Consider the following 115343-nt stretch of genomic DNA (forward strand, 5'->3'; position numbering starts at 1 on the left):
CTGTGATAGCGGCCTATGCCAAGCTCTAAATCATTTGGTGAAGACTTGATTGCTTCGGCCAAAATACTTGAGCCGACCGTAAGGTTGGTGATGGGGTCTAGCAGTTCCGCTGCTGAGCTCACCCGATGCCCATGCCAATGCAAATTGATTTGCATAAGGCCAATATCGAGCTGATATTTTTCAGTCTCTTGCAGTGCCTGGTTTAACAGTTGCTCTGCTTCTGTCTTAGATTTGGCGTAGGTTGCGTTTGAACCATTGCGAATTGCGTATGGCCATGGACTGGTCATGTTGAGACCACGATGTGAGGCCGACTCAGCCAAGGCAACGGCGTAGAGCATGACTGGATCAATACCAACGCTATGTGCTGCTTTTTCCCACTGATAGCCCGGAAACGCATAGACTGAAGTGCTTGCGGACATGGCTATCACTAGGGCAATGGTTTTTGCTTTAATCGTTTTCATTTTTGTCCTCTAATTGATTTCCGAGAAGCGCCTGAATGGCTTTCGGGCTTATTCTTTTTAATGGCACTGCGCTAAAGTCGGCGATGCCTCTCGTATAAACTTGTGCCGCTTTTGACCAGTCGCCTACGGCAACCGGCGCTTGCATATCAAATCCTTTTTGCTGGTTCTGATGGTCTGCAATACCCTGTAATAGCCTTGGGTATTCACCCACTTCGTCCCGCAGCAAGTAAGCCTGGTAGCGTGTTAAAAACTCTTTTTGCTTAAAGGGGTATTCCCTGTCATCAACCTTGCAGAGTTCAACCCATCCACCCATGTCTGAAATCACGCGGTGGATAAGCGCATCGTCAAACATCACGGATGTCCAAGCGCCAACCTGACGAACAGCCTTGTCAACTTTGTTCCAAGCAACCATGGCTCTTGAACCTGAGTTGCCGTCGATATGCTTGATGACGTCAGCGGGCTTTGGAAAAAATTGCCCAGTATCCGGTGATTGAATATGCCGAGTCAGACCGATTCGCACTTCTTCAATGCTATAAGCACGAAGGGCTTCAAATGCGATGGATAGCAATTGCGGTGATACGCTTTTGCCATACATGGCCCAAGCTGCTCCCCAAATTTCAGCAAACTCGCGTTTATCAACCTCCTGCACTTGAACGAACCTCCCGAATACCTGGTCCGGCCCAGCTTTCAGCAATGCGGCGATTGCTTTCTTCAATATTCAATTGGTGATTGCTGCCCTTTAGGCTCGTCGATGATTGCTGTACTTCATCAATGCGAACGTACTCGTCTTCCCATTGCCGGTTTAAAAGCCAGTTATGTGGCATAGGGGTCTTAGTCCGATCTTGATACTGCAATCGGTTGTCTCGTTGCTCTTTCCAGCGTGTTAGCACTTCCAAGGCGAGTTCATGGTCTTCATTGAGGCCCATGCGTAGCCATTCTTCTTTGGCTTTCGCTTTTTTTTCTTTGCGTATTTGTACATCCCAGAAGTCTTCAAACTGTATCTGGTCAACAGTTTTAACTGTTGGTTTATTGCTTCTCTCAGAGTCATCCGACCGTTGAGAGTCCCTTACCGGGTTGCCATCAGGCATAAACAATGATGAAAATTCTTCTGGAAGCCGAGCTTGAAAAGCGGCAAGAGATTTCAAAAGCGATGCCATACCAACGAAGTCGGCAGGTACATCTTTAAGCAACCGAAAGGCTGCCTTACCTTGGTTTGGGTTTTCGATTGGGTTGTGCTTCAGAAAGCTTCGAATCAAAGTCCAACCAGATCCCTCGCAACGAATCAGGAACTGATCTTGTTCTAACTCACTTAACGCCTTGGCAACCTGTTGCTCATCCCAGTTCAAGTCAGAAGCAACGTAACCAATCGGCAGTCGAAAGCAGCCAAGCAAATTACAATGTGGGCATGTAAGCAAATACAGTCCTAGCAACTTCGCAGAGTCACTCCAGGACAAAACGTTTTGCTTTAGCCAAAAGCGGGTATAGACCTTGCCATAATCACGCATGGAGGTACTCGCTTCTGTGTTTACGTAAAATGCTGACCATTACTTGCCCTTAATCCTACTGGTTACTGGCTTTCAGCTCGCTTGGGCATTCGGGATAGATGTCCGGTCTTAACTGAGATCGGGTTACCTGTCCTTGCGTAGCTTGTTCGATGGGTAAAACGAATTCAGCGGGAACACGCCCTGATTTATTCAACCAAAACCAGACGTTTTGCTGTTTTGAGTTGATGGCTCTTGCTAATGCTGATTGCCCGCCGACCAAGTCAATGGCACGGCGGAGATGTTTTTGTGTCGTTTTGAACACTTCCATACCGTCTCCTATTACAATAATAACTGTTACAAGATTGAATGTTACAGTTTAAACTGTAGATAAGTCAACAGTTAAAATTGTTGAAAGACTACAGTTTTATTTGTAGAATGCGGGCTTATGAAAACTTTATCCGAACGACTAAACCATGCCTTGCAGCTTACTGGGGTAACTCAGTCTGAGTTGGCTCGTCGCATTGGTATCAAACAGCAGTCGATCAGCCAGATTTGCTCTGGTAAATCGGCTAGGTCTCGTTACACCATGCAGATCGCGGAGGCGCTTCGCGTGAATGCTCATTGGCTCGCCACAGGTGATGGCGAGATTGGCTTGGGGGTCGGTAATGTAGAAGTCGGGCCTGATATTAAGGGAAGAATTCCTCTCATTAACTGGGTTCAGGCCGGTGATTGGACTGAAATAGCGGAGGGATTTGCCCATGAAGATGCTGAGGAGTGGCGTGAAGTCACTGGGAAAGCACATGAGGGTTGTTTCGCACTTCGCGTAAAAGGCGACAGTATGGAAAATCCAAGCGGAAAAAAATCCATACCTGAGGGGGCAGTGATCGTTGTTGATCCTGAGTTACCTTACTCTTCAGGTTCATTGGTTGTTGCGCGTTTGGATGATTCGAAAGAAGCAACCTTTAAGCAGTTGGTTATTGATGGTGAACAGAAGTATCTAAAACCTTTGAACCCGCAATACCCTGCAATACCGATCAACGGCAACTGCACCATCATCGGTGTAGTACGACAAGCTATCATCGATTTCTGGTAGCGAAGGAATTTGTGGTTTAGCCACAGTTGTTCATGAGCTGAAGAAGCAACGATTGCAAACAGCTACAACTGAGCATTGGCGCGCGCTGAGAATAAATGGTAACCGATTAGATAACCATTGATTGTTTATAAAGTCAAGATCAGCGAAAATAGCGGCCAATTACGATTAACACGACGGATTTGACAAGCGAAGAACTGAAAAGAGAGTACTTCCAAAAGTGTGTACAAATCCGTGTACAAACTAAAAGAATTTATACATGGCAAACCAAGATTTTCTCAATGAAATCAATAAGCGAAGGACCTTTGCTATCATCTCTCACCCCGATGCCGGTAAAACCACGATCACTGAAAAAGTATTACTTTTCGGACACGCAATTCAACGTGCGGGAACGGTAAAAGGTCGCGGTTCTAACCAGCATGCCAAATCAGACTGGATGGAAATGGAAAAGCAGCGTGGTATCTCAATCACCACCTCTGTGATGCAATTTCCCTATAATGATTGCTTAGTGAACCTGTTAGATACCCCAGGGCACGAAGACTTCTCGGAAGATACTTATCGTACATTAACCGCCGTTGACTGCTGCTTAATGGTTATCGACTCCGGTAAAGGGGTTGAGGATCGTACCCGTAAGCTGATGGAAGTTACTCGCCTACGCGATACGCCAATTCTGACCTTTATGAACAAATTGGACCGTGATATTCGCGACCCAATGGAGCTGTTAGATGAAGTGGAAAATGAGCTGAAAATTGCTTGTTGCCCAATCACATGGCCAATTGGCTGCGGTAAGTTATTCAAAGGTGTTTACCACTTACTGCGTGACGAAACCATTTTGTATCAAACAGGTCAAGGTCATACAATTCAAGAAGTTCGCATCGTTAAAGGGTTAAATAACCCTGAATTAGACGCGGCCGTTGGTGATGAATTAGCTTCTCAGCTTCGCGAAGAACTGGAGTTAGTTCAAGGGGCTTCCCATGAATTTGACCACGATGCATTCTTAGCGGGTGAACTGACCCCTGTATTCTTCGGTACTGCATTGGGTAACTTCGGTGTGGATCATATGCTTGATGGTCTCGTTGAGTGGGCGCCTGCACCGCAAGCACGTAAAACAGATGTGCGTGAAGTGGAAGCGACTGAAGAGAAATTTACAGGCTTTGTGTTCAAAATTCAGGCGAACATGGATCCAAAACACCGTGACCGTGTTGCCTTTATGCGTATCGTCTCGGGTACCTATGAAAAAGGGATGAAACTGCGCCAAGTTCGCATTAAGAAAGACGTGGTGATTTCTGATGCACTGACCTTTATGGCGGGTGACCGTTCTCAAGTTGAGAATGCCTATGCAGGGGATATCATCGGTCTGCATAACCACGGAACTATCCAGATTGGGGATACTTTTACCCAAGGTGAAGAGCTGAAATTTACAGGGATCCCGAACTTTGCGCCTGAATTATTCCGTCGTATTCGTCTGCGTGATCCGCTGAAGCAGAAGCAGCTACTGAAAGGCTTGGTGCAGTTATCCGAAGAAGGGGCTGTGCAGGTTTTCCGTCCATTAATCAATAATGACTTGATTGTGGGCGCAGTAGGGGTGCTTCAGTTCGATGTGGTCGTTTCTCGCTTGAAGAGTGAATATAACGTTGAAGCAATTTATGAAGCGGTTAACGTTTCTACCGCTCGCTGGGTTGAATGCGATGATGTGAAGAAATTCGAAGAATTTAAGCGCAAAAATGAGCAGAACTTAGCTTTAGATGGCGGTGACAATTTATCTTACATTGCGCCGACAATGGTTAATTTGAACTTAACCAGCGAACGTTATCCTGAAGTGAGATTCCGCAAAACGCGCGAACACTAATTATTATTTTTAATTAAAGTGTTTATATTGAAATGGTCAACTTTGTTGGCCATTTTTGTTATTTATTCGATTAATTATCAATTTATTCAGGATGATAGATACTGGAATCGATATTTTTTATCGGAGAGCATGCTGCTATGATGGCGGTGGGTGCTTGGATCATTTTGGTTCAAGCAAGTTATTGATTCAAGTAAATATTTTCTTCAAGTAAACAATAAGTTGTGAGACCAAAAAGACGAAAGCCCCGAGTTCCATTAATAGTAACTCGAGGCAGTCTCCAACCCAACAATTGGATTCTGTCTCCTTTTTATACAGGAGTCAAGAGGAATGACCAAGTTTGCTCTTATCGGGCTAATGACCGTGTGCGCCACGGTGTTGTGTCTTTCACTGTTGCTGCGAGACCGACTTTGTTCGGTTAACGTGGTGAGTGGAAACACAATGGTTCAAGCTACTCTGTTATGCGGTGAGTAGTCTGGTGGGGGAGCAATCCCCCACATTTCTCTCTGATTGCGGGTTCGGTGGTACAGGCACCCTTTTTCTGTTTTTTTCATTGAGAGATATTAGACAGTTATTTCTTAATTTCTTATTTAAATCATCCAATTAAGAGTATTTATCTCAAAAGTGAAAATTACCTTGAGTCATACTCTTGAAGATGAGTTATTTGACTTTATTTTTATCTACTTTTTACTTAGGCTATGACATTGTTAGTTTATTAATCATACCAAGAGGAAGGTTCCAATGAAAAAGATCGCCGTTTTACGTTCTTTAGGTGTCATTGGGTTGAGCTGGGCACTTTTTGCTTGTAGTTCATCATCTGATAGCGCCTTGAAAAAACAAGCTTCAGAAACTTGGGACAGCGCAGCTAAAACTGTTGAAATGGCAGGCAAAGATACAGGTAATGCCATCTCAAGTGGTGTGAAAAGTACCGATACCTATATCGATGATTCTTCCATTACTGCGGATATTAAAAGCAAACTCTTAGGTACCAGTGGGCTCCCAAGTAATAGCGTGTCAGTAAAAACCGTTCAAGGTGTGGTTTACCTCTCTGGTTTTCTCAAATCTAGCGAGCAGATAAATCAAGTTGTGCAGATTGCATCGACCGCGAAAGGGGTAAAATCAGTACAGAATGGTTTAGTTCTGACGAACAAATAATTTCTTTTAAATGAGCTTTCAGCCGAAAGCTCATTTTGCTATTTGCTCTTCCTGAGAAAAACAGTTTAATGAGAATCATTTGTTTTAATCTGATTTATTGTGAGATTGTTTAGAAACACGTCAATATAGAGAAAGGGTTACTATGGGAAAGCATGTTCCAGTCACTTTAGGCACGATTGAGCCACTCGCGTTTTCTGATGAAATTAACGGAAGAAAAACTGCCCTTATCTGCGAAGGTGGCGGTCAGCGTGGTATTTTTACGGCCGGTGTATTGGATGAATTTCTGATAGAAAACTTTAACCCTTTTGATTTGATGATAGGGACGTCTGCGGGCGCCCAAAATTTATCCGCTTATGTTTGTGGTCAAGCCGGATATGCCCGCCGAGTGATTACTCGCTATACCACGAATCTTAATTTCTTTAACCCACTGCGATTTATTCGTGGCGGGAACTTAATTGACCTTGATTGGTTGATTGAAACGACGGCGAAAGAGTTTCCACTTAATATGGATGCAGGGCTTGAATTGTTAGATTCTGGCCGTGAATTCTATATGGGAGCCAGTCGTAGCGATGATTTTTCCGCTGCATTTTTGCAGCCAGATGCGGATTCTTGGTTGGATATCATTCGTGCTTCCAGCGCCATTCCAGGATTCTATCGAACTGGTGTAGAATATAGCGGCGTGCGATACCACGATGGAGGGATAAGCGCCGCGATTCCTGTTGAGGAAGCTTATCGGCGCGGAGCGGATACAATTGTTGTGATCCGCACTGTACCTTCTCAAATGTACTTTACGCCTGAATGGGTAAAACGCATGACCCGCTGGCTTGAAGGTGATAATTCGGCGCTGCAACGCATGGCAGCCATGCTAAAAGTTCACTTGAAGAGTTATCGAAAAACGCAGGAATTCATCGAAAATCCACCCGATGGCGTGCAGATTTTTGAAATATACCCACCGACACCACTGAAAAGCAGTGCTTTAGGCAGTAAAATTAGTGCCTTAAATCAAGATTACCATGTCGGACGACGCTGTGGGCGTTACTTTATTGCGGCATTAGCTCAACAGTTTGCGAGTAATGATGCTGATTTCAGTCGATTTTCTAAGAACACCAATTCATTAGAATTGATGCATAGGGAAGATTTGCGAGAGTCTTTATTAGCAGGAAAGACGGCCGAGGCAGCAAGTGCTAGCGCCCTGCAAGGCAATCCTGCTCATGAGTGATAATATTCAATTTATCGATACTCACTGTCATTTTGATTTTCCCCCGTTCAGTGAGGCACTTACAGAAAGCCTAGAAACCGCGAAGCAAGGTGGAATTACGGATATTATTATTCCTGCGGTGAGTCAGGATAACTTTCAGCGCATCTGGAATTTAGCCCATGAGTATTCTCAACTCCACGCAGCAATGGGATTTCACCCTCTATATTTAAGCCAGTTTCAAGAATCACATTTTGAAAAATTGACGGGTTTTCTGATGCGAAAAAGCCAGAAATGCGTGGCGGTAGGGGAGATTGGGCTTGATCTCTATATGGAAGATCCTCAATTTGAAAGGCAGCAAATATTGCTTCAGCGCCAGTTGAAGTTAGCTAAGCAGTTTGACTTACCCGTTATTTTGCATTCACGAAAAACTCATGACCAATTGGTTGCGATGTTACGTCGCTACGAAGTCCCTGCACGTGGTGTAGTGCATGGTTTTGCTGGCAGCCTTTCTCAAGCCGAAAGTTTTGTGAAACTGGGGTATTACATTGGCGTCGGAGGGACAATTACTTATGAGCGCGCGAATAAAACTCGCCAAGTGATGGCTCAACTCCCGCTAAGTTGTCTTGTGTTTGAAACAGATGCACCGGATATGCCTGTATCCGGTTTTCAAGGTGAACCTAATCGACCAGAGCGTATTCAGTGGGTATTTCAGTCTTTGTGTGAGCTGCGCCACGAATCTCCGGATGAAATAGCACAACAACTTTACAACAATAGCCGGACGTTATTTAATCTAATTTAGATTATAATTAGCCGATTAATAATTATTTCTTAAGTATTTTATGTATTTATCCGAGTAAATCCATTCAGCTTTTTATCTCTTCGACTATCGTATTAGTGCCTTTCCAGACGAAACCGATCCTCTATTGTGATTTTCGTCACAATATTTGAATTTATGTTACTTATTGCACTTTGGATTTGTGATGAATGTTGGGGGTTATTAATGATGACTGGTTATAATCATCGAACTAAGATTCGTGGAATCTTGCGAGTTTCTTTATACATTAACCTAGAATTAAGTGAACAGGGATACTTCCATGCAACTCATTTTGAGTATTGTTGGGATGGCGGTGCTTATTGCGATAGCCGTTCTCTTCTCCAGCAATCGTCGCGCAATTAGACTTCGTACAGTCGGCGGTGCTTTTTTAATCCAAGTCGCTATCGGCGCATTCGTTCTTTACTCCCCAGCGGGACGTAGCGTTTTACAAGGCATGTCTGACGGCGTTTCTAAAGTTATCGGTTACGGTCAAGACGGGATGAGCTTCATCTTCGGTGGTCTAGTTTCCGATAAAATGTTTGAATTATTTGGCGGCGGCGGTTTTATCTTTGCTTTCCGTGTATTACCTATCATCGTCTTCTTCTCATCTCTGATTGCCGTCCTGTATTACCTCGGCATCATGCAACTGGTCATCAAAATTCTAGGTGGTGGTCTGCAAAAAGTACTGGGAACTTCAAGAACCGAATCACTGTCTGCAACCGCGAACATTTTCGTTGGTCAAACGGAAGCGCCTCTGGTTGTTCGTCCTTATATTTCTACCATGACTAACTCTGAACTGTTTGCCATCATGTGTGGTGGTTTAGCGTCTGTAGCGGGTTCAGTATTAGCGGGTTATGCGCAAATGGGTGTTCCAATGGAATATCTGATTGCGGCATCCTTCATGGCGGCGCCGGGTGGATTACTATTTGCTAAGCTAATGGTTCCTGAAACTGAAGTTGCTAAAGATAATGTTGATGCTAAAGATTTAGTGGCAGAAGAAGATCGCCCAGCTAACATTATCGATGCAGCCGCATCTGGTGCAGCATCCGGTATGCAACTGGCTCTGAACGTAGGTGCAATGTTACTGGCATTCATCGCATTAATTGCGTTAATTAACGGTATTTTAAGTGGTGTGGGTGGCTGGTTTGACTATCCGCAATTATCCCTTGAATTACTACTAGGTTGGGTATTTGCCCCAATCGCATACCTGATCGGTGTGCCGTGGAGCGAAGCAACAATTGCTGGCTCTTTCATCGGTCAAAAAGTGGTTGTGAACGAATTCGTTGCTTTCATGAACTTCGGTGAATATATGAAAGCAGATGCGGATGTGATTGCGGCGGGCAAACAAGTTCTGTCTGATCATACTAAAGCAATTATTTCCTTCGCACTGTGTGGTTTCGCGAACTTATCTTCTGTGGCAATTTTGCTGGGCGGCTTAGGTGGAATGGCACCAAATCGCCGTAGTGATGTCGCTCGTTTAGGTATGAAAGCCGTTATGGCAGGTACACTCTCTAACTTAATGAGTGCAACGATTGCTGGCTTCTTCTTAACATTAGCCGCAATGACCGCAATGTAATCCCCCTGTTTGCAGCGGAAAGGCGATTTGTCTTTCCGCTGTCATTTTCTTCTGCGATATTCTTTTTCTGGTTTTTATCGTAACTCTTACTTTTTCAACTATTCTTAACGTAATCAATTTAAGACGAGAAGGTTGCAGCCTGTATAATGGCTGATAAAGAGTGAGCAATTGCTTGTGAAATTGTGATATCTTTCACGAATATATATTTAATAATGTAACGTTCAGTCGATAAATGTGATTTGTAGCGCATAAAATACCCCAGTTACGTGGTCAAATAGGTAACAGTAAGTTGCCACGGAACTGATAGTTCATAGAGTCAACTGGCTCTAGGGCATCGTGCGGTGAGATGGATCTCAGCTGCTGAGTTTGGAAAACCTAACTAGCATCTTTATGGAACAAGCCCGCTCGCCAACAAAGAACGTATCGTTCTGAAAGAATTAACATCGTTGGAGAGTTATATGACTGATTTAAAAGCAGCAGCGCAACGCGCACTGACCCTGATGGATTTAACCACGTTAAATGACGACGACACTGACGCAAAAGTGATCGCCTTATGTCATCAGGCAAAAAGCCCAGCAGGTCATACCGCTGCTATCTGTATTTATCCTCGTTTTATTCCTATTGCACGTAAAACCTTACGTGACCAAGGAACACCAGATATCCGCATTGCGACCGTCACCAACTTCCCACATGGTAATGATGATATTGAGATTGCTTTAGCTGAAACTAAAGCTGCCATTGCTTATGGTGCGGATGAAGTTGACGTTGTATTCCCATACCGTGCACTGATGGCTGGTAATGAAAAAATCGGTTTCGATTTAGTGAAAGCGTGCAAAGACGCTTGCGCAGCCGCAAATGTATTACTGAAAGTGATCATTGAAACTGGCGAACTAAAAGATGCCGCATTAATTCGTAAAGCGTCTGAAATCTCAATCAATGCAGGTGCTGATTTTATTAAGACATCCACCGGTAAAGTGCCTGTGAATGCCACTTTAGAAAGCGCAGAGATCATGATGCAAGTCATCCATGATATGGGCGTTGCGAAAAGTGTTGGTTTCAAACCTGCTGGCGGCGTTCGTACCGCTGAAGAAGCAGCACAATATTTAGCCTTAGCAAGCAAAATCTTAGGCGATAACTGGGCTGATGCTCGCCATTTCCGTTTTGGTGCATCTAGCTTATTAGCGAATTTATTAAATACACTGGGATTTGACGTTAAAAAATCCTCCAGCAGCTATTAATAATCGCAATTATTAGTGACATCAGACTGTTGCCCTACCTGACTTGGGCAACAGCCGTGACTATTTAGCCGAAGAATTCGATGTGAATTAAGGAGCCTATTGTGTTTCTCGCTCAAGAAATTATTCGTAAAAAACGTGACGGTAAACAATTAAGCGAAGAAGAGATCCGCTTCTTCATCAATGGTGTGCGTGATAACACGGTTTCTGAAGGTCAGATTGCAGCCCTAGCAATGACCATCTATTTCAATGATATGACAACCCCAGAGCGTGTCGCGCTAACGCTAGCGATGCGTGATTCAGGTACCGTATTAAATTGGAAATCACTGAATCTTAATGGTCCACTCGTGGATAAACACTCCACAGGCGGTGTGGGGGATGTGACTTCACTCATGTTAGGGCCTATGGTTGCCGCATGTGGTGGTTATGTTCCGATGATTTCCGGTCGCGGCTTAGGTCACACCGGTGGAACCCTTGATAAGCTCGAAGCTATCCCTGGGTTTGATATTTTCCCTGATGATGAACGTTTCCGCGACATTATCAAAAATGTCGGCGTGGCGATTATTGGTCAAACCAACTCACTAGCGCCGGCTGACAAGCGTTTCTATGCGACTCGTGATATCACGGCAACCGTGGATTCTATTCCGCTTATCACCGCTTCTATCTTAGGTAAAAAATTAGCCGAAGGGTTAGATGCGTTAGTGATGGACGTTAAAGTGGGTTCAGGCGCATTTATGCCAACCTACGAAAAATCAGAGCAACTGGCTGAGTCCATCGTGCAAGTTGCCAATGGTGCAGGCTGCAATACTACCGCGCTGTTAACTGATATGAACGAAGTACTGGCATCCAGTGCAGGTAATGCTGTTGAAGTTCGTGAAGCTGTACAGTTCCTGACGGGCGAATACCGTAACCCACGTTTGTTCGAAGTCACCATGGCGCTGTGTGTGGAAATGCTTGTTTCAGGTAAATTGGCTTCGGATCGTGACGATGCGCGTCAGAAATTACAAGCGGTGCTGGATAACGGTAAAGCGGCTGAAGTGTTTGGTCGTATGGTCGCTGCACAAAAAGGGCCGAAAGATTTTGTTGAAAATTACAACAAATATCTGCCAACTGCCGTTCTTAGCAAAGCCGTTTACGCACCTCAAGCGGGCATTATCACACAAATGGACACACGAGCACTGGGTATGTCTGTGGTAACGTTAGGGGGTGGTCGTCGTAAAGCTACTGATCCTATCGATTACAGTGTTGGTTTAAGTGATATCGCAGCATTAGGTAGCAAAGTTGATACCCAAACTCCACTTGCGATCATTCATGCCAATAGCGAAAAATCATGGGAAGAGGCGGCGAAAGAAGTTCGCGCTGCTATGATTATTGGGGATAAAGCCCCAGAAGCGACACCAATGGTCTATCGTCAAATTAGTGAATAAACCGATATCCGCATTTTTCACAGAAGGGTGCGGGTTAGATGACGCGATGAACAGATAAGCTGTATCGCAGGAGAATAAATATGAAACGCACATTTATCATGGTACTGGATTCCTTCGGGATCGGCGCTGCAGGTGATGCCCACAAATTCGGCGACGAAGGTTCGAACACTCTGGGTCATATCGCAGACGCTTGTGCTCGCGGGGAAGCAGACAAAGGCCGTAAAGGTCCATTACACCTGCCTAACTTAACAAAATTAGGTTTAGGAAAAGCAGGGGAAGAATCAAGCGGAAAATTCCCTGCGGGTCTGGATCCAAATGCAGAAATTATCGGTGCATATGGTTATGCGAGCGAGTTATCTTCAGGTAAAGACACGCCGTCTGGTCACTGGGAAATTGCGGGCGTTCCTGTTCTATTCGATTGGGGCTATTTCGAAAAACACGAAAACAGTTTCCCACAAGAATTGCTGGATACACTGGTAGAAAAAGCCAACTTACCGGGTTACTTAGGTAACTGCCATTCATCGGGTACGGTCATTCTGGACCAACTGGGTGAAGAGCACATGAAAACGGGCAAACCAATTTTCTACACCTCTGCGGACTCTGTATTCCAAATCGCGTGCCATGAAGAGACTTACGGCTTAGACAAATTGTATGAGCTGTGTGAAATTGCCCGTGAAGAGTTAACCAAAGGCGGTTACAACATCGGCCGTGTGATTGCGCGTCCATTTGTTGGCGACAAAGCGGGTAACTTTGAGCGTACGGGTAACCGCCATGACTTAGCCGTTGAGCCACCGGCGCCAACCGTACTGCAAAAATTAGTGGAAGAAAAACAAGGTGAAGTGGTGTCTATCGGTAAGATTGCCGATATCTACGCTCACGTTGGTATTACCAAAAAAATCAAAGCAACGGGCATCAACGCGCTGTTTGACGCAACCTTAGAAGAGATGAAAATTGCGGGTGACGACACTATCGTTTTCACTAACTTTGTCGATTTTGACTCAGCATACGGTCACCGTCGTGATGTTGCCGGTTATGCCGCTGCATTAGAGTTATTCGATAGCCGCTTACCTGAAATGCTGAAACTGGTTAAAGAAGATGACATTCTGATCTTAACCGCTGACCACGGTTGCGACCCAACTTGGCCGGGTACAGACCACACTCGTGAGCATATCCCAGTGCTGGTGTACGGACCAAAAGTTAAACCAGGTTCTTTAGGTCACCGTGAAACGTTCGCGGATATTGGCCAGACAGTCGCGAACTATTTTGATTTATCACCAATGGAATACGGTAAGCCGATGTTTTAAGCTTGCGACAAGGTGATTTGAAAATAAGGCAGGAAACTGCCTTATTTATTGTGCACAATTTTAATGATTAAAAGGGAATACGAATGGCTACTCCACATATTAATGCAGAAATGGGTGATTTCGCAGACGTCGTACTGATGCCGGGTGATCCACTGCGCGCGAAGTACATTGCAGAAACTTTCCTTCAAGATGTTCGCCAAGTGAATAATGTACGCGGTATGTTAGGTTTCACAGGAACTTATAAAGGTCGTAAAATTTCCGTTATGGGTCATGGAATGGGTATTCCTTCATGCTCCATCTATGCAAAAGAGCTGATCACTGATTTTGGCGTTAAAACGCTGATCCGTGTTGGTTCATGTGGTGCAGTAATGGATGACGTGAAACTGCGTGACGTGGTTATCGGTATGGGCGCATGTACTGACTCTAAAGTGAACCGCCAGCGCTTCAAAGACCATGATTTTGCGGCAATTGCAGATTATGACTTAGTACATAACGCGGTTGAAGCGGCAAAAGCACGTAACGTAAACGTGCGTGTTGGTAACCTGTTCTCTGCGGATCTGTTCTATTCTCCAGATCCAGACATGTTTAAAGTGATGGAAAAATACGGTATCCTCGGTGTGGAAATGGAAGCTGCTGGTATCTACGGTGTTGCTGCTGAGTTCGGTGCCCGCGCACTGACTATCTGTACTGTTTCTGATCATATCAAAACTGGTGAACAAACAACTTCAGAAGAGCGTCAAACCACGTTCAATGAAATGATTGAAATCGCACTGGATTCAGTTCTGTTAGGCGATAAATAATCGTTGATTAGAACTCTAGTCTGAATATAAAAATGCCACTTTCGAGTGGCATTTTTTTTTGGGGAATGAGATGGTGATTTATTGTTAGTCCCAAAATAGGACATTGATTTGACATTATCCCAATATGGGACTATAAATGCAGGTATGAAAATCATATCCATTAAAACTCTGAAAGATTTTGGGTTAAATACCCTGAAACGGAGCAGCCACTGAAAGCTTGGGTTGATGAAGCGGTAAAAGCTGCATGGAAAACACCTGCTGATATAAAAGGAATGTACCGAAACGCCAGTATTTTAAAAAATAAGCGTGTGGTTTTTAATATAAAAGGAAACTGTTACCGATTGATCGTAGCGATTGCATATCAGCGTGGATGGATATTTGTGAAGTTCATAGGAACTCATGAACAATATGATGAAATTGACGCAGAAACGGTGGAGTTACTGTCATGATTATGCAAATTAAACCCATCAGAACGGAACAAGACTATGAGGCGGCATTAAAAGCGGTCTCTCCAATGTTTGATAACGAACCTGAGCTAAATACTCCTGAAGGGGACTATTTTGAAGTGATGTGCCTCTTGATTGAAGAGTATGAAAAGAGACACTATCCCATTGAAGCGCCTGATCCTATTGAAGCGATTAAATTCCGAATGGAGCAGCAAGGCTTAACCGTTAAAGATTTAGAAGCTGCGATTGGAAAGTCTAATCGAGTTTACGAGATTTTAAATAGAAAGCGAAAGTTAACTCTACCAATGATCCGGCGATTACATTGCCAATTTGGGATCCCATTACGCAGCTTAGTCGGTGTTTAATGGACTTAAAAATGCCACTTTCGAGTGGCATTTTTGATTTATAAATCTGCTTAAATTTTCGATTTAATTCTGCTCATCACGATCGCATCCACATACTCACCATCACGAAAAGCATAATCGCGCAAAATCCCCTCTTGCTTGAAACCAAATTTTTCATACAGACCTAAGCCGCTACCATTAGAGGCAAAGACTTCTAATTCAATGCGGTGAACATTTAGCCAATTGTCACAGTAATCCACCATAACTTGCATTAATTCCGAACCAATTCCTTTGCCTTGATAAGCCTGACTAACTGTAATGCCGAAACTCGCCACATGTCGGCGGCGTATTTGAGCTGGTTGATGTACGACAAGTAGCCCGACCACGGCATCATCAAGTGTGGCGACAAATTGAGTCACCAGCGGATCATTGGCCCCCAGTCTGGCTTCCCACGTTTTCTCTGTGGGATAGGGCAGCTGCAAAGTGTTGGCATAAGCGGAGTAATCAGCGTGCATTTGTGTGATAGCGTGGACATCGTCCAAGGTGGCTCTACGTATTATTACGTTGTTCACAAAATTTTCCTTTTATTATCGTTTTTTAGAAGAATATTAATCACATTAAAAGCAATGTATGTCAACGAAGTAAATAGCTTATCTCCATAGATTAATATGGAAAATATCAAATTTTATATTGGAAATATATAAGTGGCGATATTTGATATCGTAGATAAATTGAAGGATATATTATTATTTTCATTTCATTTAAATTAAGGAAGCGAGTATGTCTATTATTAAAATGGGTTCAGTTGAAAAGAACAATAATATGTTCATAAATAATGATGCTCAGAAAAAATCTGGATTCAAGAATACATTGAATTTAACGATTGGATGCTTTATTTCATCTGTTCAAAATAAGCTTGATTCAATCAATGAAATGGTATGCCGAAAAAAAATCATTAGAAGCTGCCATTCAGTTGTTGAAGCCATTGATCTTAAATCAGCGAATAATGATATTTCAAAGAAATCACTAAGAAAAATCGAACGTAAAATTATAGAGATTAATAAGAATAATTCTTTCTTAGATGATATGGATATTAAAGAAGCAATTAAATCTAAAACGAAAAGTGCTAATGAACCCGTACGTGAGAAAATTAGTGCGATGCTTGATAGTAAATTTGGGATTGATATTTATCATAGTAAAGAAAAAACATCATCTATGGTAAAACCCGAAAATGATTTTATTGATTCACAAGTTTCAAATAGAACTGTAAGTTCAGATGTGAACGATGCTGTATTTTTAAATTTAGTAAAAAACCACCAAATGATATTGATGGAAAAAAAAGAGAATCGAATTAATAAAGATAGCTACATTCTTCCAAAGATAGAGGAAGTTGATATGGAAGAAGATAATGAAAATAGCTTTTTAAGTTTAAAAAAGGATACAGAGGAAATAACTGAAGCACTTTCTAAGTTAAAAATGGAATTTAAAAATAGAGAAAATGAATTGAGTTTACGCGATGCTTATAAAGTTAATAAACATTCATTTAAATAAAACAATTTAACTATTTCCAATAGGGCTTATTTCTTAATTAATATCAAGAATAAGCTCTTTTTTTAAATCTAAACTAATTTATACAAAAAGGAATGTAGATGAAACTTTTTCAAAATCAATCTCAAGCTGCTACGTTAATGGACTCTTCATTGAATGGTATGGTCATGGCAATAACCAAAAATCCCAAGGTTTTTGAAGGTAAAAGCGATATTATCATCGATAAGATTAAAGCAGCCAAAAACAATGGCAAGGATGGCTGGGAAGAAATAACTAAAGCATGGGGGATTGTTGCAAACGGAGAAGCGAAAAGAAAAATTGATAAGTATTTTAAAGAAGCCTTGAAGGTTGTGAATGGCACGGAAAATGAATATTTAAAAGTGGGTGTAAAATCAGAACCGAAAAGCGAAATTTTATCAAATAAACTTGCCGAAGCCCCTTCTTCAGACGAAAAAAAAACAAAGCCACATCGTATGATGGAAAAAATTGAGAGCAAACTTACTCAGTTTAAATCAGATGTAAAATCAGAAATAAAAAGTAAATTGGACTTAATTAAGATAAAAGAAATACATAAAAGTGAGGCTAGTTTAGAGGTAAAAAAAAACTGTTACGGTAGTTTTGATGAATTAATAGATAACTTGAAAAGTGGAGCGAGCTTATCCGAACAAGATTTGAGTTATATAAAGGTTTTAATGAGCTATATTAGAACGAAAAAATCCATTGATGGGAAGGATCAGGTAAGAACAGAAATGGAAAATTTTTTCATGGGTATTATTGGCGCATTACACCATGATTTTGATAAAAAAACGGTTCTTAACCTTTTTCAAGAGCAGCGATTTTTATCAATATATAAATCCTATTATCGGACAATGTCTTACTCTATCTTATCTCTGCTTGAGAAGCATCATTTCCCTAAGGAAATTACAGCGGAAATCAAAAAACATATTATGACCTATTCAAATGAAAACTTAGATAAGCTTCAATCTGATAAGGTCAATTACATGGCTTCTATAAGAAATATCAAAGAGATAAAAAGTACTTCTGGATTTGATGCTTTTAACTCGATTGATAGTGTGAAAAAAACTACGCTGATTAAAAAAATTCTTTCTGATAATGAATTTACAGGTGAAAAAGGCGCGCGTTTAACCACATTGAGTCATGATGTAAAAGATGGGCGCATTATTGAATTTATCAAAGAGGAAATGAATTCAGACATTGAATCATTACAATCTGAATGTGATGCTAAACACGCTGAAGAAAAAATCGTATATGATAAGTATATTAAAGAAAAAAATGAGGTTATAGATACTGGGATTAATAGAATTAAATCAATGCTAGTAATGAAATCAATACGTAAAAGCATTGTAGACTCAGTGATTAACATCATTCAGAAAAAAAGAAGTAGCACTAAGATAGACATTTTCTCCTCTAAAATTGATTTAGTTATCAACATGCTTCAGTGTAAGAGAATCAAGATTAATCAAATCGCTAACGATATTGAATACTATCTGAATATTTCAACGGATAAATTACTATCAGAGATTGAAATAGCGAAATCTAAAAAACCATCATTTAAAGAGCGCGTATTTTCATTATTTAATGACTTAAATAATCGAGTGTTAAATTTTTTCTATAACGTAAAGCAATCCTTTAAATAAGGGCGTAGTTAATGTTGCTACGGAAACCAACAGCTTGATAAATAAAGCTGTTGGTTTCTTCTATGTCATGCTACGGCAGTTATGGCGTCATCATAAATACTTTTTGATTTTGCCCTAAGTATTTACCAGCTAACTGATTTATCTGTGGGAGTGTTAAGGACTCAATCACTGCTCGTTCTTGCATGAGACGCTGATATTGCCCATCATCCGCCGCAACTTGCGCGAGGGCTTCAGTCCAATAGCTTGAGCTATCCGTGACTTGCGCATTTTCAGTGAGCCAAATATTTTTGGCTTCCGTTAACTCTTTTTCCGTCACACCCGTTTGGCGCAGCTGTGCAACAGTATTGTGCGCTAAAGTTACCATTTCTGAAGCACGTTCTGGCGCGGTGGTGAAATTTAAGCGTCCGGTGTAATACGGCTGTGGTTTTTTCGCTAACATTTGCGAGAAGCTTAGGGCATAGATGCCGCTGGCTTTTTCACGCAATTCACTACGCAGACGTTGGCTAACAATGGTATCAATCAGTTGCAGAGCCAGCTGATCTTGCTGAGACCACTGTGCGGGCGCGGCAAATTGAATGCTGATCATGCTTTTATCGCTGCTACTGATCGGATATTGCTGATTAAAGCTTGCCATCTTCGGCATGATCCCTTGGTTGCGCCATGCCAGTTTGCCATCATGGGCAGGCAACGTCGCAACCCACTGCTCCAGTAGTGGTTTTAGCTCGCGGGCATTCATCGCGCCAGTGATCACCAATGTCATATCTGATGTGGAGGTGAGTAATTGACGGTTGGCTTGTTGAAGCTGCTGAGCGGTAAAGGTTTTCCAAGCTCCTTCAGGGGAGATCACTAACAGCTCGCCATGTTGGTAACTTTGCTGATTAATATGGTCGAGGAATGTACGCTCTACGGGCATTTTCGATAAGTTCAGTGCGAAAGCCTGCTTCTGCTGCTCAAGTTTCTCTCCACTAAATTGCGGTGCGGTCAGTTTTAAATTCAGTAACTGCAACGCGGTTTCGAGATTATCAACGGGAGTTTTACCTCGATAAGCGTGGTTGAGCAGCTCGCTATAAGGGCGAACGCTAACCTGATTTTGTTTGGCTAATAACGCCAAATCACGGGCGCTGTAATTGCCATAACCGCTACTTTCTGGCAGCTTCATTGCCCAGTCGGTTAAGCCTGCAGTTTGCAGGGTTTCAAGGGAACGACCACCCGGCAGCTGTAAGTTAAACTGAATATCATCTTTGAGATTTTTATCCGTTTTAACAATCACTTTGATGCCATTACTGAGTGTCCACTGCTCTGTTTTTTCGATAGGAAGTGACGTTTGTTCGGTAATTGTGCCTTTTGCTACAACGGGTAATTTCAGGCTAATGGCTTGAGAACGCAGCGTGAACGGACCCGGTTGTGTTTGGCGAATTCGTTGCCACTGTTCATTGAAGGTTTGTTTGTTGACGGCCTTTTCATCGGTATCAGGGCCAATCAGCGCTAAGCGTGGGGATGCGACCTGTAAAAGGCTAGCCACATGACGCTGTAAATCTTGAGGCTGGATATTTTGGGTTAATTGGTAGCTATTATCCAACTGCTGGCGTTTGTTCCACATCGGCATCTCATATTCGAGTGCGGTGGTCAGTTGTCCTGCTAAGTATTCATTACTGTAACGTTGCTCGGAACCCGCTTGTTGACTGAGTTTCTTCAGCATGCCTTGTTTAGCGCTATCCAGCTCTTGTTGCGTTACAGGCTCGGTCGCTAAGCGTTGTAGCTCAGTAAACAGAATTTCGGTCGCGCCCGCATAATCATTACCTTTTGGATGGATAATCATTAGCTGCTGAAGGCGTTGGTTATCTAGCATTGCCCCTTGTTCATTAATACTAATGGACGGCAAAATACCATTATCCACCATCACAGAAAAACGTTGATTCAAGATGGTTAACCATAAATTATCCATCAGATCGTCGGTTTGACCTTGGCGAGTATTCAGCGGTGCGGAGACATTTTTTTGCAGTGAAAACTGCACGTAGCGTGCACCTTGTTCTTTATCAAATACCCCTTGAACAAGCATATTGTTGGAATCGGCAAAGCGCTTCCATTCTGGAGAATCTTGGGAAATTTTTTCCGGCTTCGGTAACGCAAATAACGTTTTTACTTCATCACGTACGGTTGATGCGCTGAAGTCCCCAATAATCAATAAGCTCATACGCTGAGGCTGATACCACGTTTTGTAGTAGGCCTTGGCTTGTTCAATAGGAGCTTGGCGAACCACATCAAGGGAGCCAATAGGGTTACGCTCTGCGTAGCGGCTACCGTGGTAACGCAATTTTTCGAGGCTGTCATTGATGCGATAGCCCATGCCCTGACGCAAGCGCCACTCTTCAATAATGACGGGGCGCTCTTTTTCAAATGCCTCGGTATCGAAGGTCATATTTGCCGCCCAATCCGCCATTACTTGTAATCCTGTGCTGATTTGCGCTGGCGTGGCATTTGGCAATGATAATTTATATAGAGTGCTGTTGATGCTGGTGATCGCATTAACGTGGCTACCGAGTTTCAGTCCTTGCTGTTCTAACTGTTTAAAGCCGGTGGTACCCGGAAAATGTTGGGTGCCCTTAAAAGCCATATGCTCAGTAAAGTGAGCTAAACCGAGCTGTTGCTCAGTCTCTTGCAATGAACCCGCATTGACCAATAAGCGCAACTCAACGCCTGGTTGGTTGCGCTGAAGCAAGTATACTTGCAGCCCATTATCGAGTTGATAATGTTGCAGATCTTGGCGTACTGGCAGCAGTGTTTGCTCGCCAGATTGTCGAGGCGTGCTGTTAACACAGCCTCCTAAAAGGGCTGCAACGACGGCGGCCAATGTAATTTTACGAAGCATATTCTGGGGCTCCTGTCATAAATGGCGTATTTTGCGTTGTTTCAGATAAACGCAGATGCTTGTCAGCTAATTGGTCAATAAAGCCTTGGTGGCTAACCAAAATGATGCTACTGGCGGGAAGCTGAGCTTTCAGCATGTTCAGTAAAGCGAGTGCACTCGGCTCATCAAGAGCGGAGGTCATTTCATCCAGTAGCATTAACTTCGGTCGATTCAGAAGCAGTCGCGCAAACATAATGCGTTGCTGTTCACCACCCGAAAGTCGGTTGTTCCAATCGGTTTCCAGAGAGAGTTGTGAATGAAGTTTTTCCAAACCAACAAGGGTTAGCGCATATTTCAGATCCGAAGCCGCAAATTGGCTGGCATCTTGTGGGTAAGCCAATAAGTTATCTAAACGGCTTATCGGTAAATAAAGACGCTGCGGGATCCACATGACGTTATCTGTGCGTGTAATTTTGCCGTCAAAGAATGGCCAATGACCGCTTAATGTGCGCAGTAACGTGGATTTACCAATACCAGAACGACCGGAGATCAACATCAGCTCACCGCTATTGATGCTAAGATCAACGGTGCTCAGTAGTGGGCGATGATCTGCCGTAAACAGGCTTACATTTGCTGTTAACGGTAGGCTATCTTCGTTGATAGTGGCTTCTGGGGTTTTATCGTTTTCCAATAACACCACAAAGTTATACAGACGCGCGACAGTGGCTTGCCATGCCGCAATCTCTTTATAGGCAAAAATAAACCAGCCCAATGAAGTCGCTACGCTGGTGAACGCTTGGCGTAGCTGCATTAATCCACCCAGCATAATCTCACCCGCTAAAAACTTAGGTAATGCCAGCAACACAGGGGCAAGGGCGGTCACTTGCTGATAGCCGACGGTATAAAACGATAAATTACGTTCACAGCGGATCAACTGGTTCCAGTTACGGATAATTTCGCTAAAGCGGGTCATCAGCTCTTTACGGTCTTGTGGTTCACCCCGTTGCCCTGCGATGGCATCCCCGTGTTGGCGGCAATTGATTAACGAACTACGGTAATCCGCTTCACGGCGCTGTTTATCCATATGCAGGCGGCGCAGAGGGAAACCAATCAGTTGGGTTAGCGCGATCCCGATGATAGTGTAAATAATACAGGCCCAGAACATATAGCCCGGAATGGTCCAATCGCTGTCGGCGAAATTAAATGAAAGGCTTCCTGAAAGCGTCCACAAAATCGCGGCAAATGAAATCAATGTCAGCATTGAATGCAGGAAAGTCACTAACAGATTCAGCGTTGATTCAATCAGTAAGCGAATATCTTCCGCAATACGTTGGTCGGGGTTATCGGGCTCTTGGGATGCGAGCCTCAGCATATAGTGTTTGCTGTTGCCGGAAAGCCAGCGACCAAGTACTTGCTCAGTCATGCCTTTGCGCCAACGGATAATCAGCATTTGCTTGAGGTAGGTCCCCATCACCACCACAAAAATCAGCCCACTGACTAAAATCACAAAATATTGCAGCAGACCATACAGTGCTTGTCCGTCTAGCTTTTGCAGGGCGTTATAGAAATCCCCGTTCCACATGTTCATTTTGACATTGAACCAGACGGAAGAAAGGGTAAGCCCTAATGAGGCAAACAGCAGCACCCAGCACAAAAGGGCAGCACGCTGCCCCCAAAAAGGTTTAACTAAATAGAGAAATTGTTTAATGGTCTTCATGACTCGATTTCTTAGGTTATGTGTTTGACATTGCTCACGGCTATCACTTAGAGATCGTAATTCACTTGCAGCCAGAACTGACGACCCGGATCGTAAGATTTGATAGTGCGGTCATTGAACATAAAGCGGTCTGCAATATTTTTGTTATTCAGTACGTTATTCACTTCAACCGAGAATCCAAAGCCATAAGCAAAGTCAGGTTTCCAGCCTAGGCGGGTATCCCATGTGTATTTGCTCGCAAAGTTTTGTTTGGTGTATTTGCGTAACTGACCATATTCAGGATCGGTGTAGTAAGCGTTGTCATAACGAACCGCTTGGTCACGAGAACCCCACCATTGCAGGCGGTTGTACCATGTGACATCATACTCATCCCAAACACTGGTCATCTCTAGGTTAAGCTTAATCGGCGAGTTAAAGCTGGTGGATGGCAGTTTTGATGAATCAATCACTTTGCCGTCGTACCACACTTTGTTGAGGTTAACTTTGTTACCCGGATCGAATGAGTTATAGCCAGAGTCTTTTGGTGTATTACTTTCGCTTTGCTGCCATGTGAACGAGGCGGTCATAACATGAGATGCCTCTGCCCATTCCCACGGTTGGCTATTGTTAACGGATAATGTCACGGTATCGTGAGAACTGCGCCCACCGTTGTCGTACATACGGATGCTACGTTTATCTTCATCGCGGCTGTCGTATTTGGTGCGGGTACGAACTTCGTCATAACCTTCACGGTGAACATACTGTAAGCGCCAAGTGGTCGATAAGATTTCTTGTTGCAGCGCGAGGGTTAACTCATCGTTATAAGGGGTTTTAAGAGAATCGATCCCTTCGTAGTCTTTTTTGTTGTCCCACTTATTATTTTCAGGGATAAGTGAACATGGGTCGAAATATCCTGCACAGGTTTGCATGCCACCATTTTGTGCTCCATACAGAGCATAAGTGAGCATTGAACGGCCGTAATAGCGGTTTGCACCGGCAATCAACAGTGTTTTCTTATCACCAAATAAGTCGTAGGTACCTGAAATTCGAGGGGCAACGTTGGTGCGATTAACAAAGTCATCGCGATCAAGACGAACGCCGGGACGTAAGGTTAATTTTCCGTATTGAATATTGTCATCAAGGAAGATGGCGTAATTGGTGTAGTCCGCGGAGTAGCTGCCTTTTTTGAAGCGGCTGATATTCGTTAGGGTCCCAGAGTAGTCATCCCCCATAAGATTTCCAGAGTAGGTATATTGGAAATAATCATGGTCACGGACATAAGTCCCTTTGGTGTAATTGACTTCAGCCCCTGCGGTTGGTTGGTGAGTTAACCCTAAGCTATCTTCTTGCGGATTAAAACGCATGACCGTTTTCAGGCTATGGGTATTTTGTTTCGACTCTAAATCCCCTAGTCCTCCACTATTACGTTCCGTGGTGCCAAGGTAGTTGTAGTCATCATCGAATTCGATTGCTCGAACCATTAACGAATATTTTTGATCGTTTTTACGATCATCTTTCAAGCTTTGAGTATTGGCGGTCGCTTCAAATTGACCTAAATCGAATTGATGTTTGAAGACAGCGGTCAAGCCTAACCCATCATGGGTTGAGTCATAGCCAGAATTACTGATTGATGAAGAAAATAAGCGACTATCATAAGAGGCGTAATTGGCTGATAAATCTAATGAGCTCTTCTCTGATAAATTCATCGAATACTTCAAGAAGTAGTTATCGGAGGTACGCCGCTGATTTTTTTTACCCGAGTCTGAGTAGATAGGCTCAATTGTATTATTCTCTAAAACAAAGGCTTCGCCACCCGTCACTGTCATCGGAATGGTCGAACTGCGGCGAGATGCGGAGAACACCACACCTGAATTTTCGGTCACACCCAATTCAAACCAGCCACCGAAATCATTTTTATCGTAGCGATTTTGGAAACGAGCTGGATTGGCGGTATCGTTTTTGGTGGTATCGATAGATTGAGTCGAATCGTGGAACAGATTATTCCAGCCAGAACGGGTTAAACGGTAGTAAGCGTGGGCACTATTTTCCCCTTGCCAACGACGGCTGTTGACCTCAACGGTTCCTCCCGTAAATCCACCAAACTCCACTGGGATGTTGTTATCATAAACGGCCATGCTATCAATCAAGCGGCTGTCGATGTAAATCCCTTGGTCGCTGCTGCTCAGTCGCGTGGCGGTTTCACCTAAGCCACTGTCGGCAGGGTCAAAGTCATTGTTGAAGCTCACGCCATCAAGGCGATAGGCGTTCTGGTAGCTACTGGAACCATGAATAGAAATACGAGAAGGCTTAATTTCCCCTTGATTCATGGAGTTGCTATCGTTATTCGCAAACTGCACGGCAGGGTTAGTTTTCATTAAATCGGTAATATTGCCGTCACCGGTATTTTTTTGGCTGATCTCTTCTGAGGTGACGTATTGCGGCGCAGACATGACATCCATGGCAGGGTGATTTTGTACCACTCCCGACACTTGAGTTTCCGGTAAAACTAGCGTGCCTTGGTTTAAGTTTTGAGGACGAATAACCAGCATGCCGTTTTCGTTGACTAGCTCTAACCCGCTACCAATAAGAATTTTTTGTAATGCGGTTTGTGGGGTATAGCGGCCAGAAAGGGCAGGTGCGCGTAGCCCGTTGAGTTGGCTTTTATCATACAGCAGTGAAACCTGACCTTGGCGACTGATTTGATCAATAGCGCTCGCAAGACCTTGTTCGGGTAACGAGAAAGTGATTTCTTGGGCGATAGCAGATTGGCTGACTAACGCACTGGTGACCGCCAGTGACAGCGCAATCGGCTTGAATCGACCGAGTGTAAATTGAATTGCCATGGATATCCCTTATTCTTAAGCTGCACGAAAAATGTGCTAAAAAGTATTCAATAAAAATGAAGCTACTTAAGAAGAGGGTGAAATGAGAATTATCCTCACCTGCAAATGAAAATATTTTTTATTTATTTTTTTTGTTTTGGATAATCAAAAGGTTATTTTTATCCTGATACACGACTTGCACAGGAAGGAGCGAGGGAAGTGCCTGAAAAAAGGCATCTGGCTGTTGAAGGTTAATGCGTCCGGATATTTTCCGGTTGGCTAAATTGCTCGGAGAGAGTTCAACCTGAAAGTCGGAATAGGTTTTTAATTCAGACAGAACTTCGCCAAGGGGCTTATCCACAAAGCTGAGCTCACCAAAACGCCATCTTGCCACCTCTTGCGGGGTGACTGAATTGAGTGCGATTTTACCATTAATACTCGGGCTCAGCGCCCCTTGTCCAGCAAGCAGTAATACGGGTTTTGGGCTGTTGACGCTTTGAAAGCTCACAATGCCTTGGCTAACATTGACCGCGACTTGCTCGCCTTTTTTATTCACTTCAAATTCCGTTCCCACCACTTGAATACGTCGCTGATCCACGTTGATCACAAACGGGCGATACGGGTTGGATTTCACTTTAAAGTAAGCGGAACCTTGGTCTAAATAGAGCTGGCGGATTGGTGTTTCATAAGCGACTCGAATACGGGTATCGCGATTGAGAAACAGCTGAGAGCCATCTGACAGCGTCACCTCTTTGGTGGAGTCAGTGGAAACTAGCGTCATGTTATTGAGCAACATGGAGGGAAGCTGACTGTATGGCAAAAACAAAACGGCAGCGATAAAACAGGCGGCAACCAGATGACCGAGAGGCTTCCAAAACGATGAAAAACAGAATTTTGAAGCTGTTTGTTTGATAGGTGCTGGGCGCGGAACTTTTTCAATATCTTGCCAAATTCCGGCCATCGCTTCATAGGCATCTGCATGGGCTTTGGATGCACGTAACCAGATTTTAAACTCTTGAGATTGCTGGTCACTGAGCTGCTGGCTATGCACGCGGGTAAACCACAGCGCCGCGTCTTCGTCGATGCGTTGTTGCTCGACTGACGAGGTATTTTCTGGCTGCTGGGTTTGGTTATTTTCCATTACGGATGATTGCTCTGATCGTCTAAATATTTTTTACAATGCACTAATGCCGCTGCAATATGTTTTTCCACCATACTGATCGAAATTTCCATACGCTCTGCAATTTCACTTTGCGATAAGCCATCAAAGCGATACAGCAAAAAAGCTTCTCTGCGCCGAGGAGGCAAAAGGTCAATCGCCTCGCCAAGTCGCGCAATTCGCTGTTGGTGCTCTAAAATTTCGCTAGGATCGGCGGTAGTTTGCTCAAAACTTTGCTCATGCACCACGTCATCAATCGAGGTATGGGACTGGCTCTGTTGATGATTCCGTCGCCAATGGTCAATTAACACATTGCTAGCGATTTTAAACAGATAAGCACGGTTCTCCTTCACAGGATCCTGCGCTTTACGGTTTAGCCATAGTGTAAACACATCCTGTGATAAATCATCCGCATCGTTACTATTACCTAGTCGACTGCGGAAAAATCGCACAAGCTGACCATAGGTTGATTGATATGCGCCGCTGATTTTGCGGGCAAGGGATTTATCGATAGTCATTTTCTGGTGTCAAAAGTGAAAATAGTTTAATAATTAGCTCAAATTGACTTTATAAATTAAATCAATACCTTGTAGTTACTATTGTTATTTTATTAATAATAATGAATATCATTTTGATTTGTATTATGCCTATAATCAGCGAAAAATAAAGATGTGAGGCAAAATATGAACAGCAGTGTGGGGCAGCTGGGAAGCCCAATTTTTCGTCCTCTGGGCGGTTTATGTGGAAGTCTTGTTTTCCATGGAATACTGGCAATGCTTTTTATTGGGTGGTTTACAGCAAACCTACCCAAAACTGGGGTTTTACCACCCGCAATCTCTTTACAATTAGGGCTTTATCAACTGGAGCAGCAGCAGGAGCCAGAGGTTAATAATGCGCCTAAACAGCAGATGGCAACACGAGAAGAAATTGAGCCTGAAGTTGTTGAAAAAGCAGAAAAATTACCCCAAACACCACTGGTTGATAATGGAACATTGACGCGCGTCACCGAGAAAAAACGCCCGCCAAAGAAAAAGCCAGTTCAAGAGAAAAAAGTGGTGGAAGAAGCTCCCGTTTCAACCCAAGAATCGGAAGTGACGTCGGTTCCAACCTCTGGCAGCGAGTCGAATAGCAGTGCGAATTTTGCGAGCAGTGCTGCTGCCCCCGTCAGTGGTCATCATGGGTGGGAAAGTGACATTCATCAACGATTAGCGAAAGCAAAGCGATACCCACGCGCCGCATTGCGTTTTCGTTCAACGGGCGTTTCTCAAGTTAAAATTATTGTGGATAACCAAGGCAAGGTAGTGAGTGCCAGCTTGATTAACTCGTCAGGCACCAAGATCCTCGATAAAGAAGCGCTAGCCACTATTGAACGCGCTGCACCGTTCCCAATGCCACCTGAGTCTTTGTTAACTAACGGAAAAGTGGAGGTAATTGCGCCGATCTCGTTTGATACGACGTCAATTTAGTCGTAATTAACGGTTACTGCTTTTCTGTATATTTACGCGCTACCCGTCTTGGTCGATGTGGACTCGGATCTTTACGGCGTTTGGCGCGTGGTGATTTTAAGGGGCCATGCATATGTGCCCCTTTTGACCCATTGCTCTGTACTTTGAGCTTATCTTCACTCTCTTCTGTGTTTTCGTCAGGTTCGACGATCAATTGCTGCTGACCTTTCTTTTTCTTCAGGCGCATTAAGGTATTCGCCAAAATAAAGCCAATACATAAAGATAATAAAATAAATACGCGCATGATATTTGCTGTGTTGTCGGCTTGCTGAAGATCGGTGGTCAGTGATTCCGTATCGATGGTTAGGCGTAAATACCCTTTGGGTTCTTGTGCGCCCTGCACAGGTATCACTAATTGATAATGAAAATTTTGTAGCTCTGATTTTCCATCAAGAGAAAGTCGCTCTTTAACGCTGGCAGGTTCACCAATTTGGGTGACTAATGCGCCCGCCGCCGTATATAAGCTGGCATCCAAAATATAGTGATCTTTCGCTAGATGATTTAAATTGGCATTAATTCGTTCTAAATTAAAATCTTTGCTGCCGGGAACCATATAATCGGATAAGCTAAATGCCACTTGCTCAGCTAATACTTGAGTTAGTTGCTTAAATTGTTCCAGCCGGCTTTGACTTTGGCTATATCCCAAGTATGAAACCCCGTGCATTAAGAAGGTTATCAGCGCAACGCAAACAATGATAATAACGGTTTTGTGCAGCCTAAATGGGAGTTTCATAGGAATAATCGTGCTCTTTGTCTGTTTTATCGCAATTAGCAAAGTCATGAAGCGTTAACTTGCTGGAAAATTTAAGTATAGTAATTTTATGCAGGGTATACATTATAAAAAAGTTGTATCCACAACAGGAGCTAATTTTCATGCCAACGAGTTTGACCTACTGTTATCTGCCTGATGAAATTCAAAAATGGCCGGGTTTACCCTTATCGCTAAGTGGTGAAGAAGTGATGCCATTGGATTATCGTGCAGGGGACACTGGGTGGTTGTTATATGGTCGCGGTTTAGATAAAGCGCGAATCAGTGATTTCCAGCAGCGTTTAGGGATAGCGATTGTGATTGTCTCCTCTTGGCGCATTGATGATTACCAAGTTGTCCGCATCGCGGGCAGCATTACCCCCCGCATCAAAAAACTGGCGGATGAAAGCCAATTGGATGTGGTGCCACTCGGAAAAATTCCACGCTTACGTTCCCCAGGGATCTTACTCATGGACATGGATTCTACCGCGATCCAAATCGAGTGCATCGATGAAATTGCCCGTCTAGCTGGGGTCGGTGATCAAGTTTCTGAAGTGACTGAACGCGCCATGCAAGGTGAGCTCGATTTCACGGAAAGTCTACGTGCTCGTGTGGCACTACTCGAAGGTGCTGATGCGGCTATTCTTGACCAAGTTCTTGAAACCTTGCCGTTAATGCCGGGGTTAACCAGCTTAGTTCGTAAACTACAAGCGATGGATTGGCATATTGCTATTGCTTCCGGCGGGTTCACGTTCTTTGCCGATAACCTACGCCAGCGATTAAAACTGGTCGCGGCTGTTGCCAACCACCTCGAAGTCAAAAATGGCAAACTGACAGGTAAAGTCAAAGGGGCGATTGTCGATGCAAAATACAAAGCACAAACCCTCGTTAAATTGGCGGAAAAACTGAATATCCCAATGGAGCAAACCGTCGCCATCGGTGACGGAGCAAACGACCTGAAAATGCTCAGAAAGGCAGGGCTGGGAATAGCGTATCACGCGAAACCCAAAGTGTTTGCCAGGGCGAAAGTGGGGATTAAGCATGCGGATCTGATGGGAGTGTTATGTGTCCTTAGCGGGGGGCTCAAGCACGAAGAACGCTAAAATCTTCTTCATTCTTAGCGTGACAACGTTGTTGGCTGCTCTTAGCCACCCTAGTCACATACTTGTGTATGCTCCTAGGGCTGTCTGCGTTTGCCGCCTAGTTGTCACGCGAATAATTTTGAAGATTAGAACTTGTGTTAGTTAAAGAGTTAAAGAGTTAAAGAGTTAAAGAGTTAAAGAGTTAAAGATTTAAAGATTTAAAGATTTAAAGATTTAAAGATTTAAAGATAAAGCGTTAAACATTTTTTTGGTGATTAAGGAGTGGCTGTGGCGAAAGGTGCGAAAAGGGCATTTGTGTGTAATGAGTGTGGGGCGGATTATCCGCGCTGGCAGGGGCAGTGTAGTGCCTGTAATGCATGGAATACCATTACGGAAGTGCGTTTGGCATCGACGGCAGTGGCGCGTACGGATAGGCTGACGGGCTATGCGGGTAATGCGGCGGGCGTCAGTAAAGTCCAAAAACTCTCTGAAATTAGCCTCGAAGAACTGCCGCGCTTTACCACTGGATTCAAAGAATTTGACCGCGTGCTGGGTGGTGGGGTTGTGCCGGGTAGTGCCATCCTGATCGGGGGGAATCCCGGAGCGGGGAAAAGTACCTTGCTGTTACAAACCATGTGCTTACTCTCGCGGGAGATGAAAACCCTGTATGTCACAGGGGAAGAATCCTTACAGCAAGTCGCCATGCGCGCTCATCGCCTAGGGCTACCGACTGACTCACTCAATATGCTGTCGGAAACCAGTATTGAACAAATTTGCCTGACCGCAGAGCAAGAGCAGCCTAAGCTGATGGTTATCGACTCCATCCAAGTGATGCACATGGCGGATATTCAATCCTCGCCGGGCAGTGTGGCACAAGTGCGTGAAACCGCGGCATATCTGACTCGATTCGCGAAAACGCGCGGCGTGGCGATTATTATGGTGGGTCACGTCACTAAAGATGGCTCGCTGGCGGGGCCAAAAGTGCTTGAGCACTGTATTGACTGCTCCATTATGCTCGATGGGGACGCCGACAACCGTTTTCGTACCTTACGTAGCCACAAAAACCGCTTTGGTGCCGTCAACGAGCTGGGCGTATTTGCTATGACGGAGCAAGGCTTGAAAGAGGTCAGTAACCCGTCCGCCATCTTCTTAAGTCGTGGAGATGAAATTACCTCGGGCAGTTCTGTCATGGTGGTATGGGAGGGTACGCGGCCATTGCTGGTGGAGATCCAAGCCCTTGTCGACCACTCAATGATGTCCAACCCGCGTCGTGTAGCGGTTGGGCTGGAACAAAACCGTTTAGCGATTTTGCTGGCGGTACTGCATCGCCATGGCGGATTACAAATGTCTGACCAAGACGTATTCGTGAACGTAGTCGGTGGGGTAAAAGTGACGGAAACCAGTGCCGACCTCGCGCTGCTATTATCGTTAGTTTCAAGTTTTCGTGATCGCCCATTACCTCGTGACCTTGTGGTATTCGGCGAAGTGGGGCTGGCAGGGGAAATTCGACCAGTCCCAAGCGGACAAGAGCGTATTTCCGAAGCCGCAAAGCATGGGTTTAAACGCGCTATCGTCCCTCATGCTAATATGCCGAAGAAATTACCGGCTGATATGAAGGTGTATGGGGTGAAGAAGTTGGCGGATGCACTCAGTATTCTCGATGAGTTCTAAATTATCGTCATGCTCCGCGCTGTCGCGTTGTTGCTTGCGTTTGCTAACCCTAGTCACATACTTTGTGTATGCTCCTAGGGATTAGCGCCACTTAGCGTCTAGCGACAACACGGATCATTTAGATAATTATGGGATACAGAAGGTTCATGCTCCGCGCTGTCGCGTTGTTGCTTGCGTTTGCTAACCCTAGTCACATACTTTGTGTATGCTCCTAGGGATTAGCGCCACTTAGCGCCTAGCGACAGTACGGATCATTTAGATAATGATGAGATAGTGAGAGAAAAGATTCTCTGTTAAAAAGGGAATAAAAGCGAAAGGACAAATAATATGGCTGAATTTGACTATCTAAAGAGTGCCATCAAAGGTGCAGGTTACACCTTGCAGCAAGTGGCTGATGCGACAGAGATGACCAAAGGCTATCTCAGCCAGTTAATTAACGACAAAATTAAAAGCCCCAGCGCGCACAAAATCGCGGCGCTTCATCGTTTTTTAGGATTGGAGTACCCGCTTCAACAGAAAACTATCGGCGTCGTTTTTGGGAAATTTTATCCACTCCATACGGGGCATATCTATTTGATTCAACGGGCTTGTAGCCAAGTGGATGAACTGCATGTGATCCTCTGCCACGACGAGCCTCGTGATAAAGAGCTGTTTGTGAACAGCTCCATGTCACAACAGCCAACCGTCAGTGACCGCCTGCGCTGGTTATTACAAACCTTTAAGTATCAGAAAAATATCCATATTCACTCCTTTGATGAGCAAGGGATAGAGCCATACCCTCACGGTTGGGAAGTGTGGAGCGATGGGATGAAAGGCTTTATGAAAAAGCATAATATCAACCCTAGCTTTATCTATTCCGGCGAGCCTCACGATGTGCATCGCTATAAAAAATACCTTGGGATCGAAACCATTCTTATCGATCCTGAACGCACATTTATGAATATTAGCGGCAACCAAATTCGCCAAGCGCCATTCCGCTATTGGGAATATATTCCAACTGAAGTGAAACCATTCTTTGTGCGTAAAGTGGCGGTGTTAGGCGGCGAATCAAGCGGTAAATCCACCCTCGTCAATAAGTTGGCCAATATCTTCAATACCACCAGTGCGTGGGAATATGGGCGCGATTATGTGTTTAGCCACCTTGGCGGTGATGAGATGGCGCTGCAATATTCTGACTACGATAAGATCGCGTTAGGGCATGCTCAATATATTGATTTTGCGATTAAATATGCGAATAAAGTGGCATTTATTGATACGGATTTTGTTACCACGCAAGCATTCTGTTTGCGTTATGAAGGGCGAGAACACCCGTTTGTTCAGGCGCTGATTGATGAGTACCGTTTTGATCTCGTTATCTTGTTAGAAAATAATACTCCATGGGTAGCGGATGGTCTGCGCAGCTTAGGCAGTGATAAAGACAGAATGGAGTTTCAAACATTACTGATTGAAATGCTGAAGAAAAATAATATTGAATTTGTGCATGTGGAGTCGTCGGACTACGATTCGCGTTTCTTAGAGTGCGTTTCTTTGGTTCAGCAATTATTGATGCTGGATGACTCACTTTCTGCATAAAAAAACGGCCCCTAAGTGGGCCGTTTTCGATCGTAATAAACGAATTATTTGGTCATCTTTTTGTACTTAATGCGGTGCGGTTGCAGAGCATCTGCACCTAAAGTACGTTTCTTGTAATCTTCGTACTCAGAGAAGTTACCTTCGAAGAAGGTGATATTGCCTTCATCTTGGTAGTCGATGATGTGGGTTGCGATACGGTCAAGGAACCAACGGTCATGGGAAATAACCATTGCACAGCCCGGGAATTCTAACAGGGCGTTTTCCAGTGCGCGTAAAGTTTCAACGTCGAGGTCGTTGGTTGGTTCATCGAGCAGCAATACGTTGCCGCCAACTTGCAGCAGTTTTGCCAGATGTAGACGACCACGCTCACCACCAGACAGCTCGCCAACGCGTTTACCTTGGTCAACGCCTTTAAAGTTAAAGCGCCCGACGTAAGCACGGCTTGGGATTTCAAAGTTACCGATACGCATGATGTCTTGACCGTTGGAAATCTCTTCCCACACTGTTTTGCTATCATCCATTGCATCACGGAACTGATCCACAGAGGCAATTTTCACGGTATCACCCAAGGTGATTGAACCAGAATCTGGCTGCTCTTGACCGGAAATCATACGGAACAGGGTAGATTTACCCGCACCGTTTGGACCGATGATCCCGACAATCGCCCCTTTCGGGATCGAGAAATTCAGGTTGTCGATCAGAACGCGATCACCATAAGACTTGCTCAGGTTTTCTACTTCGATAACTTTGTCACCTAAACGCGGTCCAGGTGGGATAAACAATTCGCTGGTTTCGTTACGTTTTTGATATTCCACGCTGTTAAGCTCTTCAAAGCGAGCCAGACGCGCTTTACCTTTGGATTGGCGACCTTTTGGATTTTGACGGATCCACTCCAATTCTTTCTCGATGGATTTACGACGAGCCGCTTCTGTTGACGCTTCTTGCGCCAGACGCTCATCTTTTTGTTCCAACCAAGAAGAGTAGTTACCCTCCCATGGAATACCTTCACCACGGTCAAGTTCAAGGATCCAGCCAGCGACGTTATCGAGGAAGTAACGGTCATGGGTGATCGCCACAACGGTGCCTTCGTAGTCGTGCAGGAAGCGCTCTAACCAAGCAACGGATTCAGCATCCAAGTGGTTGGTTGGTTCGTCGAGCAGCAGCATGTCTGGTTTTTCCAGCAGCAGGCGGCAGATAGCCACACGGCGGCGTTCACCTCCAGAGAGGTTTCCGATAATCGCATCCCAAGCTGGCAGGCGCAGTGCATCTGCAGCACGTTCCAGTTGGTTGTCTAAATTATGACCGTCTTGTGCGGCAATAATCGCTTCTAGCTCGCCTTGGATTTTCGCCAGCTTGTCAAAGTCAGCGTCAGGATCGGCATATTGCGCATACACTTCGTCTAAGCGAGTTAAGGCGTTCTTAACTTCGCTAACCGCTTCTTCAACGGCTTCACGAACGGTATGTTCCAAATTCAGTTTTGGTTCTTGTGGCAGATAACCGATTTTAATACCCGGTTGAGGGCGTGCTTCCCCTTCAATCTCAGTATCAATGCCAGCCATGATGCGCAGTAATGTTGATTTACCTGCACCGTTGAGACCTAAAACACCAATTTTCGCCCCAGGGAAGAAGCTCAGAGAGATGTTCTTTAAAATATGACGTTTCGGGGGAACTACTTTTCCCACTCGATACATACTGTAAACGTATTGAGCCAATTTATTTTACCTTTTGTTTTGTAAAGGGAATTTTAAGTTTTCTCTGTTTTTTATCCTTATCAATTAGTGTGACCCATTAACAAGGAAAAACAGCCATAAACGGTTTGTCATGAACTATACCCGATCGCCCCTAGGCTGGTCTAGGTTATCCGTGTTGTCAGGGTTAACGAATCGAATAAGTAAAAGATTGTAAACCCAACCATTTCAAGAAATCTCCTCTGTCGCTGGCTGAAAACTTTAGGTAGCATTAACATTATTGATGTAACTAATGAATGCTTTGAGTATGTTTGAGCGCAATCTCTAACAAGATTTAAGCGATGGAGCGAATAAATATGAAAGGTTGGTTAGCGGCAGTTCCGGTCACTATGCTGTTGGTATCCACAACAGTTTGGGCGGATTCTTTACAGGCACAACGTGAACGTTATCAAGCAATTAAGCTTGCTTGGGATGCCAATAAGATGGATGAAGTCGAGCGTTTATTGCCAACCTTACGTGATTATCCGCTGTATCCATATTTAGAATACCGCGAGCTATCACAAGATTTAGATATTATCTCGCCAAGACAAGCGCAAGAGTTTATCGATGCATACCCAACGTTGCCTGTGGCGAAAACTCTCAAAAGCCGGTTTGTGAATGAGCTGGCGCGTCGCCAAGAGTGGACATCGTTATTGGCATTTAGCCCTGAGCCGCCACAACCTGCGGAAGCACAATGTAATTTCTATTTTGCGAATTGGGCAACGGGAAATAAACAGGTCGCGTGGCAAGGCGCTGAAAAAATGTGGCTCAATGGTAATTCCATGCCAGCAGCATGCGACAAATTGTTTACTGAATGGGAAAAAGCCGGATATCTTTCAACGGATATGATTTTGGCGCGTATTCACCTAGCTATCAAAGACGGTAATACGTCAACGGCAACTTACCTCGCGAAACGCTTACCAAGCAGCTACAAAACTATTTCTGATGCGTTGGTTAAACTACAAAATGACCCCGCTTCGGTTGTCTCGTTTGCGAAAACATTGACGCCGACGGATTTTACGCGTCAAGCCACATTAGCTGGGTTTAGCCGCTATGCGCGTCAATCCCCTGATGCCGCTCGCACGGCGTTAGCGGGGATCAGCTCTGCCCAGAAAATGAATATGGCAGAAAACCAGCAAATGAAAGATAGCATTGCGTGGCAATATATGGGGGTTGATGTCACTCCTGAGCAGGCAATGTGGCGTGATGAAGTGATCCGTGAAACTAACTCTGCCGCTTTAAAAGAGCGCCGCGTACGTTTAGCGCTGGGGGAAGGGGATAAAACGGGATTAGCCTCATGGTTGCGACAACTGCCAAACGACGTAAAAAATAAGGAAGAGTGGCAATATTGGCAAGCTATCACCTTGATTGACCAAGGTAAAAGCGCTGAAGGTGAAAGCATACTGCGAGCGTTAACGTCGAAGCGTGGATTCTACCCGATGGTAGCCGCACAGCAGCTAAAAATGGATTACCCAGTCATGGTGAATAAAGCCGTGAAACCTGACTCCAGTATTCACAGCATGCCGCAAATTCAGCGCATTCGTGAGCTAATGTATTGGGAGATGGACAATCTAGCACGCTCAGAGTGGATCAATTTGGTCTCTTCTATGTCCCCTAATCAACAAGAGCAACTCGCCCGTTATGCCTTCGATAATAAGTGGGCAGATTTGAGCGTTCAAGCGACGATCACGGCAAAGTTGTGGGATCATCTGGAAGAGCGTTTCCCGCTGGCGTGGGAAAAACAGTTTGATAATTACACTCGCAGTAAAATGATCCAAAAAAGCTATGCGATGGCCATTGCTCGCCAAGAAAGCGCATGGAACCCGCAAGCACAATCACCAGTTGGTGCGACAGGCTTAATGCAGTTAATGCCAGCGACAGCAAAACATACCGCACAAAAACAAGGTATCACTGGTTATGTGAATGCAGGGCAACTGACTAACCCTGTGATGAACATTGAGTTAGGTACCGCGTATCTTGACGATGTTTATCAGCAATTTGGCAATAACCGTATTTTAGCCAGTGCGGCGTATAATGCCGGTCCATCGCGAGTGACTCGCTGGTTAGGTAACAGTGCAGGGCGTATCGATGCGGTGGCTTTTGTGGAAAGTATTCCGTTTGCAGAAACCCGTGGTTATGTGAAGAATGTTCTCTCTTATGATTTGTTTTATAAACATTTCTTAGGTGAAAAAGGCAATGTGTTATCCGCGAACGAATGGAATATGAAGTATTAATTTGTATGGAATTTCATCTTGTTGGTCGGTTTGGTTTACCTTCAACAAGATGAGTTCTGTATTTTTAACTATACGAGATAGTGTTCTGTGCTATTATTTGTACTAGTTTAATAGTATGGAAGGGTAGATGATGACTGTAGAATATAAACCAGACCCGGCGTTAACCGCCGATGAAAATGCGGATTGGCAACGCTTTGTGGAACTACTGCAAATGGCCTTTGAGCAAAATATACAGGATTCGATTCTTCAGCTATTACTCACACCGGATGAACGGACGGCTTTAGGAACTCGCGTTAGGATTGTTCAAGAATTAATGCGCGGTGAAATGAGCCAGCGTGAATTAAAAAATGAGCTCGGCGTAGGTATTGCCACTATTACTCGCGGCTCAAACAGTTTGAAGTCAGCCCCTATTCCGGTAAAAGAGTGGCTAGAATCTAAGCTACTGTAATTTTTGATTGTCTTTTAATGCAGCCAATGATTATTCTCGAAAAATAAATGTGGGGCTCTTATTGCTAAGAGCCCCACATGCATTTTAAATCGTTTTGAGTATAATTAGTCTTCTATGTGATTTAGCTCTTTATAAATTTCGTGTTTAATAGGAACTAAAGCCAGTATTAGCGCTTGCTGATAAACGCTGGTGCGCGTCAACACGCCGTTGGTGAAAAAGCCAATCGCGCCGCCTTGTTGTTTGATATTATCAATACCAGTAAGGTCAGCCATTTCATCACCCAGCTCACGGCCTTCACGGATCCCCGCAAGTACTTTTTCTGGGATCATAATACTGGCAGAGCGTGATTCTCCACGGATTTGATGGTGCTCAATCACAATCCATGCAAATGTCATGTCATCTTCAACACCCGCCTCAATACCTACCCAAAAGTCAGCTTCTGGGCGTACTTGGCGTGATGCCATCACACGTTGTCTTGCTCCTGTACGGGTTTCATTATTACCGATAGGTTGCTGTGGAACGCTGCTATCGACATTAATATCTTCAATTTGATAACTGCCTGGCCCAAAAACGGCATCGAAGGCAAGTTGAATCGCTTTAATTTTGGCGGGATTCGTCGTTGCAGCTATAACTTGGTACATTAATTATTTTCCTTTGAACACATACTTTGTACAGTAATAACGGAACACATCTATGTTACAGGTTTATCTTGTTCGCCATGGCGAAACTGAATGGAACGTTGCTCGTCGCATACAGGGACAATCTGATAGCCCTTTGACTGCTTTAGGTCGTCAACAGGCAATGCAGGTCGCTCAACGGGTTAAATCCGAAGGTATTACCCATATTATCACTAGTGATATGGGACGCACACTTGAAACTGCACAAATTATTGCACAAGTGTGCGGGTGTGAAATTATCACAGAACCGCGTCTGCGTGAATTAAATATGGGTGTCTTGGAGCAACGAGAAATTGGCTCACTGTCTGAACAGGAAGAACAGTGGCGCCAAAGCCTGATAAATGGCGCTGAAGGCGGCCGAATTCCTGAAGGGGAATCGATGGACGAACTGTTCACGCGCATGTTTGCGGCGTTAAATCATTGCCTTGAACTACCAGAAGGAAGCCGTCCTTTATTGGTCAGCCATGGCTTGGCGCTCAGCACATTACTCAGTCGTATCTTAGGCGTACCAGCAAACTCACCACGTCGTTTACGCCTGCGTAACTGTTCGCTATCTCGTGTTGATTATCAAAATAGCCCATGGTTAGCCAATGGTTGGATTGTAGAAACGGCGGGGGAAGTCACTCACCTTTCTCAGCCTGCCCTTGATGAACAGCAAGGTTAAGAAGTAAAGCAGCGAAAAAGAAAAAGGCGTTTCAGTGTATGAAGCGCCTTTGTTTTGGGTATTGGTTATGATTGTTTAGTTAGCTTCAGGCTTTTTGATTGGAACATAATAGCTGAATGCTTCAATATGAGTTCTTGGATCTGTATCCGTTATCTCATTGTGCGTCACATTCTTGATTTTGTAGTGTTCTACATCATAGCCTGGACGGCGAGTGAGATTTAGTTTTGGCAAGTAGACCCCATAAACATGGTAAAGGAACTCTTGCATTCTTTCTCTCGTCGTTTCGCCACGATAATTAAATTTCACATATTCGCCTGCGGGGATCGTAACATGGCTATATTCGGTGTTACTAAAGCTCGCATCTTCCGGTTTCACCGCGGTGGTGTAAAACACCGTTTGCTCATCATCTTTCTCGGCACTATGAATCGCATGATGTAAGCCAAAGACTTCAGAGGCCACTTTGGTGGTGTGCTCTAAATAATAGCGCCAGAAAGATTGACGCATTTGAGAACAAGCGGTTGACCACTCTTCAAGCACATAGGAACAACTTTGCTCCAAACCGACTAACGGCTGCTCGACCATCGTGACAAATTCATAATCTAATGGAGAATGTTCATCTAATACAATCGGCGGGCAGATACCGGTCGCGCACCACTCTTCCGTACGGCGATAAAACGCCGGCGTCAGATTGAACTGTTTTTTAAAAGCGCGAGTGAAAGTTTGTTGTGAATCAAATCGATACTGTAATGCAATATCAAGAATGGGACGGCTCGTTAAGCGCAGTGCAACCGCGGCACGAGATAGGCGTCTAGCGCGAATATAAGCACCAATTGCTTGGTCGGTCACATCCTTGAACATTCTCTGTAAATGCCACTTTGAATAACCCGCTCTTGCGGCAACATTATCTAATGATAATGGTTTATCAAGGTTATCATCTATCCAACGAAGAAGGTCGCGAATAATATTTGTTTGATCCATGGATATCCCCAGGCAATACGACTCATAGAACCGATATGAGTAATCAATGAGTGGCTATTCTATAACAAGTTACCTTTTTCGTTTATAGTAAATGAGTTGTATTTAAGAATTAGTTAATAAACAGAATTATTGCCGTTTAGGTTATTTAAAATTCAGATGTTAAGCTGAAAAGGGAATACTGTATGCGTTCTTCCAAATTTAAAAAAGGCATTGCGAAAGGTAATACACTGAAAAACCTCATTTTGGGAACAATGTTGTCTGCACTATCTTTTATGGCAGCCGCAGAAGAAATCGGCTCAGTTGATACTGTATTCAAGGTGCTGGGCCCTGACCATAAAATAGTCGTTGAAGCCTTTGATGACCCAGATGTGGACAATGTGACTTGCTACCTAAGCCGTTCAAAAACGGGCGGTATTAAAGGCGGGCTTGGATTAGCGGAAGATACTTCGGATGCTGCCATTTCCTGCCAACAAGTGGGTCCTATTGAGCTAAATGACCGAGTGAAACGTAATCCGAAAAAAGGGCAGGTAGTTTTCCAAAAGAGAACGTCACTGGTGTTTAAAAAGCTCCAAGTGGTTCGTTTTTACGACCCTAAACGTAACGCACTTGTCTATTTGACCTATTCCGATAAGATGATCGACGGCTCGCCTAAAAATGCGCTAAGCGCCGTGCCGATTATGCCGTGGTGAGTGTGTTTTGATATAAAAATCGCCACTGATTATATTTAATATGAGTGGCGATTTTTGAAGGTATTTAAAGAAAATAGCCTGCTAAATTTGTATATCAGCAGTTTCAAAGATATTTAAGCACCAACTTTTACAAATGGAGTACCATAGCTTCTATCTCTATCTATTCGCTTGCCAACATAAAGTTTACGGATGTCATCGCTCGCTTTTCTACCAATAAATTCCCAACGCCCACTTCCTTTATTGATATTTCGAGTAAAATATTGCTGAGTGCCAGCTTCTACCCAAGAATGAATTTCATAGACTTCTTTGACGATATCGTTGTAAATAGCATATGCATATTTTAGCGATTGATCTTTACGAGGCGGATTATGCCATACACCACGAGTCGCTTCGAATAGCTCAAGTTCGCTCATATTGAATCGATATAATTTATTTAAGATAAAAGCTAAGCCAGCATGTTCAGTTGAAACTTCAGTATCTTGTTGAGAATAAATTGAAGCGGCTTCTTCAATAGTCAGGCGCCCCAATTTTAAAACCTCTTCATCTTTACTCGTTGTTTTACCTTTGATTTTATTAGTTAAGCCTTCTAACCCTTTTAAATCTATACAGGTTGTTTCTACCATAAAAGCAGTTTCTGAATCTAAACCGTGACAGAGAATATCAATACCAAGTAGGTTTTCTTTACTTAATTCACGAATTAATTCAAATTTTTTATTGTCGTTTTCTTCTAAGCCATCAAGATCAGCGAATGCATCGGTAATATGTTTTAAGCAACGAGAACCAGTGCCTTTCCCGATATAAAAGGGAATTCGGGTATTACCTCTAACTTCACATAGGGCATACACATAGAATTTTAGTTTACTTAGTGTGTTTTTATATTGGCTAAAATCGTTCATTGAATTCTACCTATTAATCATTTAGTTATAGATAGATATATATCGGCTAGTAATTCTAATTTTTTAACGCTGAAATGATGTCTTTGATATTTTATATCTAAATAAAAAAACCGGCTTGCGCCGGTTTTTCATTAATCAGATTAATCAGATTAATCAGAACAAAATCACTCGTCTAAATCACCGCAGAAACGGTAGCCTTCACCGTGGATGGTAGCAATGATTTCTGGGGTATCTGGTGTCGACTCGAAGTGTTTACGAATGCGACGGATAGTCACATCGACTGTTCTGTCATGAGGTTTTAACTCACGGCCAGTCATTTTCTTCAGTAAGTCTGCACGAGTTTGGATTTTGCCTGGGTTTTCACAGAAGTGAAGCATTGCACGGAATTCACTACGTGGTAATTTGTAGTGCTCACCAGCAGGGCTCACTAATGAACGGCTATTAATGTCTAATTCCCAGCCATTGAACTTATAGCTCTCAACCAGACGGCGTTCTTCTGTACCACCCGCTAAATTCATAGTACGGGACAGTAAGTTTCGTGCACGGATAGTCAATTCGCGTGGGTTGAATGGTTTGGTGATATAGTCATCAGCACCGATTTCAAGACCAAGAATCTTATCAACTTCGTTATCACGACCAGTTAAGAACATTAATGCGATACTTTCTTGCTCACGTAGTTCACGAGCCAGCAGTAAGCCGTTTTTGCCTGGTAAGTTAATATCCATGATCACTAAGTTGATGTCATGTTCCGAAAGAACATTGTTCATCTCTTCACCATCGGTGGCTTCGTGAACAACATAACCTTCCGCTTCAAAGATACTTTTCAGCGTATTACGTGTGACAATCTCGTCTTCAACGATCAAAATGTGTGGGGTCTGCATATTTGCTACCTAAAGTATTAAAATAAAAATACTGAACCCATAGGCCGTTTCCAGTTAGGTGGTTGTTGGTATGGTTATCTGGAAAAACACGTCTATGAGTATAAATTTGTCTTTACATTTTTCAGTGACTTAACGTTGCCTATCCATTAGGCTGAAGGTCATAAAACTCACCAAAACTTAAGCACTTTCCCAATATTGGGCTGTTAACAGCAATATAACAGCTAATACTGCATTTACCACCTAAAAAACTAACTTTTGTTGATACATATCAAAATCAATTGTAGCACGTTAACAATGATTGTTAGGTAGATAATTATACCAAAATTATTTGTTATAGAGATATCGAATAGACGATAAAAATAAGAGAAAAAAGGAGAGATAATGCACGTTTTTCATCGTGATACCGTAAAGAAAGGTAGATGTGAATAGGGATGAAGATATTTGGATTTAACTTAAGCTAAGTCACGTAAGTGGTTTTTGCGTCTCCAGAACACCTTAAAATTGTCAGAGAGTAAAATTTCGTTTAGCACATCAAAATCGCGTAAAAAAAGTATTTTTGGTTTTTTATAAGAAAAACTAGGTGATTACACTTACTCGCTTTGCGTGAATCTATTTTGTTTTACAAAAAAATAACAAGACTCCTCAGAAATATCTGAATTAATATTTGCATGCTTATAATTAACGAGATGGCTATTCAGTTTCTTATGTGCAATTTTGATCTGAAACTAAGTAGGATTTTTTAAGGTTGGCGCGAATATTGATCAAGATTAATGAAAGAGAGATAGATAGGACATCAATGGCAATTTATTTCAAATTTACAGCTGAAAAATACGGTTAAAATATCACCATCAAATTTGAGATTTGATTGTTTTTTATGCAGATGGTGTAGTTGTTTTTTAAATAAAATTAAAATCTATTAATTTTAGAATGAATGAATTTTACAACTAGAATTTCAAGGCTGGCTCTCTTTTTATGAAGATATTTTTGACGAATGTAGTGGATCTCTGAGCTGAATTGCCGCTCATTTGGGGGGCGTAAATGCAAATAAATTTGACATTATTGTGTGATTACTTTAACCGTATAGGGAGAAACCTAAATGTTCCCTACGAGATAAACAAATTTTATGCGTAACATCAGCCTGACTACGATTATTACCACCACCACCGTGACCACAGGAAACGGGGCGGGCTGACGCATCCAAAAAATAAAAATGAAAAAGCCCGCATCCTAAAAAGATGTGGGCTTTTTTTTGGCGCTAATTCAGGAGAGAAATACCATGCGTGTGCTTAAATTTGGCGGTACTTCAGTCGCAAATGACGAACGGGTACTTAATGTTGCTGATATCGCAGAAAGCAAGTTGGCAGATGGACAAGTTGCGTTGGTGCTATCTGCACCGGCGAAAATCACTAACCATTTGGTGGCGATGATTGAAAAAACGGCAGCAGGTCAGGATGTCATCACGCATGTGAGTGATGCAGAAATGATTTTTGCTAATCTCTTAAAGGGTTTAAAAGAAAAGCAGCCCGGCTTTGAATATGACAAACTGAAAAAGCTGACTGAACACGAATTCGCGCAAATCAAACAAGTACTGCATGGTATTACTCTTCTAGGACAATGTCCTGATAGCATCAACGCCTCTATTATCTGCCGTGGTGAGAAGCTCTCTATCGCCATCATGGAATCTGTATTAAAAGCTCGCGGTCATAAAGTCACGGTGATTGATCCGGTGAAAAGCTTGCTGGCCAAAGGTCACTATCTTGAATCCACCGTCGATATCAATGAGTCTACTAAACGCATTGCGGAGCTGAACATTCCTAAAGACCATTTCGTATTGATGGCGGGCTTTACAGCTGGAAATGAGAAGGGTGAGCTGGTGGTGCTAGGCCGTAATGGTTCCGACTACTCGGCTGCGGTATTAGCGGCATGTTTACGTGCAGATTGTTGTGAAATTTGGACAGATGTTGATGGGGTTTATACTTGTGACCCGCGTTTAGTGCCTGATGCCCGTTTACTCAAAGGGATGTCATACCAAGAAGCGATGGAGCTTTCCTATTTTGGGGCGAAAGTTCTACACCCTCGAACTATCGCCCCAATTGCACAGTTCCAAATTCCTTGCCTGATCAAAAACACCACTAACCCAAGTGCGCCGGGTACGCTGATTGGTGATGGTCAAACGGATGCTAGCACGCCAGTGAAAGGGATCACTAACCTGAATAATATGGCGATGATCAACGTCTCAGGTCCGGGTATGAAAGGCATGGTTGGTATGGCCGCGCGTATTTTCTCGGTCATGTCCCGTAAAGGGATCTCTGTGGTGCTGATCACGCAATCATCGTCGGAGTACAGTATCAGCTTCTGTGTGCCGCAAAATGAGCTACAGCGTGCTCGCGGGGCATTAGAAGAAGAGTTTTATTTAGAGCTTAAAGATGGGGTATTAGACCCGTTAGATGTGATGGAGCAACTGGCTATCATCTCCGTTGTTGGGGATGGTATGCGTACATTAAAAGGCATCTCCGCACGTTTCTTCTCAGCATTAACTCGCGGCAATATCAACATCGTTGCTATCGCACAGGGCTCGTCTGAGCGTTCAATTTCTGCGGTGATCGCCAATGAGTCAGCCACTTCAGCGGTGCGTTTATGTCACCAAATGCTGTTTAATGCAGAGCAAGTGATTGAAGCCTTTATAGTCGGTGTAGGCGGCGTAGGTAATGCGTTGATCGAACAGATCCATCGCCAACAGCAATGGCTGAAACAAAAACATATTGATCTACGAGTCTGTGGGATCGCTAACTCAAGAGCGATGCTGATCAATATGCAAGGCATTGATTTAGATAATTGGAAAGCAGAATTAGCCGACGCCAAAGAAGCGTTTAGCCTCAGTCGCCTGATCCGTTTAGAGCGTGAATATCACTTTTTAAACCCAGTGATCATCGACTGTACGTCTAACCAAGAGATTGCTGAGCAATATGCTAGCTTCTTAAAAGACGGTTTTAACGTTGTTACGCCGAACAAAAAAGCCAACACATTGTCGATGGATTATTATCATCAACTTCGTGCCGCGGCTGAAAGTTCGAAACGTAAATTCCTTTATGATACCAACGTAGGGGCGGGTTTACCGGTTATCGAAAACCTACAAAACTTACTGAACGCTGGGGACGAATTAGTTCATTTCAGTGGAATTTTGTCAGGCTCCTTGTCATTTATTTTCGGTAAATTGGATGAAGGGATGTCCTTATCAGAAGCGACAACGTTAGCGAAGGAAAAAGGCTTCACAGAGCCAGACCCACGCGACGACTTATCCGGTATGGATGTGGCGCGTAAGTTACTGATTTTAGCTCGTGAGGCGGGTTATGAATTAGAACTTAGCGACATCAATATTGAATCTGTACTTCCTGCTGATTTCGACAGTTCAGGCAGTGTTGCCGAGTTTATGGCGCGTTTACCACAACTTGATGCCCAGTTTGCTGCGCGGATAAAAGCGGCAGAAGCAGAAGAAAAAGTGTTACGCTATGTGGGTCTTATTGAAGAAGGTCGCTGTCAGGTGAAAATGGTTGCTGTTGACGGAAATGACCCACTGTTTAAAGTAAAAAATGGCGAAAACGCACTGGCATTCTACACGCGCTACTATCAACCAATTCCTTTAGTTCTCAGAGGTTACGGTGCTGGTAATGATGTAACTGCGGCGGGTGTATTTGCGGATATGCTGCGTACCCTATCATGGAAATTGGGAGTTTAAGAAGTGATCAAAGTTTATGCACCCGCTTCAATTGGTAATGTGAGCGTTGGATTTGATGTGCTAGGCGCAGCAGTCTCTCCGGTTGATGGTTCACTGCTTGGTGACTGTGTCAGTATTGAAGCGGCAGAGACATTTTCATTAGAAAACCAAGGTCGATTTGTTTCTAAGCTACCGAAAAAAATGGAACACAACATTGTTTACCAATGCTGGGAACTGTTTTGCGAGCGTCTGGGTAAAAAACTGAACGTGGCGATGACCCTTGAAAAGAATATGCCAATTGGTTCGGGTTTAGGTTCAAGTGCTTGCTCCGTTGTCGCTGCGCTGATGGCGCTGAATGAGTTTGCGGATAAGCCATTTGACCAAACCGCACTGCTTGGCATGATGGGCGAGCTGGAAGGACGTATTTCAGGCAGCATTCACTATGATAACGTCGCGCCTTGCTATTTGGGTGGTTTACAGTTGATCATCGAGCAAAATGGCATTATTTCTCAACCTGTGCCAGCTTTTGAAAACTGGTATTGGGTGATGGCTTATCCGGGGATTAAAGTTTCCACTGCGGAAGCGCGAGCCATTTTACCTGATAGCTATTCTCGTCATGACATTGTGAATCACGGACGCTATTTATCGGGCTTTATCCATGCATGCCATACTAACCAGCCAGAGCTAGCGGTCACGATGATCAAAGATGTCGTGGCAGAGCCATACCGTACTCAGTTGCTGCCAGGTTTTGCGAAGGCGCGTGAACATGCGAAGCAAATTGGTGCTCTGGCATGTGGCATTTCGGGGTCAGGGCCAACAATTTTTACCATTTGCGATGATAAAAGAATTGCAGAAGAGATGGTGCAGTACCTACAACAACATTACATTCAAAATGATGAAGGCTTTGTGCATATCTGTCGTTTAGATATGGCGGGTGCAAGGACAATAGGGTAAACGATGAAACTGTATAATTTAAAAGATAACAACGAACAAGTCAGCTTCGCGCAAGCCGTGAAACAAGGGTTAGGTAAGCAACAAGGGTTATTTTTCCCTCAAGACTTACCTGAGTTTAGCGTCAGTGAAATTGATGAATTACTGAAGTTGGATTTTGTCACTCGTAGCAGCCGTATTTTAAGCGCGTTTATTGGAGATGAAATCCCTGCTGAGCAGCTAGCTGAACGTGTTAAAACCGCTTTTGCATTCCCAGCACCTATTTCCAAAGTTGAAGATGATGTGGCTACGTTAGAGCTATATCACGGCCCAACACTGGCATTTAAAGACTTTGGCGGCCGTTTTATGGCACAAGCGCTAGGTCAAGTGGCAGGCGGCGCGCCAGTCACTATCTTAACCGCAACGTCTGGTGATACCGGTGCAGCCGTAGCCCATGCATTCTATGGTTTGGATAATGTTCAAGTCGTTATCTTATACCCAGAAGGCAAAATCAGCCCACTGCAAGAAAAGCTATTCTGTACGCTGGGTAAAAATATCCATACTGTGGCTATCAAAGATGATTTCGATGCATGTCAGGCGATGGTTAAACACGCTTTTGATGATGAAGAACTGAAAAAAGCCCTGTATTTGAACTCTGCGAACTCCATCAATATTAGCCGTCTGTTAGCGCAGATTTGCTATTATTTTGAAGCGGTTGCTCAGATCCCAGCAGAAAAACGCGATCAACTGGTGATCTCTGTGCCAAGTGGTAACTTTGGGGATTTAACAGCGGGCTTACTGGCGAAATCTATGGGGTTACCAGTGAAACGCTTTATCGCTGCCACTAACGTTAATGACACTGTTCCGCGTTATTTAGTCGATGGAAAATGGGCGCCGCATCAAACCGTTGCGACGCTATCTAACGCAATGGATGTCAGCCAGCCAAATAACTGGCCGCGTATTGAAGAATTATTCCGCCGTAAAGGTTGGTCATTAAAAGAGCTGGGTTACGGTGCAGTGAGTGATGAAGTGACTCAAGAGACTGTACGTGAATTGGATAAAAAAGGTTATTTATCCGAGCCTCATGCGGCGGTTGCTTATCGTGTCCTGCGTGACCAACTGCAAGATGGCGAATATGGCCTGTTCTTAGGAACGGCTCATCCAGCGAAATTTAAAGAGAGCGTGGAAGCTATCTTAAATAAACAAATTTCACTGCCAAAAGAGCTGGCAGAACGTGCTGATTTACCACTGCTTTCTCACTTCTTACCATCTGATTTCGTTCAATTACGCGAATTTTTAATGAAGTTAGCACCGAAGCAGTAATTGAAGTTCACTGTTGAAGGAAATGTTAACAACGGAAGCTGAATTGGCTTCCGTTTTTTGATGAGGGAATTAATAACTAACACCATCCGCGCCATCTTGTCCGCCATCGGGTCCACCTTTGCCACCTTTACCTGCTTGTCCCCCAATACCTGCATTCCCACCATTTCCACCATTTCCACTACCGTCACCATCTCCTCCATTACCACCGTGGCCACCATGACTTCCTCCGTGTCCGCCATTGCCACCACTACCATTGACGGATCCATTTCCGCCGTTGCCCCCGTTACCTAGGCCATCTCCGTTGCCTCCGTGTCCACCGTCACCACCATGTACACCACCATTTCCGCCATTTCCTCCATTTCCATTACTGCCGGGAGTTGCGTGACCTCCGTGGTTGCCATGACCATGACTGCCGCCGTTGCCGCCGTTGCCGCCGTTGCCGCCATTTCCACCATGTTGACCATTACCTCCTCTGCCGCCATTGCCTCCAACTCCGCCATTACCACCGTTTCCGCCACTACCATGTTGTCCATGGGTGCCATTAACGCCATTCTCGGAATGATGAAAATAATAATTTCGGCAATAAAAAGGAATACAAAAAGATGACTGTGAAATATTATCGATAATAATGGATTTATTTAAATTGAATGAATGAGGTTTATTAATATGAAGATTATTGGAGTGACTTAATATTGGTGTTGTTGTGAAAATTAAAATAGAGAAAAATTGAAATAGAGATTGATTAACCATTGTTTCCTCCATCCCCCTTCATGAATGAAGGGGGGAAATAATTAAATAATCGGGTTTATTTAATTTCCATTACCGCCGTTTCCACCATTGCCTCCATGCCCGCCGCTACCACCACTTCCCCCGTTACCACCATTGCCGCCATGTCCACCATTACCCCCATTACCGCCGTTACTCCATAGATATTCGGTGGCGGTTTGCTGAGAGTCGGTCGGTATAGTCATAGAAAGAGCGGATAAAGGGAATAATAAGGTGATTAAGAGAGTAGAGATTTTACGCATATAAATTCCTCGTTATAAAGTGAATTAATTAAACTGCAAATAAAGCTTAAATGACTCACTTAAATAATTAAAGAATGTTATCGGGTAATTAATAGATCAAATTTGGTTTGAATAAATATAAAATAATAAGCTGTAATTTTATTCGTTCGTTTGTATTTAAATTAAAGGTAATAAATAGAAAGCTATCCCTTAAATATATTTTAAGAGATAGCGATAGGGGAAGGGCTTAGATTGCGTCTTCGAGGATCAGCTCAATGGCTTTTAACTCATCTTGGCTAAAATCACGATTTTCCATCATGCCAAGTGCATCATCGATTTGGCTGATACGGCTTGCGCCAATAAGCACGGAAGTAATACGGTCATGGCGTAGCAACCAAGCTAATGACATTTGGCTCAATTTTTGCCCACGATTTAAGGCTAATTCATTGAGTTTTTTTACTTTTGCTAAAATAGCAGATGTGAGCCTTTCTGGCGGTAATGATGGATTACCTGCTGCACGAGAATCAGCGGGAATACCATTGAGATAGCGATCCGTTAAAATCCCTCCGGCCAGTGGGGAGTAGGCAATCGAACCGACACCTTCTTCTTCGAGCAAATCGAGGAGACCTTCCTCAGGGGTACGTTCTAGCATGGAATATTTAGGTTGGTGAATAAGGCAAGGGGTGCCCAGTTGATCAAGTATACGGATAGCTTCTTGCGCTGTTTCTGCGGGATAGTTCGAAATTCCCACATAAAGCGCTTTACCTTGTCGAACGATCAAATCAAGAGCTGCCATGGTCTCTTCTAACGGAGTTTGAGGATCGGGTCTGTGGTGATAGAAAATATCCACATAATCGACGCCGATTCTTTTTAAACTTTGATTGAGGCTGGCAACTAAATATTTTTTACTGCCCCAATCACCATAAGGTCCTTCCCACATGGTGTAACCTGCTTTGGAGGAGATCACCATTTCGTCGCGATAAGGACGAAAATCTTGTTGTAGGATGCGACCAAATTGCTGTTCAGCAGAGCCTGGAGGAGGTCCGTAATTATTGGCGAGATCAAAATGGGTGATCCCATGATCAAACGCATGCCTTAACATGGCTCGGCAGTTATCAATTGGCTTGTTGTCACCAAAATTATGCCAGAGTCCTAAAGAGACAAGAGGGAGTTTTAATCCACTCCGACCGCACTGACGATATTCCATATCTGTGTAATGATGTGACGCAGCAGAATATGGCATGGCTCACCTCCAAAATAAATGGCAAAGATTTACTCGAATTTTGGCATAACTCTGTCGAGCTCACTGGTGAAAGAATGCTATACAGCTTAAGAAATGATTATTTTATCGCCAGATTGTGACGGGGATTTGAAATAAGATATCGCATGTTGAGTATGAGGCTTATAGGGTGTGATGCATTCCCCATAAGCCAACAAAGTGAGTCTATGATTAGGCTTGTTCAGGGCGAGTAAAGACTAATTCATTACCTTTCGACTGCGCTTGATCAAATTGGTAGCCTTCTAAATTAAAGTCAGATAGCTGTTCGGATTTAGTCAGTTTATTTTGAATAATAAAACGGCTCATTAATCCACGAGCTTTTTTTGCATAAAAACTGATGACTTTATATTTACCATTTTTCTCATCTAAGAAAACGGGTTTGATAATTTCAGCGTCCAATTTTTTGGTATTCACAGACTTAAAATATTCATCAGACGCTAAATTAACGAGGATATTATCCCCTTGCGCCGCCAGTGCTTTATTTAAATGCTGAGTGATGATATCTCCCCAGAATTCATATAAGTCTTTACCACGGCTGTTTTTAAGGCGAATTCCCATTTCCAAGCGATAAGGCTGCATTAAGTCTAATGGACGCAGCACACCATACAGGCCGGACAACATACGTAAATGTTGCTGAGCAAATTCAAAATCAGCGGGCGAAAACGTTTCGGCTTGCATGCCGGTATAGACGTCCCCTTTGAAGGCGAGGATGGCTTGGCGTGCATTTTCTGGGGTAAAGTTTGGCTGCCATTCACCAAAGCGTGCTGCATTCAGCCCTGCAAGTTTATCGCTAATTTTCATTAAGCTTGCGATATCTGCTGGCGTGAGTTTTCGGCATGTTTTAATCAGTTTTTCAGACTCAGCGAGGAGCTCGGGTTGAGTAAACGTGTCGATGGCGAGCGGGCTTTCGTAGTCTAATGTTTTGGCAGGTGAAATAGTAATCAGCATAACTTAACCCTTGTGATAGTAAATTTACCCACTACTTTAACAAAAAATCAGATGAAATGGCGAATCGCTGTAATAAGTCGCGATTATGATGGTTATCTGGTTTACTGATGAGATTATTCAACCTAGCTAAATGCATTCAGTTCCTAGTGATACCGCGAAAACGATTGCTGATCAAATAGTTGCTTTCAAGGATATTTCCTCGCTTGCAGCAACGTAGATGCGTGATATTATCATGGGACGGTGCGGCGCTAGCCTCAATTCCTTAATAATACACAAAGTAGTTTAAGTTGCAGGTAGATGGCAAGGGTGAGTGAATGTAGCCAACACCCCTACAACTTGAAGTATGACGGGTATAACAACGAGATTAAAGAAATGACCGACAAACTAACCTCCTTACGTAGTCTGACAACTGTTGTTGCCGACACTGGCGACATCGAAGCGATGAAGCTGTACAAACCACAAGATGCGACGACTAACCCATCGCTGATTTTAAATGCTGCACAAATTCCTGAGTACCGTAAATTAATTGATGAAGCGGTAGAGTGGGCGCGTAAGCAAAGCAATAACCGTGAACAACAAGTTGTTGACGCATGTGACAAACTGGCTGTTAATATCGGTTTAGAAATTCTGAAATTAGTCCCAGGTCGTATTTCAACAGAAGTTGATGCGCGTCTTTCTTATGATGAAGAAGCGTGTATTACTAAAGCTCGCCGTCTGATGAAAATGTACAACGAAGCGGGTATCAGCAACGATCGTATTTTGATCAAATTAGCCTCTACTTGGCAGGGTATCCGCGCGGCGGAAAAACTGGAAAAAGAAGGCATCAACTGTAACTTAACTTTATTATTCTCTTTTGCTCAAGCACGTGCTTGTGCGGAAGCGGGTGTTTACCTGATCTCTCCATTCGTAGGTCGTATCCTTGACTGGTACAAAGCAAACACAGATAAAAAAGAGTTTGCTGCACATGAAGATCCAGGCGTGGTTTCTGTAACTGAAATCTACAACTTCTATAAAGCACATGGTTATAAAACCGTCGTGATGGGCGCAAGCTTCCGTAACGTAGGTGAAATCATTGAGCTGGCAGGTTGTGACCGTTTGACTATCTCTCCAGCGCTGCTGAAAGAGCTGTCTGAATCACAAGGTGAATTGGTTTGTAAACTGAAAGATGAAGGTAAAACTCAAGAGCCAGGCGCTAAACTGACTGAAGCTGAGTTCTACTGGCAGCATAACCAAGATCCAATGGCAGTTGATAAACTGTCTGACGGTATCCGTAAGTTTGCTGTAGACCAAGAAAAACTGGAAAAAATGATCGCAGCTCTGCTGTAATTTCCTTTTTCTTAGAAAACCCAGTCAATTGGCTGGGTTTTTTTATGCTGTTTTTTCATTGATTAAACTCTCAATTCCACATTTCGACACAAACACGACGCTGTCAGGCATTCGACCTCATGGTATGATGCACCATGTTTATCATTATTGGCTTGGTATTAATTAAGTTAGTATTTTCTTGCCAAATGAACGAATTTAAATGATTAATTTTTGAGGTTTTTATGAATGAGTTGCGCATAGGTCTGGTGTCGGTTTCTGATCGTGCTTCAGGCGGTATCTACGAAGATAAAGGGATCCCAGCACTGGAGGAGTGGCTAACGAAAACCATTACCACCCCTTTTCGTTTAGAAACTCGTTTGATCCCTGATGAGCAAGTCATGATAGAGCAAACGTTGTGTGAGCTGGTGGATGAATTTTCATGTCATTTAGTCCTGACCACTGGTGGTACGGGGCCTGCTCGCCGCGATGTCACTCCGGATGCAACGCTTGCGGTTGCCGATCGCGAAATGCCTGGCTTTGGTGAGCAGATGCGCCAAATTAGTCTAAAGTTCGTGCCAACGGCGATTTTATCTCGCCAAGTTGGCGTGATCCGCAATCAGTCACTGATTTTAAACTTACCAGGGCAACCAAAAGCGATCGCGGAAACCTTAGAAGGGCTGAAAGATAAAGAGGGAAATGTATTGGTGTCAGGTATTTTTGCGAGTGTGCCATACTGCATTCAATTACTTGATGGCCCTTATATTGAAACAGACGAAAGCATCGTTAAAGCTTTCCGTCCAAAATCTGCGATTCGTACTGCCGAGTAATCCCTTCTAAAATATCAGGCAGAGCATGATGTCTGCCTGATAATTCTTGTTACAGTTTTCTTTCTGCCTATTTAGCTTAACAGTCTATCAACTTAGCCGTATATAAATTTAGCTGCGTTGACCAATTGGCAGGATCGTTCTGCCATATTGCTCATTTAAGATCTCAGCGACAGCCAGATAGAACGCGCTCGCTCCGCAGATAATTCCTTCATAGCCCGCATATTGAAGTAGCGTGGCATCGTTGGTCAAATTACCCACCGCTAACATTGCAAACAGTACGGTTAAGCTGCCGAAAATAAATTGCAGCACGAAATTTGCTTTGAAGGTGCCTAAGAACATAAAGAAAGTAAAGATCCCCCATAAAAGCAGGAACATCCCTAAAAACGCAGGGTCAGTTGCTTCGGCTAATCCCATGGTCGGTAAAAACAGCAGACCGACTAACGCAAGCCAAAAGAAGCCGTAAGAGGTAAATGCAGTCGCGCCGAATGTATTGCCTTTCTTATATTCAATAAGCCCAGCAATCACTTGCGCGATACCACCATAGAAAATTCCCATACTTAAAATCACAGATGAGAGAGGGAAAAAGCCTGCATTGTGAATATTCAGCAGGATTGTTGTCATACCAAAGCCCAATAAACCGAGTGGGCCTGGATTGGCAAGCGAACTAGATTGCATATAACCTCTGGTAAAGTATTTAAAAATCAAATAGATACAATGAATATTTGTAGCCCCATAGGACGGGGAGGCGCATAATACGCAGTTTTAATTGTCGAAACAATGATCAAGAGACGGGTTTTTTTGCATTAAATGTAAAACTTTTTTAGTTTTCCCCCTTGATGAATGAATTTGTGACCCCATCTTTAAGACATCAACAGTTATCAATCTAAATTATTGCGAATTGCAAAAGATGTAAGGTTGCAAAAAAAATCAAGGTTGAAGTAAAAACTCCCTTGAAAATGAAATATTGAGCCTTATATAGATTGATATCGAAATTAAATGAAAAGAATTCCTTTGGAGGCGTTTTAAATGGGTAAAATTATTGGTATCGATTTAGGTACAACTAACTCATGCGTTGCAATTATGGATGGCACTACTGCGCGTGTTCTTGAGAACAGCGAGGGTGATAGAACTACTCCTTCCATCATTGCGTATACACAAGATGGTGAAATTTTAGTTGGTCAGCCAGCAAAACGTCAGGCTGTTACTAACCCAGAAAATACATTATTTGCGATCAAACGTTTGATCGGTCGTCGTTTCCAAGACGAAGAAGTTCAGCGCGACGTATCTATCATGCCATACAAAATTGTAGCGGCTGATAACGGTGATGCGTGGTTAGATGTGAAAGGCCAAAAAATGGCACCGCCACAAGTTTCTGCTGAAGTGCTGAAAAAAATGAAAAAAACTGCGGAAGACTATCTGGGTGAGCCAGTGACTGAAGCGGTTATCACTGTTCCAGCTTACTTTAACGATGCTCAGCGTCAAGCAACCAAAGATGCGGGTCGTATCGCTGGTTTAGAAGTAAAACGTATCATCAACGAACCAACAGCAGCAGCGCTGGCTTACGGTTTAGATAGAGAAGTTGGCAACCGTACTATCGCGGTTTACGACTTAGGTGGTGGTACATTCGACTTATCAATCATCGAAATCGATGAAGTTGATGGCGAAAAAACTTATGAAGTTCTGGCAACCAACGGTGACACTCACTTAGGTGGTGAAGACTTCGATACTCGTTTAATCAACTACTTAGTTGATGAGTTTAAGAAAGAACAAGGTGTTGATCTGCGTAACGATCCACTGGCAATGCAACGTCTGAAAGAGTCTGCTGAAAAAGCAAAAATTGAGCTGTCTTCTGCTCAACAAACTGACGTTAACCTGCCATACATCACTGCAGATGCGACAGGTCCAAAACACATGAACATCAAAGTGACTCGTGCAAAACTGGAGTCACTGGTAGAAGATTTAGTTAAACGTTCTATGGAGCCAGTTAAAGTTGCTCTGCAAGACGCTGGTTTAAGCGTAGGTGACATCAACGACGTTATCTTAGTTGGTGGTCAGACTCGTATGCCAATGGTTCAGAAAGTTGTTGCTGATTTCTTTGGTAAAGAGCCACGTAAAGACGTTAACCCAGACGAAGCCGTTGCAATGGGTGCAGCAGTACAAGGTGGTGTATTAGCGGGTGATGTTAAAGACGTTCTGTTACTTGACGTAACTCCACTGTCTTTAGGTATCGAAACCATGGGTGGCGTGATGACTTCGTTAATCTCGAAGAACACCACAATCCCAACTAAACACAGCCAAGTGTTCTCTACTGCAGAAGATAACCAAGCAGCCGTGACCATTCACGTACTGCAAGGTGAGCGTAAACGTGCGAGTGATAACAAATCACTGGGTCAGTTTAACTTAGATGGTATTCAAGCAGCGCCACGCGGTATGCCGCAAATCGAAGTGACTTTTGACATCGATGCGGATGGTATCCTGCATGTTTCTGCGAAAGACAAAAACAGCGGTCGCGAGCAAAACATCACCATTAAGGCATCTTCTGGTCTGAATGACGAGGAAATCGAAAAAATGGTACGCGATGCAGAAGCTAACGCTGAAGCAGACCGTAAATTTGAAGAGTTAGTACAGGTTCGCAACCAAGCAGACCAGCTGATTCACGGTACTCGTAAACAAATCGAAGAAGCAGGCGACAAATTACCAGCTGAAGATAAAGCGAACATCGAAAAAGCAACTTCAGAATTAGAAGTCGCTTCTAAAGGTGAAGATAAATCTGAAATCGAAGCGAAAATCCAAGCGCTGGTAACGGCATCTGCGAAACTTCTGGAAATTGCACAGCAACAAGCTCAAGCGGGCGCTGCGGGTGCAGGTGCAGAAGCGAAGAAAGATGACGATGTTGTTGACGCTGAATTCGAAGAAGTTAACGACAAAGACAAAAAATAAGGCCCTTAGCGGGCGCAGTGACTATCGCAATAATGTTAAATAGTGACTGATACCGGACACGGGCGTTGAGGGAACTCTGCGCCCGTGTCTGCATGTTAAGGGAAAAATAAATGGCGAAAAGAGATTTTTATGAGGTTTTAGGCCTCGAAAAAAATGCTTCAGAGAAAGATATCAAGCGAGCGTACAAGCGCTTAGCAATGAAATACCATCCTGACCGTAATCAGGAAAACAAAGATGAATCTGAAGAGAAATTTAAAGAGATAAAAGAAGCTTACGAAGTCCTGTCCGATGAGCAAAAACGTGCCGCTTACGACCAATATGGTCATGCTGCGTTTGAGCAAGGCGGTATGGGTGGCGGCGGTGGATTCGGCGGCTTTGGTGGCGGCGATTTCAACAGTGATATTTTTGGTGACATCTTCGGTGACATTTTTGGTGGCGGTCGTCGTCAACAGCGCCCAAGCCGTGGTTCTGATCTGCAATACAACATGGAACTGACTCTTGAAGAAGCAGTCCGTGGAGTGACCAAAGAGATCCGTATTCCAACGCTTGAAAGCTGCGACGTGTGCCACGGTAGCGGTGCAAAACCAGGTACTAGTGCAGATACGTGCCAAACCTGTCACGGTATGGGCCAAGTACACATGCGCCAAGGTTTCTTCTCGGTACAACAACCTTGCCCAACCTGTCACGGTCGCGGAAAAGTCATCAAAGACCCATGCAACAAATGTCATGGTCAAGGTCGCGTTGAGAAATACAAAACCTTATCCGTTAAGATCCCTGCAGGGGTTGATACAGGTGACCGCGTTCGTTTATCCGGTGAAGGTGAAGCCGGTGCGAATGGTGCACCAGCAGGGGATTTATTCGTTCAAATGCATGTTTTACCTCACGATATTTTTGAGCGTGATGGTAATAACTTACATTGCGAAGTGCCAATCAACTTCGCAGCAGCAGCGCTGGGCGGCGAAATTGAAGTCCCAACCCTGGATGGTCGCGTTAAACTGAAAATTCCTGCGGAAACCCAAACGGGCAAAACATTCCGTATGAAAGGTAAGGGCGTGAAATCAGTACGTGGTGGTATGCAAGGTGACTTAATGTGTCACATTGTTGTCGAAACCCCAGTCAAACTGAATGAGAAACAAAAAGAGTTACTCAGAGAGTTTGGTGAGTCGTTAGGCGGTACGGGTGGCGAGAAAAATAGCCCACGTTCAAAACGCTTCTTAGATGGCGTGAAAAAATTCTTTGATGATTTAACCAATAAATAATGGTTGATCGCTAAGTTAAGAATCATGGCTGATCCAGTGAAATACTGAATCAGCCATTTTTTTATTTCACTGTTTCACCGCTAGCAACCACGGTTTTACGAACTTGATCAGCAAATTGCAGGGCTTCTTTCACAATCGCATTCTCATCAACGGTGAGCACTTTGCGGTCTTCCATTAATAGATTTCCGTCCACAATGGTATGGCGTACATTGGAAGCATTCGCCCCATAAACCAGTGCGGCATAAGGGCTATACATCGGTACCATATTTGGTGATTTTGTATCGACAACGATGATATCCGCCAATTTCCCCGCCTCTAAAGAGCCTAACTTATCTTCCATGTGAATGGCTTTCGCGGAGCCTTTGGTCGCTAATTCAACCACGGTAATGGGTGGCATTGCAGCTCTATCTTTATTTTCGAGCTTATGAATTTTACCCACCAAATTTAGTTCGTTCATGGTCGTTAAGGTATTGCTGGACATCGGGCCATCGGTTCCTAAGCCTACACGAACCCCTTTCGCTAACATCGCAGTCACTGGAGCAACACCTTTAGCTGATTTGGTATTCGCACTGACATTATGAGCCACACCGACATCATACTGTTTGAGCAGGTCGATATCGGTTTCATCAACCATAATGGCATGAGCGGCAATCACTTTATTATTCAGGGCGCCGATATCTGCCATATATTGAACCGGGCTTTTGCCGCCAGTACGTTTGGAAATTTCTTCTTGTTCTCTGTCGGTTTCTGCTAAGTGGATCATCACTGGAACATTAAGTTCTTGAGATAGCTTAGCGATTTTTTGTAGATGCTCAGTGGTGTTGGTATAAGGTGCGTGAGGAGCAAAAGCTGGCGTAATGCGAGGGTGGTCTTTGTATTGGTTGATAAAATTCACGGCATAAGCGATACCTTCATCTGCATTTTTAGCATCAGCAACAGGGAATTTGATCACAGATTCCCCAAGGATCGCACGCATACCAATTTTATCGACGGTTTTTGCCACCTCATCTTCGAAATAGTACATATCCACGTAAGTCGTGACACCACCTTTGACCATCTCGACATTGGCTAAGTTAGCGCCTACTCGCACCATCTCACGGGAAACCATCTTGCTCTCTAATGGGAAAATATAACGGTGTAAACGGTCGGGGACATCGTCAGCAAGGGAACGAAAAACGGTCATTGATGCGTGAGTATGGGTGTTGATTAACCCGGGCATGACAATATCGCCATCAACATTTAGCTGTTTTTTTGCGGTATATTGCGTGGCAAGCTCAGGGCCACCGACTGCGATAATTTTATTTTTATCAATAACAACGGTTCCATTCTCAATAACTTGATTATTGGCATCCATCGTCAAAACGGTACCATCAACAATCATTAAATCCGCTGGAGTGGTGGCAAGTGCCGCGATAGGTGCTGCCATCATAGATATAGCAACGAGAGATCGGAGTAATGTCATTCTTACCTCATGACTCAATGAAAAATAGGGCTAAAAGTTATTGGCATCAAATATTATGGATATCAAATATAGGATGTAAAACTCATATTCTAAGCACCACTATCTTAACTGGATAGTTTCGCCAGTAACACCCCAAGTAAGATGACAATACAGGCGAGGACTCGCATTCCATTAAATTTCTCTTTAAGAAATACAATGGAAAGAAACATAGCGAAAAGGACGCTAGTTTCGCGAATAGCAGCAACGAGTACGATTGGCGCTTGGCTCATTGCCCAGATTGCAATGCCGTAACTGATTAGCTGCATTAACCCACCAAGCAAACCTGAGCGCCAATATTGTCCAAATCCGTGCAGTAGCGAACGTTTGTATTTCATCACACCGGGAATGGCGAGTACTGCGCCATTTAATAAAAACAGCCATAGAGTATAAACAACAGGATCTTGGCTGGCTCTCGCGCCATATCCATCCGAGAGGGTATAACAGGCGGTAAAGAAGGCGGTACACAGTGCAAAGATAAGGGCTTTACCTTTGATGTCCAAAGAGAATTTTCGACCTGCAAACGCGATGGCTACCACCCCTGAAATAATAAAAACAATCCCTACAAAACTCATAAATGGTAAGGATTCATTAAATAAAACAATACTTAATAACGCAGTGATTAAAGGGGCTGAGCCGCGAGAAATAGGGTAAATCTGGCTGAGATCACCATGGTTGTATGCTTGGCTGAGAAAATAGATATAACCGATGTGAAATAGTACTGACAAAGCTAACCATGGGACAGCATCAGGAGACGGTAGCCCAAACCAAAAGAGGGCTGGAATAGTTAAAACCCCAGAAAAAACGGCAATCATCACCAAACCAAAGAAGCGGTCACTACCAAATTTCACCAGAGCATTCCAACTGGCATGGCAAAACGCGGCAAATAGCACAGAAAGCAGAACGTATAGGGACATAATATAGAGATAGTGATTGCCTAAGGGTGGCTCGAGTATCACATAAAGCGTCTTTTTTATGAAGCGGCACGACAGAAAGAGAGGGAGAGGGCTTTTATTTTTGCGAAGGGCTTCGAAAATAAAAAATTAAATGATTTTTTGAACTTTTCATAAAAATAATTTTTCATTAGTCTCTAAAAAAGTTGAATTTTTAAAGCGCTTTACCGAGTAAATTTATTGTTGGTTTTTAGAATAGTTGCCTATAGTTAAATTAACGATTTATTATCATTCGTCGTGATCTCGATTGCTAAATGTTCGGAAATTACGATCATTAATGGATAAATAAACGATTTTTTACGAATTAATGATTATCATAATATTAACATTCAAAAATATTTTTTGAGGTTATTCATATGACAGCAATTATTCGTAAATTTTTAAAGTTAGAAGCAGCAGGAGGGCTACTCCTAATTATTGCTGCCATTGTCGCTTTAATAATGGCTAATACGCCATTACAGGGAGCTTATCAGCAATTTTTAGATATTCCGGTAGCTATTAAAATCTCAACATTTGAATTAGATAAACCTCTGATTCTATGGATTAATGATTTCTTAATGGCCGTGTTTTTCCTGGTTGTTGGTTTAGAGGTAAAGCGCGAGTTATTGGAAGGATCCCTGGCAGGACGTGATAAAGCGATATTTCCGGCAATTGCAGCTGTGGGTGGAATGATTGCACCGGCGTTAGTTTACTTAGCGTTTAATGGTGCTGATGATATTACTCGTCAAGGGTGGGCTATCCCTGCAGCAACAGATATTGCGTTCGCGTTGGGTGTGATGGCGTTATTAGGTAAGCGTGTTCCTACGGAGCTCAAAGTATTTTTATTGGCATTAGCTATCATTGATGACCTTGGTGTCATTGTGATTATTGCCTTTTTCTATACCAGCTCAGTTTCTGTCGTTGCATTGAGTTTAGCGGCACTGTGTGTGGCAATACTGTGTCTAATGAACTGGCGACGAGTTGAAAACACCGCAGCTTACTTAGTGATTGGCTTAATCTTGTGGGTCTGTATTCTGAAATCAGGTGTTCATGCCACTCTGGCTGGAGTGATTGTTGGTTTCTTAATTCCATTAAGAGGGACTAATAATACTAAACCGTCGGAAGAATTAGAGCATGTGTTGCACCCTTGGGTTGTTTATCTCATATTGCCTATCTTTGCATTTGCAAATTCAGGCGTACAGCTCAATGGCGTCACCTTTGATGGTTTAATGAGCCCATTACCACTTGGCGTTGCAGCGGGTTTGATACTGGGCAAACCAGTCGGTATTTTCTTATTTAGTTGGATTTCGGTAAAAGTAGGGTTGGCTAAATTGCCAGCATCGATTAACTTGAAGCAAGTGTTTGCTGTTTCTGTGCTTTGTGGGATCGGTTTTACTATGTCTATTTTTATCACCGGCCTCGCTTTTGAAGGGCTTGATGAAGTGTATAGTACCTACTCGAGACTGGGTATTTTAATCGGTTCAACAACAGCAGCATTGTTAGGGTACTTTATGTTAAGGGTAGTGTTACCGAAACCAAAAGTTTCGCACAGCGATGCAAAATAAACATAATAGACGTAATTATTAGTAAGAATTTTCGAGTTAATCTTCTATGATATGCCCGCGGTATGAGTTGCATACTGCGGGTATTTTAACTTATAACTCCCGATTACGGGGTACGGGTAAAGCGTATGGTCAGTATGTACTGTGGTCATTAAGTACTGCGGTCATTATTGGCGATACAAAAGGAATCGATATGCGGGTTTCACATCTTAATTTTAACCACCTTTACTATTTCTGGCATGTTTGCAAAGAAGGCTCTGTTGTCGGTGCCGCTGAGGCTCTTTACCTGACTCCACAGACAATTACTGGGCAAATTAAAGCACTCGAAGAGCGGTTAGGTGGAAAATTATTTAAACGCCAAGGTCGAGGGCTAGTGCCTTCTGAACTGGGACAACTGATTTTTCGTTATGCTGACAAAATGTTTATGCTCAGCCAAGAAATGCTGGATATCGTCAACTACAGCCGAGAATCTAACCTGCTGTTTGATGTAGGCGTGGCTGATGCATTATCGAAACGTTTAGTCAGTCGTGTGCTAGAAACGGCAGTTGTCGAACATGAGCAGATTCATTTACGTTGCTTTGAATCGACTCATGAGCTGTTACTGGAGCAATTAAGCCAGCACAAGCTGGATATGATTTTATCGGATTGCCCTGTGGACTCTTCACAGCAAGAGGGCCTGTTCTCCGTTAAATTAGGCGAATGCAGCGTCAGTTTTTTCTGCCGTCAGCCAGTACCGAAGAAACCATTTCCTGAATGTCTAGAAGAGCGCAGGTTATTAATTCCGGGGCGTCGTTCGATGCTTGGCCGCCATTTATTAACGTGGATCCGCAATAAAAACCTGCAAGTTGAAGTACTTGGTGAATTTGATGATGCAGCATTAATGAAAGCATTTGGGATGTATCACAATGCAATTTTTGTGGCGCCATCTTTATATGCAAAAGACATTTTTGCTGATAATGAAGTGCAAGAAATTGGCCGCTTAGATAGCGTTAAAGAAGAGTATTACGTGATTTTTGCGGAAAGAATGATCCAGCACCCAGCAGTACAACGTGTCTGCAACAAGGATTTTTCTGAGTTATTTTCAGCGCCGTTCGATAATTTAGAACAGAAAGTTTAGAGCACGAAAGTGCAAGGCAAGAAATTAGCAGACAAAAAAACCGGCCTAAGCCGGTTTTTTATAATCAAGAAGCGAAATTACATTGCTTTGATTTGAGCAACTAAGTTAGCTTTATGACGTGCTGCTTTGTTTTTGTGGATCAGGCCTTTGCTAGCGTGGCGATCAACAAGAGGTTGCATGTCATTGAATGCTTTCTGAGCTGCTTCTTTATCGCCTGCAGCGATAGCAAGGTAAACTTTCTTAATAAAAGTACGTACCATAGAGCGACGGCTAGCGTTGTGCTGGCGACGTTTCTCTGATTGAACGGCACGTTTCTTAGCTGATTTGATATTAGCCAAGGTCCAACTCCCAAATGTATTCTATTGAGGACAATTTAAAGGTCAAGGAATATGCCCTTTCGCCCTTCATTTGTCAATGGATTTGTGCAAATAAACATCGTGTACTTCGATGTCAATGCGTTGTGAATGGTGCAAGATTCTATCAGCAAATATCAGAAGAATACAGATCTGCGCGTGAAAAAAAGCATAATTGATAGAAGATATTTTAAATCATTTTTCAGAAAAAATTTTTTTAGTGATATCAAACGTGCATCAAGATGAAATTGAATTATAAATAGAGTGTTTTTTATACACTTGGGTTTGTTATACAAAATGGATGATAAGAAAACTATAAAAATTAAATATTTTTAGAGATCTCCGCGTCAATTTGTTGTATTGATAATCTATTGGTTATCCAAACTTTTTTGATTTACCTATCGACAATGATCAGATTCAGCAGCGCAGTGTCGTGCAGAAAGATGCTTAGCAGTGTAAAATCATCTGATTAAATAGTGTAGTGATCAAAAAAATAGGGTTTAATGAAAGCTTTTACGAACTTAGGTTAACCTTATGCGTCGTACAAGGTATAATCCTGCAATTTCCTCGGTATTGAGCCAGTTATGGAGCTAATTCGCGGTATACAAAATATCCGGTCGTACCATCATGGTTGCGTACTGACTATTGGTAATTTTGATGGTGTTCATCGTGGGCACCAAGTATTACTTCAAAATTTGAAGCTCAAGGGTAAACAGTTAGGTTTACCAACTGTTGTGATGATCTTTGAACCACAACCCCTTGAATTTTTTACGGGTGATAAGGCTCCTGCGCGTTTGACACGCCTAAGAGATAAAGTGAAGTACCTTGCTGATAGCGGGGTCGATTATCTGTTATGTGTGGAATTTAACCAGCATTTTGCCTCATTAACACCCGATGCTTTTGTGTCTGACTTGTTAGTTGACAAACTCGGTGTGAAATATCTTGCCATCGGTGATGATTTCCGGTTCGGAAAAAATCGGATGGGTGATTTTTCTTTTTTACAGCAAGCCGGTCAAAAGTTTGGTTTTGAAGTCGCAGACACCGAAAGCTTTTGTGATTCAGGTGTGCGCGTCAGCAGCACTGCAATCCGTAAAGCGATACAAAACAATGATCTGACATTAGCTGAAAATTTATTAGGTCACACATACCGCATTAGTGGGCGTGTGGTTCACGGTAATCAGCTAGGTCGTACGATAGGTTTTCCGACAGCAAACCTACCGTTAAAACGTTTAGTCACACCGGTGACTGGCGTGTATGCTGTAGAAGTTCATGGTCTGGGCGATAAGCCTGTACCGGGCGTGGCAAACATTGGCACACGTCCAACGGTATCTGGAAAAGGTACCCAGTTAGAAGTCCATCTGATTGATGCACATATGGATTTATATGGGCGTCATATTGATGTTGTGTTACGTAAAAAATTACGTGACGAACAGCGGTTTGCTTCGTTGGACGCGCTGAAGGAGCAAATTGCTAATGATGTAGTTGCAGCCAGAGAATATCTCGCAGCAATTGGAATCAGATAATTTAGCGGAAAATTGGAACTGAGAATCGATGAGTGACTATAAAAATACCCTGAATCTACCAGAAACAGGGTTCCCAATGCGTGGCGATCTCGCTAAACGCGAACCACAGATGTTAGAGCGCTGGTACAAAGAAGGTTTGTATCAGGCAATCCGTAAAGCAAAATCGGGCAAGAAAACCTTTATTCTGCACGATGGTCCTCCGTATGCTAACGGCAGTATTCATATTGGTCACTCAGTAAACAAAATTCTCAAAGATATTATTATTAAATCCAAAGGGCTGGCGGGCTTTGATTCCCCATACATCCCTGGTTGGGATTGCCATGGCTTACCTATTGAACATAAAGTTGAACAAATCGTAGGTAAACCTGGGGAAAAAGTTTCCGCCGCTGAATTTCGTGCAAAATGCCGTGAATATGCTAAAGAGCAAATTGAAGGGCAAAAAGCTGATTTTATCCGCTTAGGTGTGTTGGGTGAGTGGGACAAACCTTACCTGACCATGGATTTTAAAACCGAAGCGAACATCATCCGTGCGTTGGCGAAAACCGTTGCAAATGGCCACTTAGTGAAAGGGGCAAAACCCGTTCACTGGTGTACCGCATGTGGTTCTTCATTGGCTGAAGCGGAAGTCGAATATTACGACAAAACATCTCCATCTATCTACGTTCGCTTTCCTGCGGTAGATAGCAAAGCCGTTTGCGAAAAATTTGGTGTTTCTAGCGATAAAACGCCATCTTTAGTGATCTGGACGACAACGCCTTGGACGTTACCAGCTAACCGTGCAATCTCTCTAAACCCAGAGTTCAAATACTCTCTGGTGGATGCGAATGGCGATTTAGTCATTCTGGCAACTGACTTAGTTGAAGAAGTCATGAAGACTGTCGGTGTTGAGTCATGGACAGTATTAGGCGAGTGTGAAGGTAGCGCATTAGAGTTACTGCGTTTCGCTCATCCATTTATGGGCTTTGATGTTCCTGCAATTTTAGGCGACCACGTCACGCTAGATGCGGGTACAGGTGCGGTACATACAGCCCCAGGCCATGGTCCTGAAGACTACGTTGTTGGACAAAAATATGGTTTAGAAACGGCGAACCCAGTAGGGCCAGATGGCTGCTTTTTACCAAATACCTACCCAACATTAGACGGTTTATTTATTTTCAAAGCTAACGATGTGGTGCTGGAAATCCTGAATGAGAAAGGCTTACTGATGTATAAAAAAGCTATCTCTCACAGCTACCCATGCTGCTGGCGCCATAAAACCCCAGTTATTTTCCGTGCGACGCCACAATGGTTTATCGGCATGGATAAAAACGGTCTGCGTGAACAATCTCTGAAAGAGATCGATATTGTTCAGTGGATCCCAGGTTGGGGTCGTGCACGTATCGAGTCAATGGTAGAAAACCGTCCTGACTGGTGTATTTCACGTCAACGTACTTGGGGTACCCCAATGTCGTTATTCGTGCACAAAGAGACTGAAGAACTGCATCCGCGTACTTTAGAGCTGATGGAAGAAGTCGCTAAGCGTGTTGAAGTTGATGGTATCCAAGCATGGTGGGATTTAGACCCTGCTGAATTGCTCGGCGCTGATGCTGAAACTTATCGTAAAGTGCCAGACACATTAGACGTTTGGTTCGATTCAGGATCCACCCACTTTGCAGTGGTTGACGCGCGTCCTGAATTCCATGGCAACTCTGCGGATATGTATCTGGAAGGTTCTGACCAACACCGTGGTTGGTTCATGTCTTCTCTGATGCTGTCTACTGCGATGAAAGGCAAAGCCCCTTACCGTCAAGTTCTGACCCACGGTTTTACCGTTGATGGTCAAGGCCGTAAGATGTCTAAATCTTTAGGTAATACGGTTAGTCCGCAAGATGTGATGAACAAACTGGGTGCAGATATCCTGCGTCTGTGGGTGGCATCAACCGACTATACAGGCGAAATCGCGGTATCTGATGAAATTTTAAAACGTGCTGCAGACTCTTATCGCCGTATCCGTAATACCGCGCGTTTCTTACTGGCAAACTTAAATGGTTTCAATCCAGAAACCGATATGGTGAAACCAGAAGATATGGTGGTGTTAGATCGCTGGGCGGTTGGTCGTGCATTAGAAGCACAGAAAGAGATTACGAAAGCGTACGATGAGTATGATTTCTTAGGTGTTATCCAACGCTTAATGCATTTCTGCTCTATCGAGATGGGCTCGTTCTATCTGGATATTATCAAAGACCGTCAATACACCGCGAAAAGTGATAGCGTTGCTCGCCGTAGCTGCCAAACTGCACTGTTCCATATTGTGGAAGCATTGGTTCGTTGGATTGCACCGGTTCTGTCCTTCACCTCCGATGAAATCTGGAACGAATTACCGGGCAAACGCGCTCAGTTCGTTCTCACTGAAGAGTGGTATAACGGTTTATTTGGTTTAGACGAATCTGAAGCGATGAATGATGGTTTCTGGTCTGAACTGTTAGCCGTACGTGGTGAAGTGAACAAAGTTCTGGAACAAGCGCGTACAGACAAGCACATTGGTGGTTCGTTAGAAGCCTCGGTAACGTTATATGCAGATAGCACATTAGCCGCTAAGTTAAATAGCTTAGGTGATGAACTGCGTTTTGCGCTGTTAACATCTCAAGCGAATGTGGCTGATATTGCAACGGCGCCTGCGGATGCACAAGACAGTGAACTGAAAGGCCTGAAAATTGCCTTCAGTAAAGCGGCTGGGGAAAAATGTCCTCGTTGCTGGCATTATGCAAGTGATATTGGTGCAGCGGCAGAACAACCTGAAATCTGTGGTCGCTGTGTGACTAACGTAGCCGGAAACGGTGAATTACGTAAGTTTGCTTAATGAAGACACCTATTTGTTCTACTGGTTTGCGTTGGCTGTGGCTGACGGTTGTGATTATCGTTGCAGATTTAGCAATTAAGCAATTGGTCTTAAAAGAGCTAACTCTGTACGACCCACACCCTTTAATTCCGTACTTTAACCTTATGTACGCTCAAAACTTTGGTGCGGCATTCAGTTTTCTGGCGGATAAAGGCGGCTGGCAGCGCTGGTTCTTTGCCGGAATAGCTATTGCCATCTCCATTACGTTAATGGTGATGATGTATCGTCAAAGCGTGAAAAAACGCCTGAGCAATATTGCTTATGCGTTAATAATTGGTGGTGCGATCGGTAATTTATTTGACCGTTTAGTGCATGGCTTTGTGGTTGACTACATTGATTTTTATGTTGGCAACTGGCACTGGCCGACCTTCAATTTGGCGGATATGGCCATTTGTATCGGTGCGGCGTTGGTGATTTTTGAAGGCTTTTTGCCGGATAAACCCAAACAGCAAGATGCTAAATAGAACAGATAGCGCGATAGGTTGATAAAACCCAATATTGCATATTAATCATCTCAGCCCGACGATAGTCGGGCTGAACTTTATGATAAAAAACAGGTTTAGATTATGTCTACTCAAATACAGGCGCAGAGTTCTGTTTTACTGCATTTCACTCTGAAATTAGAGGATGGCTCCACGGCGGATTCTTCTCACGCACAAGGAAAGCCTGCGTTGTTTGCTCTTGGAAATGATTCACTGTCGCCAGAATTAGAAGCGCAACTGATTGGGCTATCTGAAGGTGAAAAGAAAACATTTTCCTTAGCAGGGGATACGGTATTCGGGAAACATAATCCAGACTTAGTGCAATACTTTTCATTGCGTGATTTTATGGAAACAGGGATCCCTGAAATTGGTACCATCATGCTGTTTACGGGCATGAATGGGAGCGAAATGCCGGGCGTCGTGAAAGCTATTGAAGGGGAATCAATTACTGTTGATTTTAACCATCCTCTTGCTGAGCAGCAAATCACCTTTGAAATTGAAGTCCTAGAAATAGACCCACAATTGGAGAGTCACCATGCAAATATTAATGGCTAATCCTCGTGGATTTTGTGCGGGTGTTGACCGTGCAATCAGTATTGTTGAACGTGCCTTAGAAATTTATGGTGCACCGATTTATGTTCGCCATGAAGTGGTGCATAACCGCTATGTGGTTGATGATTTACGTCAGCGTGGCGCTATCTTCATTGAAGAAATCTCTGAAGTTCCCGATGGCTCTATTCTGATTTTCTCAGCGCATGGCGTTTCACAAGCCATTCGTCAAGAAGCCCGTTCCCGCGATTTAACCATGTTATTTGATGCGACCTGCCCATTAGTGACTAAAGTGCATATGGAAGTGGCTCGTGCAAGCCGTAAGGGCAAAGAGGCGATTTTAATCGGTCACGCAGGACATCCTGAAGTGGAAGGGACAATGGGGCAATACAATAACCCTGAAGGGGGAATGTATCTTGTTGAAAGCCCAGAAGATGTTTGGAAGCTACAGGTAAAAGATGAAAACAACCTGAGTTTTATGACGCAAACGACGCTTTCGGTGGATGATACCTCTGATGTGATTGATGCGCTCACCCGTCGATTCCCAAATATTGTGGGGCCTCGTAAAGACGATATTTGCTATGCAACCACGAATCGCCAAGAAGCCGCGCGTGAGTTAGCAGAGAAAGCCGATATTGTGTTAGTCGTCGGTTCGAAAAACTCGTCCAACTCAAACCGTTTAGCTGAATTAGCGTCTCGAATGGGGAAAGCGGCATTTCTGATTGATGGTGCAGAAGATATTCAAACCGAGTGGTTAAAAGATAAGAAAATTATCGGATTGACAGCGGGGGCATCCGCGCCGGATATTTTAGTCCGCCAAGTGATTGATAGACTTAAAGAGCTGGGTGCAGACTCCGTGGTGGAGCTACAAGGACGAGAAGAGAATATCGTTTTTGAAGTGCCAAAAGAGTTGCGTGTGGACGTTAAAGAGATTAACTAATACATTGATTTTATTATTATAGTAGCGGCTGATGTAGCCGCTGCTTTTTTCTGTTTTTCAGCATTCTATTCCATCCCAATACAATTTTTTCTGATAATCATCCCCCTCTCTACGGTTTTATTAATATCTCCAGATTAGTGCTGGCGTCCCGATTCAAGTTTCTTTAAGGTATAACCAAGATTTTATTTTGGTTTTCGCCTCAAAAATTTACGAAAGGATCAAAAATGGCAGATTCAACTGTACGCGTTGCGATTGTCGGTGCGGGTGGGCGCATGGGACGCCAATTAATTCAAGCAGCACAAGAACAAAACGGAATTCAACTTGGCGCAGCCATTGAGCGTGAAGGCTCTTCACTTATTGGCACAGATGCGGGTGAACTGGCGGGAATTGGACTAATTGGTGTGAAAGTCGTTAGCGATCTAAATTCCGTGGTTAATGATTTTGATGTACTGATTGATTTCACTCGCCCTGAAGGCACCTTACAGTATTTAGCATTCTGTCAATCTCACCAAAAAGGCATGGTCATCGGAACTACAGGGTTTGATGAAGAAGGAAAATTGGCGATTGCGGAAGCTGCAAAATCTATCCCAATTGTCTTCGCTGCCAATTTTAGCGTTGGTGTAAATTTGGTGCTGAAATTACTGGAAAAAGCGGCGAAAGTGATGGGAGATTACACCGATATTGAAATTATCGAAGCGCATCATCGCCATAAAGTCGATGCCCCTTCTGGCACTGCACTGGCGATGGGGGAATCTATCGCGGATGCATTAGGAAAAGATCTGAAAGAGTGTGCGGTTTACGCACGTGAAGGCTATACCGGAGAGCGTGAACCGGGCACGATTGGTTTTGCTACGGTACGTGCTGGCGATATTGTTGGTGAGCACACTGCGATGTTTGCTGATATTGGCGAACGTGTAGAAATAAGCCACAAGGCTTCCAGTCGTATGACCTTTGCTAAAGGTGCGGTAAGAGCATCATCTTGGGTTAATGCTAAGAAATATGGTCTATACAATATGAAGGATGTCCTTAATCTTGATGATTTGTAGTTTTTTATAAAATAATTTATTGTTTAAAATCAGATGGTTTTATTTGAAACCTCTGATTTATTGTTGTTTGTTTATTTAATATGATTATTGCTCTTGTTTTTCATTATCTTTGTGTTTTTTTATCTCTTTTTTACTCAAAAATTGCACTTTAGATCCTCCCTTGTCTGCGCTATTATCCATTTTGCACTTTTCTTCGCTATTAACCGTTTGCTTTTTTACCCATGAATAGTTATTTCATTAGCCTTCTATAGAAAAAATAGGTAAGAATGCAAAAAAGTAAGCTAAAAGTGAAAAAAATGCATTTTTTTCTAGACAAGACTCTATCCCATCATTAGAATGCGCGCAATTTGCCAAAAATTTGCTTAAAAACTCATTTTGGCATTGATTTAGATCGCAAAATCTGAATTAATATGCAAAAAATATGATTGATTATTCTCCGGAGGATGTTTTGATAAAGTCAGCTATATTGGTTCTGGAAGACGGAACCCAATTCCACGGGCGTGCCATTGGTGCTGAAGGGGCCGCTATTGGAGAAGTCGTTTTCAATACTTCAATGACCGGATATCAAGAAATAATTACTGACCCTTCCTATTCCCGCCAAATTGTTACTCTCACTTATCCCCATATTGGTAATGTCGGCACTAATGCTGATGACGAAGAATCTCCTAACGTACACGCTCAAGGCCTTATCATTCGCGACTTACCATTAATCTACAGTAACTTTCGTGGTCAGGAAGGCTTGTCTGAACATCTGAAACGCCACAATGTGGTGGCTATCGCCGATATCGACACGCGCAAATTAACCCGCCTGTTAAGAGAAAAAGGCGCGCAAAACGGTTGTATCATCGCAGGGGATAACCCAGATGCGGCGCTGGCTTTAGAAAAAGCACGCAGCTTCTCAGGTTTAAATGGTTTAGATTTAGCAAAAGAAGTTTGCACCAAAGAGATTTATAGCTGGACTCAACGCTCTTGGAACTTAGAAGAAGGGCAACCTGCTGCAAGTAAAGAAGATGAGCTGCCATTACACGTCGTTGCTTACGATTTTGGTGCAAAGCGCAATATTCTGCGTATGTTAGTTGACCGTGGATGCCGCTTAACCGTAGTTCCAGCAACAACGCCAGCAGAAACGGTGTTAGCGATGAACCCAGATGGGATTTTCTTATCAAACGGCCCTGGCGACCCAGCCCCTTGTGACTACGCTATCAACGCTATCCAAGAATTCTTAAAAACTGAAATCCCAGTATTTGGCATCTGCTTAGGTCACCAATTGCTAGCATTAGCAAGCGGCGCGAATACCGTGAAGATGAAGTTTGGTCACCACGGTGCTAACCACCCAGTTAAAGATTTAGACAAAGACGTGGTGATGATCACGGCTCAAAACCACGGTTTTGCGGTTGATGAATCCACACTACCCGACACATTGCGTGTGACACACAAATCGCTGTTTGATGGCACCTTACAAGGCATCCATCGCACAGATAAACCGGCATTCAGTTTCCAAGGTCACCCAGAAGCCAGTTCTGGTCCTCATGATGCCGCAGGTCTTTTTGACCACTTCATTGATTTAATCAACGAATACCGTCAAAACACACCACGTTCAAACGCAAAATAATCGGGAGCAAGAAAATGGCAAAACGTACAGATATTAAAAGCATTCTGATCCTCGGTGCGGGCCCGATTGTTATCGGCCAAGCGTGTGAGTTTGACTATTCAGGTGCGCAAGCGTGTAAAGCGCTGAGAGAAGAAGGCTACCGCGTTATTCTGGTGAACTCGAACCCAGCGACTATCATGACTGACCCAGAAATGGCGGATGCAACTTACATCGAGCCAATTCACTGGGAAGTGGTACGTAAAATTATTGAAAAAGAGCGCCCAGATGCAGTATTACCAACCATGGGTGGACAAACTGCGCTGAACTGTGCTCTTGAGCTTGAACGCCAAGGTGTACTGGCTGAATTTGGTGTGACCATGATTGGTGCGACTGCGGACGCGATTGATAAAGCAGAAGACCGCCAGCGCTTTGATAAAGCGATGAAAAAAATCGGTTTAGGCACAGCGCGTTCAGGTATTGCACACACAATGGAAGAAGCTAACGCCGTCGCTGATGATGTTGGTTTCCCGTGTATCATTCGTCCATCTTTCACCATGGGTGGTTCCGGTGGTGGTATCGCGTATAACCGTGAAGAATTTGAAGAAATCTGTACTCGCGGTTTAGATTTATCCCCAACTAACGAACTGTTAATCGATGAGTCGTTAATTGGTTGGAAAGAGTACGAAATGGAAGTGGTACGCGATAAGAAAGATAACTGCATCATCGTCTGCTCCATTGAAAACTTCGACGCAATGGGCATTCACACTGGTGACTCCATCACCGTCGCGCCTGCGCAAACACTGACAGATAAAGAATACCAAATCTTGCGCGATGCCTCGATGGCAGTACTGCGTGAAATCGGTGTTGAAACTGGTGGTTCTAACGTTCAGTTCGCCGTTAACCCGAAAGATGGTCGCTTAATTGTTATCGAGATGAACCCGCGTGTTTCTCGTTCATCCGCACTCGCGTCAAAAGCAACAGGCTTCCCAATTGCTAAAATCGCTGCAAAATTAGCGGTCGGTTACACTCTCGATGAGCTGATGAATGACATCACAGGCGGTCGTACTCCTGCGTCATTTGAACCGTCTATCGACTACGTTGTAACCAAAATTCCTCGCTTTAACTTCGAAAAATTCGCAGGCAGCAATGACCGTCTGACCACCCAAATGAAATCCGTGGGTGAAGTGATGGCTATCGGTCGCACATTCCAAGAATCTATGCAAAAAGCGCTGCGTGGACTGGAAGTGGGCGCAACTGGCTTCGACCCGAAAGTGAGCCAGGACGACCCAGAATCGTTAACTCGCATTCGCCGTGAGCTGAAAGATGCTGGCTCTGACCGTATTTGGTACATCGCTGATGCATTCCGCGCAGGCCTATCTATCGATGGTATCTTCAACCTGACCAATATCGACCGCTGGTTCTTAGTGCAAATTGAAGAGCTGGTGCGCTTAGAAAACGAAGTGGCAGAGTTAGGTATCAACGGTCTGACTAAAGATTTCTTACGCCAACTGAAGCGCAAAGGTTTTGCGGATGCACGTCTGGCAAGTTTAGTGGGTGTGTCTGAAGCTGAATTACGTAAGTTACGTCAAGGCTATGATTTACATCCAGTTTATAAGCGTGTAGATACCTGTGCGGCAGAGTTTGCAACCGACACCGCATATATGTACTCCACTTATGAAGACGAATGCGAATCCAATCCGAACAACGACAAGCCAAAAATCATGGTATTAGGTGGCGGTCCAAACCGTATCGGACAAGGTATCGAATTCGACTACTGCTGCGTACACGCTTCATTAGCACTGCGTGAAGATGGTTATGAAACCATCATGGTCAACTGTAACCCAGAAACGGTTTCAACAGACTACGACACGTCTGACCGCCTCTATTTCGAACCAGTGACACTGGAGGATGTGTTAGAAATCGTCCGCATCGAACAGCCGAAAGGGGTGATTGTTCAGTACGGTGGTCAAACACCACTGAAATTAGCGCGTGCATTAGAAGCTGCGGGTGTGCCGGTTATTGGTACTAGCCCAGATGCGATTGACCGTGCAGAAGACCGTGAGCGTTTCCAACAAGCGGTTAACCGCTTAAACCTGAAACAGCCACAAAACGCCACTGTTGCAACTATCGAACAAGCCGTTGAAAAAGCAGCAGGTATCGGTTATCCGCTGGTGGTTCGTCCATCTTATGTTCTGGGTGGCCGTGCGATGGAAATCGTGTATGATGAAATCGACCTGCGTCGCTATTTCCAAACTGCGGTAAGTGTCTCTAACGATGCGCCAGTGCTGTTAGACCGCTTCCTTGATGATGCGATTGAAGTGGACGTGGATGCTATCTGCGACGGCGAAATGGTGCTGATTGGCGGAATTATGGAGCACATCGAACAAGCGGGTGTTCACTCCGGTGACTCAGCATGTTCACTGCCAGCTTATACATTAAGCCAAGAAATTCAGGATGTGATGCGTGAACAAGTGCGTAGCCTCGCATTCGAATTGCGTGTTCGCGGTCTGATGAACGTCCAGTTTGCGGTGAAGAACAACGAAGTTTACCTGATTGAAGTAAACCCGCGTGCAGCACGAACTGTCCCATTCGTTTCTAAAGCAACGGGTGTGCCTTTAGCGAAAGTGGCCGCGCGCGTTATGGCGGGTCAAACACTGACTCAGCAAGGCGTGACTGAAGAAGTCATTCCTCCTTACTACTCAGTCAAAGAAGTGGTTCTGCCATTCAACAAGTTCCAAGGTGTTGACCCAATCCTCGGGCCAGAAATGCGCTCAACGGGTGAAGTGATGGGTGTTGGCCGCACATTTGCTGAAGCGTTTGCTAAAGCGATGTTAGGCAGCAACTCAACCATGAAGAAATCCGGTCGTGCACTGCTGTCTGTTCGTGAAGGGGATAAAACCAAAGTTGTTGATTTAGCGGCGAAACTGCTGAAACACGGTTTTGAGTTAGACGCGACTCATGGAACGGCGATTGTACTGGGTGAAGCGGGCATCAACCCTCGCTTAGTTAACAAAGTGCATGAAGGTCGTCCACACATTCAAGACCGTATTAAGAATGGTGAGTATAACTACATCGTGAATACCACGGCCGGTCGCCAAGCGATTGAAGATTCAAAACTCATTCGCGGCAGCGCACTGCGTTACAAAGTTCACTATGATACAACCCTCAACGGTGGCTTTGCGACGGCGTTATCTCTGAGTGCAGACCCAACGGATAAAGTGATTTCTGTACAAGAGATGCACGCATTAATTAAATAATCATTGATTCGATGATTATTAACCCCAGTGGTGTTATCGCCTCTGGGGTTTTTTTATGGTTAGCGAAAAATGGAATAAATTAAAATAAATGAAAAATAGTGCACAATAGTGATTGACCCTCACGTAACGTGAGGCACTAACCTGCATTTCAGGACAGGAGGCGCAGATGCTATTTCAAGTGGGTGAGATCGCAGAGAAAACAGGATTAACCATTCGTACCCTTCACCATTATGAAGAGATTGGTTTATTACTGCCGACTGCCAGAACCGATGCAGGTTATCGACTCTATAATATGCAATGTATTGAACGTTTGACGCAAATTCAGATGCTGCGTCAGGTGGGAGTCAAACTGAAAGACATCGGTGAGTTACTTAATGGTCACAGTGGCGATATCTCTCTTTTGCTGCAAGAGCGTATTAGTCTGTTAACCGAGCAGATGAAGCAGATTGAAAAACTGCGTTCACGTCTCGAGCGGTTACAGCAGCAAATGCAACAGGGAGATAACCCCACTCAGGCTGATTGGTTTTCCTTATTGGAGATGATGTCGATGTTTGATAAATATTTTACCCCTCAAGAGCTTGAGCAATTGCCGTTATACACGGCGAATACATTGAAAAATCAAGAGTGGCAGCAGCGGGTCGCCACAGTAAAATCGTTAATGGAAAAAGGTAAATCACCGAAATCGGCCACAGTACAAGCTGTCGCTGTTGAGTGGATGACGGCCTTGGAAAGAGATACGGGCGGAAACCCTGATTTCTTTGCACGTTTAAATCAAATTCACTTAACCGACAATGAGCTAATGTTCTCGACGGGGATCACTGAAGCGATGATTGACTTTGTAGCTCGGGGCTTTAGTGAGTATCAATTATCGCGTTTTAAACCCCATTTAACCGCAGAGCAATTTACTTTTGTTAGCCAACATTATTTTGAATCTGGCAAAGTGTGGCCTGAATTTATTTCAGGAATTTATAATGCATTGAAAGCGGGAGATACTCCAGATTCGCCGAATGTGCAGAAGTTGGCGGGGATGTGGTTAACCATGTTTAACCAGTTTACTGGGGGCGACCTCGTATTACAGGAAAAAATTCGCACGATTTATCGCGAAGATCCTGTGATTTCCCAAGGAACATGGATGACGCCAGAAATTGGGCAGTATCTATTTTCTGCCATTAGTTACTTATTGGCTAAGCATTCCTGATATCAAAGTCGCGACAGAATATGCCGCGACTTTTTTGTTTTAGCCGCTAGTAGGCTAAAAATGGACGTTTTGGATACCCATTGTTGCGGCTTGTCCACCCACACAAACTCGGCTGATAGCCTGATCTTGATGAGAGATTTCCACTTGAATTTGCGAGGAGCACCCCATTGCTCGCCCTTGTTCTAACAGAAAATGGGTTTCTGTGGGGAAGACATGTTTCACCAGATAACAGCCAAGTGCACCACTGGCGCTACCGGTTGCAGACTCTTCTGTAATCCCGTAGAGCGGAGCAAAATTTCGGCAATGAGCAGTAAAGTAAGGTGACTGGCTTAACTCAAACACATGAAAACCAATCGAGTCAAATTCACGGCTCAGCTGTGCGATAGCATCATAATTAGGTTTTAAATTATCTAATTGATTGGATTGCACGGGGACTAAAATATCAGGTAATCCAGTGGAGATAATTTCAATGGGTAAGCCTGTTTCCGTGATTGTCTCAGTTGGGATACCTAATGCTGCGGCGACGACATTTACATCAGGCCCTTGGCGGCTAACGGGAAGAGTTTGTTGCATAATGACCCCATCAGCACTGACCGTAACATTTAAAATACCTGCTTTGGTTTTTTGGGAGTAGGTACCAGCGCTCAACTGGTTCAGTGAAAATAGGGTAAAAAAGACAGCCAATGTCGCGTGCCCACAAAAGTCGACTTCACTTTCAGGGGTGAAAAAATCCACTTTAAAATCTGTTTCTTCACCCGCACTTTCTCCGGTATAGACAAATGCCGTTTCGGAAAATCCCACTTGGCGAGCAATCGCAATTTTTTGTGCATCACTGAGTTTCGGGGGATTGAGTACGACTCCTGCAGGATTTCCGCCTGTGTTATTTCGAGTAAATGAGTTTACAAGATGAACATTGAGCGTACGCTCATCTATAGGCATAGCTGTGTTATGCATGGTGACTCCAAGGTAATTAAGCGCTTTTTTTATTATTTATGGGGATGAAATGGGCGCATATTGAGAGGTTAGATGTCGATTTTGCCGCAGCGACCAAGCACGTAAATGTGTATTGGTCGCGTTAGCTTTGAGAGAAAATTAGCTTTCTTTACTGCCTTTTAAGGCTTTACGGTGTTTCCAGTAAACAATAATGGAACCAATCAAACCACTGACCAACAGTACAACAGGGATGATCATCAGTGCGGTGATCACGACTTGTTCATGCTCTTTAACGAAAGGAATTTGGTTAACGGCATAGCCCAAAGTCACAATAATACCGACCCACAATAACCCGCTAAGCCAGTTGAATAACTGGAAACGGCGATGGCTTAAATCGGATAATCCCGCTAACAATGGCAGTAGTGTTCTTACGATTGCCAGAAAGCGTCCGATTAATAATGCATATAAACCTTGGCGGTTAAACATATCATTGGCTTTTTTATGATATTCCTCAGGGAGTTGAGAAAGCCAGCGTTTAACTATCTTCGTTTCGCTTAACCAACGCCCTTGAACAAATCCAAGCCAGCAGCCTAAACTCGCAGCCGTCGCCAGCAGCAAGATTGTGGGGACAAAGTGCAAAACACCCTTGGCAATCAGTGCGCCAGAAAGTAGTAAAAGGGTATCACCGGGTAAAAATGCGGCAGGGAGCACGCCATTTTCTAATACAATCACCACAAAGAGTACGGTGTAAATGACCCAGAGAACTTCTGGGTTGGCGAGCTTCATAAAATCGTGGTGCCAAAGTGCCAGTACGATTTCGCGTATGACTTCCATAATCGTTCCTGTATCTGCATAAAGCGAATTATTGGGCTCTATATTACAGGAAAAATTTCAGCCTAGTTTGATTTGTTTGGGTAATTATCTAAAAGGCAGTGATTAACTGCCTAATAGTAAGGAAGAAATGTTGGTGCTTAAATACGAGTGAAGGCGCGTTGTAAATCATCAATGAGATCTTGCGGATGCTCTAAACCGACATGTAGACGGAAAAATGACCCATTATCAGGTTGATAATCGTATTGGCGCATACTGAGTAAATCTTCGGTTTGATAACCAAGAATCAGCGATTCAAACCCGCCCCATGAATACCCCATTTTAAAATGGCTAAAGTGGTCAAGAAAATCACTGAACTGTTTAGGGGATAACCGCGAATTTAATTGAAATGAAAACAAACCGTTGCAGCCACTAAAGTCGCGTTTAAAAAATTCATGCCCAGGGTGGCTTGGAAGTGCAGGGTGAAAAACACGTGCCACTGCGGGGTGCTCCGCTAACCAGTTTGCGACGGTTAAACTGTTTGCTTCATGCTGTTTGAGGCGGGTTGGTAGGGTGTGAAGTCCTCTACCTGCCATGTAAACGGTATCAGGATCGGCGGTTTGCCCCAATAAATAGGAGTTTTCTCGCAGGGTTTCGATGCAGCGTTGGTTGGCAACAGCGACCCCTAACATGCCATCCGAATGGCCATTAATGTATTTTGTCGCGGATTGAATAGAGACATCCACATCAAATAAAAGAGGTTTAAGTAAGACTCCCGCAGCCCATGTATTATCGATCATGATAATGATTTCTGGGGATTTTTGGCGAATGGCTCTTACGATAGCGGGCAGGTCGTGCACTTCCATGGTGATAGAACCTGGTGATTCCAAAAAGACAATTTTCGTATTTGGACGAATTAAATCGGCAATTTTGGCACCAATCAATGGGTCGAAATAATTCGTTTCAACATTCAAATTAGTGAGGATTTTGTCGCAGAAGTTTTGTGTCGGATCATAGGCAGACCCTGTGACCAGAATATGATCCCCCGCGCTAATAAACGACATAATGGCATTAGTGATTGCAGCGGCACCTGAAGGATAAAGAACACAACCAGCCCCACACTCCAATTCGGTCATCGCTTCTTGGAAAGCAAAATGGGTCTGTGTACCTCGGCGACCATACATTAATACGCCATTCGCACGATTGCGTACCGCGTGCTTTTTATCTTCTACCGAATCAAAAATCACGGAAGAGGTGCGCTGAATGACAGGGTTTACCCCTTTTTGAGTGAATTTAGGGTTTCTACCAAGATGCACGAGCTGGGTTTCTGGTTTTATGTTTGCCATTGAGCTATCCCTTATTTACCGATAGAAAATCAAATGATTGGCTAAGTTATCACCTGACGTTAAATGATTTTGGTCTACCAGAGCAAGAACAAAAGTGGTTAGCTGAATTTTCTTCATTATCAAGTCGTAAATCGTGTTGTCTTGCAATCACATTATGAGGGTAATATTGATGAGCGACAAAAAATTGCGAATACTAATGATAATTACTATCAATTCGTGGTGTGTTTGATATTATCTGACATCTTGACGAAAAGAGATGAATGCGTGAATCAAATTTCGCTTTTAATGGTTAGTCGATGAATGGCACAATCATCGATATAAATTTTTTTATACAACACAAAATAAGAGAGTAAAGGCCAACTGATGCGTAAATTAACAGCTTCTATTCTATTGGCGATCGGCTTAATGGGCACGGCATCCGCAGAAACAACACCCGCTGTCACACCTACTACACCAGTAGCTAACCAAGGTTCAACAGCCGCTCCTGCAAATACACTTTCTACAACGGAAGTGACTGCGACTCCTGCAACGACAACTCCAGCAACAACACCGGAATCTGTCGTGACAAATACGGTAGTGACTGAAAATGTTGAGATTGCGACTGAAGCTCACGGTGGCGGTTTTGATCAGGATTTATCGGTTTGGGGTATGTACCAAAACGCAGATGTTGTTGTAAAAACGGTGATGATTGGTCTGTTACTCGCATCCGTGATTACATGGGCGCTATTCTTATCCAAAGGAAGTGAGATTTTAATTGCACGTCGTCGTTTAAAAGATGAAGCAAAAGCAATTGCAGAAGTAAAATCTCTTGATGAAGCGGTATCTATCGCGGAAGGGTTTAAAGCGGGTAGTATTACGCGCATGTTATTAGCTGAAGCGACAACAGAAAGAGCGCTTTCGGTAAACAGCCAAGACCTTGCGGGTATTAAAGACCGTACAGGTTTCCGCTTAGAAAGAGCGGTTGCAGCAATCAGCCGTTATATGGGACGTGGAAATGGTTATTTAGCAACAATTGGTGCGATTTCTCCATTTGTCGGTCTATTCGGTACCGTGTGGGGGATCATGAACAGCTTCATTGGTATTGCTCACTCACAAACCACAAACTTAGCGGTTGTTGCTCCTGGGATCGCCGAAGCGTTGCTGGCAACAGCAATCGGTCTTATCGCCGCGATTCCTGCGGTGGTTATCTATAATATTTTTGCTCGTATGATCAACAACTATCGTGGTCAAGTGGGTGATGTTGCTGCACAAGCAGCGTTGTTACTGGGGCGTGACCTCGATCTGGCAAACAGCAAAGCAAGGTAATTATTATGGCAATGCGTTTAGGTGACGAACAAGACGATAGCGGTGAAATGCATGAGATCAACGTAACACCGTTTATCGATGTTATGTTGGTTCTGCTGATTATCTTTATGGTTGCAGCGCCATTGGCTACTGTTGATATTAAAGTCGACTTACCTGCTTCCACTGCGAAGCCTCAGCCTCGACCAGAAAAGCCAGTATTCTTAACTGTGAAATCAGATAGTCAGCTATTCATCGGCGAGCAAGCGGTCAGTAAAGAACAATTAGGTTCAACTCTTGATCAAGCGACAAACACCAATAAAGAAACCACAATTTTCTTCCAAGCGGATAAAAGTGTGGATTATGAAACGATGATGGATGTAATGAATGCATTGCGTCAATCGGGGTATCTTAAGATTGGCTTAGTCGGAATGGAAGCAACAGCAGCTAACGCTAAATAGCTAAGTTGTTTCACGTAATAATGCGTTTTATCTCTGTATCTCGGGTGATATTTTCACGTTGATGCTTTGAGATAAAACGCATTTTTTTATGCATATCAATTTTTATACACCCTATCTTTTGCATATTCTTGCAACATTTTTGCTAAAAAAATGCTCTCTCTTTATAGTTTCACAAACAAAAGGTTTAATTTTATTCGGAATTTCTTCTGATTTTATTTAAGTTAGAGTAATTTTAAATTCTGCTCACATAAAATCACTTTTAAAAAAGGCTTGATAAGGTTAATTGAAAATAAACCATCCATATTGTACGGGATTATTCACATACAGAGTAATTTCATTGAATACTCCAATTGAGAGTATCATTTTTGGAGTATTTGGTGTGGGTTACTATGGAACTTGCTGATTATTAGAATAATCATGAATAAAGGTGATATCATCGTTCAAAATAACAGCAGAGTTAAGCTGTTAGATGAAGTTCAGACAAAAAGAGAGAATAATAAAAATTATTAATACATTTAACTCTAATTGAAATGATAAAAAAAGCGAGTAAATAAGCTAGGTAATTTTATTAATATAAGTGTTATTAATAAAATTATTTTAAATGTACTTGAATAATGAAATATAAATATGTAATTACTGTTATAAATACCAAACTGATGCTTTCATTGGTAATCTTAAGTCTAATTTATTGTTATTTAATGTATTTTTTACCATTCATCAATAATCCTTAAATAAAATAAAAAAACACTTGCGCAACATTTCATGAGCGCTATAATGCAGCCAATAACATTTAGAAATACTTTTAAATAACTTTTCATCTCGAGTTTTTTATTTTTCAATTTACTAATGCTAGGGAATAAATAAAGTACTAGTTGATATTTGATTAGGCTTTATATTAAAAATAAATATAATCAATCATACTCGAGTGTACGATGTTTAGTTGTTAGATGTAAGTTCGGATGTTATTACTGAAGTCAAATGGGCTGACTTTAGACGACACACAGCAAAATGATGTAATAAAAATATTTCATATTATACTCCTCTATAAATAAGATAAGACTATACTTCCATGCGCCATCATTACGATGGCGTTTTTTTTGTATGTTTATTTATCTTTTAATCATCAACTGTACTATCAGAATTTATGTAAAGAATAGGCCACATGCTGTGTGATGAAGCCTGTGGTTAAATCAATCTTTCTGAGAATATTCATAATTTATCATTTAATGATAAAAAGTATCAGAGTATGATGTGCACCTCTTCGCTGTGGGGCATTTAGCTATATATCATGTAGCAATACATCATGTAGCAACACATCATACAACAGCGAAATTCTTTGCCAGGTGCTGGCTTGAATCATTCTGGAAGTAAAAATGACTTGGTCTGAGTTTAAATCTCACTATCTCATCGGTTTTTGGAAACCGTTACCTGCGGTGATTGCGGCAGGTATCTTATCGACTTATTATTTTGGTTTAACGGGCACTTTTTGGGCTGTAACTGGTGAGTTTACCCGCTGGGGTGGGCATATTATGCAGCTATTTGGTGCGCATCCAGAAGAGTGGGGCTATTTCAAAGTTATTGGTTTTCAAGGATCACCATTAGATAGAATTGATGGTGTGATGATTATCGGTATGTTTGCTGGCTGTTTTGCCGCAGCACTTTGGGCAAATAATGTGAAAATTCGTATGCCGCAGCATCGGGTTCGAATTTTTCAAGCCATCCTCGGCGGGATTATAGCTGGATTTGGCGCTCGTCTCGCCATGGGATGTAACTTAGCCGCATTCTTTACGGGTATCCCTCAATTCTCGTTACACGCTTGGTTCTTTGCTGTAGCGACTGCCGTCGGCTCCTACTTTGGTGCCAAATTCACCCTGCTGCCGATGTTCCGTATCGCGGTAAAATTGAAAAAAGTCTCAACAGCATCGCCATTAACTCAAAATCCGAATACAGCTAAAAAACGCTTTAAGTTAGGCATGGCTATCTTTGCTGTCGCGCTTGCGTGGGGCTTTTATACATTACTGGATGCACCAGTCATGGGCTTTGCTATCTTATGTGGGATTGGTTTTGGTTTACTGATTGAACGCGCCCAAATTTGTTTTACTTCAGCGTTTCGTGATTTATGGATCACGGGTCGTACTCATATGGCGAAAGCGATTATCATTGGTATGGCGGTCAGTGCTATTGGTATTTTCAGTTATGTGCAATTGGGCGCGACACCTAAGATTATGTGGGCAGGCCCAAATGCTGTGATTGGTGGGTTACTGTTCGGATTTGGTATTGTCTTAGCTGGTGGCTGTGAAACTGGCTGGATGTACCGTGCCGTTGAAGGTCAAGTTCATTACTGGTGGGTTGGTTTCGGTAATATTATCGGTGCGACTATCCTTGCGTATTACTGGGATGATTTAGGCCCATGGTTAGCTACAGACTTTGACAAAGTGAACTTGCTCGAGACATTTGGTCCGCAAGGTGGCTTGCTCGTCACATATGTTTTATTAGCTATTGTATTTATTTTGATGCTGGTATGGGAAAAATATTTCTTCCGTAAACGTGCCCAAAAACTGGCGAATACATCCATGGAGGCCGCATGAGCCATAAAGAAATAGTACCAGATTATCGATTAGATATGGTGGGCGAACCTTGCCCATATCCTGCGGTTGCGACGTTAGAAGCGATGCCATCGTTAAAACCTGGAGAGATATTAGAAGTGGTGAGTGATTGCCCACAATCTATCAATAATATCCCTTTAGATGCAAAAAATTATGGTTATAAAGTGTTGGATATTCAGCAGGATGGGCCGACTATTCGTTATTTAATTCAGAAATAACAAATACGCGTCATATTTTGCACTGTCGCGGTGTTGGCTTCATGCGTTTAGCCCTAGTCACATACTTGTGTATGCTCCTAGGGTCTAACGCATTTGCCGCCTTGCGACAGCACAAACTATTTAGCGTATTAAAGCTACCAATCAGTCGTGAAATTACAACTGATTGTTATAGGTGATAGTTCGGTTACTCATCCTGCCAGTTAGCAAGATCTAGCACTAATTCACACTCGTCATCGATATAACCGCCAGTCGGAATAAAGCCGAGTTTTTGGTAAAACTCAAATGGGCTCTCTTCCCCTTCACCACAACTATTATACAGCCGTGGGTAACCTTTCTTTTTCAAGTAACGGATCACTTGAATTAAGGCTTCACGCCCAAATCCTAATTTTTGGTAGGGCTCGGCTATCATAAATCGCCATAGCATAATGCCATCGTATTCAAGCTCATCATCATCTAGCCCGGAATGCAGCATAATGAATCCTACAGGGATATCATCCGCATAAATGCCTCGGTACCAAGCACAGTCAGAGAATTGTGCCTCAACCATGGAATAGGCATTATCTGCCACCATGCTACGTTGTGCTTCACTGAGTGTATGGCTCAGCAAACAGATTTCCGAAAAGTTTTCAGCTGTTACCTTCTGCAAGGAGACAACGGAATTTTCATCCACTTCTGGCTCGATGAACTCTATCATAACCATTCCTTCGCTCGAATATTGACCAAAGCTTCATGAAGAAGCTGCTTGAGTTGTTATTATTGAATAATCAAAATTGCTACTGATTTGTTACATGGATGTAATTTAATCAACCAGAGATCGGGAAGGCAGTCAATGACTTAATTGTGGCTATGCAAGCGGGGTCTAAAAAGAAAATGGCAACTTGCGTAAATGCCCGTTGCCATCGTGAAGTCAGAGTAAAAAGCTAAATAATATTAATGTTCGGCTTCACCGCCCAGAACATCAATTAGGCGAGCGATTAAGGCGCTGAGTTCGCCTGTCATCAGAATATAATCAGCATCAAATTTCTGAGCGAAATCTTCTTTAGGGATATCGTCATTTTGCTCTTTTAGTTTTTCACTGAATTTTAGTTTCTTCAGGGAGCCGTCATCTGACAGCATAAACTGAACGCGCTCTTCCCAATCTAACGATAATTTCGTCACTAATTTTCCAGCTTCAATATGGGTGGCAATTTCATCAGAAATTAAGTCTTGTTTCTTACAACGAATGATCCCGCCTTCTTCTAAAATCGCTTTTAGCTCAGCTTCATCCATAGCGGCAAAACCTTGAGGTAATGCGCCAGAACGTACCCATTCAGTCAGCGTTAATTCAATCGGGTCTTTAAAGGTCAAGGGAACAACAGGAAGCGAGCCTAAGCTTTTGCGTAATAACGCTAAATTATCTTCAGCGCGTTTAGCACTAGCAGCATCGACTATAATCAGTTGATTAACGGTATCAATCCAAATGTAGGTTTTACTGAATTTACTGAATGCGCGCGGAAGTAAGTCATGAACCACTTCATCTTTTAGCGAAGCTTTTTCCGTTTTTTTCAGTTGGCGACCTTGGTCTGCTTCTAATTTTTCAATTTTCTCTTGTAATGCTTGCTTGATCACGGGGGATGGCAGCATCTTATCTTCTTTCTTGGCACAAATAAGAATTTGATTATTTGCAGCATGGGTAAGTGCATCTGCCCCACGCATTGGCGGAACCCAGCCAGTTTTCATCATGTCTTGGCTTCCACAAGGGGTATAAGCTAGCGGCGCAAGTTGTCTTTCCAGATCATCCGCGGAGAGTGCCAAATCCCGATTCAGGCGATAGACCAATATATTCTTGAACCACATGAAAAACCTACCTTTGTCATTAAAAACATGTTTAGCAAGGCGGATATGATAGCGAATTGTCCGTTATTAAGCGAAAAAAAATGCCCGCCATTTTGCGGGTTTTACTTTCTATAAAGGTCGTCTAATAATGTAAGCAGGCAATTAAATGAAAAATCGATAATAAGCGAGTGCCATTATGAGAATAGGGATTGATTTAGGCGGTACAAAAATTGAAGTGGTCGCGCTGGATGATGGCGGCAATATTCTATTTCGTCAGCGTATGCCAACGCCGAGAGGCGATTATCAAGGCACTCTTGATGCAATTAAGCATTTAGTTGATGAGGCAGAAACCGCAACAGGGCAAGTCGGGAGTGTGGGGTTAGGGATACCCGGAACACTTTCTCCAGTGACGGGAAAAGTGAAAAATGCCAATTCCACATGGTTAAACGGACAACCATTCGATAAAGATCTCGCTGAATGTTTAGGTCGCCCTATCAAAATGGCGAATGATGCCAATTGCCTTGCCGTTTCAGAAGCCGTCGATGGCGCAGGGGCAGGCGCCAAAGTGGTGTTTGCCGTGATCATCGGAACGGGTTGCGGTGCGGGAATAGCCATCAATGGGCAAGTTCATTCTGGTGGAAATGGCGTAGCAGGTGAGTGGGGACATAACCCTTTACCATGGCAAGATGACCAAGACCGGCTATTTCTGGCAGACGAAAAGTGTTATTGCGGACTGACTGGCTGTACTGAGCAATTTGTTTCCGGTACCGGTTTTATGGCGGATTATAAAAAACTGGCCGGAGAATCTAAAACAGGCACCGAAATTATTCAATTAGCAAAAAATGGCAATAAACACGCGATAAAAGCCTTTGAACATTACCAAAATCGCCTAGCAAAAGCATTAGCACAAGCCGTCAACATGCTAGACCCAGACGTCATAGTGTTAGGGGGTGGAATGAGCAATGTCGATGAACTCTATGAAAATCTGCCAGAAAAGATTCGCCAATGGGTGTTTGGTAGAGAGTTTGATACGCCAATTCGGAAGGCGGAGCATGGGGATTCGAGTGGGGTGCGGGGGGCCGCCTGGCTCTGCTCTGAGGGTTAATGCTCGTCATACTTCACGCTGTAGCTGCGTTGGCTACGTTCGCTAACCCTCGTCACATACTCGTGTATGCTCCTAGGGATTAGCCTCCCTTACCGCCTTGCTACAACGCGAATTATTTAGAGCAATGGGTGAGGGGAAGGGTGAAAAAGATAAAAGAATAAAAGGCAAAAGAAAGGTAAAAGTAAAAGAAGGGCAAAAGAGGAAAGTGAGCTGGTGGAGTTGTCTACTTATAAAGTGAGTGTTGGTGGGTTATATGGGGAATAGCGGGTTTTATCGATAACTCAAATAATAGCGGTGATTTTTATCGGATAAATCTATTTTTGTGAGCTATATAAAAGTCGGGATTCATAAATGGACTAAAACCGTGATTTAGTCACAAAAAATGGTTACTGTTTGCAGGCATTATCATTAAAACTTGATATCCAACACACAGTGACAGACTCAATTTCGGGTATGGTTGGGTTTTTGACCAATAACCATGAAATGAATCTGGACTTTATGAGAGGCATTCTCTCAAAAGGCAACAAAGGGGATTTAACGTGAAAAAGGCTCTAAAACTTTCATCTTTGGCACTGCTGGTGGCATTTAATGCCAACGCTGCCACAGTTGACTTGCGTGTTATGGAAACATCCGATGTACACAGCAACCTCATTGACTTCGACTACTACAAAGACAAATCTACCGAACAATTTGGACTGGTACGTACTGCGACATTAATCAAAGCTGCGAAAAATGAAGCCACCAACGCTATCCTAGTGGATAACGGTGACTTAATCCAAGGTAGTCCACTGGCTGACTATATGGCCAACAAAGGCTTGAAAGAAGGGGAATCTCACCCTGCTCACAGCTTAATGAACACCATGGGCTACACCGTCGGTAACTTTGGTAACCACGAGTTCAACTTTGGTTTAGATTACCTGAAACAAGCCATTGCAGGCGCGAAATTCCCTTACGTCAACGCCAATATCGTTGATGCTAAAACGGGTGAAAACTATTTCAAACCGTACATCATCGTTGATACTCCGGTAAAAGACCGTGATGGCAAAACGCACACCATTAAAGTCGGTTATATCGGCTTTGTTCCGCCACAAATCATGATTTGGGATAAACCAAACTTAGAAGGCAAAGTGAAGGTGAATGACATCACTGAAACTGCTAAAAAGTTTGTGCCACAAATGAAAAAAGAGGGCGCTGACCTGATTGTGGCAATTCCTCACTCAGGATTCTCACAAGAGCCATACAAAGCGATGGCAGAAAACTCGGTTTACTATCTCAGCGAAGTGCCGGGCATCAACGCCATTATGTTTGGTCACTCACACGGTGTGTTCCCAAGCAAAGAATTTGCCGATATTAAAGGCGTCGATGTGGCAAAAGGTACCGTCAACGGTATTCCAGCAGTTATGCCTGGGCAATGGGGCGACCATTTAGGCGTGGTTGATTTGGTGGTTAACAATGACAGCGGCGATTGGAAAGTGGTTGAAGCTCAAGCCCATGCCCGCCCTGTTTATGATAAAGCCAACAAGAAAGCACTGGTTGAGCGCGATGAATCGCTTGTGAAAATCATCCAAGAGCAGCATCAAGGTACCCGTGATTTCGTGGGTAAACTGATTGGTAAAGCTTCTGAAAACATGTACAGCTACTTGGCATTAGTTCAAAGTGATCCAACGGTTCAGATTGTGAATGATGCTCAGATGGATTACACCCGTAACTTTATCCAAGGTGACCCAGACTTAGCTGACCTACCAGTATTAGCGGCAGCGGCACCATTCAAAGCCGGTGGACGTAAAAATGCGCCTTCTGAGTTTGTTGAAGTGGAAAAAGGGGATTTAACTTTCCGTAATGCGGCTGACTTATATCTCTATCCAAATACGTTAGTGGTTGTGAAAGCAACAGGTGCGGATGTGGTTGAATGGTTAGAGTGCTCTGCGGGCATGTTCAACCAGATCGATGCACAATCAACTAAACCACAAAGCCTGATTAACTGGGATGGTTTCAGAACCTATAACTTTGACACCATTAGCGGTGTCAATTACCAGATTGACCTGACTCAGCCAGCTAAATATGACACCGATTGCCAAGTGGTCAATAAAGATGCTAATCGTATCAAAAATGTGACTTACCAAGGCAAACCAATCGATCCTAAAGCGGCATTCTTAATCGCGACTAATAACTATCGTGGTTACGGCGGTAAATTTGCAGGTACTGGTGATGCGCATATTGCGTTTGCTTCGCCAGATGAAAACCGTGCAATTTTAGCGGCGTATATCGCTAAAGTGTCTAAAGAAAAAGGCGAAGTGGTTTCGAAGGCTGATAATAACTGGTCCTTCACGCCAATTAAAACCGATAAAAAACTTGATGTACGCTTTGAAACTTCACCAAGTGAAAAAGCCGCCGAGTTTATTCAGCAACATGCTCAATATCCAATGAAAAAAGTGGGTACTGACGATATCGGTTTTGCTATTTACCAAGTTGATTTAACCGCTAAGTAATAGCAGTCATAAAATATTGATAACCGAAAGCCTGCCACTTGTGTCAGGCTTTTTTTTCATAGAAAGAAATGTATGTGTGATGACATTTATGTGAAAAAAATAATTAGGGAGAGTGTCATAAAGGAACGAGGTACCGAGGTATCGAAAATAGCTGATTGGCAATGTGCCAGCAAAAGCGGATTAATACAGAAATAAAATTCGGGGAGTTTAAACTTAAGAGTAAATGGCAGCTCCCCGAAATATTATGCTTATTACATCTTCAATTAACTTATTCATAAGTCACGTTTAACATAGGTAATTTACTGTATTTGTCATATTCAACTTTGACATACTCGGATTCCACTTTTTTACCATTTTGCAATGAACCTGAAGCGGTGACTGTTTTACCATTGCGATAACAATCAATATTTACGTGAGTTTTTTGTGAAATATCCACTTCACACTGAGGCTCATAGATATAACCACCAAATGAAACTGTACCTCCTGAAGATGGGTTGATATTACTTGCAAAAGAACAACTCGAAATGAAGATTGCCACTACAGTAGTTAATAAAGATAAACGTTTCATAGTCCACCCCCTTAATAACACTGACCACCATCCAATACTGCTTCTGTGCTCTTATTTTTAGTGTAGTTCAAATACCGATAATGCAAAAATAAAAGTTTAGTCTATAAGTAAATACTATTACCCTGAGGATATAACATATTGATGTCAATCAAATTAAGGTTATTTTTCAGTTTTATATAAGTGATTAAAAAAAGCTGTTTTTTATAAAATTGCGACCAATATATAAAAATGAAATATTATTTTTGAATAAGTGGTCGGCGATTTTGAATGATAATTAAGAGACTGTTTTATGCTGGGATAATTTGTGATAGGAGAGATTTTTGTATTGTTAAGAATTTAATGAAATTCAGATTTGTTATATATTTAAATATATAATGATTTGAGTGAATAAATAAAATAAAGCCCCTGCAAACATTTGCAGAGGCTATAAAGATAATAACGTTCAGTGATGAATTATTTAAATACTTTGAAACGAACGTCGTCGTCCATAAAGTCTTTATCACCAGCAGGTTGCTCAATTGAACCAAATACCATTTGAGCGCGTAAAATCCAATTTGCTGGGATATCCCACTCTTGTTGAACTTGATTATCAATTAATGGGTTGTAGTGCTGTAATGATGCACCTACATTTTCCTGAGATAATGTTGTCCATACTGCCAGCTGCGCCATACCGCTCGCTTGTTCTGACCAGATAGGGAAGTTATCCGCATAGAGTGGGAATTGTTCTTGTAAACCAGTGACGACATTTTTATCTTCAAAGAAAAGAACGGTACCAGCACCTGCTGCAAAGCTATTAATTTTTTGTTCTGTTCCAGCAAAAGCAGCTTCAGGAACGATAGCACGTAACGCTTCTTTGGTGATATTCCACAGTTTTTTATGTTCTGCACCAAATAACACCACAATACGTGAAGTTTGTGAGTTAAATGCTGATGGGGAGTGCTTAACCGCTTCTTTGATAAGCCCAGCCACTTTCTCTTCCGAGATTGGTAATGAATCGCCTAAGTTATAAATAGTGCGACGATTTTTAATCATTTCGATAAATGCGTTAGACATGTTTGTCCCCTTGCTTTTGTTTAGAGCACGGCAATTTATTGAACAACCTCAGAAGCCGTAACTTGTTTCGAAGTAAATTGTTTCGATGTGAATAACTATAAAGGTATCCCAACCAAATCATAGAAAAAAAATTTAACCTTAATGTTCAAATTTTTGCATGTTGTTATAAAAGTATAATAAATTCATTGTGTTATTTTAATTTTTAACCCTATTCAGTTAACTAACACGATAGTGACTTGGAAGTTCACTAAAGCCGAGTCCGTTAGTTTTTTTCACCGCAATTTGTACAGGAATTCGTTCTTTCATCGCTTCCACATGGCTAATCACACCAATGGTTTTTCCTGATGCATTTAGGCTTTCTAATGCATCTAGGGCGATGTCTAAAGTTTCAGCGTCTAGCGTACCAAAACCTTCATCTAAAAAGAGTGATTCCAATTGCGTGCGATGGCTCACCATGTCAGAGAGTGCAAGGGCTAGCGCGAGACTGACTAAGAAACTTTCCCCTCCTGAAAGGGTTTTCGTATCGCGAATGCTATCCCCTTGCCAGCCATCAATAACTTGTAATTCGAGGTTGGCTAAATGACTGCGTTGCAGTAAGTAGCGACCATGCAATTTATCGAGTTGTTGGTTCGCGAGCGAGACTAAACAGTCTAGGGTTAGCCCTTGAGCATAGCGACGGAATTTATCCCCTTCAGCGGATCCAATTAAGGTATTGAGATAGCTCCAATCATCGTAGCTTAATTGGCTCTGTTCAATTTTATTCAATAACTCGCGCTGTTGGTGACGCTGTTGCTGATCTCGCTCAAGCTGGTTAATGATTTGACCTTGTTGCTGGTTCAATATCTTGATTTGGCTCTCTAATTGTTCGAGGGTTTGCTGAATTTGTTCCACTGAAAACTCAGCAAACTCCACTAAACGCTGTTGCTCATGATTTGCCATTGCTGACAGGCTTTCTTGGTAGCGAGTTTCCGCTTCCAGCCGCTGTTGAGTTACTCGCTGTTTAAGCTGCTCCAGCTCAATTTTCTCTTCGGTAGGTAGTAAGGCATTAAGGAATTGCTCTTGAGTCGAGAAAGGGCTGCGACTGAGTGCAGCAACAAACTGAGCGTGAGCGGCTAACTGTCGTTGGCTTAGTTGCTTCAATTGGTGATCAAGTTCTTGAGCACTCCCATTGAGTGCGGCAATATTTTTATCTATTGCGCTAATTTGCTCTGAAAGCGTATCAACTTGATGTGTGTATTGAGCTTGTTTTTCTTGCATTTTTTGAACATAAATAGCAACAGTTTGGCCTTCTAACAGATTCTGGCGTTGCGTATTTTTTTGTTCAATTTGCTGATTTAATTGCTCTAATTGCTGATGCTGAGCAGAAAGTTGCTGAGCTAATTGCTGAGCATTCGCTGTTTCAGCTGCAAGCGTTGCCGTATCAACTTCAATATTTTTGGTGATTTGCAGGAAGGTTGCTTTTTTCGCTTCATAATATTGCCCGCGTTGCTCAATCTCTTGTAGCCAAGTGGTAAATTGCGCTTGGCTTGGCAGGGTGAGATTAAATGGAGCCAGCGAGTCTGTAAGCTGCTGTGCTTGTTGCTCAAAGCGTTGCTGCAAAGATTGCTGTTCAGCTTGGTTTTCTTCTAATTGTTGGGAGTGATGCTTTAGTTTCTCATCAAGGAGAGATAACTCAGAAAACAGCTGTTTGGCTTGAGTTTGCTGTTCATAATATTGGTTTTTAGCCTCTTGGTACTGACGCTCTAACTGTGCAAATTCGTTGATGATGGCTTGCTGAGCGGTAAGCTCTTCTTGTAATTCAACGAGGGATTGCTCTACCGCTGACGCGGTTTTGGCTAGTTCAGGGATATGTGCTTGCTCACATGCCTTTAGCCATTGATTGTTCAGGTTATTGAACTGCTCTTGTAGTTGCTTTTGAGCCAATTCGTTATCTTGCTGGCGGCGTTTGTCTGCTTGCAATAAGGCTTGCTGCTCAGTGAGCTTTTGTTTTTCGGTCTCCATTTGAGTCATCAGCGTAGCCAGTTGTTGCTGAGTCTCATTGGGCATAACGACTTGATATGATGCTAAAGCAGGGTGCTCCAACGAGCCACAAAGCGGGCATGGATCTCCTTCAATGAGCAGTTGGCGCTCATGTTCTAAGCTGACAATTTTTTGTTCTAGCTGAAGTTTTTGCTCTAAAATTTGTCGTTGAGGCAGGAGCTGAGTCACTCTATCTTGCGTAATGGCAACCTGTTGCTCTAATCGGTTGATAGATTCGCCGAGTTGGTTTTGTAACTGTGTTTGTGACTGTAATTGCAGCTGTTTTTCTTCATATTGAGTCAGTAAAACAGGTAATATTTTCACATGCTGCAAATGCTCTTGTCGCTGTGAAATCGCAGCCTTAATTTCTTCTATATTGTACTTTTGTTTATATTCCTGAAACTGCTTTTCGAGCAGATTAAAGCGAGAATGCTGCTCTTCTAAATGGCTTTGAGCCTGTTGAGATTCTTTGGATTTTTGCTGCTGAACCTGTTGTAGGGTTTTCCATTCAAGGTTGATAACTTGCTGTTTTTTCTGGCTTTGGTTTAGGCGTTCTGTAAGTTCATAAATAAATTTCCCTTGCTGTTGCCAGCTTCCGAGCTGCGCGACAATCTGAGCATCATTTTGATGTTTTTGTAGAAATAACTGGGTTGTATTCAACTCATTATTGGCATGAAGAATTTTCTGCTGGGTACTTTCTACACTGGATTTTTTCTGCAAATATTCGCCATTTAGCTGATTTATTTGCTCGGCTAATTGATTTTTTTGCTGGTTAAGTTGTGCGAGTAAATTGTCGAGTGGTCGCACTTCGTTATCGATCATTGCCGTGGTTTTTTGTACCCACTCTTTATATTGATTTTGTTCCGACTGAGCTTGAGTGTATTGGGCGACCAATGGCAAGCGCTGCTTTTGAGCGTCTTCTAAAAGTAATGTGGTGCGCTGCTGCTTTTGGGTCTGTTCATCGAGTTGAGTTTGCAGGCTTTGCACGGCCAGCCAATCAGGACGTAGCGCTTCTGCTGGGGCGCTTTGTTCCAGCTTATGTAAGCTGGCTTCTGAGGCTTGATATTGCTGTAAAGCTTGCTGCTGTGCAATCTGTAATCGCTGGGTATTTTGCACTAATTGTTGATGTTGCTGGTGCCATGTTAGCGCTTGTTGATGGCGGTTTTTATTCTGGCTCAGTTGCTGTTCTTGCGCTAAATATTGTTGCTGTTTTTCAACGAGTTCTTGATGCTCTGATTCAGTAAGTAAGTTAATGCTGCCCGCTTGCGCTCGAAGAATATCGAGATCGGTTTTAGCTTGTTTATGTTGGTTAAAAATATACACCGAAATCTGGCTGTAAATTTCGGTGCCAGTGATTTCTTCTAGTAAATCGGCACGCTCTTTTTCGGTGGCATTTAAAAAGGCTGCAAAATCCCCTTGAGAGAGCAAAATGGATTTTGTGAAACGCCCAAAATCTAGCCCGGTGATTTGCACAATTTTTTCACGCACTTCACTGATTTTTTCTGCAATAATCTGCCCATCAGCGACGGTTGCCAGCTCTGCTTTTGCATCTTGCAGGTTACCATCGGGTTTATTGTTTGCCCGGCGTTGACTCCAAAATGCGCGATAAGCGATGCCTTTAACTTCAAACTCCACTTCAGCTAAACATTCGCCAGTATGGCGGGTCATCAACTCATTTTTGCTTTTTGATATTGCCCCTAACCGTGGAGTCTGGTGGTAAAGCGCAAGGCAGATAGCATCCAATAAGGTGGTTTTCCCCGCGCCAGTTGCGCCTGTGATAGCAAATAATCCATTACTGGCAAAAGGCTCTTCTGTGAAATCAATCTTCCATTCACCTTTTAGGGAGTTAATGTTTTTCAGGCGTAAGCTTAAGATTTTCAAAGTTATTCTCCCTGCTCATTGCGCAAGTTGGCGTAGGATTGCTTGAACAGCTGCAATAAACGCTGCTCTAACGCTTTGTCTTCCAGTGACTCTTCGGTAAGTCGTCGGGTAAAAACTTCTTCGGCAGTCAGTTCACTTAATGTTTCATTCTGCGGAGTGAGGTTTTGACCTGTTTGTGCCCGTCGAGCTCGGCGTAGGCGAACAACTTCGACAGGGAGTTCTTGGGTGAGAGCCTCAATACGTTGCTGGATATCACCAAGGTAGTCTTGGGTGGCGACTTCAATATCTAACCAAATAGGGCGCTCATTTTCTTGGACAGGTAAGTCCATTAATTGTTTTTGCAGTTCTTTCAACGAGCCTTTTAAACTCAATAGCGGCTGGAAAACGGGAATTGGCAGCAGAGTGACATTGGTAAATTGGTGCTGATTAAACTCCACTAAGCAGACACTTTTTTGTTGTTGTGATTCGTCAAAACTGAGTGCAATCGGAGAGCCGCTGTAGCGAATATGTGCTTGTCCACCAATCAGTTGAGGCCGATGGATATGTCCGAGCGCAATATAATCAGCAGGTGGGAACGCACCAGAAGGAAAGGCATCCAATGTGCCGATATAAATTTCACGCACGGAATCTGTCAGTTCTGCACCGACGACGGTCAAATGCCCCGTGGCAATAATCGGGATATCTAAGCCCTGCTCAGTACGTTGCTCAACGGCTTTTTGGTAACAGCTTTGGTAGTGTTCACGAATGGCATTTTGTAATGAAAGTTGTTTTTCTTCACTGCTTTGCCCCGCAATACTGACTTGGATATCTCGTGGCCGTAAAAAGGGGATTGCGCACACTAACCCATTTGGGTTCCCTTGCTTATCTTTCAATGTGATGACAGGGGATTCGCTGTTTGATGTGATGACGTGAGTATTTAAATAACGTAATAACGCGCTGGATTCATTCAAAACAGAGACAGAATCATGGTTTCCACTCAAGATAACTAATTGGCAGCCTGTTTTTTGCAAATCAACAATAAACTGGTTGTAGAGTTCGCGCGCATAACTTGGCGGTGCGCCAGTATCAAAAACATCGCCAGCCACAATCAGGGCATCCACTTGGTACTGATTGACTTGCTCTATTAACCAACGCAAAAAGTGTTGGTGTTCAGCAGATCGGTTTTTAGTGAAAAAATACTGACCTAAATGCCAGTCTGAAGTGTGGATGATGCGCATGAGCTAGCGGTTCCTGTGATTATGACGCTTTTACTATATTAATATTCTGATGCTTTATACTCATATTCAAACCATTTGGTTTGCTGTGTCACAGTATACTGTATATCGGTTCAGTGAAAGCAAAGGCATGGCAAATTAAATAGTAAAAATAAGAGAGTTGCGAAGCGCTTCGCAATGATGGCCAGATGTGGTGTTAATATTTCACTTACATGACATTAAGCTGTTAATCTAATGATAGATCTTGAATGCGCGTTAAGATATTCATAATTCTGTCACAAAACTGACGCATAATGCGGTCACATTAAAAATCTCTTCTTATTTACAGGAACAATCATGGCAAGACGCATTCTAGTCGTTGAAGATGAAGCGCCCATCCGAGAAATGGTTTGTTTTGTATTGGAACAGAATGGTTTTCAGCCGACAGAGGCTGATGATTATGATTCTGCGATAGCGCAATTGGTTGATCCCCTTCCTGATTTAGTATTATTGGATTGGATGATACCCGGAGGTTCCGGTATCCAAGTCATTAAACATATGAAGCGTGATAGTGCTACGCGCGATGTCCCCGTCATGATGCTAACGGCAAGGGGCGAAGAAGAAGATCGCGTGAAAGGATTAGAAGTGGGAGCGGATGACTATCTCATCAAACCGTTTTCACCAAAAGAATTGATAGCTCGTGTTAAAGCTATTTTACGACGTATTTCTCCAATGGCGACAGAAGATATTATCGAGATGAACGGGTTAGTGCTTGACCCTACTTCTCATCGCGTTACCAGCAAGGAAATTCCCATTGATATGGGGCCTACCGAATATAAATTACTCCACTTCTTTATGACCCATCCAGAGCGAGTTTATAGCCGTGAGCAGTTACTCAACTATGTTTGGGGTGCCAACGTGTATGTGGAAGACAGAACGGTGGATGTCCATATTCGTCGTTTAAGAAAAGCGTTAGAGTTAGATGGACATGATAAGATGGTGCAAACGGTTCGTGGTACTGGCTACCGCTTCTCTGTTCGCTATTGAGAAACCATTAGGGAGAAACATGGGTGCTTGAACGCTTATCCTTAAAACAGCTGATTTGGGGGCTGTTTTTATTTATTTTACCCGCATTGATACTGTCTGTTTTTATTGGACATCTTCCGTGGCTGCTAGTGATCTCGCTACTCGCAGCACTCATTTGGCACGGATATAACCTGTTAAAACTCTCTGACTGGCTCTGGTTGGATAGAAGTATGCTACCGCCGGATGGCAAAGGGGGATGGGAGCCAATATTTTATGGTATCTATCAGATGCAGCAGCGTAACCGTAAGCGTCGCCGTGAGCTCGGGCAGCTGATTAAGCGTTTTCGCAGCGGGGCTGAATCCTTGCCTGATGCCGTAGTAATCATGACCACCGAAGGCAATATTTTCTGGTGTAACCGCCATGCTCAACAGCTTCTTGGTTTTCGCTGGCCTGAGGATAACGGACAGCATATTTTTAATTTATTACGTTATCCTGATTTTAGCCGCTATTTCACCGTGAAAAACTATGACCAAGCGCTGACGATTGAGCTTAACAGTGGCGAAATTGTTGAGTTTCGTATCTTGCCATATGCGAGTGATCAACTCTTGATGGTGGCTAGAGATGTGACTGAAAAACGCCGTCTAGAAAAAGCGCGTAGAGACTTTTTTGCTAACGTTAGCCATGAGTTACGAACGCCATTAACCGTTATACAAGGTTATCTTGAAGTCATGGATGATCAAGAGGGCACTTCACCGATGAATAAAAAAGCGTTATCGGTGATGCAAGAGCAAACTCATCGAATGGATAACCTGGTGAAGCAATTACTGCAATTATCCCGTATTGAGGTTGCCCCTCAAATTAATCTTGATGAACAGATTAATATGCCGGTCATTCTTAAGATGATTGAACAAGAAGCGATTAGCTTAAGCCAAGGGCGGCACGAGTTTGAATTCAGTATTGATGAAAAACTTCGAGTTCATGGTAATGAAGAGCAGCTACGAAGTGCGGTTGCTAACTTAGTGTATAACGCCATAAACCACACGCCAGACGGCACGAAAATTAAGGTGAAATGGCAGCGAACCAGTAATGGCGCGCAGTTTAGTGTGAGTGACAATGGTCCTGGAATTCCAGCCGAGCACCTTCCTCGCTTAACAGAGCGTTTTTATCGTGTGGATAAAGCGCGTTCAAGGCAAGGTGGTGGGGGAACAGGGTTGGGCTTAGCGATTGTTAAGCATGCTGTTCAACACCATAGTAGCCAGCTCTCAGTAACCAGTCAGGTTGGCAAGGGCAGTGAGTTTTCATTCACATTACCACCAGTGTTTATTGTGTCAGACAAGAAAGTGAATACATTAAGCGCAAAATAACCTAAAAAACGAAACCTTGCTAATGAAATCATCATATTAGCAAGGTTTTTTGTTTTGTGCTTTACCCTATATTGGTACTATTTCTAACGACTACGCTATATTTTCAATTTTATCCTGCAATTTTCTTCATCTTATTCTGTGAATATTTCTTCGGTATGGTTAAAAAATGTTTTATTGATGATTTTTTAGCCTGAATATATACGGGATATTGCAATTTTACTGACAGTAATCACTGGTTCTTAAATTTAGTTTGGTGCATTGTTCTTGTTTTCGGGTTTGCTCTTGCCTTTTTTCCCTATAAAAGTTTTACTTGTCGCCAGTTATTGGCGATTTTTACTGTTTTTTGATGTTTAGTATTGCAAAGCTAACCAAGACATGCATTTTGTATTGTTAATGTAATGTTAATCAGAACTCTATTTCGTCATATATGTTCCAATAGGTTACCGATGAAGTGACCTGTTTTTATTTCATAATTTACTAAAAATTAACATAATATGGCTCATCGTTTATCATCCAGAGATATCCTCGCCTTAGGTTTTATGACCTTTGCGCTGTTTGTTGGGGCTGGAAATATCATTTTCCCGCCAATGGTCGGTTTACAAGCCGGTGAACAAGTTTGGACTGCGGCACTTGGCTTCTTAGTCACCGGTGTCGGCCTTCCTGTTCTTACCGTCGTTGCATTGGCGAAAGTAGGGGGCGGTATTGAAGCGCTCAGCACGCCAATTGGTAAAACTGCTGGTCTGTTACTCGCTATCGTTGCGTATTTATCGGTGGGGCCTCTTTTTGCAACCCCAAGAACGGCAACCGTTTCTTATAAAGTGGGTATCGCACCACTACTGGGCGGCGAATCTGAAATCTCGCTGCTGGTTTATAGCGCCATTTATTTTGTACTGGTGATCGGTATTTCGTTATACCCAGGTAAATTGCTAGATAGCGTTGGGCACATTTTGGCGCCAGTCAAAATGTTGGCACTGGCAATTTTAGGTGTTGCTGCGGTTATGTGGCCTGCTGGACAACCGATTCTGGCAACCCCTGAATATCAAGATATGGCATTTTCCAATGGTTTTATTAATGGCTATTTAACGATGGACACATTAGGTGCCATGGTTTTTGGTATTGTCATTGTGAATGCGGCGCGTTCCCGCGGTATTGAAAACTCATCATTATTAACTCGCTATACCATGTGGGCAGGATTAATTGCTGGGGTGTTATTAACTCTGGTCTATTTATCGCTGTTTAAACTGGGCGAAAATAGTGGATCATTGATTCCAAATCCAGCTGATGGCGCTGATATTCTTCACGAATATGTTCAATACACGTTCGGTAACTACGGTAGCTTCTTCTTAGCGGTGTTGATTTTTGTTGCCTGTATGGTGACTGCTGTAGGGCTAACCTGCGCATGTGCTGAGTTCTTCAGTCGCTATGTACCAATCTCTTACCGTAAATTGGTATTGATTTTAGGCTTGTTCTCTATGGTGATTTCAAACCTCGGACTGAGTAAGCTGATTGCGTTCTCATTACCAGTATTGGTTTCGATTTATCCACCTTGTATCGTTTTGATTTTGATGAGCTTTACGTTGAAGTGGTGGCGTAACCCAACCATCGTGATTGCTCCGACGATGTTAACAAGCTTTGTGGTCGGTTTGATTGGTGCCGTGAAAGCCTCTGATAACTTGAAGACTTATATCCCTGACTGGATGACGTCTATTCCGCTGTATCAGCAAGATTTAGCGTGGTTATTACCATCGCTGGTTGTGTTAGTAGTTGCTGCGCTGTGTGACAGATTGATCACACCATCAAGTGAGCATCATAAGCACGCATAATATATTGTAATTACCTAAAAAAATGCCAGTAGATGATAAATCTGCTGGCATTTTTCGTTTTAGTTATCGATTAATTAATTCACACCCACTGCACTGCCTGCAGGGCGGCGAACATCGTTGGAGCCGTAAATAAAGCCTTCACGGACTTTGCCAGAAACAGCAGAGTCGTTGCCGGAAGATTTCGCGCTCACACCCGCACCGTTAGGAATACCGATCATAATTAGCTCAGCAGCGCCCCATGGGGTCTGCTCCACCATCTTATAACCCATCTTATCGAGTAGCGCTAAACTGTCTTTAGAGACACCGCGTTGCTCATAATAAACCTCGTCTGGCAGCCATTGATGGTGAATGCGAGGGGCATTCACCGCTTCTTGTGGCGGCATGCCATGGTCAATAATGTTTAATGCGGTTTGCAAGGTAATCGAAATGATCCTTGAGCCTCCCGGTGAGCCGAGTACTAAGAAGACTTTACCGTCTTTAGTGACAATTGTCGGGCTCATTGATGATAGTGGGCGCTTACCGGGGGCGATAGAGTTTCTTTCCCCTTGCACTAGCCCATACAGATTTTTCTCGCCAACTTTGGTGGTGAAATCATCCATTTCATCATTCAGGAAGAAACCTGTACCCGGCGGGATCACCACTGAACCAAATCGACCATTAATTGTATAAGTGGTTGAAACAGCATTACCTTTGTCATCCACAACAGAATAATGGGTGGTTTCCGGTTTTTCGTGAGGCCCTATTCCTGGTTGGACTTCAGTGGATGGTGTCGCTTTATTTGGCACAATCTCTTTGCGCAGATCAGCGGCGTACTGTTTGCTGAGCAGTTTACCAGTCGGATTATCCACAAATGCAGGGTCGCCTAAGAATGTATTGCGATCCATATAAGCGTGGCGCATCGCCTCTGTTAGCGTATGAATGTATTCAGCGGAGTTGAAGCCCATCTCTTTGAGATCATAACCTTCTAAAATATTGAGGGTTTCGCAGATAGTTACGCCACCCGAACTTGGTGGTGGCGCAGAGATAAATTTGTAACCACGGTAGGTACAGCTAACAGGAGTGGTATCTGAAATGGAGTAATCAGCAAAGTCTTGAGCTGTTAGGATCCCGCCATTTTTCTTCGATGCGGCTTCTACGATTTTAGGGATATCTCCTTCATAGAATGCAACAGGGCCTTTATTGGCGATTTTTTCCAGTGTGTTTGCCAAATCGGTTTGTACCAGTAAGTCTCCCGGTTGGTAAGCACTTCCATCCGGTTTTAAGAAAATCCGAGCAACTTCGGGGTCTTGTTTGAAGCGTTCAGTCGTGGTGTCAAGCACGTCAGTATCGCCACGGGTTAGGACAAAGCCTTCTCGAGCGAGTTTAATGGCGGGTGCCATGACTTGCTGGCGGCTCATGGTGCCGTATTTTTCAAGGGCATAATCTAAGCCTTTCACTGTACCCGGCACACCTGATGCGAGGTAGCCATATAAGCTGGCATCTTTGATAAGTTTGCCATCTTTATCTAAATACATATCGGCGCTGGCAGCTTTCGGCGCTGTTTCTCGGAAGTTAATAAAGATATCTTTGCCATCCGCGAGGTGCAGCGTCATAAAACCACCGCCACCAATATTGCCACAGCAAGGGTTAACAACGGCTTGGGCATAACCGACTGCTACCGCTGCATCCACCGCATTTCCTCCGGCTTTTAAAATGTCAGCACCAATTTGTGACGCGAGGTGTTGAGAGGAGACAACCATGCCTTTTGTTGCTTCAACGGCAGGTTCGGAAGCGGCATAAAGTTGACTTGAAGTTAGCAACGAAATCAGTAGTAAAGAGGGGCGCCATGCATTTTTTATCATTGGTATCTCCCGATTTAGTGAAGGAAGTAACGCGTAGATGTAATACAAATAAATAATTTGTTAAATATTTGTATCACCAAGATATAGCATGAATGATTTGAAGGGCTGAATAACAAAAGTGAAAAAGTGTTAACGCGGTAGGAAAAATTTTAGATAGGCATAGATATAGAAATGCCGGCATTAAGCCGGCACTTGGAAACTTAACAGGTCAAATTACAGACCAGTTGCGTTCTTAGTCAGGTAAGCAGCAACGCCTTTTGGAGATGCGTTCATGCCTTCTTTGCCTTTTTCCCACTGAGCTGGGCAAACATCACCGTGCTCTTCGTGGAATTGCAGCGCGTCAACCATACGCAGCATTTCGTCGATGTTACGGCCTAATGGCAGGTCGTTAACCACTTGGTGACGAACAACACCGTTTTTGTCAACTAAGAAAGAACCACGCAGAGCAACGCCCGCTTCTGGGTGCTCGATGCCGTAAGCTTTCATGATGTCGCGTTTGATATCAGCAACCATCGGGTATTTAACTTCACCGATACCGCCGTTATCAACAGGAGTTTTACGCCATGCGTTATGAACGAATTCTGAGTCGAAAGAAACACCAACAATTTCTACGCCGCGTTTTTTGAACTCTTCATAGCGGTGGTCGAATGCAATCAGTTCTGAAGGACATACAAAAGTGAAGTCCATTGGCCAGAAGAAGATCACAGCTGGGCGACCGTTCAGGTGTTTTTTCAGGTTGAAGTTTTCAACGATTTCACCATTACCAAGAACAGCTGCAGCAGTAAAGTCAGGGGCTTGACGTGTAACCAGAACCATAATGTACTCCTATGAGTTTTAAGGGTTTCTATCTCCGCAATCGAAATGGGGCATGCGGATAAATATAACCTAAGGATAAGGTTTTATCCTTGGAGAATAAAGACATTAAAACCAATCAATATGATAGCTTTTACCTATCAATGGTATCAATTTGGCAGATTAATATCAATAAGATAGTTTTATTCCATTAAAGTGCAAGTTTTAATTTATTCGGATGCACGTAATGTGAACTCTTGGGCAAAAAGTTGCTGTTTTGCCGTCTCAATCATTTGAGGATAAAACTGAAAGAAAATATGTTCAAGTTCTAGATAATTAAGCAAAAAATCATCAAATGAGCCACTAAGGGCCGCGAGTTTTGGACGGCGCCTTGCCATGCCATTAAGTGACTTACCTATGTACGCTTTTTCTGCGTATCGCGTCAGCCATTGCTGAGGCCAGAGATACTCATTTAACTCTTGAAATTTTTCAGGGGTATGACACAAATCCGGTTCAATGGTTTGCCTGGAAAAAAACACAAAATCAGAGAGTGAATGTGAGGGAACGAGACGTTCCCAATGCAGAGAAAGAAAATGATCCCAGACTAAATCTAAGGTGATAGGCGCGACTCGGCGGTATTCTTCGCGAAATAGCTGGCGCGCTTGCTTCACGAGCGGATGGGTATCTGTAATTCTATCTACGGCTCTGTGCATACGGATCCCTGCAACCACATCTGGTGAGTAATCTCCCGCAGGGTTACCGCGTACGTAGTCCGCCATCATGTTTCCCAATAGGGAGCTTTTGGCAAGATAGGCTAGGTGAAGATGAGCAAGATAGTTCATGGCGGTACTATAAACGAAAAATATCAGAAACGAAAAAATGAAAGAAAAAAGAGTGCAGACACATTCCGTGCTGTTTCAGAAAATATTTGCATAATATTGGTTCTTTTTTATACAAAATGGCGCTTATTTCTTGCGCCAAAGGCAGTGCAGCACTAGACTAGTCGCCTTATTTTTTTAGATTGATGTCAATACAATGCGTGTATCCGATTTTACTTTTGAATTACCAGAAGAACTTATTGCCCACTATCCTCAGGCTGAGCGTAGTTCATGTCGCTTACTTGGTCTTGATGGTGCCACGGGACAGCTCACGCATGGTGTGTTTACCGATATTCTTGAAAAATTGGAGCCGGGGGATTTGCTAGTGTTCAACAACACTCGCGTGATCCCTGCTAGATTGTTCGGTCGTAAAGCGAGCGGCGGTAAAATTGAGGTTTTGATTGAGCGTATGCTCGATGAACATCGTGTTTTGGCTCATGTTAGAGCCTCTAAAGCACCAAAAGAGGGTGCTGCGCTGCTACTGGGTGAAGATGAAAGTGTGAATGCGACGATGGTCGCTCGTCACGGTGCACTGTTTGAGCTGCGCTTTGATGATGCGCGCGATGTGTTAAGCATTCTGAACCAAATTGGGCACATGCCATTACCACCTTATATCGACCGTCCAGATGAAGAGTCTGATAAAGAGCTATATCAAACCGTGTATAGCCAGCGTCCGGGCGCGGTTGCTGCACCAACAGCAGGTTTGCACTTTGATGAGCCTTTATTAGAAGCATTACGCCAAAAAGGCGTTGAGATGGCATTCGTGACATTGCATGTCGGGGCGGGAACGTTCCAACCGGTGCGTGTTGATTCCATCGAAGACCATATTATGCACTCTGAATATGCAGAGGTTCCGCAAGAGGTGGTCGATGCAGTGTTAGCGTGTAAAGCGCGTGGAAATCGTGTGATTGCCGTGGGAACAACGTCTGTTCGTTCACTGGAAAGTGCCGCGAAAGCCAGCCAAGATGCTTTAATTGCTCCATTCTTTGACGATACCCAGATATTTATTTATCCGGGTTATGAATATCAAGTGATTGATGCCCTGATCACTAACTTCCACTTACCAGAATCCACATTAATTATGTTGGTCTCTGCGTTTGCGGGATATCAAAACACCATGCAAGCCTATAAAGAAGCCGTTGAGCAAAAATACCGTTTCTTTAGTTATGGTGATGCCATGTTTATTACGCCAAATGCTAATGCTCGTTTTGAGCAAGTCGGCTCGGCAGAACAAGAATAAGTGGCGGCGTAGCTGCTCGCTTAGATTCAGTAACCAATAGCACCAGACTGTTTTTCTGATGCTAGGAGATAAAACGTGAAATATGAATTACAGACAACCGACGGTAATGCGCGTCGTGGTCGCCTGATTTTTGAACGCGGTGTGGTAGAAACTCCGGCGTTCATGCCAGTAGGAACTTACGGCACGGTTAAGGGAATGACTCCTGAAGAAGTGAAAGAAACCGGTGCTCAAATTTTATTGGGTAACACTTTCCACTTATGGCTACGTCCGGGTCAAGAAATCATGAAATTACATGGTGACCTGCACGACTTTATGCAATGGCAAGGCCCGATCTTAACGGATTCAGGTGGCTTCCAAGTCTTTAGTCTTGGTGCAATGCGTAAAATTAAAGAAGAAGGTGTTCATTTCCGTAATCCAATTAATGGTGAAAAAGTCTTCTTAAGCCCCGAAAAATCGATGGAAATTCAGTACGACCTCGGTTCTGATATCGTGATGATTTTCGACGAATGTACGCCGTATCCAGCTGATTGGGATTACGCAAAAACATCAATGGAAATGTCATTACGTTGGGCAGCACGTAGCCGTCAGCGCTTTGATGAATTGAACAATAAAAATGCGCTGTTCGGGATTATCCAAGGCAGTGTTTACGAAGATTTACGCGATATCTCCGTGAAAGGGCTGGTGGAAATTGGCTTTGATGGGTACGCTGTAGGCGGTTTAGCAGTCGGCGAACCAAAAGAAGATATGCACCGTATTTTAGAGCACGTATGTCCGCAAATTCCGGCAGAAAAACCACGTTACTTAATGGGCGTTGGTAAGCCGGAAGATTTAGTGGAAGGCGTACGTCGTGGTATCGATATGTTTGACTGTGTGATGCCGACACGAAATGCGCGTAACGGACATTTATTTGTTACTAACGGCGTGGTAAAAATCCGTAATGCGAAGTATAAGTCAGACACATCACCTCTTGATGCAGAGTGTGACTGCTATACTTGTCGTCATTACAGCCGTGCGTATTTGCATCATCTTGACCGTTGTAATGAAATTTTGGGTGCGCGACTCAATACCATCCATAATTTACGTTACTATCAACGCTTAATGGCGGGTATTCGCCAAGCAATTGAAGCGGGTAATTTTGAGCAGTTTGCTGCGGATTTCTATCAGAAGATTGGCAAAGCCCAGCCTTCATTAAATAGAGAGTGAATTTAAAGTGCGAAGTTAGCCCGAACTGTGTAGCATATCGGGCTGTACCCTTCGTTCTTGCAGCTGATTGTGGTTATTGGCATCAGCCAAAAGAATTATTTAGTGCAAATTATGGTTTTTAGTTCTAGTTATATGAAGGTTTGATGTATTTTATGTAACTTGAACTAGTTAAAGTGTAAGTTTGAAATTGCTTTCAATAACAATGAGGAAAGTTGAATGAGTTTTTTTATTTCTGAAGCAGCGGCATCAGCAGGCGCACCCGCTCAAGGTAGCCCGTACTCTCTGATTATTATGCTGGTTGTTTTCGCGCTGATTTTCTATTTCATGATCCTACGTCCACAGCAAAAACGTGCTAAAGATCACCGTAAACTGATGGAATCAATCGCTAAAGGTGATGAAGTTTTAACCACTGGTGGTTTGATCGGTCGTGTGACTAAAGTGTCTGAAACAGGTTATGTTGTTCTTGAGCTGAGTGAGAACACTGAAGTAACTATCAAACGTGATTTCGTTGCTGCTGTTCTACCTAAAGGCACAATGAAAGCAATCTAATTCTGAATTTTCCCGAAGGGAACTGCCGTGCTAAACCGTTATCCTTTATGGAAGTATCTGATGTTGATCACTGCGATCCTCATCGGTTTGCTGTATGCACTTCCAAACCTATATGGTGAGGATCCGGCTGTTCAGATCACTGGCGTGCGGGGAACCGCCGCCAATGAACAAACGCTGATCCAAGTCCAAAAAGCTTTAGAAACAGACAAAATTCAGAGCAAATCTGTTGCTCTCGAAAATGGGGCAATTTTAGCCCGTTTCAACAACTCTGACGTTCAGTTACGTGCTCGTGAAGTCATCATGAATGCACTGGGTGACCAGTATGTTGTTGCATTAAACCTTGCACCTGCTACACCAAAATGGCTTGAAGCTCTCGGTGGTGAACCGATGAAGCTGGGTCTGGACTTACGTGGTGGGGTTCACTTCCTGATGGAAGTAGATATGGACACTGCATTAGGTAAATTGCAGGAACAAAACATGGATGGTTTGCGTAATGACTTGCGCCAAGCAGGTATTGCGTACTCTTCTATTCGTAAAGGCAGTGATTACAGCGTCGAAGTTCGCTTCCGTAACGCTGATGATCGCAGTCTTGCTGAGAAAACACTGGCGCGTAAATACCCAGACTTAGTGTTTTCTGACGGCAGCGATAACACCATGATTGCTGTTATGACAGATGAGCGCTTACGTGAAGCGCGTAACTATGCTGTCTCTCAAAACATCACGATCATTCGTAACCGTGTTAACCAATTAGGTGTTGCTGAACCACTGGTTCAACGCCAAGGTGCGGATCGCATTGTTGTTGAATTACCGGGTATCCAAGATACTGCGCGTGCAAAAGAAATCTTAGGTGCAACTGCAACCTTAGAATTCCGCTTAGTGAATACTGGCGTAGATAGCGCAGCGGCAGAAAGTGGACGAATTCCGGGTGACTCAGAGCTTAAATCTGATCGTAATGGCGTGCCTTATGTTCTGTATAAGCGTGTTGTCTTAACGGGTGACCATATCACCGATTCTACATCTGAAACCGATGAAAATGGTTATCCGCAAGTGAGTATTAGCCTTGATAGTGCCGGTGGCTCAATCATGTCTGACTTTACTCGTGACAACCAAGACAAGCTGATGGCAACCCTGTTTGTTGAATACAAAGACAGTGGTAAAAAAGATGCTGCAGGTCGAGCGATTTTAGTTAAAGATGAAAAAGTGATTAACGCCGCGCGTATCCAAGCTCGTTTCGGTAGCAAATTCCGTATTACGGGAATTGATAACGCGAACGAAGCGCGTCAATTATCTTTACTGCTGCGTGCGGGTGCATTGATTGCGCCAATCCAAATTGTTGAAGAGCGTACTATCGGTCCAACATTGGGTATGCAAAACATCGAGCAAGGTCTGAAAGCGTGTATCGCGGGTCTGTTAGCCTCTATCCTGTTTATGATTATTTACTATCGTAAATTTGGTCTGATTGCGAGTAGTGCTCTGATGGCTAACCTGGTCTTAATCGTGGGTGTGATGTCTCTGTTACCAGGGGCGACGCTAACCATGCCAGGTATTGCCGGTATCGTCCTAACCCTTGCGGTTGCCGTCGATGCCAACGTTCTAATAAACGAACGTATCAAAGAAGAACTTCGCAATGGACGCTCAGTGCAACAAGCGATCCACGAAGGGTATAAAGGCGCCTTCTCAAGTATTACCGACGCAAACTTAACGACCTTAATCACCGCAATTATTCTGTATGCAGTGGGTACTGGTTCGATTAAAGGCTTTGCGATCACGACAGCGATTGGTGTCGCAACCTCTATGTTTACAGCTATTGTTGGTACACGTGCAATCGTGAACCTGCTATACGGCGGTAAACGTATTAACAAGCTGTCAATTTAAGGAGCACGTTGTGGCACAGGATTATACTGTTGAACAATTGAACTATGGCCGTAAAGTCTATGACTTCATGCGCTGGGACAACGTTGCCTTTAGCATTTCTATCGTTTTACTGATCGCTTCTTGCGTGATTATCGGTGTGAAAGGCTTTAACTGGGGACTTGATTTTACGGGCGGTACCGTCATTGAAATCAACCTGAGTCAGCCTGCTGATTTGGATAAAATTCGTGATAGCCTGTCTAACTCGAATCATAAAGATCCATTAATCCAAAACTTTGGTAGCAGCCGAGACATCATGATCCGTTTACCGCCAGTTGAAGGCGTAGCGGGTCAAGAAGTCGGTAAAGAGATCATTACTATCATCAATAAAAACGTTGATGAGCAAGCGACGGTTAAGCGTATTGAATTCGTAGGACCAAGCGTAGGTGCTGAGTTAGCACAAACAGGGGCATTAGCGTTATTAACAGCGCTTATCTGTATCCTGATCTACGTTGGTTTCCGTTTCGAATGGCGTTTAGCGGCGGGTGCCGTACTGTCACTGGCTCACGACGTGGTGATCACCTTAGGTATTCTGTCTCTATTCCACATTGAGATTGATATGACCATCGTGGCGTCATTGATGTCAGTTATCGGTTACTCCCTTAACGATAGTATCGTGGTATCTGACCGTATCCGTGAAAACTTCCGTAAGATCCGTCGCGGTACACCGTACGAAATCATGAACGTCTCTTTGACCCAAACATTGAGCCGTACCATCATGACATCAGCAACGACATTATTAGTGGTTCTGATGCTGTACCTGTTTGGTGGCGCGATGTTAGAAGGCTTCTCACTGGTTATGTTAATCGGTGTGACAATTGGTACGATTTCATCTATCTACGTGGCTTCTGCATTAGCACTGAAGATGGGTATGAAGCGTGAGCACTTAATTCAGGCGAAAGTCGAGAAAGAAGGCGCAGACCAAGAGTCTTTATTACCATAACGAATACAGGCATTCGTGTCTCATAAACACCCTGAGGATAAATAATCCTCAGGGTGTTTTTCATTTCAGGTCTGAGTTACACTATCTACCCTATAAAATAGAATCAGGAATTCCTATGCATTGCCCATTTTGCTCAGCTGTAGATACGAAAGTGATTGACTCGCGTCTGGTTGGTGAAGGCTCACAAGTGCGCAGGCGCCGCCAGTGTTTGGTTTGCCATGAACGCTTCACCACATTTGAAGTGGCGGAACTTGTTATGCCTCGGGTAATTAAAAGTGACGACATTCGCGAACCTTTCGATGAAGAAAAGCTCAACCGAGGCATGTTGAAAGCCTTAGAAAAACGTCCTGTCAGTTCCGATGCTATCGATCAAGCCATAATTTCTATTAAATCCCACCTACGAGCGACTGGCGAGCGTGAAGTTCCCTCTAAGTTGATTGGTAATTTGGTGATGGATGAACTCAAAAAACTCGATAAAGTGGCTTATATTCGCTTTGCCTCTGTCTATCGTAGTTTTGAAGATGTACGTGAATTTGGCGAAGAAATTGCCAAGTTACAGGACTAATACCGATGCTTGAACAAGACCATATCTACATGGCCCGAGCCTTTGAGTTGGCAAAAAAAGGACGTTTTACGACATCACCGAACCCAAATGTGGGTTGCGTGATTGTGCGCGACGGTGAAATTGTCGGCGAGGGCTACCATCAAAAAGCGGGAGAGCCGCACGCGGAAGTCCATGCACTTCGAATGGCGGGTGATAAAGCGAAAGGCGCCACAGCTTATGTGACCCTTGAGCCTTGTAGCCATCACGGCCGTACCCCACCTTGTGCAGAAGCGTTAATTAATGCGGGGATCACCCGCGTTGTCGCGGCAATGCAAGACCCTAACCCTCAAGTGGCTGGCCGCGGTTTATTTATGTTATCTCAAGCGGGAATAGAAACTGCCAGCAATATTCTGTTGGAAGAAGCCGAGGCACTAAACCGTGGCTTTTTAAAACGCATGCGTACCGCATTTCCTTACATTCAATTAAAACTCGCCGCATCATTAGATGGCAAGACCGCATTAGCGAATGGGGAAAGTAAGTGGATCACGAGCCCAGCGGCGCGTAAAGATGTTCAAGTGCTGCGCGCTCAAGCTAGTGCTATTTTGAGTACCAGTAATACGGTGCTTGCTGATGATCCTGCTTTGACGGTGCGTTGGAACGAATTACCTGCGGATGTTCAAGCACAATACCCAGAAGAAAAGCTGCGCCAACCTATTCGTATTGTGTTAGATAGACACAATCGCGTGAAGCCCGAACATAAAGTGACACAGTTAGAAGGTGAATGCTGGCTAATCCGCCCAACGCCGGATACCACAGAAACATGGCAGGGCAATGTCGAACAACTTGCTATCCCTGCAGATGATAATGGCATCGATTTAGTGATTTTGATGATGCAATTAGCGAAACGTAATGTGAATAGTATTTGGGTAGAGGCGGGCGCTAAGCTTGCAGGCTCGTTATTAAAACTCGGTTTAGTCGACGAACTGATCGTCTATATCGCACCTAAATTACTTGGGGATACTGCACGTGGGTTAGTGAGTCTCCCTGAATTAAGCGCATTATCAGATGCGCCTCAATTTGAATTTACTGATGTTGAAAAAGTCGGAAATGACCTTCGCGTCAGGTTACGCCCTGTATGGTAAATGTGTTTTTTTAGCGGTTTGCTGAAATTCACTCGTACGGTTACCTAAAGAATGTGATAAAATCCGCGCCCCGCGGGTTGTAATTAATATTTGAGGAAGATTATGAACGTAATCAAAGGTGTTGTTGCTGCGCCAAAAGCGCGTGTTGCTATCGCTATCGCTCGTTTTAACAACTTTATTAATGATAGCCTGCTGGACGGTGCTGTTGACGCGTTAGAGCGTATTGGCCAAGTTGCTCAAGATAACATCACCGTTGTTTGGGTACCAGGTGCTTATGAATTACCACTGACAGTGAAAGCACTGGTTGAAACCAAAAAATATGATGCAGTTATCGCATTAGGTACTGTTATTCGTGGCGGTACTGCCCACTTTGAATTTGTTGCAGGTGAGTGCAGCTCAGGTCTGTCTCATGTTGCATTAAATAGCGAAGTTCCTGTGACTTTCGGTGTATTAACCACTGAAAATATCGAGCAAGCCATTGAGCGTGCTGGTACTAAAGCAGGTAACAAAGGTGCAGAAGCTGCACTGACCGCTCTCGAAATGATTAATGTGATTAAAGCTGTAAAAGGCAAATAATGCGCGTCATATCTCGGTTCTATGAGTTCGAGATATGCTGTGTAGTTTTTTTTATTTAAGGGGAATCTTGTGAAACCTGCTGCTCGTCGTCGCGCTCGTGAGTGTGCTGTACAGGCCATTTATTCATGGCAATTATCCGGTAATCCTATTGCCGACGTAGAATATGAGTTTATTGCTGAACAGGACATGTCTGACGTTGACGTAACCTATTTCCGTGAGCTGATTTCTGGTATTGCAAACAATGCTACGAAGCTGGATCAATTAATGTCACCTTACTTATCTCGTCAGTTAGAAGAGTTAGGTCAAGTTGAGAAAGCGATTTTACGTGTAGCAATGTATGAACTAAGCTATAGAGAAGATGTACCTTTCAAAGTTGCTATCAATGAAGGTATTGAATTAGCGAAAGTTTTTGGTGCTGAAGATAGCCATAAGTTTGTCAACGGTGTGTTAGATAAAGCAGCACCTGCGGTACGTCGTAAGAAATAAACATAATCAGGTTCCCTCCTGTAATACGTAAGTCATAATGGGTAGGCTGGGTTCCAGTCTACTCTAGTACTTATGTCTGGCTTTTCAGTTTATGACAAGTGAGACATAGCGAAAATGGAAAATCTACCATGTCATATGGCGAATTTGACCTCATCGCACGTTTTTTTAATCGCCAAGCTGTAAACCGACGTGATGTTAATATCGGTATTGGCGATGATTGTGCGCTAATGACTATCCCTGAAAAACAGCAACTTGCTGTGAGTACCGACACCCTAGTTTCCGGTATTCATTTTCTACCCGATATCTCTCCCGCTGACCTTGCCTATAAATCCCTAGCTTCAAATTTAAGTGATCTTGCTGCGATGGGAGCTGATCCCGCTTGGGTTTCTCTCGCCATTACTTTGCCAAGTGTAAATAGTGAATGGCTACAATCTTTTAGCGATATGTTGTTTGATCAATTGAATTACTATGGAATGCAGCTGATTGGGGGAGACACGACTCGTGGGCCAATGAGTTTAACTTATACCGTTCATGGTCTTGTACCGGCTGGCAAAGCGTTATCTCGCTCTGGTGCACGTAATGGTGATTGGATTTATGTAACGGGCACGTTGGGAGATAGCGCGGCAGGGCTTGCGATACTGCAAGACAGATTACATGCTGAAAACCTTGAGCATAAACAGTGGCTGATTGAGCGCCATTTACGCCCACAACCACGCATTTTACAGGGGCAGGCTTTACGCAATTTAGCTTCATCTGCGATTGATATCTCAGATGGGTTAGTTTCCGATCTCAACCATATATTAAAAGCGAGTGGTTGCGGAGCGCGGATCAATCTCGATGCCTTACCGCAGTCTGATGCGTTGAAGCAGAATTGTTCTATTGAGCAAGCAAGGATTTGGTCACTAAGTGGTGGGGAAGACTATGAGTTATGCTTTACGGTACCTGAAATGAATCGGGGAGCCTTAGAAGTTGCGCTTGCTCATACGGGTTCAGGTTTTACCTGTATTGGTCAAATTAAGCCCCAATCCGAAGGGATCCGTTATTTTTGTGATAACCAAGCTGTTGAGGTTGACCTCAAGGGCTTCGATCATTTTGTTTAGGAAGATGTCCATGGTGACCGCTCAAGAAAAAGCAGCAGCAAAGAAACGATTAAATATGCGTAATCCGTGGCACCTTCTAGCGACGGGGTTCGGAAGTGGTTTATCGCCAATTGTTCCCGGCACAATGGGCTCATTAGCCGCCATTCCATTTTGGTTGCTAATGGACAAACTCCCTGTTTGGAGCCTATGGGTTATTATCGTCGTTGGATTCTGGTTTGGATGTTGGATCTGCCAACGCACTTCCGATGATATGAGGATCCATGACCATGGCAGTATTGTTTGGGATGAGTTTATTGGCATGTGGATTACACTAATGGCCATCCCTGTGGTGAGTATCCAGTGGGTTCTCACTGGCTTTTTAATTTTCCGTGTTTACGACATGTGGAAACCTTGGCCAATCCGTATTTTTGATCGCCGAGTCAGTGGCGGGTTTGGCATTATGATTGATGACATTATTGCTGCCATATTTGCCTATGTGACGATTTGGCTATTAGTGCACTATCAGGTGATGCCTTTTGATTTGAGTTAACTCCCTCCTTTAAAGATAAAAATATCTTTTTTCAACAAATAAAGTCCTAGTTAAATACTAGGTCTTTATTCTTATCCTAAACTATTTTTTATTTTTACTTTTATTTTTTATGATTAAAGTTAAATTTATTTTCATTTTGAAAAATAAAAATTTCCTTATTTGTAAAAATTAATTTCACTGTAATTATCCTTTCATCACTATTTCTTATTTATTAAAAATTGTAAAAAATAAAGAATTAATATTAACTCGAAATTTGGGTGGTTATTTTATTTTTTGTTTTTCTGTTCTAAGAAAAAATGATTTAGTCAAATTCACGTATGCGTGATGTTTGGTATATTTCTCTGATTATTTAAATGGGAATGGTTTTCATTTATTTAAATGTGAAATTTGTAGATATGATTTATTTGGGGTGTTTTTGTTAAATAAATGCAACAAAAAATAGAGTAAAGTTAAAGTTCCCAATTAAATTTACTAAT

At 43.4% G+C, this 115343-nt stretch carries 97 protein-coding genes, 1 pseudogene and 1 other annotated feature (1 of these 99 running past the window's edge); of the genes and pseudogenes, 62 read left to right on the plus strand and 36 right to left on the minus strand.

The genetic code is table 11. The features are described 5' to 3' along the window. The 4 genes in view from H0913_RS03610 to H0913_RS03625 are tightly spaced (at most 55 nt apart) and all read right to left on the minus strand, a layout consistent with a single transcriptional unit that may run on beyond the window. On the minus strand, nt 1-461 hold the 5' portion of the coding sequence (locus tag H0913_RS03610) for a lytic transglycosylase domain-containing protein (protein WP_024015939.1). 88 nt of this gene lie to the left of the window's left edge; the window shows 461 of its 549 coding nt (coding positions 1-461); it begins with the start codon at nt 459-461; its stop codon lies off the left edge, out of view. Further along, the gene (locus H0913_RS03615) at nt 448-1110 is read right to left on the minus strand and encodes a DUF6475 domain-containing protein (protein WP_024015940.1); all 663 of its coding nucleotides are present in this window, start codon (nt 1108-1110) and stop codon (nt 448-450) included. The genes H0913_RS03610 and H0913_RS03615 overlap by 14 nt, the downstream gene beginning before the upstream one ends. Beyond that, nucleotides 1097-1966, minus strand: coding sequence for a hypothetical protein (locus H0913_RS03620; protein ID WP_024015941.1), 870 nt, complete (start codon nt 1964-1966; stop codon nt 1097-1099). The genes H0913_RS03615 and H0913_RS03620 overlap by 14 nt, the downstream gene beginning before the upstream one ends. Before the next feature lie 55 nt (nt 1967-2021). Then, nucleotides 2022-2273 carry a helix-turn-helix domain-containing protein gene (locus H0913_RS03625; RefSeq protein ID WP_024015942.1) on the minus strand — a complete coding sequence of 84 codons (252 nt, stop codon included), beginning with the start codon at nt 2271-2273 and terminating at the stop codon, nt 2022-2024. A gap of 117 nt (nt 2274-2390) precedes the next feature. Between H0913_RS03625 and H0913_RS03630 the strand changes: the two genes are divergently transcribed. The 13 genes and pseudogenes from H0913_RS03630 to H0913_RS03690 all read left to right on the plus strand — a co-directional run bounded on the left by H0913_RS03630 (nt 2391) and on the right by H0913_RS03690 (nt 15201). Continuing rightward, nucleotides 2391-3038 (plus strand): LexA family protein, encoded by a 648-nt coding sequence (locus tag H0913_RS03630; RefSeq protein WP_000854920.1) that lies wholly within the window; start codon nt 2391-2393, stop codon nt 3036-3038. 256 nt (nt 3039-3294) lie between these two features. After that, a complete protein-coding gene (prfC, locus tag H0913_RS03635; RefSeq protein WP_108479204.1) occupies nt 3295-4884 on the plus strand; it encodes a peptide chain release factor 3 in 1590 nt (529 codons plus the stop codon). Between the two features lie 327 nt (nt 4885-5211). Further along, nucleotides 5212-5355, plus strand: coding sequence for a Hok/Gef family protein (locus H0913_RS03640; protein ID WP_154602799.1), 144 nt, complete (start codon nt 5212-5214; stop codon nt 5353-5355). A 267-nt stretch (nt 5356-5622) separates the two neighbouring features. Continuing rightward, on the plus strand, nt 5623-6036 hold the full coding sequence (locus tag H0913_RS03645) for a BON domain-containing protein (protein WP_036950212.1): 414 nt from the start codon (nt 5623-5625) through the stop codon (nt 6034-6036). 142 nt (nt 6037-6178) lie between these two features. After that, the gene (locus H0913_RS03650; protein WP_181477987.1) at nt 6179-7255 is read left to right on the plus strand and encodes a patatin-like phospholipase family protein; all 1077 of its coding nucleotides are present in this window, start codon (nt 6179-6181) and stop codon (nt 7253-7255) included. Further along, the gene (locus H0913_RS03655; RefSeq protein WP_154602797.1) at nt 7248-8033 is read left to right on the plus strand and encodes a TatD family hydrolase; all 786 of its coding nucleotides are present in this window, start codon (nt 7248-7250) and stop codon (nt 8031-8033) included. The genes H0913_RS03650 and H0913_RS03655 overlap by 8 nt, the downstream gene beginning before the upstream one ends. A gap of 295 nt (nt 8034-8328) precedes the next feature. Further along, nucleotides 8329-9624 carry a NupC/NupG family nucleoside CNT transporter gene (locus H0913_RS03660; protein WP_154602796.1) on the plus strand — a complete coding sequence of 432 codons (1296 nt, stop codon included), beginning with the start codon at nt 8329-8331 and terminating at the stop codon, nt 9622-9624. A 458-nt stretch (nt 9625-10082) separates the two neighbouring features. Further along, the gene (gene deoC / locus H0913_RS03665) at nt 10083-10862 is read left to right on the plus strand and encodes a deoxyribose-phosphate aldolase (RefSeq protein ID WP_154602795.1); all 780 of its coding nucleotides are present in this window, start codon (nt 10083-10085) and stop codon (nt 10860-10862) included. Nucleotides 10863-10963: 101 nt separating this feature from the next. Further along, nucleotides 10964-12286, plus strand: a complete 1323-nt coding sequence (deoA, locus tag H0913_RS03670; RefSeq protein WP_181477988.1) for a thymidine phosphorylase — start codon at nt 10964-10966, stop codon at nt 12284-12286. Between the two features lie 80 nt (nt 12287-12366). Continuing rightward, complete coding sequence (deoB, locus tag H0913_RS03675) at nt 12367-13590, plus strand: phosphopentomutase (RefSeq protein WP_154602794.1); 1224 nt, start codon at nt 12367-12369, stop codon at nt 13588-13590. An 83-nt stretch (nt 13591-13673) separates the two neighbouring features. Further along, entirely contained in the window at nt 13674-14390 is a 717-nt protein-coding gene (deoD, locus tag H0913_RS03680) for a purine-nucleoside phosphorylase (protein WP_006657106.1), read from the plus strand. 144 nt (nt 14391-14534) lie between these two features. Then, nucleotides 14535-14839, plus strand: a pseudogene (locus H0913_RS03685) (type II toxin-antitoxin system HigB family toxin). Nucleotides 14840-14841: 2 nt separating this feature from the next. Beyond that, nucleotides 14842-15201 (plus strand): helix-turn-helix domain-containing protein, encoded by a 360-nt coding sequence (locus tag H0913_RS03690; RefSeq protein ID WP_154637990.1) that lies wholly within the window; start codon nt 14842-14844, stop codon nt 15199-15201. A 50-nt stretch (nt 15202-15251) separates the two neighbouring features. Here H0913_RS03690 and H0913_RS03695 read toward each other — a convergent pair whose 3' ends face one another. Further along, a complete protein-coding gene (locus H0913_RS03695; RefSeq protein ID WP_181477989.1) occupies nt 15252-15752 on the minus strand; it encodes a GNAT family N-acetyltransferase in 501 nt (166 codons plus the stop codon). Nucleotides 15753-15960: 208 nt separating this feature from the next. Between H0913_RS03695 and H0913_RS03700 the strand changes: the two genes are divergently transcribed. After that, nucleotides 15961-16731, plus strand: a complete 771-nt coding sequence (locus tag H0913_RS03700; RefSeq protein ID WP_181477990.1) for a hypothetical protein — start codon at nt 15961-15963, stop codon at nt 16729-16731. Nucleotides 16732-16829: 98 nt separating this feature from the next. Further along, nucleotides 16830-18386 (plus strand): hypothetical protein, encoded by a 1557-nt coding sequence (locus tag H0913_RS03705; RefSeq protein WP_181477991.1) that lies wholly within the window; start codon nt 16830-16832, stop codon nt 18384-18386. Nucleotides 18387-18465: 79 nt separating this feature from the next. Here the strand turns inward: H0913_RS03705 and H0913_RS03710 are convergent, their stop codons facing one another. The 5 genes from H0913_RS03710 to H0913_RS03730 all read right to left on the minus strand — a co-directional run bounded on the left by H0913_RS03710 (nt 18466) and on the right by H0913_RS03730 (nt 27429). Continuing rightward, entirely contained in the window at nt 18466-21255 is a 2790-nt protein-coding gene (locus tag H0913_RS03710; RefSeq protein ID WP_181477992.1) for a M16 family metallopeptidase, read from the minus strand. Then, on the minus strand, nt 21245-22951 hold the full coding sequence (locus H0913_RS03715; protein ID WP_181477993.1) for an ABC transporter ATP-binding protein/permease: 1707 nt from the start codon (nt 22949-22951) through the stop codon (nt 21245-21247). The genes H0913_RS03710 and H0913_RS03715 overlap by 11 nt, the downstream gene beginning before the upstream one ends. A gap of 47 nt (nt 22952-22998) precedes the next feature. Then, on the minus strand, nt 22999-25773 hold the full coding sequence (locus H0913_RS03720; RefSeq protein ID WP_154637951.1) for a secretin and TonB N-terminal domain-containing protein: 2775 nt from the start codon (nt 25771-25773) through the stop codon (nt 22999-23001). A 118-nt stretch (nt 25774-25891) separates the two neighbouring features. Further along, the gene (locus tag H0913_RS03725; RefSeq protein ID WP_181477994.1) at nt 25892-26893 is read right to left on the minus strand and encodes a FecR family protein; all 1002 of its coding nucleotides are present in this window, start codon (nt 26891-26893) and stop codon (nt 25892-25894) included. Next, nucleotides 26893-27429, minus strand: a complete 537-nt coding sequence (locus tag H0913_RS03730) for an RNA polymerase sigma factor (RefSeq protein WP_154602787.1) — start codon at nt 27427-27429, stop codon at nt 26893-26895. Before H0913_RS03730 ends, H0913_RS03725 begins: the two co-directional genes overlap by 1 nt. 165 nt (nt 27430-27594) lie before the next feature. Here H0913_RS03730 and H0913_RS03735 point away from each other — a divergent pair, with 165 nt between their 5' ends. Further along, complete coding sequence (locus H0913_RS03735) at nt 27595-28377, plus strand: energy transducer TonB (protein ID WP_181477995.1); 783 nt, start codon at nt 27595-27597, stop codon at nt 28375-28377. Between the two features lie 13 nt (nt 28378-28390). Here H0913_RS03735 and H0913_RS03740 read toward each other — a convergent pair whose 3' ends face one another. Next, complete coding sequence (locus H0913_RS03740; RefSeq protein ID WP_154637953.1) at nt 28391-29149, minus strand: AhpA/YtjB family protein; 759 nt, start codon at nt 29147-29149, stop codon at nt 28391-28393. A 140-nt stretch (nt 29150-29289) separates the two neighbouring features. On the opposite strand from H0913_RS03740, the gene serB reads away from it, so the two are divergent. The 3 genes from serB (at nt 29290) to nadR (ending at nt 33489) form a co-directional block, all read left to right on the plus strand. Continuing rightward, nucleotides 29290-30267: a phosphoserine phosphatase gene (gene serB / locus H0913_RS03745; RefSeq protein WP_036950248.1), complete on the plus strand. Its 978-nt coding sequence runs from the start codon at nt 29290-29292 to the stop codon at nt 30265-30267. 267 nt (nt 30268-30534) lie between these two features. Further along, nucleotides 30535-31917 (plus strand): DNA repair protein RadA, encoded by a 1383-nt coding sequence (gene radA / locus H0913_RS03750; RefSeq protein ID WP_181477996.1) that lies wholly within the window; start codon nt 30535-30537, stop codon nt 31915-31917. A 327-nt stretch (nt 31918-32244) separates the two neighbouring features. Next, nucleotides 32245-33489, plus strand: coding sequence for a multifunctional transcriptional regulator/nicotinamide-nucleotide adenylyltransferase/ribosylnicotinamide kinase NadR (gene nadR / locus H0913_RS03755; RefSeq protein WP_181477997.1), 1245 nt, complete (start codon nt 32245-32247; stop codon nt 33487-33489). A 44-nt stretch (nt 33490-33533) separates the two neighbouring features. Here the strand turns inward: nadR and ettA are convergent, their stop codons facing one another. After that, the gene (gene ettA / locus H0913_RS03760) at nt 33534-35201 is read right to left on the minus strand and encodes an energy-dependent translational throttle protein EttA (RefSeq protein WP_006662825.1); all 1668 of its coding nucleotides are present in this window, start codon (nt 35199-35201) and stop codon (nt 33534-33536) included. A 332-nt stretch (nt 35202-35533) separates the two neighbouring features. Here ettA and sltY point away from each other — a divergent pair, with 332 nt between their 5' ends. Beyond that, complete coding sequence (gene sltY, locus H0913_RS03765; RefSeq protein ID WP_181477998.1) at nt 35534-37450, plus strand: murein transglycosylase; 1917 nt, start codon at nt 35534-35536, stop codon at nt 37448-37450. Between the two features lie 130 nt (nt 37451-37580). Then, on the plus strand, nt 37581-37898 hold the full coding sequence (trpR, locus tag H0913_RS03770) for a trp operon repressor (RefSeq protein ID WP_036950344.1): 318 nt from the start codon (nt 37581-37583) through the stop codon (nt 37896-37898). A 104-nt stretch (nt 37899-38002) separates the two neighbouring features. Here the strand turns inward: trpR and yjjX are convergent, their stop codons facing one another. Then, nucleotides 38003-38539: an inosine/xanthosine triphosphatase gene (gene yjjX, locus H0913_RS03775; protein WP_154602782.1), complete on the minus strand. Its 537-nt coding sequence runs from the start codon at nt 38537-38539 to the stop codon at nt 38003-38005. A gap of 52 nt (nt 38540-38591) precedes the next feature. Between yjjX and gpmB the strand changes: the two genes are divergently transcribed. After that, nucleotides 38592-39239: a 2,3-diphosphoglycerate-dependent phosphoglycerate mutase GpmB gene (gene gpmB / locus H0913_RS03780; RefSeq protein ID WP_154602781.1), complete on the plus strand. Its 648-nt coding sequence runs from the start codon at nt 38592-38594 to the stop codon at nt 39237-39239. A 75-nt stretch (nt 39240-39314) separates the two neighbouring features. On the opposite strand, the gene robA is transcribed toward gpmB, so the two are convergent. Continuing rightward, nucleotides 39315-40217, minus strand: coding sequence for an MDR efflux pump AcrAB transcriptional activator RobA (robA, locus tag H0913_RS03785; protein ID WP_154602780.1), 903 nt, complete (start codon nt 40215-40217; stop codon nt 39315-39317). 251 nt (nt 40218-40468) lie between these two features. Here robA and creA point away from each other — a divergent pair, with 251 nt between their 5' ends. Beyond that, nucleotides 40469-40906, plus strand: a complete 438-nt coding sequence (gene creA / locus H0913_RS03790; protein WP_230088669.1) for a protein CreA — start codon at nt 40469-40471, stop codon at nt 40904-40906. Nucleotides 40907-41019: 113 nt separating this feature from the next. Here creA and H0913_RS03795 read toward each other — a convergent pair whose 3' ends face one another. Together H0913_RS03795 and arcA are read right to left on the minus strand one after the other, a co-directional pair. Further along, nucleotides 41020-41802 carry an LEM-3-like GIY-YIG domain-containing protein gene (locus H0913_RS03795; protein WP_154602778.1) on the minus strand — a complete coding sequence of 261 codons (783 nt, stop codon included), beginning with the start codon at nt 41800-41802 and terminating at the stop codon, nt 41020-41022. Nucleotides 41803-41966: 164 nt separating this feature from the next. After that, nucleotides 41967-42683, minus strand: coding sequence for a two-component system response regulator ArcA (gene arcA, locus H0913_RS03800; RefSeq protein ID WP_004905684.1), 717 nt, complete (start codon nt 42681-42683; stop codon nt 41967-41969). A gap of 1123 nt (nt 42684-43806) precedes the next feature. On the opposite strand from arcA, the gene thrL reads away from it, so the two are divergent. The 4 genes from thrL (at nt 43807) to thrC (ending at nt 48651) form a co-directional block, all read left to right on the plus strand. Further along, complete coding sequence (thrL, locus tag H0913_RS03805; protein WP_108479263.1) at nt 43807-43875, plus strand: thr operon leader peptide; 69 nt, start codon at nt 43807-43809, stop codon at nt 43873-43875. Continuing rightward, nucleotides 43814-43935: a sequence feature (Thr leader region), on the plus strand. It overlaps the preceding gene by 62 nt. Before the next feature lie 24 nt (nt 43936-43959). Then, nucleotides 43960-46419 carry a bifunctional aspartate kinase/homoserine dehydrogenase I gene (gene thrA, locus H0913_RS03810; RefSeq protein WP_154602777.1) on the plus strand — a complete coding sequence of 820 codons (2460 nt, stop codon included), beginning with the start codon at nt 43960-43962 and terminating at the stop codon, nt 46417-46419. A 3-nt stretch (nt 46420-46422) separates the two neighbouring features. Then, entirely contained in the window at nt 46423-47352 is a 930-nt protein-coding gene (thrB, locus tag H0913_RS03815; RefSeq protein WP_181477999.1) for a homoserine kinase, read from the plus strand. Nucleotides 47353-47355: 3 nt separating this feature from the next. Continuing rightward, nucleotides 47356-48651 carry a threonine synthase gene (gene thrC / locus H0913_RS03820; RefSeq protein ID WP_181478000.1) on the plus strand — a complete coding sequence of 432 codons (1296 nt, stop codon included), beginning with the start codon at nt 47356-47358 and terminating at the stop codon, nt 48649-48651. 69 nt (nt 48652-48720) lie between these two features. Here the strand turns inward: thrC and H0913_RS03825 are convergent, their stop codons facing one another. The 4 genes from H0913_RS03825 to yaaA all read right to left on the minus strand — a co-directional run bounded on the left by H0913_RS03825 (nt 48721) and on the right by yaaA (nt 51885). After that, nucleotides 48721-49401, minus strand: a complete 681-nt coding sequence (locus H0913_RS03825; protein ID WP_232368824.1) for a hypothetical protein — start codon at nt 49399-49401, stop codon at nt 48721-48723. Between the two features lie 59 nt (nt 49402-49460). Next, a complete protein-coding gene (locus H0913_RS03830) occupies nt 49461-49679 on the minus strand; it encodes a hypothetical protein (RefSeq protein WP_154602774.1) in 219 nt (72 codons plus the stop codon). A 226-nt stretch (nt 49680-49905) separates the two neighbouring features. Further along, nucleotides 49906-50901 carry an aldo/keto reductase gene (locus tag H0913_RS03835; protein WP_181478002.1) on the minus strand — a complete coding sequence of 332 codons (996 nt, stop codon included), beginning with the start codon at nt 50899-50901 and terminating at the stop codon, nt 49906-49908. A gap of 207 nt (nt 50902-51108) precedes the next feature. Further along, a complete protein-coding gene (gene yaaA / locus H0913_RS03840) occupies nt 51109-51885 on the minus strand; it encodes a peroxide stress protein YaaA (RefSeq protein ID WP_181478003.1) in 777 nt (258 codons plus the stop codon). A gap of 372 nt (nt 51886-52257) precedes the next feature. Between yaaA and tal the strand changes: the two genes are divergently transcribed. Together tal and mog are read left to right on the plus strand one after the other, a co-directional pair. Next, nucleotides 52258-53211 (plus strand): transaldolase, encoded by a 954-nt coding sequence (gene tal, locus H0913_RS03845; RefSeq protein WP_036950279.1) that lies wholly within the window; start codon nt 52258-52260, stop codon nt 53209-53211. Nucleotides 53212-53432: 221 nt separating this feature from the next. Further along, the gene (gene mog / locus H0913_RS03850) at nt 53433-54017 is read left to right on the plus strand and encodes a molybdopterin adenylyltransferase (protein WP_036950281.1); all 585 of its coding nucleotides are present in this window, start codon (nt 53433-53435) and stop codon (nt 54015-54017) included. Between the two features lie 108 nt (nt 54018-54125). On the opposite strand, the gene satP is transcribed toward mog, so the two are convergent. After that, on the minus strand, nt 54126-54692 hold the full coding sequence (gene satP, locus H0913_RS03855) for an acetate uptake transporter (protein ID WP_132496150.1): 567 nt from the start codon (nt 54690-54692) through the stop codon (nt 54126-54128). Between the two features lie 351 nt (nt 54693-55043). Here satP and dnaK point away from each other — a divergent pair, with 351 nt between their 5' ends. Next, on the plus strand, nt 55044-56957 hold the full coding sequence (gene dnaK / locus H0913_RS03860) for a molecular chaperone DnaK (RefSeq protein ID WP_181478004.1): 1914 nt from the start codon (nt 55044-55046) through the stop codon (nt 56955-56957). Nucleotides 56958-57067: 110 nt separating this feature from the next. Next, nucleotides 57068-58216, plus strand: coding sequence for a molecular chaperone DnaJ (gene dnaJ / locus H0913_RS03865; RefSeq protein WP_036950288.1), 1149 nt, complete (start codon nt 57068-57070; stop codon nt 58214-58216). Between the two features lie 61 nt (nt 58217-58277). Here dnaJ and H0913_RS03870 read toward each other — a convergent pair whose 3' ends face one another. Together H0913_RS03870 and H0913_RS03875 are read right to left on the minus strand one after the other, a co-directional pair. Beyond that, on the minus strand, nt 58278-59645 hold the full coding sequence (locus H0913_RS03870) for an amidohydrolase (protein ID WP_420720241.1): 1368 nt from the start codon (nt 59643-59645) through the stop codon (nt 58278-58280). Between the two features lie 137 nt (nt 59646-59782). Beyond that, nucleotides 59783-60631: an EamA family transporter gene (locus H0913_RS03875; protein WP_181478674.1), complete on the minus strand. Its 849-nt coding sequence runs from the start codon at nt 60629-60631 to the stop codon at nt 59783-59785. 392 nt (nt 60632-61023) lie between these two features. Here H0913_RS03875 and nhaA point away from each other — a divergent pair, with 392 nt between their 5' ends. Continuing rightward, a complete protein-coding gene (gene nhaA, locus H0913_RS03880) occupies nt 61024-62211 on the plus strand; it encodes a Na+/H+ antiporter NhaA (RefSeq protein WP_036950295.1) in 1188 nt (395 codons plus the stop codon). Nucleotides 62212-62401: 190 nt separating this feature from the next. Next, complete coding sequence (gene nhaR, locus H0913_RS03885; RefSeq protein WP_036950297.1) at nt 62402-63325, plus strand: transcriptional activator NhaR; 924 nt, start codon at nt 62402-62404, stop codon at nt 63323-63325. A 77-nt stretch (nt 63326-63402) separates the two neighbouring features. Here nhaR and rpsT read toward each other — a convergent pair whose 3' ends face one another. Next, complete coding sequence (rpsT, locus tag H0913_RS03890; protein WP_036950300.1) at nt 63403-63663, minus strand: 30S ribosomal protein S20; 261 nt, start codon at nt 63661-63663, stop codon at nt 63403-63405. Nucleotides 63664-64262: 599 nt separating this feature from the next. Between rpsT and ribF the strand changes: the two genes are divergently transcribed. The 9 genes from ribF (at nt 64263) to H0913_RS03935 (ending at nt 77142) form a co-directional block, all read left to right on the plus strand. Beyond that, on the plus strand, nt 64263-65201 hold the full coding sequence (gene ribF, locus H0913_RS03895; RefSeq protein ID WP_154602769.1) for a bifunctional riboflavin kinase/FAD synthetase: 939 nt from the start codon (nt 64263-64265) through the stop codon (nt 65199-65201). A 28-nt stretch (nt 65202-65229) separates the two neighbouring features. Continuing rightward, a complete protein-coding gene (gene ileS, locus H0913_RS03900; protein WP_154602768.1) occupies nt 65230-68040 on the plus strand; it encodes an isoleucine--tRNA ligase in 2811 nt (936 codons plus the stop codon). Further along, on the plus strand, nt 68040-68543 hold the full coding sequence (gene lspA, locus H0913_RS03905) for a signal peptidase II (RefSeq protein WP_036950306.1): 504 nt from the start codon (nt 68040-68042) through the stop codon (nt 68541-68543). Before ileS ends, lspA begins: the two co-directional genes overlap by 1 nt. A gap of 102 nt (nt 68544-68645) precedes the next feature. Further along, nucleotides 68646-69116, plus strand: coding sequence for an FKBP-type peptidyl-prolyl cis-trans isomerase (fkpB, locus tag H0913_RS03910; RefSeq protein ID WP_036950308.1), 471 nt, complete (start codon nt 68646-68648; stop codon nt 69114-69116). Next, complete coding sequence (gene ispH, locus H0913_RS03915; protein WP_132496157.1) at nt 69097-70050, plus strand: 4-hydroxy-3-methylbut-2-enyl diphosphate reductase; 954 nt, start codon at nt 69097-69099, stop codon at nt 70048-70050. Before fkpB ends, ispH begins: the two co-directional genes overlap by 20 nt. A gap of 224 nt (nt 70051-70274) precedes the next feature. Further along, nucleotides 70275-71096 (plus strand): 4-hydroxy-tetrahydrodipicolinate reductase, encoded by an 822-nt coding sequence (dapB, locus tag H0913_RS03920; protein ID WP_181478005.1) that lies wholly within the window; start codon nt 70275-70277, stop codon nt 71094-71096. Between the two features lie 448 nt (nt 71097-71544). Next, on the plus strand, nt 71545-72708 hold the full coding sequence (gene carA / locus H0913_RS03925; protein ID WP_181478006.1) for a glutamine-hydrolyzing carbamoyl-phosphate synthase small subunit: 1164 nt from the start codon (nt 71545-71547) through the stop codon (nt 72706-72708). A 14-nt stretch (nt 72709-72722) separates the two neighbouring features. Next, nucleotides 72723-75944: a carbamoyl-phosphate synthase large subunit gene (gene carB / locus H0913_RS03930; protein ID WP_181478007.1), complete on the plus strand. Its 3222-nt coding sequence runs from the start codon at nt 72723-72725 to the stop codon at nt 75942-75944. A 166-nt stretch (nt 75945-76110) separates the two neighbouring features. Continuing rightward, nucleotides 76111-77142, plus strand: coding sequence for a MerR family transcriptional regulator (locus tag H0913_RS03935; protein ID WP_154602765.1), 1032 nt, complete (start codon nt 76111-76113; stop codon nt 77140-77142). Between the two features lie 54 nt (nt 77143-77196). On the opposite strand, the gene H0913_RS03940 is transcribed toward H0913_RS03935, so the two are convergent. From H0913_RS03940 to metC, 3 genes are all read right to left on the minus strand, one after another. Beyond that, nucleotides 77197-78096, minus strand: a complete 900-nt coding sequence (locus H0913_RS03940) for a PhzF family phenazine biosynthesis protein (protein ID WP_181478008.1) — start codon at nt 78094-78096, stop codon at nt 77197-77199. A 138-nt stretch (nt 78097-78234) separates the two neighbouring features. Continuing rightward, a complete protein-coding gene (locus H0913_RS03945; RefSeq protein WP_181478009.1) occupies nt 78235-78909 on the minus strand; it encodes a DedA family protein in 675 nt (224 codons plus the stop codon). A gap of 137 nt (nt 78910-79046) precedes the next feature. Continuing rightward, nucleotides 79047-80231: a cystathionine beta-lyase gene (gene metC, locus H0913_RS03950; RefSeq protein WP_181478010.1), complete on the minus strand. Its 1185-nt coding sequence runs from the start codon at nt 80229-80231 to the stop codon at nt 79047-79049. Between the two features lie 363 nt (nt 80232-80594). Here metC and exbB point away from each other — a divergent pair, with 363 nt between their 5' ends. The 4 genes from exbB to yedF all read left to right on the plus strand — a co-directional run bounded on the left by exbB (nt 80595) and on the right by yedF (nt 84797). Continuing rightward, entirely contained in the window at nt 80595-81536 is a 942-nt protein-coding gene (gene exbB, locus H0913_RS03955; protein WP_181478011.1) for a tonB-system energizer ExbB, read from the plus strand. Nucleotides 81537-81541: 5 nt separating this feature from the next. After that, nucleotides 81542-81973, plus strand: a complete 432-nt coding sequence (exbD, locus tag H0913_RS03960) for a TonB system transport protein ExbD (protein WP_036950331.1) — start codon at nt 81542-81544, stop codon at nt 81971-81973. A 1373-nt stretch (nt 81974-83346) separates the two neighbouring features. After that, the gene (gene yedE / locus H0913_RS03965) at nt 83347-84561 is read left to right on the plus strand and encodes a selenium metabolism membrane protein YedE/FdhT (RefSeq protein ID WP_181478012.1); all 1215 of its coding nucleotides are present in this window, start codon (nt 83347-83349) and stop codon (nt 84559-84561) included. Then, on the plus strand, nt 84558-84797 hold the full coding sequence (gene yedF, locus H0913_RS03970) for a sulfurtransferase-like selenium metabolism protein YedF (protein ID WP_006657165.1): 240 nt from the start codon (nt 84558-84560) through the stop codon (nt 84795-84797). The genes yedE and yedF overlap by 4 nt, the downstream gene beginning before the upstream one ends. 184 nt (nt 84798-84981) lie before the next feature. Here yedF and H0913_RS03975 read toward each other — a convergent pair whose 3' ends face one another. After that, a complete protein-coding gene (locus H0913_RS03975; protein WP_154602759.1) occupies nt 84982-85491 on the minus strand; it encodes a GNAT family N-acetyltransferase in 510 nt (169 codons plus the stop codon). A gap of 236 nt (nt 85492-85727) precedes the next feature. Further along, nucleotides 85728-86633 carry a recombination-associated protein RdgC gene (gene rdgC, locus H0913_RS03980; RefSeq protein ID WP_132496167.1) on the minus strand — a complete coding sequence of 302 codons (906 nt, stop codon included), beginning with the start codon at nt 86631-86633 and terminating at the stop codon, nt 85728-85730. Nucleotides 86634-86808: 175 nt separating this feature from the next. On the opposite strand from rdgC, the gene mak reads away from it, so the two are divergent. After that, the gene (gene mak / locus H0913_RS03985; RefSeq protein ID WP_154602758.1) at nt 86809-87717 is read left to right on the plus strand and encodes a fructokinase; all 909 of its coding nucleotides are present in this window, start codon (nt 86809-86811) and stop codon (nt 87715-87717) included. Nucleotides 87718-88256: 539 nt separating this feature from the next. Continuing rightward, a complete protein-coding gene (locus H0913_RS03990) occupies nt 88257-90206 on the plus strand; it encodes a bifunctional 2',3'-cyclic-nucleotide 2'-phosphodiesterase/3'-nucleotidase (protein ID WP_181478013.1) in 1950 nt (649 codons plus the stop codon). Nucleotides 90207-90474: 268 nt separating this feature from the next. Here H0913_RS03990 and H0913_RS03995 read toward each other — a convergent pair whose 3' ends face one another. From H0913_RS03995 to sbcD, 4 genes are all read right to left on the minus strand, one after another. Further along, the gene (locus H0913_RS03995) at nt 90475-90774 is read right to left on the minus strand and encodes a hypothetical protein (protein WP_154602757.1); all 300 of its coding nucleotides are present in this window, start codon (nt 90772-90774) and stop codon (nt 90475-90477) included. Between the two features lie 453 nt (nt 90775-91227). Further along, the gene (locus H0913_RS04000; RefSeq protein WP_036953792.1) at nt 91228-91827 is read right to left on the minus strand and encodes a nitroreductase family protein; all 600 of its coding nucleotides are present in this window, start codon (nt 91825-91827) and stop codon (nt 91228-91230) included. Between the two features lie 216 nt (nt 91828-92043). Then, nucleotides 92044-95727, minus strand: a complete 3684-nt coding sequence (locus H0913_RS04005) for an AAA family ATPase (protein ID WP_181478014.1) — start codon at nt 95725-95727, stop codon at nt 92044-92046. Nucleotides 95728-95729: 2 nt separating this feature from the next. Further along, the gene (gene sbcD, locus H0913_RS04010; RefSeq protein WP_154637965.1) at nt 95730-96944 is read right to left on the minus strand and encodes an exonuclease subunit SbcD; all 1215 of its coding nucleotides are present in this window, start codon (nt 96942-96944) and stop codon (nt 95730-95732) included. 333 nt (nt 96945-97277) lie between these two features. Between sbcD and phoB the strand changes: the two genes are divergently transcribed. From phoB to brnQ, 3 genes are all read left to right on the plus strand, one after another. Continuing rightward, nucleotides 97278-97967, plus strand: coding sequence for a phosphate regulon transcriptional regulator PhoB (gene phoB, locus H0913_RS04015; protein WP_036953802.1), 690 nt, complete (start codon nt 97278-97280; stop codon nt 97965-97967). A gap of 23 nt (nt 97968-97990) precedes the next feature. Next, complete coding sequence (phoR, locus tag H0913_RS04020) at nt 97991-99310, plus strand: phosphate regulon sensor histidine kinase PhoR (RefSeq protein ID WP_181478015.1); 1320 nt, start codon at nt 97991-97993, stop codon at nt 99308-99310. Between the two features lie 494 nt (nt 99311-99804). Beyond that, entirely contained in the window at nt 99805-101133 is a 1329-nt protein-coding gene (brnQ, locus tag H0913_RS04025) for a branched-chain amino acid transport system II carrier protein (RefSeq protein ID WP_154637966.1), read from the plus strand. Nucleotides 101134-101207: 74 nt separating this feature from the next. Here the strand turns inward: brnQ and ggt are convergent, their stop codons facing one another. From ggt to H0913_RS04040, 3 genes are all read right to left on the minus strand, one after another. After that, on the minus strand, nt 101208-102974 hold the full coding sequence (gene ggt / locus H0913_RS04030) for a gamma-glutamyltransferase (protein WP_154637968.1): 1767 nt from the start codon (nt 102972-102974) through the stop codon (nt 101208-101210). Between the two features lie 213 nt (nt 102975-103187). Then, nucleotides 103188-103790 carry a peroxiredoxin C gene (locus H0913_RS04035; RefSeq protein ID WP_036953813.1) on the minus strand — a complete coding sequence of 201 codons (603 nt, stop codon included), beginning with the start codon at nt 103788-103790 and terminating at the stop codon, nt 103188-103190. A gap of 206 nt (nt 103791-103996) precedes the next feature. Beyond that, entirely contained in the window at nt 103997-104608 is a 612-nt protein-coding gene (locus tag H0913_RS04040) for an ACP phosphodiesterase (RefSeq protein WP_181478016.1), read from the minus strand. 193 nt (nt 104609-104801) lie between these two features. Between H0913_RS04040 and queA the strand changes: the two genes are divergently transcribed. The 11 genes from queA to pgpA all read left to right on the plus strand — a co-directional run bounded on the left by queA (nt 104802) and on the right by pgpA (nt 114867). Then, nucleotides 104802-105884 (plus strand): tRNA preQ1(34) S-adenosylmethionine ribosyltransferase-isomerase QueA, encoded by a 1083-nt coding sequence (gene queA / locus H0913_RS04045; RefSeq protein ID WP_154602750.1) that lies wholly within the window; start codon nt 104802-104804, stop codon nt 105882-105884. A 75-nt stretch (nt 105885-105959) separates the two neighbouring features. Further along, the gene (gene tgt / locus H0913_RS04050) at nt 105960-107087 is read left to right on the plus strand and encodes a tRNA guanosine(34) transglycosylase Tgt (protein WP_132496177.1); all 1128 of its coding nucleotides are present in this window, start codon (nt 105960-105962) and stop codon (nt 107085-107087) included. Nucleotides 107088-107303: 216 nt separating this feature from the next. Then, nucleotides 107304-107636 (plus strand): preprotein translocase subunit YajC, encoded by a 333-nt coding sequence (gene yajC / locus H0913_RS04055; RefSeq protein WP_006657183.1) that lies wholly within the window; start codon nt 107304-107306, stop codon nt 107634-107636. A gap of 27 nt (nt 107637-107663) precedes the next feature. Next, a complete protein-coding gene (gene secD, locus H0913_RS04060) occupies nt 107664-109511 on the plus strand; it encodes a protein translocase subunit SecD (protein ID WP_071992161.1) in 1848 nt (615 codons plus the stop codon). Nucleotides 109512-109521: 10 nt separating this feature from the next. After that, nucleotides 109522-110490 (plus strand): protein translocase subunit SecF, encoded by a 969-nt coding sequence (gene secF / locus H0913_RS04065; protein ID WP_181478017.1) that lies wholly within the window; start codon nt 109522-109524, stop codon nt 110488-110490. Between the two features lie 115 nt (nt 110491-110605). Further along, nucleotides 110606-111055 (plus strand): transcriptional regulator NrdR, encoded by a 450-nt coding sequence (nrdR, locus tag H0913_RS04070; RefSeq protein WP_006662792.1) that lies wholly within the window; start codon nt 110606-110608, stop codon nt 111053-111055. A 5-nt stretch (nt 111056-111060) separates the two neighbouring features. Continuing rightward, nucleotides 111061-112176 carry a bifunctional diaminohydroxyphosphoribosylaminopyrimidine deaminase/5-amino-6-(5-phosphoribosylamino)uracil reductase RibD gene (gene ribD, locus H0913_RS04075; RefSeq protein WP_154602749.1) on the plus strand — a complete coding sequence of 372 codons (1116 nt, stop codon included), beginning with the start codon at nt 111061-111063 and terminating at the stop codon, nt 112174-112176. Between the two features lie 102 nt (nt 112177-112278). Then, nucleotides 112279-112752 carry a 6,7-dimethyl-8-ribityllumazine synthase gene (gene ribE, locus H0913_RS04080; protein WP_036953837.1) on the plus strand — a complete coding sequence of 158 codons (474 nt, stop codon included), beginning with the start codon at nt 112279-112281 and terminating at the stop codon, nt 112750-112752. A 69-nt stretch (nt 112753-112821) separates the two neighbouring features. Further along, nucleotides 112822-113238 (plus strand): transcription antitermination factor NusB, encoded by a 417-nt coding sequence (gene nusB, locus H0913_RS04085; protein ID WP_036953841.1) that lies wholly within the window; start codon nt 112822-112824, stop codon nt 113236-113238. A gap of 128 nt (nt 113239-113366) precedes the next feature. Continuing rightward, on the plus strand, nt 113367-114338 hold the full coding sequence (gene thiL / locus H0913_RS04090; protein WP_154602748.1) for a thiamine-phosphate kinase: 972 nt from the start codon (nt 113367-113369) through the stop codon (nt 114336-114338). 10 nt (nt 114339-114348) lie between these two features. Further along, a complete protein-coding gene (pgpA, locus tag H0913_RS04095) occupies nt 114349-114867 on the plus strand; it encodes a phosphatidylglycerophosphatase A (RefSeq protein ID WP_181478018.1) in 519 nt (172 codons plus the stop codon). Nucleotides 114868-115343: the final 476 nt, after the last annotated feature.

The sequence above is a fragment of the Providencia rettgeri genome (assembly GCF_013702265.1).
Taxonomy (GTDB): Bacteria; Pseudomonadota; Gammaproteobacteria; order Enterobacterales; family Enterobacteriaceae; genus Providencia; species Providencia zhijiangensis.

Coding starts and splice junctions, on each gene's coding strand:
- nhaA (WP_036950295.1), top strand. CDS start 61,024: ATGACAGCAATTATTCGTAAATTTTTAAAGTTAGAAGCAGCAGGAGGG.
- H0913_RS03630 (WP_000854920.1), top strand. CDS start 2,391: ATGAAAACTTTATCCGAACGACTAAACCATGCCTTGCAGCTTACTGGG.
- H0913_RS04040 (WP_181478016.1), bottom strand. CDS start 104,608: ATGAACTATCTTGCTCATCTTCACCTAGCCTATCTTGCCAAAAGCTCC.
- H0913_RS03700 (WP_181477990.1), top strand. CDS start 15,961: ATGTCTATTATTAAAATGGGTTCAGTTGAAAAGAACAATAATATGTTC.
- H0913_RS03710 (WP_181477992.1), bottom strand. CDS start 21,255: ATGCTTCGTAAAATTACATTGGCCGCCGTCGTTGCAGCCCTTTTAGGA.
- mak (WP_154602758.1), top strand. CDS start 86,809: ATGAGAATAGGGATTGATTTAGGCGGTACAAAAATTGAAGTGGTCGCG.
- H0913_RS03975 (WP_154602759.1), bottom strand. CDS start 85,491: ATGATAGAGTTCATCGAGCCAGAAGTGGATGAAAATTCCGTTGTCTCC.
- H0913_RS03620 (WP_024015941.1), bottom strand. CDS start 1,966: ATGCGTGATTATGGCAAGGTCTATACCCGCTTTTGGCTAAAGCAAAAC.
- serB (WP_036950248.1), top strand. CDS start 29,290: ATGCCAACGAGTTTGACCTACTGTTATCTGCCTGATGAAATTCAAAAA.
- carB (WP_181478007.1), top strand. CDS start 72,723: ATGGCAAAACGTACAGATATTAAAAGCATTCTGATCCTCGGTGCGGGC.
- ggt (WP_154637968.1), bottom strand. CDS start 102,974: ATGATAAAAAATGCATGGCGCCCCTCTTTACTACTGATTTCGTTGCTA.
- arcA (WP_004905684.1), bottom strand. CDS start 42,683: ATGCAGACCCCACACATTTTGATCGTTGAAGACGAGATTGTCACACGT.
- nadR (WP_181477997.1), top strand. CDS start 32,245: ATGGCTGAATTTGACTATCTAAAGAGTGCCATCAAAGGTGCAGGTTAC.
- H0913_RS03725 (WP_181477994.1), bottom strand. CDS start 26,893: ATGGAAAATAACCAAACCCAGCAGCCAGAAAATACCTCGTCAGTCGAG.
- deoB (WP_154602794.1), top strand. CDS start 12,367: ATGAAACGCACATTTATCATGGTACTGGATTCCTTCGGGATCGGCGCT.
- H0913_RS03835 (WP_181478002.1), bottom strand. CDS start 50,901: ATGCCATATTCTGCTGCGTCACATCATTACACAGATATGGAATATCGT.
- H0913_RS03730 (WP_154602787.1), bottom strand. CDS start 27,429: ATGACTATCGATAAATCCCTTGCCCGCAAAATCAGCGGCGCATATCAA.
- metC (WP_181478010.1), bottom strand. CDS start 80,231: ATGGCAAACATAAAACCAGAAACCCAGCTCGTGCATCTTGGTAGAAAC.
- dnaK (WP_181478004.1), top strand. CDS start 55,044: ATGGGTAAAATTATTGGTATCGATTTAGGTACAACTAACTCATGCGTT.
- lspA (WP_036950306.1), top strand. CDS start 68,040: ATGAAGACACCTATTTGTTCTACTGGTTTGCGTTGGCTGTGGCTGACG.
- exbB (WP_181478011.1), top strand. CDS start 80,595: ATGCGTAAATTAACAGCTTCTATTCTATTGGCGATCGGCTTAATGGGC.
- H0913_RS03825 (WP_232368824.1), bottom strand. CDS start 49,401: ATGGTTAATCAATCTCTATTTCAATTTTTCTCTATTTTAATTTTCACA.
- pgpA (WP_181478018.1), top strand. CDS start 114,349: ATGGTGACCGCTCAAGAAAAAGCAGCAGCAAAGAAACGATTAAATATG.
- H0913_RS03690 (WP_154637990.1), top strand. CDS start 14,842: ATGCAAATTAAACCCATCAGAACGGAACAAGACTATGAGGCGGCATTA.
- mog (WP_036950281.1), top strand. CDS start 53,433: ATGAATGAGTTGCGCATAGGTCTGGTGTCGGTTTCTGATCGTGCTTCA.
- H0913_RS03720 (WP_154637951.1), bottom strand. CDS start 25,773: ATGGCAATTCAATTTACACTCGGTCGATTCAAGCCGATTGCGCTGTCA.
- gpmB (WP_154602781.1), top strand. CDS start 38,592: ATGTTACAGGTTTATCTTGTTCGCCATGGCGAAACTGAATGGAACGTT.
- H0913_RS03705 (WP_181477991.1), top strand. CDS start 16,830: ATGAAACTTTTTCAAAATCAATCTCAAGCTGCTACGTTAATGGACTCT.
- H0913_RS03945 (WP_181478009.1), bottom strand. CDS start 78,909: ATGGAAGTCATACGCGAAATCGTACTGGCACTTTGGCACCACGATTTT.
- H0913_RS03655 (WP_154602797.1), top strand. CDS start 7,248: ATGAGTGATAATATTCAATTTATCGATACTCACTGTCATTTTGATTTT.
- satP (WP_132496150.1), bottom strand. CDS start 54,692: ATGCAATCTAGTTCGCTTGCCAATCCAGGCCCACTCGGTTTATTGGGC.
- ileS (WP_154602768.1), top strand. CDS start 65,230: ATGAGTGACTATAAAAATACCCTGAATCTACCAGAAACAGGGTTCCCA.
- sltY (WP_181477998.1), top strand. CDS start 35,534: ATGAAAGGTTGGTTAGCGGCAGTTCCGGTCACTATGCTGTTGGTATCC.
- ribD (WP_154602749.1), top strand. CDS start 111,061: ATGCTTGAACAAGACCATATCTACATGGCCCGAGCCTTTGAGTTGGCA.
- H0913_RS03935 (WP_154602765.1), top strand. CDS start 76,111: ATGCTATTTCAAGTGGGTGAGATCGCAGAGAAAACAGGATTAACCATT.
- yaaA (WP_181478003.1), bottom strand. CDS start 51,885: ATGCTGATTACTATTTCACCTGCCAAAACATTAGACTACGAAAGCCCG.
- H0913_RS04035 (WP_036953813.1), bottom strand. CDS start 103,790: ATGGTTCTGGTTACACGTCAAGCCCCTGACTTTACTGCTGCAGCTGTT.
- dapB (WP_181478005.1), top strand. CDS start 70,275: ATGGCAGATTCAACTGTACGCGTTGCGATTGTCGGTGCGGGTGGGCGC.
- H0913_RS03650 (WP_181477987.1), top strand. CDS start 6,179: ATGGGAAAGCATGTTCCAGTCACTTTAGGCACGATTGAGCCACTCGCG.
- nrdR (WP_006662792.1), top strand. CDS start 110,606: ATGCATTGCCCATTTTGCTCAGCTGTAGATACGAAAGTGATTGACTCG.
- H0913_RS03645 (WP_036950212.1), top strand. CDS start 5,623: ATGAAAAAGATCGCCGTTTTACGTTCTTTAGGTGTCATTGGGTTGAGC.
- robA (WP_154602780.1), bottom strand. CDS start 40,217: ATGGATCAAACAAATATTATTCGCGACCTTCTTCGTTGGATAGATGAT.
- tal (WP_036950279.1), top strand. CDS start 52,258: ATGACCGACAAACTAACCTCCTTACGTAGTCTGACAACTGTTGTTGCC.
- creA (WP_230088669.1), top strand. CDS start 40,469: ATGTTGTCTGCACTATCTTTTATGGCAGCCGCAGAAGAAATCGGCTCA.
- dnaJ (WP_036950288.1), top strand. CDS start 57,068: ATGGCGAAAAGAGATTTTTATGAGGTTTTAGGCCTCGAAAAAAATGCT.
- brnQ (WP_154637966.1), top strand. CDS start 99,805: ATGGCTCATCGTTTATCATCCAGAGATATCCTCGCCTTAGGTTTTATG.
- yedE (WP_181478012.1), top strand. CDS start 83,347: ATGACTTGGTCTGAGTTTAAATCTCACTATCTCATCGGTTTTTGGAAA.
- exbD (WP_036950331.1), top strand. CDS start 81,542: ATGGCAATGCGTTTAGGTGACGAACAAGACGATAGCGGTGAAATGCAT.
- H0913_RS03740 (WP_154637953.1), bottom strand. CDS start 29,149: ATGAAACTCCCATTTAGGCTGCACAAAACCGTTATTATCATTGTTTGC.
- H0913_RS03830 (WP_154602774.1), bottom strand. CDS start 49,679: ATGCGTAAAATCTCTACTCTCTTAATCACCTTATTATTCCCTTTATCC.
- H0913_RS03640 (WP_154602799.1), top strand. CDS start 5,212: ATGACCAAGTTTGCTCTTATCGGGCTAATGACCGTGTGCGCCACGGTG.
- H0913_RS03795 (WP_154602778.1), bottom strand. CDS start 41,802: ATGAACGATTTTAGCCAATATAAAAACACACTAAGTAAACTAAAATTC.
- rdgC (WP_132496167.1), bottom strand. CDS start 86,633: ATGTGGTTCAAGAATATATTGGTCTATCGCCTGAATCGGGATTTGGCA.
- thrC (WP_181478000.1), top strand. CDS start 47,356: ATGAAACTGTATAATTTAAAAGATAACAACGAACAAGTCAGCTTCGCG.
- H0913_RS03940 (WP_181478008.1), bottom strand. CDS start 78,096: ATGCATAACACAGCTATGCCTATAGATGAGCGTACGCTCAATGTTCAT.
- H0913_RS03995 (WP_154602757.1), bottom strand. CDS start 90,774: ATGAAACGTTTATCTTTATTAACTACTGTAGTGGCAATCTTCATTTCG.
- fkpB (WP_036950308.1), top strand. CDS start 68,646: ATGTCTACTCAAATACAGGCGCAGAGTTCTGTTTTACTGCATTTCACT.
- H0913_RS03715 (WP_181477993.1), bottom strand. CDS start 22,951: ATGAAGACCATTAAACAATTTCTCTATTTAGTTAAACCTTTTTGGGGG.
- trpR (WP_036950344.1), top strand. CDS start 37,581: ATGACTGTAGAATATAAACCAGACCCGGCGTTAACCGCCGATGAAAAT.
- yedF (WP_006657165.1), top strand. CDS start 84,558: ATGAGCCATAAAGAAATAGTACCAGATTATCGATTAGATATGGTGGGC.
- thiL (WP_154602748.1), top strand. CDS start 113,367: ATGTCATATGGCGAATTTGACCTCATCGCACGTTTTTTTAATCGCCAA.
- H0913_RS03870 (WP_420720241.1), bottom strand. CDS start 59,645: ATGATGGCAGCACCTATCGCGGCACTTGCCACCACTCCAGCGGATTTA.
- H0913_RS03625 (WP_024015942.1), bottom strand. CDS start 2,273: ATGGAAGTGTTCAAAACGACACAAAAACATCTCCGCCGTGCCATTGAC.
- yjjX (WP_154602782.1), bottom strand. CDS start 38,539: ATGTACCAAGTTATAGCTGCAACGACGAATCCCGCCAAAATTAAAGCG.
- ribF (WP_154602769.1), top strand. CDS start 64,263: ATGGAGCTAATTCGCGGTATACAAAATATCCGGTCGTACCATCATGGT.
- H0913_RS04000 (WP_036953792.1), bottom strand. CDS start 91,827: ATGTCTAACGCATTTATCGAAATGATTAAAAATCGTCGCACTATTTAT.
- ispH (WP_132496157.1), top strand. CDS start 69,097: ATGCAAATATTAATGGCTAATCCTCGTGGATTTTGTGCGGGTGTTGAC.
- H0913_RS03735 (WP_181477995.1), top strand. CDS start 27,595: ATGAACAGCAGTGTGGGGCAGCTGGGAAGCCCAATTTTTCGTCCTCTG.
- H0913_RS03660 (WP_154602796.1), top strand. CDS start 8,329: ATGCAACTCATTTTGAGTATTGTTGGGATGGCGGTGCTTATTGCGATA.
- prfC (WP_108479204.1), top strand. CDS start 3,295: ATGGCAAACCAAGATTTTCTCAATGAAATCAATAAGCGAAGGACCTTT.
- deoC (WP_154602795.1), top strand. CDS start 10,083: ATGACTGATTTAAAAGCAGCAGCGCAACGCGCACTGACCCTGATGGAT.
- deoD (WP_006657106.1), top strand. CDS start 13,674: ATGGCTACTCCACATATTAATGCAGAAATGGGTGATTTCGCAGACGTC.
- ribE (WP_036953837.1), top strand. CDS start 112,279: ATGAACGTAATCAAAGGTGTTGTTGCTGCGCCAAAAGCGCGTGTTGCT.
- yajC (WP_006657183.1), top strand. CDS start 107,304: ATGAGTTTTTTTATTTCTGAAGCAGCGGCATCAGCAGGCGCACCCGCT.
- phoB (WP_036953802.1), top strand. CDS start 97,278: ATGGCAAGACGCATTCTAGTCGTTGAAGATGAAGCGCCCATCCGAGAA.
- thrA (WP_154602777.1), top strand. CDS start 43,960: ATGCGTGTGCTTAAATTTGGCGGTACTTCAGTCGCAAATGACGAACGG.
- nhaR (WP_036950297.1), top strand. CDS start 62,402: ATGCGGGTTTCACATCTTAATTTTAACCACCTTTACTATTTCTGGCAT.
- sbcD (WP_154637965.1), bottom strand. CDS start 96,944: ATGCGCATCATCCACACTTCAGACTGGCATTTAGGTCAGTATTTTTTC.
- H0913_RS03875 (WP_181478674.1), bottom strand. CDS start 60,631: ATGTCCCTATACGTTCTGCTTTCTGTGCTATTTGCCGCGTTTTGCCAT.
- queA (WP_154602750.1), top strand. CDS start 104,802: ATGCGTGTATCCGATTTTACTTTTGAATTACCAGAAGAACTTATTGCC.